The organism is Dyella sp. NPDC103356, from assembly GCF_055584465.1.
The window spans coordinates 1-115,343 of sequence record NZ_JBVJLZ010000009.1 but is presented as its reverse complement, the minus strand read 5'-3'; the positions used below and the strand labels follow the sequence as shown (position 1 = coordinate 115,343).

Here is a 115,343-nt window from a genome sequence, read left to right as displayed (position 1 = left end):
GCACCTATACCAGCGGTGGCAGCGGTGCGGTCGATCCGTTGCGATGGCCCTATCCCGCATACGATTCGAGCGACGCCGCCAGCAATGCGCGAGGCACCATCGGCGCCCTGCTGGCGTTGCCTCGTCCCGGCCCCGGGGAAACCTACACCGATTACAGATCGCGGCCGCTACTGTTCGGACAGCCCGGCGATTCAGGCAGTGTGGTGGTCAACAACGCCATGCAGGTCATCGGCATACTCGTTCGCTCCGGCCCGCACCCCCGCGGGCTCGACAATGCCGCCTATTTTGCGGCCTGGCAGCAATCGGAATGGATCGCCGCAAACAGCATCGGCTGGATCGTGCCCATCCAGCTTGTGCTCAATCGGCTCAATATCGAGATCCCGGCCAGTTACGCGCAAACGACCATGCCGTCGACCAGCGCCGTCGCTTTTGGCGTGCCGACGCTGGAGACGGCCGCCGAGTACCGACTGGAACGTGGTCGTCAACGCATCGCCGATGCACTTCGTACCTCGCGCATGGGCAAGCTGCTGCTCGGCAAGATTGGGCAGCATCGCGTCGAGGCGCGTCGCATTGTCCTGGGCAATCGACGCGCGCAAGTGGTCTGGCAACGCCACCAGGGGCCCTCGTTCATACGTCATTGCGTGGAAAACATGCGCGATTCGACACATCGCATTCCCACGTCCATCAACGGTGTGGCAAGAACGGATTTCGTCCAGGCCGTCACCACCTTGCTTGCGCGGTATGGCAGTCCATCGCTGGCGCGCGACGCGGCGCGGTTCGAGCGGATCATCACCGTGCACGGCATGGACGTCACGACGCTCGATGAAGTACCCACGATTCTGGCTGGCCTGCGTCGTTCGCGCGGCACCGATCAGGGCATGCCGTCATGAGCGACTCACAAGGCACTGTCGCCCTCATCCTCGGGGAAATCCACAAAGTCTTCTCGCCGCTCGCCGCTGGCCTTCGTCCCGAATCAGCGCCTGGCTTCTTTGCCTCGCTGGGTGTCGGCATGACGCCGGCGCAGGTCTCCGCGTTGGCGTCCGCCTTCTCCACCACGCTCAACGACATGGAGAATTTCGTCAGCGTCGTGCAGGAGTTGGTCCAGGCAAGCGATGCTTCCACGGAGATCGAGAAAGGCGTTGAAACCGCGGTCAAGCTCGCACGCGTCATCGCCGATATTCCGCCCTTGATGAGCGCGCTCGGCAGCCTTCCCGGAGTGACTCCGGCGGTCATCGACGCCCTGCCCGATCGGCTGTTCTCACTGTTGCTGGCCGACTACCTTGGCCGTAGCCGTGGGCTCAACGAGGTGCTGGAATTCACCGGCATCCTCGAGCGAGAAGATTTCAACCTCGACTCCACCGATCCGACCAAGCCGTTCTACACCGTCAACACGTTTCACTTCGATCGCGTGGGAGGCTGGCTCAGCAACCCCACCCAGCAGCTTCAGTCGCTGTATGACTGGGGTAGCGCCGCGTTCGACGGGAAAAAGCTGTTGCAGGCGCTGGACACCTTTTTTGCCATGCTCGGCCTGCCGGTCAGTTACGACGACTCAGGGGCAACGCCGACGCTCGACCTGGTCGGCATCGAGGTGGTGCCCAAGACCACCGTGACGCCCAAGGGGTTGGCCATCACGCTCAAGGACAAGTCGGCGCAGTCGACGCTGTCCTTCGACGGCGTCGACTGGACGGTCACGCTGACCCTGGAGTTTGGCGTACTCGCCGGCACCGAGATCGTGGTGCAGCCCGACGGCAACATCATCGTGACGCCGCCGGGCGCAGCCACCGTTTCGGGCAACAGCACGATCGCGGTCATCAAGCAACGCGATGCGACCAACCCTATCGTGCTGCTTGGACAACCCGGCAGCAGCAGGCTGGAAGTGCAGAAGCTCGAACTGGATCTGGGCGCGGGTTTTACCTGGAACGCCGGCAAGGCCAGCGGCAGCTTCAGTATTGGAGGCGCGTTGGGTGGCGGCAAACTGGTCATTGGCATGGATCAGGCCGATGGCTTCATCGGTACGCTGCTCTCGGGCGTGCATGTGGAATCGGATTTCGATCTCGGCTTTGGTTACTCCACTGACCATGGTTTCTATTTCGTCGGTGCCGGCTCGCTGGAAATCCAGATGCCGATGCATCTCGACCTCGGTCCTGTCGAGATCAGCGCACTCACCTTCTCGGTGGGTATCAAGGGCCAGCAGTTTCCGGTGGGATTGGCGGTCGATCTCAATGCCTCGCTGGGCCCCTTGCAAGCCGTGGTCCAGCAGGTGGGCATCGAGATCGATTTTGCACTGAAGAACGATCGCAGCGGCAACGCAGGTCCGATCGATGTCAGTGTCGGCTTCAAGCCGCCCAAGGGTGCCGGCCTGAGCATCAATACCGGTCTGGTGACCGGCGGCGGCTACCTGTCGTTCGATCCGGACAAGGGCGAGTACTCCGGCGTGGCGCAGCTGTCGATCGCCGAGATCGTAACGGTCACTGCGATTTCGCTGATCACGACCAAGATGCCGGATGGTTCCAGCGGGTTCTCGCTGCTGCTGATCATCACCACCGACTTTCCGCCGTTGCAACTGGGCTTCGGCTTTACGCTCAATGCGGTCGGCGGCCTGCTCGGTTTGAACCGCTCTGTGCTGCTCGACGTGCTGCGCGATGGCGTACGCACCGGCGCGGTCGACAGCATCATGTTTCCCACCGACGTCATCGCCAACGCGCCGCGCATCATCAGCGACCTGAAAGCGGTCTTTCCGCCACAGAACGGCACCTTCCTCGTGGGCCCCATGGCGAAGTTCGGCTGGGGCACGCCGTCGCTGATCACGCTCTCCCTCGGCGTCATACTGGAGATCCCGCCGGGGAACATTGCCATTCTTGGTGTGCTCAAGGTGGCACTGCCCGATGCGGATCTTGCACTGATCCAAATCCAGGTGAACTTCGTCGGCACTCTGGACGTCACCCAGCAGCTGATCGCTTTCGACGCCAGCCTGTACGACTCGCACGTGCTCTTCATGACGCTGGAAGGCGACATGGCGGTCCGCCTGAAGTGGGGCGACAACGCCGGCTTCGTGTTGTCGGTGGGCGGCTTCCATCCTTCGTTCACGCCACCGCCCGGGCTCAACCTGCCGGCGACGATGAAGCGCCTGAGCATCAGCATCCTCGATTACGACTGGGCGAAGATCAAGGTGGACTGCTATTTCGCCGTCACCTCGAACACCGTGCAATTCGGTGCGCACCTGTACCTGTTCTTTGGCGTGGACGACGCCAACATTTCCGGCCAGCTCGGTCTCGATGTGCTGTTCCAGTTCTCGCCGTTCTACTTCGTGGCGCTGATCACCGGCTCGCTGGGCATTTCCGTGTTCGGCTACGACCTGCTCAGCATCGACTTGCGTTTTCAGCTATCCGGCCCATCGCCCTGGCGCGCCAATGGCACCGGCAGCATTTCGATCCTGTTCTTCAGCTGCGACGTGAGCTTCGACGTGACCTGGGGCGATGCGAAGGACACGTCGCTGCCGCCCGTGGATGTCATGCCTATCTTTCTGGGCGAGCTCAACAAGCAGGAAAACTGGCGTGCGCTGCCGCCGCCGTCGAGCAATCTGCTGGTGTCGCTGCGCCAGCTCGATCCCTCGCTGCTGATCCTGCACCCGTTCGGCGCGCTGACGGTATCCCAGCGCGCCCTGCCCTTGCACCTGAAGCTGGACAAGATAGGCAACCAGAAGCCCGACGACGTCGACCAGGTCGATATCGCCGGCGCCAACAGCGGGTCGGTCAGTCTTTCCGTGAGCGATGCCAACGAGCAGTTCGCCATCGCCCAGTTCCAGGACATGTCCGATGCGGAAAAGCTGTCGCGTCCGTCGTACCAACCCATCAAGGGCGGCGTGACCATCGGTGCGAACACGGCCATCCAGTCCAGCAAGATGACCCGCCGCACCATCGACTACGACATCACCATCATCGACAGGCAGCCACGCAAACCGCTTGCGCTCGGCGCGCTCTATCGCGCGAGCAGTGTGTTGTTCCACCCCTTCCTGAGCGGCTCCACCGTCGCGCGCTCGTCGCTGTCGCAGCAGACGAAATCTCAACTGCGTCCCTACGCCGACATGATTGCGGTAGGAGCGGAAAGCTTTACGGTCAGTAATCTTCAAGACAACACGCCGTTCGACGCCAGCTCGACCTTCGGCAGCGAAGCGGCGGCGCGACAGTACATGCAGGAACGCCTCGCGGCCACACCTTCATTGGCCGGCGCCATTCACGTACTGCCCGCCTGCGAGGTAAACGCGCCGTGAGCGACCCGACCTATTCCTTCCTGCCGTGGTTGCGCAGCGGCGTCGCCAACAGCATCACGCAGGCGGACGGCGACGCCAGCATCATGGTGCGCGCGACCATTCCCGTCGACCTGACATTGAGTGGCACTCAGCTGGATGGAAGCGCCACGACGCAGACGGTTCATCGCGATGTGAGCCTGTACGGTCCCGGCGATATCGTCGGTATCGAAGGCAGAGCCATCGTCAAGGTTGACCCGCGCGACTACATCACCAACTTCGAGCCCAACTATCTCGCCTACGTGGAGTTCTACGACGAGGATTTCCCCTGGCGATACACGCCCGCGGCCGCCGATGTCGGCAAGAGCCGGCTGCGGCCCTGGATCATGCTGGTCGTGTTGAAAGAGACCGAGTTCACCGACGGCAAGGACATATCGGGCAAGCCGCTGGGATACATCGAACTGGCGTCCGGCGTGGACGGCAGCAGCGTCTTCCCCGCGCCGTCCGAACTGTGGGCATGGGCACACGTGCATGCGAACGTCGACCTGTCCAATCAGGGCAACGAAGCGATCGGCGGCGTGCTCGACAAGCTGACCCAGACCATCGCTTCCAATGCCGACCTCGCCTATTCGCGGCTCCTCTGCCCACGACGCCTCGAGCCCGATACGGCCTACCACGCCTTCGTCATTCCGGTGTTCGAGAGCGGACGCCTGGCAGGGTTGGGCGCGGACATCCCTGGTACGACCGTGGCGACCGCCTCATCCTGGGACAACCACCAGGCGCAGTTTCCCTATTACTACCGCTGGTATTTCAAGACCGGCGATTTCGGCGATTTCGAATACCTGGTCAAACTCCTGCAGCCGCGCCCGGTCGACAGTCGCGTGGGCGTGCGCGACATGGATGTCATTCATCCCGGCGCCAACCTGCCGCCCATCGACACACCGGTTACATTAGGTGGCGTGCTGAAACTTGGCGGGGCCCTGCGCGCGCCGTTCGCCACGCTGCCGCCGCAGGACCAGGCCCAGGTCACCCAGTACGATCAATGGGACCAACCTTTCCCGCATCCCTTCGAAACCGCGATGGCCGACCGCATCAATCTCGCGGACGACTACACGCGCGACGCAGCGTCCGCGGTCAATCCCGATGGCGATCCCGACCCTGTCATCACTTCGCCGCTCTACGGTCGCTGGCCTGCGCTGGTCAAGCGCGTTCTGAAGGCGAGCGACGGCAGCACTTTGCCGAATGATCAGAACTGGATTCACCGGCTGAATCTGGATCCTCGTTTTCGCGTGGCGGCCGGCTTCGGCACGGATGTGGTCCAGGCCAACGACCAGAGCTATATGGCCGCCGCATGGCAGCAAGTCGGCGACGTACTCGCCGCCAACGAAAAACTGCGCTTCGCGCAATTCGCCATGGCGGCCTCCGCCGGTCTCTACGATCGGCACATCACGACGTTGACGCCCGAGCGACAGTTCCTGCTCACCGCGCCCGTCCATGCACGGGTCATGGGCAGTCCAACCACGGTAAGCGCCCTGGTGCGCGCCAGCGTAGTGCCACCCGTACTCACTTCCGGTGTATATCGGCGGATCACCCGACAAGGCACGGCACTGATGAATCGTCTGGCACTGGCGTCGACGGCGCCGGCCGCCATCGTCACTGGCGTCAATGCCGGACAGTGGTTGACCGCGCCACCCAAGATCGCGCCGACCGGAGCGATCGGCATCGGCGATGCCGTCGCTGCGGTCACGCCGTCCAACGAGCCATCGTGGATAGCGCAACTGCTCGCGCAGTATCCGTGGCTGCGATTCCTGCCGCTGCTGATTTTGCTGATCGCGTTGCTGCTTGCTTTGGGACTTGGCATCGTCGCACTGGTGGCGGTGGCCGTGCTGCTCGGCGCCCCACTGGTGATGCTCTTCAAGACCTTGAGCCAGTGGGCTCAAGCCGGTCAGGTGGAGACGTCCATCCAGGAAGAGCAGCAGACACCCGCATCGGTCGATGCACTGCCGACCGTGCCGAACTTCGTCATTACCGAGCCGGGCACCAGTTTCACGCCGCAACCCGGCACGACGGACAGCATCGAGGCGACGAACTTCAAGCAGGGGCTGCGTGATGCCTACACCTACACGTCCATCCAGTTTCCGGTAGCACCACGACCGCAACTGGACCTTGCGGCGCTGTCCTCGAAGGTGGTCAACGCGCTCAACCCGAGGATCGCCATTCCAAAACGCATCAAGCAGATCGTCTACCTGCCGTCCTGGCTGCTCGACAACATGGTCGAAGACTTCACGCCGGTGATGGCCTATCCGGTATTCGACCTGCCGATGTACAAGCCGCTCAGCAACCTCTCCATCGAATACTTCCTGCCGAATATCAACCTTATTCCAAACAACAGTCTGACGTTGCTGGAGACCAATCAGCGTTTCATCGAGGCCTATATGGTGGGTCTCAATCACGAGATGGCGCGGGAACTGCTGTGGAACGAATACCCCACCGACCAGCGCGGCAGTTATTTCCGCCAGTTCTGGGATGTGAGCCTGCAACTGCCGCCCAATCCCACGCCGGCCGACAAGGAAGCGCTGCGCGACATTCCCGAGTTGCACAAATGGTCACTGCATTCGCAACTGGGCGATCACAACCTGCGCGAGCAGAACGGGGCCGCCGCACTGCTGGTGCTGGTGGTGCGAGGCGAATTGCTCAAACGTTATCCGACCGCGGTCATCTACGCGCAGAAGGCGCAATGGCAAACCAAGAACGGCAAGGTGGACACCAGCGAAGACCGCGCACTGGTGGAGCTCTCCCAGGCTGAGGAAGACAGCGACAAGCCGCCCGAATCCAAGGTGAGACTGCCGCTGTTCGAGGCTAAGGTCGACCCCGATATTTACCTGATCGGTTTCGACCTCACCGCCGAGGAAGCCAAGGGTGGCACCCAGCCGACCGATGACGCGGGATGGTTTTTCGTGATCAAGGAGCGGCCCGGCGAACCGCGGTTCGGCATGCAGGACGTTCCCGCCGGCAGCGGCAAACCTCCGCTGGTGAAGTGGAATGACCTGGCCTGGGTAGATGCCGACGTCGTGCCCGGTGGAGTCATTCAACTCAACAAGACCATTTCACTGCTGCCACCGGTCGTGCCCACGCCGCCCGATCCGCAAAACCAGTCCGACCCTGCCGATGCACAGGCGAAATGGAACCCCTCCACCGACGCGGCCGAACTTGCCTACATCCTCTATCGGGTGCCGGTACTGGTGGCCGTCCACGCCTCACGGATGCTGCCGTCATGACATTCACGGACCTTCAGGCCCAACTGGCGCAGGCCCGGGCGCAAGGCGACGCAGCGCTCACGTCGCTCATGTCGCAGCGCGAACAGCTAAGGTCAGTGCAGCAACAGATCGCCACACTCAAGCGACTGGACAACGGAACCGGGCAGGCGCACGAACAACTGCTCCGTTTGCAGGCACAAGCCGACAAACTTTCGACGCAGCTGGGCCAGGCGCGCCAGGATGCCTCGCAGCTGCGTGCCAGTGCCGTCGGACTGCTCGGCCAGCTCGCGGCACTGGAGCCTCCGCAGCAACAGATCGAGCAACTTGTCGACACGGTGCCGATCCTGCTCTTTCCGGTACGCATCGAAACACGCTTCCAGGTAGCGGCCCAACAGGCCCGCGGCGCTGCCTCGCAACTATGGGTTCGTATCTACCCGGACGATTGCCAGATCGACACCTTCGAGTCGATGCTGAGCGCTACCGAGGTGACCAATGCCACGGCGTTCTGGGTCGCCATGTGGCGCGCCGGCAGCATCGAAGCGCAGGAGCGTGGCGCATGGAGCACCCTGGTCAGTAGCTCGGGCTCGGGCCGGGCGGCCTATGTGATCCAGCAATTTGCGCCCACCAGTACTGCCGCCAAGCCGACCAAGAGTAACCCGCAGGATGTCGTCCTGGTGATCGTGCCGCAGATCACCGTGAGCGCAGCCGAGCAAACCGCCGCCTTCGCTTACTGGATTGCGGTGTGGAGCGCGGATGGTGCGACAGCACCGATCCAGAATGCCTTGACCGCGCTTCAGGCAGCGGTCGGCAACGCACGGGCCGATCAACTGATCGTCGGCTTCGCGCCCGATCCCAACGGATGGGATCCGCCCACCGGTTATACGCGCGCCCAGGTCAACGCGATCTGCGCCGTGCTGGAGTTGCCCGCATCCCCCGTCACGAAAACGGCATCATGGACGCAGGCGGCGAAAGCCTTTGCACTGCCCGATCGTTTCGCCGTGCTGGCGTTTAACCAGGGCGTGCAGGTCAAGAACGTGATCGGCAATCCCATTCCCGATGGCCTGGCCACCACGCCCGATCCTTCGTTGCCATCGGGTGACCAGATCACGGTGACCGATGACGATCTGCAATTCAACGACGATCTGCGCTGGATCGCCGATTTCGATCATGCCGTTGCTGTCGGCATGGGCATCAAGATCGACCTCACTGCGGAGGAAGCCGTCAACGGATTCGATCGTCTGCTCGTCGTCGGCATGCGCTTCTCGTCGGATGAGAAAGAGGGCCAGTCGCTGCTGCAAACGTTGATCACCCACCAATGCGCAAGCAAGGGCGGCTACAGCCTGGTCCCGCAGGGCAGCCCTACCAACAACACCGATGGACAGGGCGCCGCCTACTCCTGGGTCGACGATCCCGATGCCGCCTACGACACGCTGTTCAAGGGCAAGGACGAGTACGCCGACAGTACCGACCCCTTGCAACGCAGCGATGGCGAGTGGTTCGCCAAGGCGCTGGGCATCGATGACGCGATCGTCAAACGCATCCCCAATGCGGGCGGTTTCGATCAGGCCGAAGCGCGCGCCATGAACGTTGCGCTATGGAACGGCACGCTCGGTTATATGTTCGAGGAAATGCTCTCGCCGGTGTTTTCGAAAACCGACGTGGCGTCGACGCGTCAGTTCTTTACCCGCTACGTCTCGGGACGGGGCGCGCTACCGGCCTTTCGTGTCGGCAAGCAGCCTTATGGGTTGTTGCCGGCCATGACGTTCGCCAATTATCACGGCCCGACCGGGCGGGCCGCGGCCGGCCTGCTGGCCGCGCCATGGTCCAGTTACCTGCAGCGATTGCACACGCTGCTGCTGCGTCTTGATGGCGAATGGAAGACGCTGTCCGCGAATGTTGCCCATATCGGTCAGAGTGGCGACCCGCACCAGTTGCTGCTCGACATCATCGGCCTGAACTCAGGCTCGGTCGAATATCACCAGCGCTACGCCGAGAGTTTCGACCAGCTCTACAATAAGCTTGTGCTTGAACTGGGACAGTTCTTCGGCGGGCTGCTTGCCCAATGGTTGCAGCAGCGCGGCGAGGCATTGCTGACGCAGCTCGGAGCCGATCCGACCCTCAAGCCCGCGATCCTGCAGAAGTTCTTCTACGGGCAGAGCGCCCAACTCACCGGTCCTGTCGTCGACGATGTTCCCTTGTCCGAGAGCACCCCCGTTCGCGCCTATACGGCGGACAACAAGAACTACATCCAATGGCTGGCGGGTGCGTCCCTTGACGTTATTCGCCGTCAGGACTTCGGTGGCAACGCAGCACCCAACGCCCTGCTCTATCTGATGCTGCGCCATTCGATGATGCTCTCGCAGTGGGATACCGGCGTGCGTTTTCTGGAGTCGCACGGTCTGGCCAGTGCGAACGCACGGCTCGAGCCGGCATTCATCAACGTGCAGACCGCACCCAACACAGGCGAGAGCAAGTTCAGTCAGTTGTATCAGCCGCAGCCTGCGATTACCGGCGGCGCAGCGGCAACACTGGCCGACTACGTATTGTTGCCCGCCGTCCTGCACAGTGCGGCCGAAGCAGAAGATTTGAACGAAGTCGTGGCTGCCCTGGGCCGACTTGCCGGACTGCCTACGGCACGTTTGGAGCGGCTATTTACCGAGCACATCGATTGCTGCAGCTATCGCCTCGATGCCTGGAAGGCTGGCCTGGTCGCCACGCGCCTGGAAGAGATGAGAGCACCCGGCAATGCGAGTGCATCCGGCCAAGGCATCTACCTCGGCGCCTTCGGATGGCTGGAGGATGTGCGCCCGCGCGCAACAGCATTGGAGGCCGTGCGGCTGGAAGGCGATAGTCAGAAGGTGTTCCAACGGCCCGGCGATGCGCCGCTCAAGTACGACACCGCCAATGCCGGTTTCATCCACGCGCCGTCATTGAACCAGGCGGCGACGGCGGCGATCCTGAAGAACGCCTATCGCGTCAACGCGTCCCCCGCGCATCCCGACACCATGGCGGTGAACCTCACGTCGGAGCGTGTTCGGCAGGCGCAGACCATTCTGGAAGGCATGCGCAATGGCCAGACGCTGCCGGCCCTGCTCGGCTATCGCTTCGAGCGTGGCTTGCATGATGACTACCGGCAGGCGGAGGTCGACAAGTTCATCTACCCGCTTCGTCAGGCCTTCCCGTTGGCGGCCAACAAGCTCAAGAGCACACAGACCGACGGCACGGTGGACATCAGCCTGATCGACGCCGACAACGTGATCGATGGGCAGGCCTTGATCAATCGCACCCAGACGACAGGCAACGCGACCTACCCGTTCGGGCTGACGATCGGCAACGGCCCGGGCCAGGTGCCCGTCGCGACAGCCACGGAGCAGGACGTCATCAACGCACAGGTCGACGCGCTGCGCGATCTGTATGACGCGTTGGGCGACATGGTCATGGCCGAGAGCGTGTATCAGGTCGTGCTGGGCAACTTCGAGCGTTCCGCCGCGGTGAGCAAGTCGCTCAGCTCGGGCGCGCAACCACCGGATATCCAGGTAGTCGACACGCCACGCAGCGGCGTATCGCTGACGCATCGGGTGGCGCTGCATCTCGATCCGACGGTGAACCCGGTCACGTCTCCCAGCAGCGTGCCGATGACGCCGCGCGCTACCGCCGAAGCGCCGCTCAACGCGTGGCTTGCGACCAACATGCCGCCACCTGCCTCGGTGGTGGTCAGCGTCAGTTACACCACGCCCGCACTCTCCGCACCGAAAACCGTGGTGCTCACACAAGCCGATCTCGGGCTGCAGCCGATCGATCTGCTTTACGTCGCCAACCTCGACCTGGATCAGGCGATGGGCGAACTGGACGATCGCATCGTCCAGGCAGTGCGCTATGGCAGCGACGGGCATCCTGATATGGACGTCTCCATCCAGTATCTGACCCCGGTGCCCGGCAAGATCACCTTCTTCGAATTGGCGGCGATGGTGCGCAGCCTGCGCAAGATCATCCTGCAAAGCCGCACCATCGGCCCGACCGACATGACGATGCCGCTGGAGGCCAAGTCCACGGAAGCGATCTGGGACGACGCGGAACTCGCCTCGCGCGTCGATACCGCCATCGCGGCGCTCACCGTGCGGCGCGATGCACTCGTCGCCCTGCAAGCCGACGCGTCCGCACTGGACGACTACGCGCACCTGGTGACCGACGAGTTGCTGCGCTGCGCCCTGCACGGTATCGCCCAAGCTGGCACCGGCCAGATGCATGGCGACATGCGCTCCATCTACGACGCCATCACCGTCAAGCTCAATGCCGTGGTCACCCGCTGGCAAGGCAAGAACAGCGACTTTGCCGCGCTGATGGCTACCTGGCCCTCGCTGGCTACCGACCCGGAACGCTTCGCCCTGCTCAAGCAGGCCGAGCGCCTGATCATGTCCAATACCACCGCCACACCACCGGCGGACCCCAACGTCTATAAGGCAACGATCGACGCCGACAAGACGCAGTTCGACCTGCACCTGTCCGCATTGCAGGTGGTGCTCGCCTTCAACGGCGCGCGGCTGGTCGACTACGCCAATGCCGTGACGGCACTCGAGCCGACAGTCGCGCAACATGACGCCACACCCCTGGACATCAGCGACCAGCAGGTAGCCATCACCAGCCTGCGCGCAACGATCGTGTCGCGCGTCACCGCCGTAGCCAAGGATCTGACCACGCGCATTACTGCCGCCACCGCCATCGTCGGCAACCTGCCGACGGACTCGTCGCAATCGCGCGTGCAGCAACTGCTGGCCGCAGCCAAGCAGGTGCTCGGTGACGAAGCCCAGATCATCCCGCGTTTCGTGTTGTCCGATGCGCATGGCACTGAGTTCAACAACGCCTGGACCGGCTCGTCCTCGCTGCTGACCGATGTGCTCGCCAAGGGGCGCCAATTCCCGGTAGACGACTGGCTGTACGGCGTGGCGCGCGTGCGCAGCAAACTGGGCGCGTGGGAAAATCTCGCGGTGCTGAGCGAGGCGTTTGGGGCTGCGACCCCGGCGCTGGTCCCGCTCCAGCTCCCGTTCACCGCAAACGATCGCTGGTTGGCATTGGAATTCGATGCCGTCGCGGCCGGCCAGGGCGACCATCTGCTGTATACGGCGCACTTTGCCGCCCCCTTCGATCCGGGCGCCGATCAGTGCGGTCTGCTCCTCGACGAATGGCCCGAACTGGTGCCGGCAAGTGACGTGTTATCCGGGCTCACCTTCCATTTCGAGCGACCGAACTCACAGCCGCCCCAGGCTGCCCTGCTCGTGCTGCCATCGGCGCTGCGCGGCCACTGGCAATGGGACGACCTGGTCGGCGCACTGAACGACACGCTCGATGCCGCCAAGGCAAGAGCGGTCGAGCCCGCGCAGATCGACACGACAGACTATGCGTCGTTCCTGCCGGCAACGCTGATGGCGGTGACGCTTTACCAGATCACGATCGCCACCAATCTCGCGCTCAACAACAATATCTACGCGCGCATCGGGAGCTGACGATGACCATTCCGGAGAAATACACGGTCGCGGATCTGTCCCAGGCATTGGCGCAGCGCCTGTATCCCACGATCACGGTATGGAATCGCCTCGAGGGCCGGCCACGCACTTCCAACTTCGATCGCGCGCTCAAGGCTGAAGTGCGCGACGCGCTCTGGATGCTTACCAAGCAATGGCAGATCGGTGAATTTCGCGCGGACGATGCCGGCTCGCCGGTCTCGGCAAAAGTGCGAATGCGCACGTCGCCCGTCACGAAATACCAGGCGGCAGGCGGCCCCGTCGAAGCCTATGACGGCAGCCTCCCCATGGAGGCGCGAACCGAGCAACTCCCCATCGCCCTGCAGTGGGATAGCAAGGCGATGCGGCTGGACTTGCGTGCGCAGTTGGGGCGTCAATGGCGCAAGCTGCTGGATGGTGCTGGGCTTTCGGCGTATACACCGCAATACCTTGCACGCTATCCCTTCCAGTTACCCACACAGGACACGCTTGGCGACTATGTCTATGCCCATCGCCAGGGCTGGCAGCAATACGCGGCACTGGCGGGGCGCTGCATCGATGGCGGCAACCTGTATGTCTACCTGACAGCCAATCCCGCCCAGCACGCGTCCGATGGCATCACGTTATCGTCGCCCGGCGACCAGTCCGCGCTGGACAATCTTGGTGCGCAGTTCGTTGCCTGGTACCGCGCACAGTATCTGCAGGAAACCGGCCAGAGCGCGTGGCAGCCCGATTACCTTGAATATCAGCTTGCCTGCTCAGCCACACAGGCTGGGCAGGAAGTCGTGCTTGCAGCCAGCGAGTACGCGCAGGGTCATCTTGATTGGTACGCGTTCGATCGCTCCACGCCCGCGGGCGGACTGGGGCAAGTGACACCGGCGCCCACTGCCGTCGAACAGGTGACCGTTACGCCCTTCATTCCCACGCCGGTCACCTTCCAGGGCATGCCCGACCCGCGCTGGTGGGCGCTGGAAGATCGCAAGACCGATTTCGGCAGCGTGTCGCCATCCACCACCGATGTGGCTCAGTTGCTGCTGATGGAGTTCGGCCTGATCTACGCCAACGATTGGTTCATGCTGCCGTGCCGGCTGCCCGTCGGCGAGCTTGCGCGCATCGAGGGCCTGACGGTGACGAATGTGTTCGGCGAGCGCTTCTGGATCATCGCCGCCGGCACGGGAAGCCGGGACAACTGGCATCGCTGGTCGATGTTCCAGCTCAGCTCGGCGCCACCCGCGCAAGGCATGGCCGATACCAGTCTGCTGATTCCTCCGTCGACGGCGACCACCTTCGACGGCGATCCCATGGAGATGGTCGAGTTCGCTCGGGACGAAGTGGCCAACATGGTCTGGGCGATCGAGCGGACCATCCCCGCCGTTGCCGGACAAGGGCGCTCGGGCAAAGACGAGGCGCGTGAGACTTTGCTCTATCAGCAACAGTTGATCACTACCGCCACACCGCCGCCTGCCGCCTATGCCGCACCAATTGCCTATCGCGCGATGAGCAGCGTGCCCGAGCATTGGATTCCGTTCGCACCCGTGCATGTGGACGGCTCCAACCGGCAGATCCAGCTTCAACGCAGCCGCATGCTACGGATCATCGATGGCGATCCGAACCCGCCGGTCAAAGTACCGCCGCGCACCACGCTCGTGCGCCAAGGGCTGGACGTCACGCCACCGCAGCCCTATTTTGTGCATGAAGAGGAAGTCCCACGGGCTGGCGCCATCCTGACGGAACGTTTCCGGCGGACACGCTGGAACGGCGGCACGACCTATGTCTGGCTCGGCGTACGCAAGCAGACCGGCCGCGGCGAGGAAACCAGCGGACTAGCCTTTGATAGTCTGGTGTCGGTCACGCCACAAAATGCCGGCCCATAAAGGCCGATGATGATGGGCATTGAGATAAGCAAACATCTTCATTGCGGGAGCGGCTTCTGGGCACCTTGAGAAACCTCCGTCTTCATCGTCGCCCCGGCGAACGCCGGGGCCCAGCGTCTTCAGCACGCTGGAGCGTAAGGCACTGGGTCCCGGCGTTCGCCGGGACGACGGATAGGAAAGGGTTTCGAAGTGTCCTGAAGTCGCTCCCACAAGATAGGCTGTCATTTGCGGTTTAGTGTCGAGAGCTTCGTACCCCGGATCATGAAACGCGTTGTCATCCACATCCAAGCAGGCGCCGGATCGACCTGGCGAAGTCGCCTCATGGGCGTTGCCTTGGCGGGCATCATTCTCTCGATATTTCTGTTGCTGATGCTGGGTATCTGGATCGCGTTGGCCGTGGCTGCCACCTTGGCGATTCTGGTTGGGCTCACCCGGGCGTTTTTTCCGTCCGCCCTCGGCGGGCTCCGTTTCCCTCGCCGGACGTCGCCCTCCATGGGCACGCACACGTCCGCGCCGGCCAGCACCCCGTCATTGGAGACGCACGGCCATAGCCGATCGTCTGACGGCGATTCGTCGCCCCCGCGGGAATAAATGTTGATCCTGGATGGTATTGCCTCTCGTGAGCACTCCTTCCGTGCCCCGCTTCAGAGGTTTCCATCATGTCCGTATCTGTACAAGCGTCATACGCCGTTCCAATGTCACAGTCAGCGTCTTACACGAAGGTCGCCATCGCCATACATTGGCTGATTGCGCTGCTGATTTTTCTTAACGTCGGGCTCGGCATCTTTATGGAGAGCTTTCCAAAGAGCGCTCCAGGCCATGACGCGGTGCTGTTCTATCACGCCTCGATTGGCAGTCTGATTTTCATGCTGGCCGTGCTTCGTCTGCTGTGGCGAATCACCCATAAGCCACCCGCACTTCCAGCAAGCATTCCATCGTGGCAGCAAACGGTTGCGCATGCCCTGCACTGGTTACTGTATTCGTTGATGTTTCTCGTGCCTCTTACCGGTTACCTGCATCGCATGGCGGGCGGGCATCCGGTGAGTTTCTTCGGAATCGGCTTCCTGCCGGTTGTGCTGGGCAAGAACGAGCCCTTGCGCTTGCTCACTGACACCCTGCATGTGTGCCTGGTCTGGGTCTTCTGCATTCTCGTGGTCGGCCATATAGGTGCCGCTCTGAAACACCGGCTTATCGATCGCGATGGCGTTCTCCAGCGCATGTTGCGCGCATAAGGCGCTATGGACCGACAGGGCTGCTACCGGCCGGGTTTGAGATAGATGAAACGGGAACCGGCGCGCATGAAAATCGCGCCGGCCAGAAAAGCGATACCCAGCCCGCCGGCCCAGAAGGTAGCGCCCCACAGCGCGCCGAAGCTATCGACCGTTGCCGTCAGTTTCGGCAACGAAGGATCGTACAAGACCTGCACTTCCTGTCCGGCCTGAAGGCAGATCGCACCATTTTGGGGGTAGTCGACCGCCGCATCGGCTGCAGTTTCAAAGTGAATCTCGACATGGGCGCAACCGTGGTTCTGGCGCGTGACCTTTCCTGTGGCGTGGCTTGCCGTGTGGATGAATCGCCAGGTATGCAGACCGGTGAAACCGCAGGCAACGAGGAAAATCGCGCCAACACAACCGAAGAAAAGTAGGTAGCCGGGAGTGGCCTTCATGACTGCGTTCCGTGGAAATCAGGCGGTTAGTGGCCAGTGAAGAGTGGCACATGGTGGCATGACGGCAGGCGCAGTTATCAGCCTTCCCGTTTGCAGGCATCGATCGGGTATTCGCAGCGCAGCTGGTCAGGTTGTGCGTCGGGCGAGGTCGCATCCATGTATTCGGCTGGCACGTTCCATACAGCCAATTTGCGGCGCGAGGGAGCGCCCTCTTCTTCCAGATAGAGCCAAAGCTTGTCGCCTTGCCAGCTGAATGCCGCAGCCGTCAAGGCGTAGCCTTGCGGCAGCAACAGATTCACCAGGGGCTTGCCTGCCTTCATATCGAAAACGGTAACCGGGACACCCGGCGAGGTACTTCCTATGGTCAGCAAGCGTCCATGGGCTGTACGAGCAGCACCGGCCATATAGGAAACGCCAGGAGTTCGCCAATTGCCGCGAGTCTGGCCGGTCGACAGGTCGATCACGCGTAACACCGGCCCTTCGCCGGTCGGTAAATTTGCCAATGCGATGGCCCACCCTGCGTCACGGCTGCCGAAGAAGGCGCTATCGACCGAAGTCTTTATATTGGCGACCACCTTACCTGTGCGTGGAGACACGCCGTAAGCATCGCGATCCGTCCACCAGAACAGGCCGTCGTTGAAATGAATGGTCGGACTCCAGAGCCAGGGCAAGGCGTGCTCCAGGCTGTCGGAGACATCGCGACGCAGTTCGCTGTTCCATGCCGTGCTTTTCAGTTCACCCGGCTTGCCGGAGGTGACGTAAAACTCGCCGCCGATAAGCAACGCTACGCTGCCGTCAGGCGTGAGTGTCCAGTTATCCAGGAGCTGGTCGGCACCCAGCATGGGCAACGGTGTCGAGGTGGCCTTGTTTTGCCCGGGCGACCAGGCGACAAGCCGCGTCATTTGCCCATCGTCCTTGAACCCCCAGACAACGCCATAGGCATCCACTCTTGGACCGGCCCGGCCGACATAACTGGGCGGTTCATCGGTATGCACTACCGCATCATGCTGCACGACATAACGGCGCGACTGCTGGCCGGCTGCCAGTACGCTGCCATCGGGCAACGGCAACAATCGCCATGCGTCGTTGTCGTAACGCCGCAGATCTTCTTCGTCAGCGGGTAGATCGTAGACCATCAAACTTCCGTTCGGTGCGGCCGCCGTGTCGCGAACTTCATCGGGCTTCTGTCGGCCGGGCAGGTCACGAATCAGCACATGCATGCGTGCATCGGCGTCGCTTTCGCCAAGCGCATGCAGGGTCGTGGCGACGGCGTGCAGGCGATTATCGAGGTCCGTGTCGATGTATTGGACGGCATCCTCCTTACGATCGATGCCTGGCGACGGAAAACAGGTCACTCCGGTCATGCAGCCGAAAAGGTGAAGCTGGTGCCGGACAATCGACTTGCTGCCGGTAAACCACACCAGCGCCATCGGCGTCCGGTTGAACATCGGCGACACATCCATGACGCCGCCCTGCTGGTCATAGCGCGCAAATCGGTCGAGGCGCGTGCTGCCAAACCGCCAACGCTCGATCTGTTGGGCGAAGAAAGGCAGGTTCTTCAGGCTATCGCGCTCGAACTCGTTCTGGCCGGCGAGGGCTTCTTCAAAGTGAGCCCGCTCTTCAGCGGTCAGCACGCCTTGCGACAACGCGTTGTCCAACAGCGGCGCGGCCTTTGCCGCCGCCTCATGCTGAAGTATCGACGCGACCTCGGGACGGTTGCGCATGCTGATGTCCACCCAGGCCGAATCCATGCTCCACAACGGGGCACTGTCGTCGTTCCATTGGTAGCCGTCAGCTTGCAAGCTGCTTTTGAGCGCATCGCGCACCTGCGCCGACGGCGCGGGTATCAGGTAATAATTGACCTGCTGAACCATTTCATCATGGCTGCGCTGAAGATAAATGAGTGTGTGTACATGGTTGCTTGGATTTGGCGTCAATTGCCTCGCTACATGTGCGTAGCGTCCGAGCGATGCCGCGACTATCAGCAAGACAGCCATGGTTATAAGAAAGATCTTGCTGGTCAGCGCTCTACGAAACACGCCTGGCTTCCCGCCTCGGGCCACGTTGGTCTTCCCTGGTCAGATGTTATGTGAGTTATTGCATAGCATAATTGGCGAGTCGTATCGTACACCCATAGATCATTCTACGATGACCTGCCGCCTGCTCGCCTGACGTGCGGCCCCACTTTCTGATTTCTCAAGGCGTCATCGACTTCTGGCAACAGGGCAATGACCTTATCAACGAGCAAGCCGTAATCTTCTTCGATGGCTTCTCGCTTAGACCACCATGGCCGACGAACAGAAAACGGTCTGAAGAATCGTCGACGCTCGCACAATACAAAGTACTTATCCAGCCATGTCACGAGGACTTCCGGTGCCTCGACATGACACACAATGCCTGTAATACCTCCCGAAGGGACCACACCGAAGTTCATGCGGGTCGCAACGCGTCTGCGCGTGATCAGCTCAACCTCGATCTGCTCGAACCCATGATCAGTTTTCCTTCGAAGCAACCCAAAAGGGAAGCTGGCAGCCAGGGCACGGTCAACCGAATCATCTTCCGATTTCGATAGCGCAGCCACTTCGAAGCCGCGGTTTAAAAGTTCCGGGATCAATTTTTTGCGAATGGCGTCAACAAGCCAACGTCGCTCCTTTTTCATATCAGCGCTACCAAGTCGGGCCGGAGCATCATTGCCAAATCAGATCTGAAAACCCGCCTCGCACGAACTCCGCACGCCAGATTTCGCTTAAGCCGTCCTTAAAGGCAATCGATGCCACACACCCATTTATCTCATCCCCCTTGAACACCTCGATCGAGTGCATCTTTAAGTCAAGGATGAATGCCGAGTACTCGGAGTATTTGTTTGCGCCAATTTCCTTAAATATCGCAAACTTACGAATGAAAGAGCCTGTATCGCCTGAGATCAGTTCATACATCCGCTCAGCGCATTTCCTGTCCATCTCCGGCATCTTTTCGGGGTAGCTGAATGTAATCAGCCCATCTGTTCCAAGATCGATCCTTTTGACAGTCATGCCTGGTTCGTCAGAATCATGCATGGCAGACGAGCCGACCTCGGCCGTCTCCAAGGAGACATGCTTTCGATGCCTGACATAGGCGAGCCAGTCAATTGCAGCGCCGGAAGCAAAATACACGCCTGCCACAGAACCGATGATGCACATGAGTTTGTAGTGAAATGCCCCGAAAGCCGTAGCTGCCGCCAAAAAAATAACGGTATAGATACCCTTGTATAGAGCACCATCTTGAGCCTGTCTCATATAAATGAGGCGCTGTGTTTTAGTTGTCGTCGACTTAACAGGCATGATTATTGGCGTCCACGCTCTAATGCTTCCGCGATCATTCCAACCTGGACTGGAACCGAGCCATACAATCCAGACATACCTAACTCCATGGGCGTCAGCACATACCGCTCAATATTATCGATTGCGGCGGCATAGATTTCCCATATCATGGCAGGTTTCTCGCCAAAGACTGACACGTGAAGATACGCCTCATTTCTGTCGCCACCCTCGCATTGGTTGCGGGTTGCAGTACAAACACCATCGATTTCTCGATCGACAATCCCACCGACGCAACGCTCAAACTGCAAATCGACGGCTCTGCCTACGACATTCCTGCGCATCAGGCCAAGGACGTCTCGCTCAAGGCTGGCGAGCATATTATGGATGCGCCGGCCACAGGAAAGATCAAGTTCATTGTCTATGCGGGCCGCAAGGGCGGGCTGATCAATCCGAGCTTGAGCGATTATGTGATCGTCAGCGAGTCTTACGTCACCGACGCATCGAAATTGAAGAACTTCGCTCCCGCGGGCGGCGGTCCTTTTGAACTGGATGGCGTGAAGTTCAACGGACCTTTCGAGTTGACCGATGGACTGTTTATCGATAACGCTTGGCGTTTCGGCGTGCGCGAGCCGTTTCCCGATTCGCTGGAAGGCTATGACGCCGGTAACGGCGGCAATATCTTCCGCAAGATATTTACTGCTCCCGACTTCGTGGCCTATTACGAGAAGCGATCGGGGCAGCAGGACTTCTTCGAAAAGAACAGATTGCACAAGCCCGCTCCGCCGAAGCCGGTGACGACAGCTGCGCCCCTGCCCGCCTTCGCCGATACGAAAACGCAAGAAGCTTCACTCAAGCTGCGCCAGCTGTACCAGGATTACCTGCACGCCACGAACCCGGTCGAGCAGAAGCGACTGCAGGACGAGTACAACAAGCTGATCATCGATTTTACGATGGCTACCACATCGCTCGCCGCCTCCCGCCCGGTCGAGGAAAACGTCAAACAGAACGAATTTGTCGAACGCATTGGTGCGGCCATGGGGAAATCGGCACAGGTTGAAAACTGATGGCTCATGGGGCTGCGACATAAGGGACGAAGCTTGGCGTAGGCTCGCGTCATAGCGGTGTAATGGGACCGCCCGTCACGCGGCGTTATCGTTGCATGCGGAAAATGTTCGCGGTAGCGTCACATAGTCCCTCATTTTGCTTCAGGAGATCTTATGAAACTCGGCATGATCGGCCTCGGCCGCATGGGTTCCAATATGGCTCAGCGCATCGCTCTCGGCGGGCATCAGGTGGTGGGTTTCGACCCTAATCCGCAGGCGCGCAAGGAGCTGGAAGCCAAGGGCGCGGCATCCGCCGATTCGCTGGCCGCGCTGGTAGCGGCCCTGCCCGCTCCGCGCACGCTGTGGCTGATGGTGCCTGCGGGGGATATCACCGACAACACCCTCAAAGACCTTCTATCGCTGTTGGCTGCCGGCGACACGGTTATCGATGGCGGCAATTCGAACTACAAGGACACGATGCGCCGGGCGCAGATATTTGCCGAAAAACAGATGGACTATATCGACTGCGGCACCAGCGGCGGCATATGGGGCCTGACCGAAGGCTATAGCCTGATGATTGGTGGCGAGAAGGCGGCTGTCGAGCGTGCGCGGCCGCTGTTCGAGGCGCTCGCACCCGCCAAGGATCAGGGCTGGGGACATGTGGGTCCGGTGGGGTCCGGCCACTTCACCAAGATGATTCACAACGGCATCGAGTACGGCATGATGCAGGCTTACGCCGAAGGCTTTTCCATTCTCAAGCATAAGAGCGAGTTTGCGCTCGATCTGCATCAAGTGGCCGAGATATGGCGCACCGGCAGCGTGGTGCGCTCGTGGCTGCTGGATCTGACCGCCGATGCGCTTGGGAAGAACCCGAACATGAGCGGCATTGCGCCTTATGTAGTCGATTCGGGCGAGGGGCGATGGACCGTGGATGAGGCGATTGCGCTCAATGTACCTGCACCGATAATTACGCAATCGTTGATCGAACGGCTGCGGTCACGCGACGACGATTCGTTTACCGACAAGTTGTTGTCGGCGATGCGTAACGAGTTTGGTGGGCATGCGATAAAGAGTGAGTGATCTGTGTTGCCCGTAATCTGGGGCCTTGCGCTTTGACGTATTGAAGACGCTGGGCCCTGGCCTTCGCCGGGGCGACGGAGAACGTTGAGGTTGTTTCAGATATGGCGTTCCGCAAGCCGTCTTGTCGCGCGAAAGTGAAACAGGACGGCAAGCAGGGGGATGGCGACTGAAAGTGCGTATTGGCTTCGCGACACGCCGACGCCGAATGGAAACCAGATTCCGGGCACGCCGATCGTATTGATCTCCTCGGCGAACATCGCGACACCGGTGGTGAGCATGGTTATCAACGCAAGCGTGCGCCCGCGTCCATGCCTGACGATATGCCATGCCACCCAGACAAACAGCGCAAGCAGCGCCAGGCGGCTGGCCACCCGGACGATCTCAACGTGCTGTCCGACAAGGGCCGCGATCGCCGCAAGTGCGGCAAGAGCCAGCGCGAAACGATCGATCCGACGATCGGGCGGAGACACCCAGCTGTTCCAGGCGATAACCCAGGTGCCGAGAGTAAGCGGCCCGAGCACGACCAATCTGACGACATCGTATGTTTTCAGGCTTTCGATCTCCGTCCAGGCAGATACCGCCTGATTGAAGCGAAGCAAAGCGATGGAGACCAGGGCCAGGGCAACCCTGGTCCAAAATCGATCCGGCGGACTAATACGTCGCAGCGACAAGGCGTACAAAGCCAGGGCCAACAGGAACACCGGCTCGATCACCTCGACGACATAGCCCCAGAAGGTCTGCCACCACTGCGCGAGCAGGCGTGCATGGCCCGCATTCGATTCGGCCAGAATCGGAGCAACGTGCACCCCGCCGGCTTCGCTCGCATTGACGTTACTTTGCTGCAGGTAGACGTGAATGGCGACAACCGCATCGCCGGAAGATGCGGATTCGGGCAACTTATAAAGAACGGGATGCGTTGAAAACGCACGTGGAGGATCGGCGCTGAAATCGCCAACCCCACCGATCTTTTTCCCGTTCCAGAAAATCTCATACGCGTCATCGACAAGCGTGGGACCAATCAGTACCGGCTGCATTCCTTCCGGCACGCTCCAGTGGAGACGCATCCGGTACCAGGCATGCCCCCATCGACCGGTGTGTCCGCGTGCCGTCCAGCCGGGGACATAGTTTGACAAACCGACATCGCCATCATGGGCACCGGCCAATGGGGTCAAATCGATCCGTTCCCAGCTACGGTCGTCAAACTGTGGCATTGCCCGTTGCGGATCGTTGCCAAAACTGAATTGCCATGGACCGGTCAGGGGTACTTCTGCTGACGCCAACCTTACATCGGAGGCCGCTTGCGCCGATGGCGGCCAGTGCAGGACAAGCGCCAATCCAAGCAGCCCGAGGAATGCGCTCGCTAACTTCATATGCATGGCCCATCGCAGCAGAAGCTGGGGTTATATCGACGTTCCAACGGGCACGCAAGATGCTACGACGCCCTGCTATTGAGCCGTCGCCATGGGGATTCTCTAAGATAGGAGGACCATGCGTGCATTCGACTAGAACTCCCAACCATGCGCTGCCTACTGATCGAGGACGACATTCCTACCGCCGAACTGATTCGGGAGGGCTTGCACGAGGCCGGCCATCAGGTCGAGCTGTGCCATGACGGCCATGACGGGCTCGCGCGCGTCAGCGACGAGCTGTGGGACCTGGTCGTGCTGGACCGTATGCTGCCCGGCGGCCTGGACGGTCTCGATATTCTCGCGTCGATGCGCTTGCGCGAAGATCGCACGCCGGTATTGGTACTGAGCGCCTTGAGCAGCCTCGACGAACGCGTCCGCGGATTGCGCAGCGGCGGCGACGATTACCTCACCAAACCCTTCGCGCTGGACGAACTACTCGCGCGTATCGAGGCGCTGGCGCGGCGTGCCGGTCAGCGCGCCGAGCCCGAGCAGCTTGACGTGGGCGACCTCACCCTGGAGCCACGCACGCGACGGGTGTTTCGAGACGGTCGCCCGATACTGCTGCAACCGCGCGAATATCAGCTACTCGAATACCTGATACGCCATCGGGACGAGGTGGTCACGCGCAAAATGCTGCTGACAGCGGTCTGGGGCTATCACTTCGATCCGGAAACCAATGTGATCGACGTGCAGATGAGCCGCCTGCGCAACAAGATCGACAAGGACGGTGTGCCGCCATTGATCCGCACCGTCCGCGGTGTGGGCTTCACCATCGGCGCGCCCGCGCAGGATGGCGACGATGTCGACGGCTAGCTTCCGCCATTCGGTGGTGTTCCGGATGGCGGCAGGCTACGGCCTGTTGCTGCTGTTGTCGGTGGCGGCGATCTCCGCGGTGTTCTATGTCGCCACGGCGGGGTTGCTTCGCCGCAATATCGACGAGCAGCTGCGCAGCACGTCACGCCATCTATTGCAGGTGAAGCAGCAGGATGCCGACGCGCTGGTGCGTGAAATCCACGGCCTGCTTACCGACAACCAGGACAGCGATACCGAGATCTATCTGTTACTGGACGGCAGCGGCCGCAAGCTGATCGGCAACCTCACCGCGTGGCCATCGGCCGCGATCGCCACCGATGGCTTGCGTCAGCTCGACGTCGAGCGTCTGGGACGCTACTCGGCAAGCCGCTTGCTCGCGCATCGCTTCGCCGACGGCAGCGTGCTGCTGGTGGGGCGCGACATGCGCGACGTGTTCGAGCTGGAGCACATGATCCTGGTCGCGCTAAGTCTGGGCGGTGTGTTGGCCGTGTTGCTGGCCGGCGGTGGCGCGATGCTGTTCCGTTCGCAACTGCAGCGTCAGCTCAAGGCCATCCATCGCACCACCACCGAGATCGCTGCCGGGCGCCTGGATCGCCGTGTCGCTATGGGACGTTCACGTGACGAGTTTGCGGTGGTGGCGCACGACATCAATGACATGCTCGATGAGATCGAGCGACTGATGGATACCTCGCGCAATGTCTCCAATGCGATTGCGCACGATCTGCGTACACCGCTGGGCCGGGTGCGTGGCGCATTGGAACAGGCCCTGCGCTCGCCGCAGCGCGATGAGCGCCTGCCGGACGGTGCGCAGTACGCCATCGACGAAATCGACAGCCTGATCGCTGTGCTCGACAAGCTGCTGCAGATCGCCGAGGCCGAATCGGGTGTGCGCCGCGGGAGCTTCGAGCCGCTCACCTTGCGCAACCTGGTCGAGGACATGGTGGAACTCTACCAACCCGCCGCCGAATCGGTAGCGATCAGACTGGACGGCGTCGTGGATGGCGAGCCATCGGTATTGGCCGACCGCCATTTGTTGGCGGGCGTACTGGCCAACCTGTTGGACAATGCCCTCAAATACGCAGGCAAAGATGCGAACATCACCGTGCATGCCGCTCGACATGGCGAACAGGTACGGATCAGCGTGCAAGACACCGGCCCCGGCATTCCCGAGCCAGCGCTTGCTCGTGCCACCGAGCGGTTTTTTCGCGTCGACACCAGTCGCCATCAGCGCGGCAATGGACTGGGCCTGAGCATCGTGGCTGCGGTCGTGGCGTTGCACCGCGGGCAGCTCACGCTGACCAATACCGCACCCGGCCTCAACGTCACCATCACCCTGCCCGCCACGCCCCTTTCCAAACCGTAACTGTTGCCGCCGCGGGTGCAAGGCTAGAGTTCCGACATGTCTTCGGCGCGTCCCCTGCGTCGCTCAACATGGCAACAGATACATGAAGAAGCATCAAGGACGGCTGGCAGCGGTCGGTTACGTGTTGGCAGCCGCCATCCTGATACTGGCCGAGCATGCAGTGACCGACAAGGTAAAGGCCGCGCCCCACCCCAGCGCTCCTGCAGATACCCAGACCGTCGCTATCAACGCCGAACAGGCCAAACAGGTTCGCCTGGCCGACGTCACTCAGCGCGACTTTGCCCCACATGTCGATGCCGTGGGCTATGTGGATTTCAACCAGGACCAACTGGCCCAGGTGAGTTCGCCCTATGCCGGCCGCGTGCGCGATGTATTTGCCAAGGCCGGTGACACGGTAAGTCGCGGCCAGGCTCTGTTCTCTCTGGATAGTCCCGACCTGACCCAGGCCGAAGCCTCGCTGGTGAGTGCTGCCGCCGCGCGCGCGCAAACCACGGCGGCCCTTGAACGAGCCAGAAGCATGGCGCAGGTACAGGCCAACGCGCCGCGCGACCTCGAGCAGGCGGTAGCCGATCAGCAGACTGCTGAAGGCAACTATCAGGCGGCTCGCCGTGCGCTACGTATTTTCAGCAAAAGCGATGCACAGATCGATCGCATCGCGGCCACACGACGCGTCGATGGCGAGTTGCGCATCGACAGTCCGGTCGCCGGCCAGGTGACTTCGCGCAACGTCGCTCCCGGTGACCTCGTGCAACCGGGCAATGGCCCTGCGCCCTTCGGCGTGGGGGACTCGAACAGCTTGTGGCTGGTCGCGAACGTGGTCGAGGCCGACGCATCCCAGGTGCATGTTGGCGAGCCGTTGTTCGCCTCGTTACCTGCATTGCCGGGACAACCTATCGAAGCGCAGGTGGATTATGTCGGCAGCAGTTCGGACGCGGCGACGCACCGTGTGACGCTACGCGCCGTGCTGCATTCGCCACCGGCTGGCCTGCGTCCGCAGATGCTAGCCAACTACAGCATCGTCACGGGGGCGCCAACGCGTCACGATGCCCTGCCCGCGGATGCGGTCGTGCGCGAAGGCAATGGCTCGATGGTGATATTCACCACCTCCGATGGCCTGCATTTCACTCGCCATCCGGTGCAGTTGGGTACGCCGCAAGACGGCTATTACCCGGTGCTGTCCGAACTGCAGCCCCACCTCCGCATCGCCACCGAAGGCGCGCTGTTCCTCAGCAACGCGCTGGCGCTGCAGGCGCAGTGAGCCCGCCCGCACTATTCTTCCATCGCAGGGATTGATCCGTGTTCAAAGGCCTCGTCGCGTTCGCGCTGACCCGTCGCGCCATCGTGCTGATGACGCTTGGCGCATTCGTCATCGCCGGACTGGCTGCGTACGCCAGGCTCAATATCGAGGCTTATCCCAATCCCGCGCCGGTGATCCTGGAGATCACCGCGCAGGCTCCCGGCCTTTCCGCTGAGGAAATGGAACGCAGCTATACGCGTCCGATGGAAGTGGGCCTCGCTACCACGCCCGGCGTGGAGAGCATTCGATCCACGTCGTTCTATGGCCTGTCGTTCGTGCGCGTTACGTTCAAGTACGGCACCGATTATTACTTCGACTACACCCAGGCTGCGTTATCGCTGCAGCAGAACGTCAGCCTGCCTAACAACGTGCAACCGCAGATCCAGGCATCCAGCCTGGTGGGCGAGGTCTTCCGCTACCAATTGGTGGGCCCGCCATCGATGAGCCTCACCGAGCTGCGCACGCTGCAGGACTGGATGGTGACGCGTCGTCTGCTGTCGGTGCACGGCATCGCGCAGGTAGTGACCTGGGGCGGCACTACCAAGGAGTACGACGTCGAGGCCGACCTCACTAAACTGCAGGGGTACGGCATCACCCTGCCTCAGCTGGTAGCTGCCATCGGTAACGCCAACAGCAATGTGGGCGGCCGTACGATCAACATCGGCCAGCAGTCGGTGAATATCCGCGGGATCGGGCTGATCAAGGACGTCGGCGACATCGGCAATATCGTGCTCAACCAGTCCAATGGCACGCCGGTGCTGGTGAAAGACATCGCGAAGGTAAGCATCGGTGCGGTGCCGCGCCTGGGTCGCGCCGGCCGCGACCAGCAGGATGACGTGGTTACCGGCATCGTGGTGATGAACCGCACGCTCCAGACCAACGAGGTGGTCGCCGCCGTCAAGGATGAAGTGGCCACGCTCAACAGCGACGGCACCCTGCCGCCTGGCGTAAAGCTGGTACCGATCTACGACCGCTCCACCCTGGTCTCGGTCACCACGCATACGGTGTTGCACAACCTGATCTTCGGCTGCCTGCTGGTATTCCTGATCCAGTGGATTTTTCTCGGCGACCTGCGCAGTGCGATCATCGTCAGCGCCAATATCCCGGTGGCGCTGTTCTTCAGCATCATCATCCTGGTGTTGATGGGGGATTCGGCCAATCTTCTATCCCTGGGCGCAGTCGACTTCGGCATCATCGTCGACTCGGCGGTGATCCTGATCGAGAACATCTTTCGCAACTTCCAGAAGAGCGCCGCGGAACGCCAGGATCTGCTGCACGAGGCCGTGCAGAGCGAGCTTGGCACCTATATGCGCGAGGACACCGGCCACGCCTGGACCGAGCGTCTTCGCTTGCTGTACATAAGTGCCATGCAGGTGGATCGCGCGGTGCTGTTTTCCTCGGCGATCACGGTCGCCGCCTTTATTCCGCTGTTCACCATGCAAGGCGTGGAAGGCCAGATCTTCAATCCGATGGCGCGAACGTACGCCTACGCGTTGTCTGGTGCGCTGATTGCCACCTTTACCATCTCGCCAGTGCTGGCCTCCTTGCTGTTGCCCAAGCATGTCGAGGAGACGGAGACGCTGTTCGTACGCGCGATCCGTCGCGTGTACACGCCGGTGCTGCACTGGGCACTCGTACGCCGCCGCACCACCGTGGCATTCGGCGTGGGTTTCCTATTGGTCGCCGGTCTGCTGCTGACGCGCGTAGGCACGGAATTCCTGCCTGCGCTGGAAGAAGGCAACCTGTGGATTCGCGCCTCGATGCCAACCACCATCTCGCTGGAAGCAGGCGAGGACAAGGTGAGCCAGATGCGCCGGATTTTGCTGCGCCATCCGGAGGTCGTCACGGTGGTATCGCAGCACGGCCGTCCCGATGACGGCAGCGATGCCTCGGGCTTCTACAACGTGGAGTTGTTCGTTCCGCTGAAACCGCAGGACGAATGGCCCAGCGGCCATACCAAGCCCGGGCTGGTGGCGCAGCTGCAGCAGGAGTTCGGTGACGCCTTCCCCGGCGTTGAATTCAACTACTCGCAGTACATCCAGGACAACATCGAGGAAGGCCTGTCCGGCGTAAAGGGCGCGAACTCGGTCAAGGTCGTCGGTCCGGAGTTACCGGAACTCGAACGACTGGCCGACCAGGTGATGCATGAGATGCGCAAGGTCCGCGGCGTGCAGGACCTTGGCGTATTCCACGTGCTTGGTCAGCCCAATCTCAATATCACGGTGGACCGGGCCAAAGCAGCCCGCTACGGCCTCAACGCGGGCGACATCAACACCGTGGTGCAGGCGGCCGCCGGAGGCACCGAAGCCACTACCGTGCAGGAGGGCGAACGCCAGTTCTCGCTGGTGGTACGCCTGGCGCCGCAGTTCCGCTCCAGCGTGGAGGCGATCGGCAATATCCAGGTGAGCTACCCCCTGCCCAATGGCGGCAACGGCTATGTGCCATTACGTGATGTGGCGGATATCTCGCTGGATACCGGTGCGTCCTACATCTACCACGAGCGTAACGAGCGCTTCGTGCCGGTGAAGTTCAGCGTGCGCGGCCGCGATCTGGGAAGCACCGTGGCCGAGGCGCAGAAACGCATCGCCGAGCATGTGATCCTGCCCAGCGGCTATCACCTGGCATGGTCCGGCGAGTTCGAAGATCTGCAACAGGCCAAGCAACGCCTGGCCATCGTGCTGCCGATTGCGATGGGCTTGATCCTCGCCTTGCTGTTTGCGCTGTTCAACTCGCTGCGCGACAGCCTGCTGACACTGGCGGCCATTCCGTTCTCCATCGCCGGCGGCATCATTGCGCTCTACCTTTCCGGGCTGGATCTGAGCGTATCGGCGGCGATCGGCTTCGTGTCGCTATTTGGCGTGTCGGTGATGAACGGCATCCTGGTCATCACGTATTTCAACCATCTGATCCTGGGTGGGCATACGCCGCTGGACGCCATGACCCAGGCCGCCGAACAGCGCATGCGCCCGATGCTGATGACGGCGCTGTCCGCCTGCATTGGCCTGCTGCCTGCAGCTCTATCCTCGGGCATCGGCAGCCAGGTGCAACGCCCGCTGGCGACGGTAGTCGTTGGCGGCATGTTGATTGGACCGGTGATGCTGCTGGTGGTGGCGCCCGCGCTGCAGGTGCTGGTGGTGGAATGGTCGAACAAGCGCAAGCAACGACGCGCCAGTGGAGGTACGCCATGAAGCGCTCACTGGTTTCCCGTTTGCGCCTGGCGTGGGTGACGACACTCCTCGCTAGTTGTGCCGGGTGCGCCGTTGGCCCCGACTATCAACGTCCCGCCATGCCCTCGCCGACGCAATTCACCCGCACGCCGATGGCCACCATCGCAGGCGGCGATGCGTCCAGACCTCAGCAGCTCGTCGCGGGCCAGATCATTGCGTCGACCTGGTGGCAGGTGTTCGGTTCCGATGCGCTGAACGAACGAATACAGCGTGCGCTCGCCCGCAACCCGAACATCGACGCCGCCACCGCGGCACTGCGCCAGGCGCAGGAGAATATCGCAGCCCAACGTGCCAGCTTCTTCCCCTCGGCACAGGTGAGCTATGCACCAGCACGCCAACGTGACGCGGTGGGCACGCTCTCGCCCACGCTGACGTCCAATGCAACGTACTACACGCTGCACACCGCGCAGTTGACTATCGGCTATGCGCCGGACGTCTTTGGGCTCAATCGCCGCGCGGTGGAATCGCTGCAGGCCCAGGCCGATAACCAACGTTTCCAGCTCGAGGCGGCGCGGCTGAGCCTGGCGTCCAATGTGGCGAACGCCGCGATCCAGGAGGCGTCGCTGCGCGCGCAGATCGAAGCCACCGAGGCGGTGATCGCCGCACAGACGCGTGCGCTGGCGATCCTGCACGACCAGTCCCGACTCGGCTATGCTTCGGCGCTCGACGTTGCAGCCCAGGAAAGCGCACTGGCCCAGGCCAGGCAGGCTTTGCCGGGGCTGCAGAAGCAACTGGAACAGAATCGCGACCTGCTGGCGGTATTGTGCGGCGACACACCGGACCAAGCGGGCGCGCCGCAGTTCGATCTGGATCACTTCACGCTGCCGGCGACGCTGCCGCTCAGCCTGCCTTCGCAATTGGTGGAGCAGCGTCCGGACGTGCGTGCGGCTGAAGAGAACGTCCATTCGGCCAGTGCCCAGGTCGGCGTCGCGCTGGCCAATCGCTTACCGCAGTTCACGCTCTCAGGCGCCTATGGCGGCAGCTCCACCTCGTTCGCTCGCATGTTCAGCGACGACAATGTGTTTTGGGCGCTGGCCGGCAGCGTTACCCAGAGCGTATTCGATTTCGGTGGGCTCCGGCACAAGCAGCGCGCCACCGAAGCGGCATTGCAGCAGTCCGCCGCGCAGTATCGCGGTGTCGTATTGGGTGCCTTCCAGAACGTGGCCGATGTACTGCACGCCATCGACACCGATGCCAGCGCCTATGCCGCGGCCGATGACGCCGAGCGCGCGGCAGCCCATACGCTCGATCTCACGCAAAAACAGCAGCAGATGGGTTACGTCGGTGTGCTTGGCTTGATCAACGCGCAGCAGGCCTATCAGCAGGCGCGCATGGGCCGCATACAGGCGCAGGCCAATCGATTGGCCGATACGGCAGCACTGTTTCAAGCACTGGGCGGCGGCTGGTGGAACAAGGGTGATACACCTTTGCCTGCAACAGGCGCGCCCCTGGCAACCTCCTCTTCGGTGAGTAAATAAGATGTTGCGCCGACTAGCTGCCGTCATGTTCATCGTGCTGAGCGGGTGCACCGATACCCGTCCCGTCGTCGAGCCTGTCTCAAGCTTCGACGTTCAAGCGTTGGGTCAAGGCATGGCCACTGGCGCGTCGACCATCAGCGGCCAAGCCTCATGGGTCACCGAAAAAGGCATCAAGCATGACGCGGCGAATGAAACGGTCACCTTGTTGCCAAGCACACCTTATGTCGCAGAGTGCGCACGCATCGTGCTGGACGCGACATCGCATTGTGCGGATAGGCTCAAGCCATATTTGCGATCGACCAGGACCGATGTTGAGGGTCACTTTGTTTTCGGGGGCTTACCTCCAGGGACGTATTTTTTAACGACCCGTGTTTGCTGGGCCGGTGGGCGCAGGAGGCTGCGCCCTTGCCAGGCTGTTCAGGGCGAAGCTGTGATACAGCGTGACGGGCAAACCGTAGAGTTCTCCTTATAGGGCCTTGGTTTTTGTAGGAGCAACTTCAGGGAGCCTCGAATAACCTCAGTCTTCATCGTCGCCCCGGCAAACGCCGGGGCCCAGCGTCTTTGACACGTTGAAGCACAAGCCACTGGATCCCGGCCTTCGCCGGGATGACGATAGGAAAATTTGAGGTTATTCGAGGCTCCCTGAAGTCGCTCCTACAAGCCAGGACGTCTGATTTCTTCCCGACTCGGACGGACAAAGGTTTTTAGAGGTTGTCTCCAGCAGTTACATTTCCATGGTAGGCCTTCGCTCGCCGCAACCGTCTCACTAAAGGCAGACCAGGCCAGTAGCGTGCAAAGCGCTGTTGGCCCAGAGACGTCATGCGATGTCAAACAGGGGAAGGTTCGCTTGGAACTTGCGTTCTTTGACGATGTTGGCTGCCGTTCGGACAGGCTCCCTGCGCCGTCCGTCGACACCCGCATCCGTGCTATCGGCGACCTGCCAAGGCCCTGCCCTTGTCGTGCCGGCGGTCACCACCTCCCGCGTCGATCGTTTCGTCTATCTGCGCCACCACCCTCGGAGAAAATCGCTTCCGGCCACCCTGCGGCGGGAAGCGAGATTCTTTCCATCACCTTGCTGGAGAATTCGCATGACAAGAGGACACCTGAGTCTGTACGCGTGTATCGTCGCGGCTATCGCGGCCCTGCCCGTGGCAGCCTTTGCGCAGACGGCAACGACCGACGACGCCATGCTTGCCGGCCTCAACACGGCCGAAGCGCCGCGTGTGACGCAGACAGTCAACAACAATGCCGTGTCGCCCATCCAGAACACGCATTTGTCCGCGGTCAATGCGATGACCTCGCAAGGCGCGGTGACCGATTCGACGCCCCTGAACCACATGCAGCTGGTACTGCGCCCCAGTGATCGCCGCCGCGTCGCGCTGGAAACGCTCATTGCCGCGCAGCACGACCCTCATTCGCCGTTCTTTCACCACTGGCTGACGCCGCGACAGTACGGCAAGTATTTTGGCGCGCTCGACACCGATGTCGCTGCCACTGTTGCCTGGTTGAAAGCCAATGGCTTTACCGTCAACGGTACTTACGCGAACAACACCCAGATCGACTTCAGCGGCAACGCCGGCCAGGTGAAGAGCGCGTTCCATACGCAACTCAATCACTACATCGACTTCAACAAGGAAAGCCATATCGCCAACGCTGGCGATATCAGCGTGCCGTCGGCACTGCAGGCCGTGGTGGCAGGCGTGGCTGGCTTGACCGATTTCCATCCGAAGGCCATGCATGTGCCGACCAAGGTGGCACAGTTCGATCCGGCAACGCAGCGCTTCAAGATTCAAGCCGATAACGCCAGCAGCCACGCATCCACGGCCGCCAAGCCTGCGGTGAAAACCGACGCGATCACCTTTACCAACGGCGCACGCGGCCTGGTGCCCTACGATCTGGCCAAGATGTACGGCGCCGATACACTGCACGCGCAAGGTATCACCGGAAAGAACGTCACTATCGCGGTGGTCGAGGATAACTCGATGGTGCCCGCCGACTGGACCAATTTCGTCAGTCAGTTCAGCCTCGGTGGTTACGGCGGCAGCTTCTCGCAGATCCAGCCGCAAGCGACCGGCTTCACCAATTGCATCGATCCGACTATTGCTCACCCGGGCGAAGACGACGGCGAAACCCTGCTCGACGCCGAATGGTCCACGGCCATGGCACCCGGTGCACATATCGTCGTTGCTAGCTGCGATGACTCCAACAGCAATAACTTCTTCGGCGGCGTAACCACTGCAGCCACCAACCTGGTCAATGGCAACGACCGGCCCAACATCATCAGCGCAAGCTATGGTTTTGGCGAGACCAATGTCGATGCCGCGAGCAAGGTCGCGATCGATCTGCTCTGGGCGCAGGCCGATGCGGAAGGCATTTCGGTGTTTGTGTCCACCGGTGATTCGGGCTCCAACCCGAGCTTCAACGCGGGGTCCATTTTCAATCTGCCGATCAATGGCGAAGGCATCAGTGCCAACGCCCTTGCTACCTCGCCGAATGTCACCGCCGTTGGCGGCACCGACACCGCCGATGTGCTCGACGGTACCAGCAGCAAGTACTTCAGCACGAAGTTGAACTCGGCCTATGGCTCGGTACTTTCCTATATTCCGGAAATCCCCTGGAACCAGTCCTGCGCCAACCCGGTGGCGGCACAGGCCAACGGCTTCAAGAGCCCGCTCGATTTCTGCAAGGCTGTACTCGCGACCGACCCCAATGGACTGACGCTGACCTCCGAAAGCGGCAGCGGCGGCCCGTCTTCGGTCGATCGCAAGCCGTTCTGGCAGCGGCTGGTGCGTGGCGCGGCCAACGACAATTCGCGCGATCTGCCGGACGTGTCGCTGTTTGCCGGCTCCTATGGCGGAGACACCTGGGTGATCGTGTGTAACGCCGCCTTCCCCTGCAATCCTGGCTTTACCGGCTCCATCTCGATCAGCGGCGGTACGTCGCTGGCCTCGCCGATGTTTGCCGGCATTCAGGCGCTGGTGGACCAGGGCCTGAGCCGCCATGGCCAGATCGAGAATCAGGGCAATGCCGCACCGACGCTATATGCGCTGGCTTCCGAAGAGTATGGCCTGCCGTTCGGTTATTCGCCGAGCAGCCTGGATGCGTGCAACTCGGACAACGGCGCCAAGGGCACCGGACATTGCGTGTTCCATAACGTGACGCGCGGCGGCATCTCTACCCAGTGCATCCAGCAGTTGCCGGACACGGTGACGCCGGACTGCTATTTCTACGCCACCATTACCGACTACGAGCTCGACGTGGAAGGCTTCCTGGTTCCGGCCGGTTCCGTCCAGCTCGGCCTGACCTCGACCAGCACGTCACGCTATGCCCCGGCGTACCAGGCGCAGCGTGGCTGGAGCTTTGCTGCCGGCCTGGGTTCGGTCAATGCCGGCAACCTGCTCTCTGCTTGGAAGTCGTTCAATCGTTCGTGGTGGTGAGTGAGCCAGTGAAACTCGATTGATCTCGGTTTCTCCTATCGTCGTCCCGGCGCAGGCCGGGACTCAGTGGCATAGGTTTTCGCGTTAGCGCCGATTCTTGGCGACCCTTGCGACAACCGGCTGCAAAGCCACTGGATCCCGGCCTGCGCCGGGATGACGGGTAGGAGGGGTCTTGGACGTAGATTCAGTTCAGCGCTCTTCCTGTGCCAAGCGCTTGAATTTGAGCCAGCCGCAAAGCTGCTTCGACTTGAAAAATGGTTGGCTCTACAAGGGGCTGATTTCAACGCCGAGGTCAGATAGGGCGATGTAATGCCACTCTGCGAAGCCGTGCTCCACGAACGCTTCCTTCGCGGCTCGATCCGGCACCACGATCGTTACTTCTTTTGGGGAAATCGATAACGCATCCGTCTTGATGCGCCACTCGCGCTCCCATGTGTAATCAACGTTGTGTTTGTCGGAGAGCCAGAACCTCACATGCCTGTACCGCATGTCTTCAGGAAGTTTGGCGTAATCAGGATCAGGCCCGTAAATTGCCGGCCGGCCTCCTTGCTTGAATAGCCATTTTTTGTCTACCAGCACGCCATACGGCTGATATTTGAAGCCGCTCGGATCTTTACTAGCCAGAATCTGAGACAGCTTGCCAATAGGTGCTTCGGAGAAGCACACACATATATGCTTCCCCTTGATAAACCCGCTGCCGCCACGCAGCGACTTTTCCTTGAGAATGTTGACAAGATTCTTTGCCGCCTCACCGCGGTGCTTTGCAGGATCCTCGCTACTGCCTTTGCTCAAGTGAACAAGTTTATTTCCGATATCGTCGCGCATTGCTATAAAAATCCAACAAAAGTGAGTGCCAGATCCTGAGCGTGGACGGTTCGCCCTGGATTTGAAGCATGCCCTCTCCCTGGCTTTACTAGAGAGAGGGCCTAGGGGACAGGAAACCCATCCCCCACGAACTGCTCAACAAGAGTCAGAGCTCAAGGCTTATTTCTTTTCCTGCAAGTACTTCACCACTTTGTTGATGATCACCGGCGCAAGCGTGCCGGCCGTATCCGGTGCGGGATCGGGTCCACCGGCCAGGATGAAGCTGAAGTCGGCACCGCCATGCTGCGCATTGCCATGGCAGCCCATGCAGCCGCCCATGTTGTACGCCGAACCCTGGTAGGCCACGTTCTTGAACGGCTTGCCGTCTGCCGTGAAGTCAGTAATGGTGTTGGATAGCGTGCCGCCCTTGTTGCCGGGGAGCTCGGGTGAGTACGGGTAGAACTGGCCGCTGAACACCTGCAGGTCGTAATCCGTCTCGATGGTGCTGTTGGCCTGATAGTACGTAGACGCATCCGGCTTGTCGTACGTCACGCCAGCCGTCGGCTTGTCGATCGGCTTGGCTTGCACGCTGACCAGCTTGTAGTACGCCCACGGCGACTTCGGATCCTTGGGGAAATTTTTCTCCAGGTACGTCTTGATGGCCGCATGAGCTTCCTTGTTGACCGCAATGACTTCATCGGCGATCAAATGCTCGCGTTTCTCCACTTTGATCGTGCCAGTGACCAGGCCAGTATTGGGAACATTGGCGAAATGAAGCTGCGTCTGCGTCTCCCCGAGCTCGCCCTCGGTGAAGATGAAGGACTGCCCGCTATTGGCGGTCGCGTTGACGGACTGTATATCGGGCCTCAGCGGATGCGTTGCACTGCCGGTGTAGTTTCCATCTGCGTCTTCCACCGGCTTGCCGTTCGGGTCCAGGATGTTGTCGGCTTGTTCGAACGTGGCAAAAATAAAGTACGGCGCCGAAGGCGTCTTCTGGATGATATGCAGGCCCACCAGGGCGAGCGTATCGTCGACAGGTGCGATGCCGGTGGGCACGGCCGAATCATTGACGTAATAGCGTACTGTCGTCGTATAGAACCGGCTGGCGTCTTCCTTTGGCCCCAGCTTTCGCCAGGCGGCCTTAACTTCGATCGTGCCGTAAGGGAAGCTCACCAGATCCTTCGCACCGGGCGTGGGATCGGTATGTTTTTTCTGGATCTGCTTGGCCGTGTTGCTCTGGGGAGTGGCCAGGTTGGCCGGCAACCACCAGCCTTTCGGGCAGACGTAGTCAAAGTCCGTGCGATTGGCCTTGGCCATGAACAGGATCTGCGTGCCCAACGGAAGGGCTGCCCCTGTGGCCGCGCCTGCGAAGATGTGATCCAGCCCAATCTGGCTGTTCTCGTCCAGGTTGATCCAGGGCGGCGTGCCTGTCGATGACAACCCGTTCGCATAGTTGTACTGCGGTGCGACATCGTAGTTGCAGGTATAGGTGTTACCGCCCAGGTTCTTGGTCGCGCCTGGTGGCAAGCCCGCTCCTGGAAATATCTCCACCTTGCCGCGGAAGGTGTGCCACACCAGCGGCCCCTTATAACCAGGATCGCCAAACTTCACGTGGGTGTCCGGCGTGTCGCGGGTATTCGCGCCCCCGGTTTGCTTGACCGCGGCCCAGTTCAAGGCGATGAACTCTTGCCAGGCAAAACGTGCGGCATCCGTAAGCGAGGCGTTACCGGCGCCGCCCTTGATATCGCTTGGCACGGTCGAGCTGATTTCGATGGATGAGGGTGTTGGAGCCGGTTTGTCAGCGGCAAAAGCCGAGCCGGTCAAGCAGGAAGCAATAGCGATACTTATCGCGGAAAGCCTGACGCCGAAGCGTGTCTTCATGGTGGATCCCCCTTGAGTTAATGAACATCTTGCGATGGACACGTACATTGCTACGAAGCCCTGGATCGAGCCCCGTATTTACTGCAATGAAAACCCGTCCCTTGAGGTCCGGGCGTAGAGATACCTAGGCTTTATTTATCGGCGATGCCGATATGAAATGAAGCCACTTTTTGCAGATATGGGAGCCAATCCGCATGACGGAATGCTCGGCAAAGCCGCGGCGTGCATAAAACCTCCCGGCAGCCACTGTCGAGTAAGGTCCGATATATATTCAACTGCCCCCAGTTCCATTTTGCAGTGGGCCGAAATCTAGCCAATTAATCAGGCATTTTCAATTGGAAAAATATGCAGGCTTATAAGTGCCGGAAATGCGCAATTATGGACGTATTGCGGCACTTTGGCAGTTATCAAATATGGGCAGCCAATTCATGCAAAACCGTTGACATCCGAACATCCCACGGCCCGGTCAGCAGCCGATATTCCACTCCGCCTGCATGAAGTTCTCGCATATACCATTCGTGCTGCCAACGCCTGAATGCTTTGTCGCGGCGCGTACCGTCCTGCACGAATGGGACATCGGGAGCACATAGAAACACGCGATCGTACGTGCGCCTTGCAAGCATATTCAGATCTTCGGAAACCTCTCCAAAAAGCGCTTGCGAATAGAGCGCGGTGGTCAATGGCGTCGTGTCGCAAAATAGATATTCGGCAGCCGTCGGTGCAAGCGAATCCTCTCGCGCTATTTGGGTCTGGGCGATATGGATCATGTCATCCTTTATCAGGGCGCCCTGCTTTGCCTCCCAAAGCTCGCGGCCATATTCGGCGGCATGAACGGTTTGCAGTCGCGATGCCAGCTGTTGGGCCAACACGGACTTACCCGTGGACTCGCCGCCCAGGAACGCGACACGCCTGACAAAATCCTTGTAGATCCCGGGCGCAAGATGATGGCGCAATCCGTGGACGTCGGCACGTAAGGCCGTTCCTGACACCGGAACAGCATGGCGCTCGGCATCCACCATCACGTGGCGCACTGCTGGCCCGCCGTCAGCCTGCTGTTCCCGCGATAGCACGGCGGCGAATCCCTCGCCATAGGCTTCGCTGGTGAACACGGCATCCACCGTCGTCTCCAGCAGATGTTTCAGCAGCCATGCCACGAACTGTCGATGGGTATCATCGGATGCCGAATTGTCCGGTACCACCGCGACGGGCAAGCTCCGTTGGCGGCACTCGGCAGCCAGGCGTGTGTCATCCAGCACCAGACGCGTTGCCTCGGGATACAGATCGGCGAGCCAGCGCTCCCGCCGTGCCGGTTCGCAGCCTGGCAGCTCGGGCTTGGTGTAACTGAGGATGAGCAGGTGCTCGCATTCATGCTGCGCGCGTTCAAGCAGATACTGATGGCCACGATGCAATGGACAGAACTTGCCTACTATCAGGCCATGGCCGAATGCCTTCATGCGATGGCATCTGCCCTGCGGTACAGCCGCAGCCAGTGACGCCATGCCACCAGCGCATTGACCCAATATGCCGCATACAGTACCGCCGTGACGGTCAGGCCACGTGACGCGTAGAGCGGTACGGCGATCGTGTTGACCAACAACCAGGCCGGCCAGTTTTCGATGCGGCGACGCATCAGCAACAGCTGCGCCAGTACCGAGATCGCCAGCACGGACGAATCGGCGAAGGGTGCATAGGCATCGGTAAAGCGATGCAGCAGCGCGCCATAACCGCACGTAGCCACCACCGCAGCTACCGACAGCCAGAGCAGAACATGTGTCGATGTGCGGCGAATCGCCCCATCGCCCTGCCCGCCCTTGTTCATCCAGCGCCACCAGCCCACCGCGCTGGCAGCGACGAAAAAGATCTGCAGCACCACGTCCGCGTACAGGCGCGCACCCCAAAACAAGACGGCGAACATCGTGCAGCCGACCATGCCCGTCCACCAGGTATGTACGCTGTTACGCCCGGCCAGCAGGATCGACAAGGTGGCCAGCGCATTGGCCGCACCTTCCAGCAACGTCATCGGGTCAATCCTTCCGGCAGATCGGTGGTGTATTGCAATGTCTTGTCTTCGCCGTCCAATAGAGCAACAGCTACCTCGCCGCCATGTAACGCCATGGCGACGCGAGCTGCCGCGTCCTGTGCGTGGCCACGCTCCGCATCGGCCAGTCGCAATGTTACGCGGCCATCGACGGCCTGATGTACCGAGTAACGCGAAAGAGGCAGCGCCGCCAATGCATGGGTCAGGTCGATATTGTTGATCCATGCCCCCGACGCCGTGCGATAGCGCACCGGTTGGCGTCCCTGCAGATGCGTGATCGCCGGCCCGTCCCGGGTAGACAGCAGTGCGCCATGGTCACCCGTGCGATAACGCAACAAAGGCAGGCAGAAGTTGAAGCCGCCGGTCAGCGTGATTTCGCCCGAGACTCCGAGAGGAGTGGGTTGCCCCGATGCGTCCAGTATCTCTACATACATGCCTGGCTGCAGCAGCAAGTGGCCGCCGAGTGTCTCGTCATATACACCCAGCGGGCCGGCTTCATTCATCGAATAAATGTCCAGCACCGGGCATCCGAAACGATCGGCGAGCTGGCTGCGTAGTGAAAGCGAAAGTGCCATCGAGACCGACAGCATCGCGCGTGGGCGGTGTTGCACCGGCAGCCTGAGCAATTCGGTAAACGAGATAGGATCGCCCGCGATAAGTTCTGGCTGCATGGCGTCGATATAGCGTGCGCGATCGCCCGCATCGCGCCAGTCGTCCGGGTGAAGATTGATCTTGGCCAACCCCGACTCGTCCATGCTGGGCGTGACCGAGACGTAGGTGAAGCACTTGCGCTGCATCCCCAGCAGCATCACCCCGACCTCGCCGCGACCGTGACGCAGCTCGATGCCGGCATGCCGCAGCGCTCGCTTGTGGTAAGCCAGATAGCGTCCCGCCACGAGTGGGTGCGACGGCAACACGAGCGGGTGACCCGTGGTACCGGTGGTGCGGAAGTTGATCATGCGATCGAGCGTCACCGAATCAGGGACGAAGCGTGCAATGTCCTCGGCCAGGTCGCCACGATCCACCGTGGCGATATCGTGAAACGGCGGCGGCGCGCCCTTGCCGCGGTAGTACGGCACATCGTCGTATACCCGCGCTACAAAGGCCGCTAGCCATGGCGGCAGCGTGTCCGGCGACCATTCGAACGGTGCCTGCGCGATCTCGCGCTCATACTCGCGCAGCTCCGCCACTTCTTCGGCGAGCACACGGTTGCCGCTGCGATTGCGAAATAGCGGCGCGCTGGGATGCTCGGTCAACTGCCGAAGCATGGCGCGCCCCGCGTCGGTCAAGGTGGGGTAGCGTTCGGCATCGGTGGGCTCCCGGTTCACTCGCGCGACCACTTGTCGGCCGACTCCTCGGCAGCCTTGCGTGCCAGCGCCTCGCGGATAGCACGCGCCCGCTCCTCGGCGGCACGGCTTGCCTCCAACAAGCGGCGACGCTCCACGCCACTGACGCTGGCCAGCCGATCGGACGCCTGGTTGGCGGTTTCACCGGCCGGCAACAATGCCAATCGCGCTAGCGCCGTTCGCGCCAGCTCCTCGCGGCGCTCGGGTTCAAACACGTAACGCGAGGCATCGGCTTCGGCCGCCAGCGCTGGTATCGCATCGGCAAACAACAAAGGCATGGCCGCCAGCTCGGCAGCCGTCTCGCTCCAGCTTTCGTCGGCCAGCAGCCACGCCAACACCGCGGACAGGGTCAGCTGGTTGGCGGTCACGCCTGGAAGATCGCCCGATAGCGTGGCAAGCAACGCCGGCGGCACAGGCTGGCCATGCATCGCGAACATGTCGTTGACGACAGCGGCGACGTGCACGCGCCCTTCTCCGCCGCGACGTGGGGGATCGAGGAAATCGGGCGGGACGTCCACGAGACGACGCAGCAAGGGTTCGAGTGAAGGACCGGTCCGCATACTCATGTTCCGAACTTGGCAAATACCTGGGTGGAGGGGCAATCGCCGCAGACGGCGGCGGGCACCGCACGGCGGCGCTCGGCCAGGCGCGAACGTAGTTGCGCGATATCCTGCACGGTGTGCACGTCATGCGTGGGAAGGCCGTGGACGTCGAGCGTGAAACTGCACGAGGCAATCTGTCCGTGCTCATCAATAAAGATCGTCGGACGGCGCGACTCGCAATTTTCCACCGCCATCGCGCGGCCAGACGCGGTTGCCGCGAATCGGGCCAGGTACGCATCGTTCGCGCACAGGCGTACACCGCGTGCTGCCATGCGGGCTACCAGCGATGGCATCAAGGTGCGCAACTGCGCCACATCCGAAAGATGCAGTGCCTGGGAGGGATAGAACTCCGGACGATCGCGGCCGCCCAGCTGGTTGAAGGTGATCTCATCCACACGCCATTGCGCCAGCCGATCGCACAGTTCGGGGAATGTCGGCAACGTATCGCGCATCAGCACGACATTTGCACGTAACCGCAACGTATCGCTTGCTTCACGCAGCCGCCGCACACCCTCGTCCAACTTCGCCCAGCCATCGCGCCAACCACGCAGTCGCTCGTGCATGCCGCCTGGCGCGTCGACGCTGACCGTCACTTCGTCGAATGCGGCGGCAACGGCTGCCGCCACGCCGCTCCGACACAATGTGGTGCCGTTGGTGGTGACGCTGACGCGCACGCCATGCTGTTCGCGCAACCGTTGCGACAGGTCCAGCACGCCCGGCCAAAGCATCGGCTCACCGCCCAGCCAGCTCAGCAGGACATCGTCGCCGCTGGCCTGTCGGTATGCACCCAGCAGCGTGGCGAAGCGCTCCACTTCGGCGGGGTCCATATGCACGCGATCCATCGGCATGCGACGGTCGTAAGCACAGAAGCCACAAGCGAGATTGCACAGCGTGGTGATGCGCCATAGCACGATCATGCATGCGCCTCTGGCGCCGAGCCGTAATGACGCTGGCTGAAATCGCGTGCAAAGGCCAGCAGCTGCTCCATGTCGCGAACGACATGAATGGCCCAGCCTTCCGAGCGGGCGCGCAGCAGGTCGATGACCCAGGCAGTCTTTCCCGCATCCGCAAGGCGCTCGGGCAGTGGCTGGTAGAGATTCAACGCCATGGTGCCGCCGGCGCGCCCCACGCGTAGCGCGTTCGCGGCAACATTCCAGCCACTGTTGCCGCGTTCGTCGTTGGCGAACATCGTGGTGATGCCATCGTCGGACAGATGCAGGATGTGCACAGCGCGGTCGTGCGGCGTGCGCGCCGCATACGTGTCACGCAGACGATGGATGGGAAACGCGGTGGCTCCGCCGAAGAATCCGGTAAGCACGCGAAGGATCGCGTCCTCCGATCGCACGAAGCCTTCGGTGTGAAGCTCCTGCTGCTTACCGCTCCACAATGTCACCTGCACACGCGAGCCCACGCGCAGCGCAGACAGTGCGATCACGGCACCCGCCAGGGCCAGGTACGAGGTATGTGTCTGTGGATTGGGCATCGAGCCGGAGCTGTCGACATAGAGGTCCAGGTCGACGGGCTCGCTGGCCGGCTCGCGCCCAGGCGCCAGGCCGTAAGTGCGCTGCACGGTGGTCAGGCCAGGAATAACGCGCGGCGACTGCAGCACGGTCTGCATCCAGTCGAGCGCATCGAGCGGATCGCCCAGCTCCCAGGGCTCCAGGCCTTCCATCTGCGGCTCCATCGCTTGCGGTTGTGGCCGGGTGGGAAAGCGGATGAGGTGTGGCAGTGCGCGTTCGCGGTAGTAGCGCACAGCGATATCGTGATCGCTGAGGTTCAGTCCGGCCGCGCGCAGGATCTCGCCGTACTCGAACGGTTCGCGCGCCTGCCCACCGCCGCTTGAACGCTTGATCGTCGAGGCGTCCGCTATCGCCTGGTCTTCGCGCCGCGGCTCGTCGGGCGACGGCTTTTCGCCGGTGATGCGCGGATCGAGCGCCGGATGCAGCACGGACACGAGTTCGTCGTCTTCCATGCGATCCAGCCCCACCGGCTGGCTTCCCTGCCCGGCATGGCGCGTATCCATCAGCACCTTCACGCGAGGATCGCTCACCGATTGCACCAGATAGGGCAACAGCAGCGTCGCGAAACGCGTGGCGCCATCGAGCCAGTCAGCGGCATAAGCGCGAACCACGCGCGCGCCGAGCCACGCATCGCCCTTCATCGCATCGTCATCGACAGGGCCGCCGAGCGTGCCCGATCCCTGCTGCCACAGTTTTTCGTAGATGCCCATGTAAAGCATCCACATCGGGGTCGAACTTGCGCTGTTTTCATGCTCGGCAATGCGGCGATAGATATCGGCCATGCGCAGGCCGCACTGGCGTTGCAGCCTGTCGTTAATCAGCAGGTCGGCGTAGAGGTTGGCGACCATCGGCGCGTGCGCTTCGAGCGTTGGCAGCGCACGGCGGATGCGGGCTACCAGTCGCGCGTGATCCGTCGCCGTCGCCGGCGCCAGCACGTGATGGCCTATTTCGTGCGCGAGTATTTCCAGCGCGTAGTCGCCCAAATCCAGGCGCGCGATTTCTTCAAGGTCGATCACCACGCGCTGGTCGACCAGCCGAATCATGGCGAAGCTACCGGACAGCCCTTCCTTCGAAGCTTCGGCCTGCGTACGACACAGCCGTGGATCCTGCAGCCGCGTAAAGCGGCTCCACGCGGCAAGCGCCGCCGGCCACGCGTCACGCCATGGCGCCAGGACATCGTCGACGGGTAAAGGCTCGCTCACGCGCGCACCGGCAGCACGCGCAGGGTATGTGTCCATGGCGAGAAAAGCGCTGCGCTATCGACACCCATGGCAGCTTTCGCTGCATCGCCTGGCAGGCGAACGGCGATCGCTCGACCCTGCACATTCACGCCCGTAGGTGTTACCGGAACAGCAATGGCGCCCGCATCGGCACTGGCAAACTCCGCCGCTGTTGCGGGCAGAACCACCGCGCCGAATGCGTCGCTGATCACTAGAAAATGGCGTTCTCCGCTCTGCACGAGAAAACCGTCGGTGCAGGCGCGCGCTACCGGCGGCGTGGCGAACGGACCACCGAAGCCAGTGAAGCCTCCGACCGTGCGCCCTTGTGTCTCGATACCATCCACCGGATGCCACCAGCGATCGGCGCGCAGACGGGCCTCCAAATCGGACCATGATTGGTTCGGCGCGCCCATGGCAGCAGCTGCCAGCGCAGGATCGATCGCTGCGGCCTGCTCCAATGCGGACTGTCGCAGGTGCGCCATGCCCGCGCGCCATGCACAGAGCGCGCCGACGCTGCGCAGTTCCTGCAGCTGTCGACAACGCGACGTCAACGCAGCCATATCGGCGATCCACGCGTCGACTCGCACACCGGGCACGCTGCACAGACGTACGACGGCATTGGTCACCGTGCCCAGCGCATCGGCCGGAGATTGCACCAGCAGCGGCGTCATGGGCGATGCCAACTGCTGCCATGCGCGATCCACCCACGGCGAGCGCGCCGCCGGTCCGGCCAGACCCTGTGCCACCAGCCCCAAGCCGATCTCAAAGGCAATCTCGACGACCGCAACCGTTGCCTGTTCGTCTACCTTGCCGATGGCCTGGCACAGCGGATCGAGCGTGCCGGTGACAAAACCGCTGAATGCCGCCATGTCGAGCTGGGGCGCGCGATGGCGGGCTTCGGCCACGCGCTGATTGAACAGCGGGCGTCGCGCGGCCAGCACATTCGCCAGAAGGGGCGACACCATCTCAGCGCGCCTGCTGCCAATGCAGGTAGTTGGTATAGCGCTGATGCAGGTATTTGAGCTTGAGCAGGTCGTCGTAGAGGTGCCCATACAGCTTGCGACCCTTGACGCGCTCCTCGATCAAGCGCTCGATGCGCACGATCCGCGCACGCGTTTCACGTTCGCTCAAGCCGTCCAGGCCGTTGGCGAACTGCTCGGACAACTCACCCACCGGATCGTTGCGGTCAAGGTCGAGGCGATCGTATTCCGCGCTGGAGGCGTCGAACAGCCAGCGCAGCCAGCTGAGCCGGTCGGTACGGTATGCCGCGTTTTCCGGCAAGGCGAAGAACGGCGCATCCAGATCCGGCTGCAACTTGTCGTTGAGCACGAACGGCAGCACCTGCCGAACGTCGTCCAGCGACACGGCGGCATTGCCGCGGAAGTACGCCAGCGCCTTGGCAAAGACCAGCAGTGTCATCAAATTGCGTACCGACAGGCCGTTGAGGGTCTGGCAGCCCAGATCCTTCATGCGGTCGCGGCCGCTGTCTGCGGCCACGACCTGTGCCCAGTCGATGCCGGCCAGGCGCACCGTATCCTTGGTGAGATACTCGAACTGCGCACCGGCCCCTTCCATCAGCTCGAACTGGCTACAGAAGAATTCGATGCGCCGGCGCACGTCGTGCGGCACATCCACCGCACGGATTTCCTCCGCCATGCGATCGGTTTCCGCCTCGGTGAAGATGATGTCGCGCGGCATCACCTCTTCCGGACGAATGTTTTCCTCGATGCGCAACAGCATGTCGTCGAGGAAACGCGGGTTGAACGCGAGCGCCTGAACGACCACATCGATACGGTCGCGCAAGGCCTCGATCACCTGATAGGTGCCGCCGCCGCGATCGTCATTGGCGGTGAGATACCACGCCGATTCCGGGCACTCGTAGACATGGTTGAGGACCTCCGCATAGTTGTCGCCCATGACGGTAAGCAACGCGCTCTGCGTGCGCGTGGGGATGCGGTTGTATTCGTCGATGATCTTCACCCGCATCGACAGCCATTTGCGCCAGGCGATGCGGATATCTCCCATGTCCTGCGCGGCAACCAGATCCGCCGGCAGTGGGTTGCCCAGCAGGTCGGCGATGGTCATCTGCGGATGGCCGTGCTGCATGGCGCGCCGCACCTCGCGCACGGGATAGCCGGCCAGCACGCCCATCAGGATGGCGCTCGCCGTCTTGCCGCGGCCCGGTCCACCCACGATCAGGCACTTTCGCCGTGTGGCGAAGGTCAGCAGCGGCAACAGCACATAGCTGGAGTAGCTCTGCGCGGAAGGCAGCACCAGCTTGCGGTGCGTATCGCCCACCGAAAACGACGCCGAGGGACCGTCGTGGTATTCGATGTCGTAGTGAGGGCTGATGATCGCGTTGTTGACGATCCAGAAATAGGCCTGGCGCAGCTTTTCATCGAGGCGGACGGCGGGCTGCTCGGCATCGGTGGAGAGCTGCACCGGTCCTTCGTACAGCTCGGCCACATCGAACGTTCGTGGCGCCTGCTCGGCGCGGGGATTGGTGGGCGCCCGCGATACCCGCTGAAACAGATTGAAAGGCGACACACGATCCTCCGGTCGATAATCCTTCCCATGATTCTAGAGGGCCGCTGGTTGCAGGGTAAGTGGGAGGCTTAAGGCTGTAACGCGCCAAAGACGCTGGGCCCCGGCCTTCGCCGGGGCGACGATGAAAACTGAGGTTCATTGAGGTGTCGGTCAACCGTGTCGCCTCCAGTCGCAGGAAATACTGTGAGATGCGCGTAACCGTCCTAAAACCCTTTCCTACTCGTCGTCCCGGCGAAGGCCGGGACCCAGCGCCTTACGCTGCAACGTGCAAAAGACGCTAGGCCCCGGCCTTCGTCGGGGCGACGATGAAAATTGAAGCTAGTCCTTCAAGCGGGCACGAGGTCGACGCCCGCCCTGCGTGCCGCAAAAGCCTCGGGTAGATAGACGCTTTCGCAGGAAGTTTCGAGCAGGCCGATGTCGCCCTGCAAATGCAGGCTCTGCGCCACTACGAAATCGGTGATATCAGCGATCGAAAGTACCTCACGCTCACCATATCGACGCAACGTCTCACCTCGAAGCCCCAGTTGGACGGCGCGACGCTCTAGCGCCCGGCCATGCGAGTCATGGTCAGGATCCCACTGCAACCGGACATCCGACGCGGCGACAGCCAGCCGCCATGACGCCTCCGACTCGAACCGTTCCGGATCTCTAGAAGACGGCACCGAGCACCTCAATAACTCATCGAAGAAGGCACGGGAAAGGCGGATGGCCAGAATGCGCTCCTGTCCCTCCTTCGTCGCCCATCCCGAGCGGTACATCATCCACAGGAAATTGGGTTTGATCCAACTCATGCGTGCGTAGCTGAACTCGCCGCCAAAACGCTGATGCGTAACGGCATATTCGGCAATGGCAGGTCGATAGGCCTGATAGACGTAGATCGATGACTCGTCGAACTGCGCCAGAATATGCCGTCCCTTGTCCGGCCAACTGCGCGCTTGCTCCAGATAGTTTCGGGTTCTCATGTGCATATGGATTTTACTACGCCAGGCCTTGATCCCATAAAGAAGTAGACCGCGACCTCGGTTTTGGCACGCATACTCGATATGCTAGAGAAGCCCATACTGCTTTGATGATCGTGGCTTTAGTCCATAACATGCCCCAGATGCCCCGTGCGGACATCGACCCCAGTTTCATGACCGGCAGCATTGCCAGGCAGACATCGGAGTATCGATGCTGACGGCGCTTCTTTTTGTTGCTTCGCTGCTTGGCAACTCCGCGCCGCCAACCGAGGCACCGCGGGCGCCTACGCCGCAATTTCGTCGGTTCGGTACCGCGGAGGGGTTGCCCGATCCGACCATCAGCGCGCTGCTGCAGGATCGCGACGGTTACATCTGGGTGGCGACCGGCTCCGCGCTTGCACGCTATGACGGCGTGGAGTTCAAGACCTGGCCGCACCGGGCCGGCGATCCCTACGCCGCTCCGTCGGACCGCATACGTGCCCTGCTGGTCGACGCGCAGGGGCAATTATGGGGCGGCGGCGATGATGGCCTGGTGCGTTATGACGCTGCCCGCGACCGCTTCATGCATTGGCGCCATGACGACAAGGCGCCGGGCAGCCTCGGCGGGAACCAGATTGATGCGCTCGCGCAGGATCACGACGGCACCCTGTGGATTGGCTTAAGCGACGGCGGCCTGGAACATATGCTGGGCGCGGAGCGCTTCGAACATATCCGCCATGACCCGGTCAATGCGCGCAGTCTGAGCAACGACGACGTACATGTGCTGCTGACTGCGCCGAATGGCCATCTATGGGTCGGCACCGGCGCTGGCCTGGATCGGCGCGAAAGCGATGGCGGCTTCAGTCACGTACGTTTCGAAGAACTCGATGGCCAACTGGTCGCCTCGCCGCTGGTGTTCGCCCTGGCGGAAGATGGCGATGCCCTGCTGGTCGGCACCGTGCGCGGCCTCTTCCGTCTGGCCGCCGATGGCGTCGCTCGCCGCGTGCCGCTGGAAGGCGTAACGCCCGCGCCGGTTACCTCGATCGCACCCGATGGCATGGGCCGCTTGTGGCTGGGCACCACCAACGGCCAGGTGCTGCGTGATCGCGACGGGCGCCTTTTCCGCTTTGGCGCCGACCAGCTCCTGCCCTATGCGTTGCCTGGCCAGATCGTGCTGCGCCTGCTGCATGATCGTGAAGGCGGGCTATGGCTGGGCACCGAGAACGGCTTGGCTTATCTCGCGCCGGACTGGAATAACTTCACGCGCGGTATTCATCGGCCAGACGATGCGGCCAGCCTCAGTCCCGGCACCTTTACCGCGGTCGCCGCAGCAACGGACGGCGCGTTATGGATCGGCAGCCAGGACGGTGTGATCGACAGACTCGATCCGGCCACGCAGATCGTGGAGCCCGCCTCAGTACGCTTGCCCGGTGTGCACCATAACAGCGTCTACGGCATGGCAGCGGATGCGCGCGGGCGGCTATGGATCAATGCGGCAAATGGCAGCTTCCGTTATAGCCAGGGCCATCTCGAATCCATTGCCGTCACCGCGCCGGCGTACAACGTAGAACTAGACGAGAACGGTACGGCCTACATGGGCCTGGTGCCCAGCGGCTTATGTGCCGTGGCCGCCGATAGCACGCATTGCGAACCATTGGCATTCGCCAACGCCGAACTGGCCGAGGCGTCCAGTAACGATATGCGCTGGCATGGCCATGCTTTGTGGGTCGCTACGGACAAAGGCATGCTGCGCTGGGAGCCAGGCCAGCCGGTAAGCTACGTGGAAGGGGTGGAGCGACGTTTCGTGCGCGCACTGGACTTGCGTGATGACGAATTATGGGTGGCCGATGCCGATAGTCTGTCGGTCTATCGCTGGCAGAGAGGCCATGCGACACGTCTGGCGCGCTATTCCCTCGACGATCAGCGCACGATCAACAGCGTGATGAGCCTGCGCGTGGACGGCGCCGGCCGCGCGTGGCTGTTCACCCGCAGCGGACTTTGGCTATACGACCCGGCCGATCGCAGCCTGCACGGCTTCGGTCTGCAAAATGGCCTCGTAGACACGTACTTTGGCAGCAATGCGATCGCCCGCCTGCCGGACGGGACGCTGTACGCGCCTTCCAAGAACGGTATCGTCGGTTTTCAGCCGAAAGCCATCCAGCCAAATCAACGGCGGCCGGAAGTGCGATTGAGTGCGCTACGTGCGCGCGGCCCCGATGGCACGCGCGAGTTCGCCTCCGGCAACAGCCCCGTGACGTTGGCCTGGAATGACCGCGACTTCGCCATCGTGGCGCGCGCGCTGTCCTTCATGGCGCCGGAGCGAAATACCTATCGCTTTCGCCTGGATGGTGTCGACAACAACTGGGTCGATACCGGCCACCGTGGCGATCGCACCTTTACCCAGTTGCCCAGTGGCGATTTCACCTTGCACGTGCAAGCCGCCGGGCCCGATGGTGTATGGGGCGAGCTGACGACACCGCTGCACGTGCACGTGGATAATCCACCGTGGTTGCGCTGGTGGGCCTGGCTTGTTTATACCTTGCTTCTGGCGTTGCTCTTCATGGCCCTGCTCCATGCCATGCGCCGTCGCCAATCGCAGCGTCATCGCCTGGAATTGATCACGCAGGAACATCATCTGGCCAATGCCGCAAGCCAGGCAAAGACCGAGTTCCTGGCTCAGCTCGGTCACGAGATCCGCACGCCGATGACCGGCGTGCTGGGCATGGCCGAACTTCTGCAAAGCCGGCCGCTTGCCGATGTCGAGCAGCGCTACGTGCAGGCGATCCGCAACTCCGGCGAAGTTCTTCTCACGCTGGTCAACGATGCGCTCGATCTGGCGCGCATCGAGGCCGGCCACTTGCATCTGGCACCTGCTCCTTTCGATCCACGCGCCTTGATCCAGGACGTGGCCGAGTTGCAGCGGGCCAAGGCCATGGCCAAGGGGCTGGATGTGCGCGTGGATATCGCCACCGGCGTGCCGGCCTATGTGCTGGGCGATGCGGTGCGTATCCGGCAGGTCCTGCTCAATCTTGCTGGCAACGCCGTCAAGTTCACCGAGCATGGCGAAGTGCGACTGGCGCTGGCGAACGAAGCCGATGGGCTGCGCTTCACTGTCAGCGATACCGGCCCGGGGATCACGCCGGCCGACCAGGCCAAGCTATTTCAGCGCTACCAGCAATTGGACAGTCCGCAGCGCGGCTCGGGCAGCGGGTTGGGTCTGGCGATTTGCCGTGAGCTGGTGACGTTGATGGGCGGTGCCATCACGTTGGAATCGACGCCCGGTTCGAGCAGCACATTCCATGTGCTGCTGCCCTTGCCTGCCGCGCCCGCCTTCGTTGAACAACCACACTCGATCAGCAGCAAGGAAGGCCCGCGCTGGCACCTGCTACTGCTAGAGGACGAGCCTACTGTCGCCGCCGTCATCGTTGGTCTGCTGGAGGTGCAAGGACACACGGTCGAACACGCGCCCAACGCGTTGCGCGCATTGGAGATGCTGGGGCACCAGCGCTTCGACGCGGCGCTGGTCGATCTGGACCTGCCCGGCCTGGACGGCCTGCAATGGGCACGGTTGGTGCGCTCGCGTGAAGGCTGCACCACGATGCCGATGATCGCCATTACGGCGCGTGTCGGGGGTGACGAGGAAAGTCGCGCCTATGCCGCCGGCATGGATGGCTTCCTGCGCAAACCGTTGCATGGCGAACAACTGGCTCAGGCGCTGGCAGCCACGCTCAACCCTCCTGATCTTGTAGGAGCGACTTCAGTCGCGACAAGCCGTGACGTAGCCGTGGATCGCGACTGAAGTCGCTCCTACACACCTGGAGAACTTCCCGCTGTGTGGTGCGATTATTTCGTTGACGGAAACCCCATCGCATCATCGGCCATGAGCGGTAGCCGCCTCGCCAGTTCGGCGTGCAGAAAATCGACAAAGCGGCGTACACGCGGTGGCTGAAATACGTTCGGGTGGTACATCGCGTGGATAGGCGTGGGTGCGGACCAAGCAGGCGCGTTGACGAGCATCAACCGGCCTTCGCGTACATCCGACATCACCGCCCAAAGCTGACGATAAGCAAAGCCGCGACCGAGCACAGCCCAGGTACGTATGACTTCGCTGTCGGTGCTCTCGTGATATCGCCGGACCCGCACGACCTCTTCCCCGAGACGCCACTCATTTCGAGGCCCGGCGTTCGTGGTGAGTACCAGTGACGGCAATTCAGCGAGCTCCTCAGGATGCTTCGGTATGCCATGGGTCTCAATGCACGTTGGCGAGGCGCAGACCACGCGCCAGCTATCGGCAAGATGACGCGCCACCAGGTCGCTGTTCTCCAATGGGCCGACGCGAATCGCCACATCGATATCGTCCGGCACGAAACGCGAGAGCGAATCCGATAGTGTCAGAACAATGCGCACATCCGGATGCAGGTCCATGAAACGATCCAGGATGTAGACCAGCAGATTGCGCCCCAGATCCGAAGGCGCCGATATGCGCAGCGTGCCGCTTACAGCATCGGTGCCGTTGCGAACCACACGCTCGGCTTCCTTCATGGTCTCGATGGCGATCCGACAGGACGCGACATAGCTGCGCCCTTCATCGGTCAGGCGCAATTGCCGGGTCGTACGTTCGAAGAGCCGCGCGCCGAGCATGGCCTCGATCCGTTGCAGACAGGCGCTGGCCGCGGCAGGCGAGAGCCCCGCCCGTCGACCGGCAGCCGACAGGCTGCTCAGATCGGCCGCGTCGACAAGGAGTTGCATGTCGCTAAGGCGGTTCATGAAGTCCAGGCTGCGAAAGGGCCAGGAGGCATGATCTTCAAATAAGATTTGAAGGTCAATAAATATCCAGGCCTATTATCAATACAAGACGCGCAGGTGACGATGCCCTCACCCCAATCCACCCGAGGTTTCGACATGTCACGCGCCAAACTCTTGTTGCTTGCCTCCCTGCTCGCCCCACTGGCTGCTTCGCCCGTCCTGGCCGCCAGCCCGGCCCAGGCTGGGGCGATGAAACACATGGATGCTGCTGGCGACCACATGATGGTGCCAAAGGAACTGGTCGGAGCCTGGACTCTGGTTCGTTGCGACAACGTCTATCCGGACGGACATCGCGTGGAGCTCTATGGCTCGAACCCAGAGGGCATGTGGCTTATCGATGCACAGGGCGACTACATGATGCAGATCGTGCGGGCGAAGCGCATGCCCTTCGCGGTAAACGACAAATCCAAGGGGACCGCGGACGAGTACCGTGCTGCCTCGATGGACAGCAATGCCCACTTCGGTCACGTCAGTGCCAACGGCACCGTCATGCACAGCCAGATCCTGCGCGCATCGTTTCCGAACTGGGACGGCAAGGGTGGCGACACGAATTACACCATTGCCGGCGATGAATTGACCTATACCGTAGCCAAGCCGTCCAGTGGTGCGGCAGAAGGAGCGCACGGTGAGGTCGTATGGCGGCGCGTTCGCTCATAGCGATTTCCCGCCCGACGAATGCATGTCGATGCGGTAACCACCCGCATCGACGTGCGCTCGGTCTTTCGCTATTTTCCGCATTGATCATGGGGACAGCATGGAACGCTGTCTGTAGCACAAAAACGCTACACGCGCTCTCGCCTATTGAGTTGCACAATGATGCTCTTTAGGGATCTTGGACTCCTCATGGATTCACCGAGCATCGGCCAGCTGCCGCCCTTGATCCACGTTGCCATCGTGGAAGATGACCTGGGCTTCAGCCGTGCGCTGGCTGAGGCGATAGCGAGTGCGCAGGACATTCGGCTTGCCGGCACCGCTGGTACCCGCGCTGAAGGGTTGAGCCTGTTGCAGGGCGAGCCCACTGATGTGCTGCTGGTGGATCTGGGTTTGCCCGATGGCTCCGGTATCGACGTCATCAAGGCCGCCGTGCGGCTGTGGCCCAGCTGCAGCGTCATGGTCAGTACCAACTTCGGCGATGAGGTCCACGTCATCCGCTCGATCGAGGCGGGTGCATCGGGTTACCTGCTGAAGGACAGCACCCCCGCCAGGATCGTCGACGAAATTCGCAGCGTGGCCAGCGGCGGCAGCCCGATCAGCCCCATCATTGCGCGGCAGGTGCTCGCCCGGTTCCGGCAGATCAAGACCGGGGATGCGGCTCGATCGACCGCGTCGGAGGAAACTCAACTGCTGCTATCGGCGCGCGAGAAAGAAGTGTTGGAACTCATCACCAAAGGCTTTACGGCCAATGAAATCGCTAAGCTGATGTCCTTGTCGCCCTTCACTGTGCGAAGCTTTGTGAGGCGCATTTACAGCAAGTTGAACGTGACATCCAAGGCGGAAGCAATCTATGAAGCCAGAAATCAGGGGATTCTGGACGGCTAGTTCGGCTCGAACATCGATATCGGGTAAAGCTGTTATCGAAAGGAAACCTCATCGCCTTTTGAAATACTTTCCTGCTGCCGCACTTGTTTTCTCGATAGCCATGCTGGCTGCGGTGGGCGCCCTCCTCTCTTTAGCGGTAAGTGGCATCCAGCGATCCGGCGAGAGTCTGCACCTGACGCACGCCAGTTGGCAGGAAGTGGAAACGCCCGGCTTCAGTACAGCGCCTGTCTCGTTGGACAGCCGCAGCTTGCCGGATACATGGCATGACACGGCGCTACCCCTTGCCATGCACCCGGCCTCGCAAGCCGAGGGCGCCAAGACCGGCGCGGACCGCATCACCTGGGTCAGAGTGCCCGTGGACGGGCAGCCGTCTGCAACGAAGTCGCTGTCGTTGTATGGCGTGCGCCTCAAGACCGACGGCCCCATCGACATCTATATCAACGGCAAGCTGATGTATCGGGGGCAGCAGCGAGGCCAGCAATGGAGCAGCTTGTTCACTCCGTTGTGGGTAGGGTCGGAGCCAGGCATGGGCGACGTGCCAGTGCGGGAAATTCTGATCAGGCTTGAACACACATCGCAGTACCCGATTGCCGTGTCCTCGTTGTGGCTGGGCCCCGCCGATGCCTTGCGCGGCCGTTATGAGATCCGGCAGTGGTTGCAGCGTGGATTGCCGGCCATGTTGAACGCGGCATTTTTGGCGGTGGGCGTCTTTGCCCTGTTCGTGTGGTTCAGACGTCGCCATGAAACGGGCTATCTGTTGTTCTTCAACCTGTCCGCCATCGCCTTTGTCGCACACCTGCACTATTACGTGGATTTGCCGATTGCCCAGGACTGGTTCGGCTGGCTCGTGCTCAATTCCATATGCTGGGGGCTCACAGCGGTACATTTCTTTTTACGGCATCTGCACCGTCACCCGCTGCGCTGGCTCGGTCGAGCCATGGTGGCGGCGACCGTGCTGATTGGCATCGCCACCCTGCCGCTGCCTTGGGCCTTGTCTGGTACGGCGCCGGTCCTGGCGGCGATCTACGCGATCGAATTGCTGATGGCCATGGTGGTGGGGATCGTGGGTGGCGTCAGTACCTGGCGGGCCTCGCGGGAGGGACGCCTGGTAGTCGTGGCGATCGCCATCTGCGTTCTGCTCGGCATGTCCGACTGGATGTTGCATAACAACGTTGTCGGTCCGGAAGGCTGGTTCCTGGGTGCGTACACCAATGGCGTCACCTTTATCTTCTTTGGCTTGCTGATGTATCGGCGTTACGTGAGTGCCATCGAAGAGGTGGAGCGGATCAACGCCAGTCTCGCCGAACGACTGCGCCTGCGTGAGATCGAACTGGAACAAAGCCATCAACGATTGCGCGAGATCGAACAGCGTCAATTGCTGAGCGACGAACGCCAGCGCCTGATGCAGGACATGCACGATGGGCTCGGTTCCAGCCTGATCAGCGCCATTCGCTCGGTGGAGCAAGGCCGCATGAGCGATACGGAGGTATCGCAGATACTCAAGGACTGCATGGACGACCTCAAGCTGGCGATCGACTCGATGGAACCGGTCGAAGCCGATCTCTTGCTGTTGCTGGCCACCCTGCGTTTCCGATTGGAACCCCGCATGGAGGGCGCCAATGTTGCATTGGTCTGGGACATCAGGGAACTGCCGGCGCTGGCCTGGCTGGACCCGTCGAGCGCGCTGAATATCCTGCGTATCGTCCAGGAAAGTGTAGCCAACACATTGCGCCACACGCGCGCCACCGTCATCAGGATGACCACAGCCGTCGAGGGAGTCGGCGTACAGATCGCCATTGAAGACAATGGCCAGGGCTTCGACGTGGCAACCGCCCTTCGGCGAAGCCATGGGCGCGGCCTGCAGAATCAGCAGCGTCGTGCGCAGTCGATCGACGGACAGGTTACGTGGCTTTCGGGAGAAACCGGCACGCGATTTACGCTGTGGCTGCCGCTGGAACGCAAAAAATAGTATCCGTATGACGCCGATGGTTTGGCGACCAGGTATGACAGATACTATCCGCCGAGTTGGCTGCGCAGGAGAACGTCATGAAGATTGTTCCCGTGATCAAGTCCAGTAACCTGGAGGCATCCCTACGGTTTTACACACGGATCCTCGATTTCGAACGCAAATGGCCGGGATACGAGGACGAGGAAATGTCCAACGGCGTCATCGACCTTGTCCGCGACGGCGCCGAGCTACAGCTGTCGCGCCACGCAGGCGATGGCGTCTTCGGTTCGATCAACCGTGTGTTCGTAGAGAATGTCGACGAACGTTACTCCACCTTTCGCGCGCGAGGGCTGGACACCACGCTGCGCCCTGACTCCCCGCTTCATTCCGCACCGGTCGATCAAACGTGGGGACTGCGAGAATTTGCCGTGGTCGATCCAGACGGCAATGGTTTGTGCTTTTGCACACCCATCACATAGATGCGATGGGTGACAAACCTTTGGAAATCCCGGGCCGGCCTATCAACTCACTTGCCGGGCAAACCGCTCCAGCCAGAGAAAAGACACCAGCACTGCCGTAGGCACAAGTGCACGCGTGGAGGCTACCCGATCCAACAATTCCAGTGCCGCCTTGGGCCGAACCAGACCCAGGTCGGCCAGAACACATTCGCGCAGTTGCGAGGCAATAGCGCTGGCGTGCCGGGCAATGACATTGGGAAGCACATGCGCGAAGCTTTCCTTGACGTAGCCCTGCGAGAAGATTTCCTCGCCGAGATGGCTGCGCAGGTATTGCCTCATGACTTCCCTGCCCTGGCGATGCTCCGTCGGCAATCGGTGGCAGAAGGTCACGAGACTGGGAGTGCTCAGTGGATTGATCGGCCAGAAACCGTGCCGGAGCATATCGGGAGTGCGCGATGCATGCGCCAGTAGCACGCTCGCTGGCACGGGGCTGGCCGGAGCTTCGAAATGAAGCAGGCTGTTTGCGGCGTTCCATGCGCGCGGTGTGAGTAGTTGCTCCACATAGTGCGGCGTTTCGCTTTGCCACGCTTGGACATGTACTGCCTGTGTTTCATCCAGGTAATACGGAAACAGTTCGTCGCCGCCGATGCCGGTGAAGAGCGTGTCGCATCCCCGTGCCTTCGACTGTGCCCAGAGCGCCATGGAAGGTTCGAGGTAGTACTCCCAGTAAAGTCTGGGTGTTCGGCCGGGCTGGGGTTGTACATCAGCGGACGGCGGGTAGTCGGCCATCTCCACGGTGTAGTCGCGCAGGCCAAGCCGGCTTGCCATCCGTTGACGGCGCTGCTCCTGACTTTGGCGCGTGTCTCCGTCCAGAAGAATGCCCAGGCTTTCTACTTCTTCATGCGATTCGGCCAAGGCGCAGGCCACCGTAGCCGAGTCCATGCCACCGCTCAGCTCCGCCGCCACTTGGCTTCTTCCCTTGGGTCGCATGGACACGGTGCGTTGCAAATGCTCGCCGAACGCCACCATGGCATCGCGGCCTTTCGGCAAAGGCGATGGAACCGTCTCTTCTACCGGCGACGGATACCGGTAACTGACCTTGCCCGGTTCAACATAAAGCAAGGCACGCTCGGTGAGCAGCGTGACACCGACGCTGAGCTGGCGCGCCGCATAGATCGAATGAAGCGCAAGGCGATGGCTTGCCATCTCTACGTCGATGGCCAAAGGCCCGACCAGCAGATCGCCCGGATCCCAGGAGAGCAGGACACGGTCGCGGAAGGTTCGAAAATACAGCGGCACGGTGCCGAAAACCCCTGCCCGCACCTTCATCCGGCATCCCGCCTGCGCGATCTCGATCATGACGTAGTCGAGTGGCCAGAGCAGGCATTCCTGATAAAGCCGGTTGAACGTCTCGATATCGACGTCTCGCTTTGCGGCCAATGCGTCAGACGCTCTGGATGCGAGGCGCTCCCTGACTGCCACAAACCATTGACCTTCGGTGCGCACAAAAAGCGTTTCGAGCATTCGATGCGGGAAGGGAGTGATCTGGCTTTCGCCCACCATGATGGAGTCATTTATCCAATCCGCATTCAGCGCGAGATCGGATAGCGCGATAGTGGCCTTGAGCATGATCGATTTCCGCACGAAAAAAAGGTCGCCTCGCGAAAGAGGCGACCCTGGTATTCACGGCAAACCAGATATTGGCTTGTCGGCATCTCTTGCAGCCCGGAAGGCGATAATCAGGGGCCGTGCCCTGCAATATCGCCCGGAATGGGAAGTTTCCAGGTTTGCTTTTTAGTCTTTACATGCCGCGACATCGGCGCTTCTACTTGAACATCGAAATGATTGATTTCACTCACGCTCTCTTCTTGCATGACAACGTCTTGCTGTTCCATAAGAGTATCCGTTGAGTTGGCCGCCAGGTGCGGCAATTCTGACGCTAGCACAGCCGTGAGGCTGGCAAACGAATCACAGATCACTATTGGCTAGATGTCCGACCACAATTTATTGCGCCCCTCCTAATCTCCTACCACAATTTATTGCGCCCCTCCTACTCGTCATCCCGGCGCAGGCCGGGATCCAGCGACTTTGCGGTCGGTTATCGCGAGAGGCATAAAGAATCTGCTTTATCGCGAAAACCGGGAACCGGAGACACTGGATCCCGGCCTGCGCCGGGATGACGATAGGAGGAACTGAAGAACATCCTGGTTAATGAAGCTCGCGCACGCAGCGCTCAAGCCAGAGAAACGATGTCAGTGCGGTGGTAGGCGCGGAAGCCCTGGTAGCGGCTACCGATTCGAGCAACCCTAGAACGGCGCGCTGATCCACCAAACCAAGATCCGCTAACGCGCAATCGCGTAGCTGTGCCGCAAGCGACGAAGCGTGATGAGAAATCAGCTCCGGGAAGACCCCAGCAAAGGTTTCCTTGGTGTAGTTGCGTGGAAACACCTCATCGCCTAAATGCGCTTGCAGATATTGCCGGATGAGCTCTCTGCCTTGTCGATGTTCGCGAGGCAGTCGATGACAGAAGGCAATGAGGCCAGGGTCGCTCAGCGGATTGACCGGCCACAACCCGTGCCGCACCAGATCAGGGGCACGGCAGGCATGTGCCAATAGCGCTGTGGAGGGGACGGGGCTGGGTGGCGCGTCGAAGCCGCGAAGGCTATTGGCAGCGCTCCGCGCATGGGGCGTGAGCAATTGCATGGCGTAATGCCTGACCTCGTGCTCCCTTCCCGTCGTACTCGGATCCTGCTTCTGTACTTCGTCGAGATAGCTCGGAAACAGCTCATCGCCGCCGATACCGGTGAAGAGCACGTCGTGCCCTTGCACACGTGCCTTGCTCCATAGCGCCGAACAGGCTTCCAAGTAGTACTCGCGTGACAGGCTCTTTGACAGAACTGGGCGTTGGATATCGAGATCGGGCGGAAAGGCCGTCATCTCCACGGTATCGTCGAGCAGGCCGAGTCGCTTCGCAATCTGCTCCCGGCGTTGAACTTGCGGTTGGCGAACGTGGCCGTCCAACAAGATTCCCTTGCTTGCCACCGGCCCATGGCGTTTCGCCAAGGCACACGCCACGCTGGCCGAGTCCATGCCGCCGCTCAGCTCCAGCGATATTCGACTCGCTGCCATCGGCCTGACCGATACGGCACGCTGCAGGAGCTCGTCGAACATCGACAGCGCATCGCGCCCTGCGGGCAACGGTGCGGGAGAAGTCTCCGCGGCCGGCGTGGGATACCGATAACTTGCCCTGCCCGGCTCGACCTCAAACGAAGCACGTTCGGTCAGCAACTGGATGCCCACACTCAACTGTCGCGCCGAGTACACCGTGTTCATCGCAAGACGATGGCTGGCGATCTCCGCATCGATCGCTAAAGGCTCGGTGGCCAGATCCGTAACGTCCCAGGAGAGTTTGACTCTGTCCTGGGTGGCGCGACAGTAAAGAGGTAACGAGCCAAATACGCCGGCACGTACTTTCATCCGGCAGCCCATCTGCGCGGCTTCGAACATGACGTAGTCGAGGGGCCACAATAGGCACTGCCGATAAAGTCTTTGGAATTCCTCGTTGTCGACATCGCGCGCCCCTATGGTTGCGTCTGCCGATGCTGTGCGCTCCCGCACTATGGCGAACCATTGGCCTTTCGTCCGTACCAGCAATGCTTCGAGGCTCGGATGCGCGTGAGGCGTGATTCGACTGTCTCCCAACACGATGGAGTCATCCCGCCATTGCGGGTCATGCAATAGATCCGGTAAAGCAATGTCGGCCTTGAGCATGCTGGGTTCTTATCCATAAAGAAGCCGTCTCCGATGAAGGAGGCGGCTTGAGTATTACCAAAGAACGAGATCAGGTTTCGTGATTGCGTCGCTTAACCGCCACCGCCATGGATGGTACCGGCGCGGCCGATATCACCGTCGTCGTTGATCTTGGGTGCGCGCTTTCCCGTCGCTGCCAGATTACGCAGCGGTCCGTCCAATTCAACGCCGAAAGGATTGATTTCGTTCTGAAACTCTTCGTGCATCACAACATCGAGCTGATTCATGAGGGCACTCCGATTGAGATAAATGGGCCACCCCTATGGCGGCCTTCAGAACCTATCATGATTTACCGTTTCAAAATGCCATCAAATGGGTCGAGTGCATTTACTATGAAATAGCGCACATTTTTCCGAAACCCGGCCTTTCAGTGTGCTAATCGCGTGCAGCAATATTTTCTACCCGTTTGAAATAGCGATATTTTATTTCCTTAGAACCTCCGAGAATTTAGAGGCATGCCCCATGTATCCGTTACGGAAATCATGGGGCCCGCCTCTAACTGCAGCCAGGGTGCCGCTACACGTCGCGAAGCGCCTGGAAGTACGCCGCAATATCCTCGGGAAAGTCATAGCGCTCTTCGGGAATTGGAGAACCCGCATCGATCAAGGCTTTTGCGCAAGCCAGCCAATCGCCGCCGGGCGTTGTTTCCGCGATGGAGGCGAAACTGAGAGTGCCGTAGACATTGTCGTTGTAACCGTGGCGTTCGTCATAATGCGCGCCATGTGCGAGCAGGAATGCGGCCAGCGCAGCGTTGCCTCGAAACACCGCCTGATTGAGGGCGCTACCGTCGATGTCACCACCGCGCGCCGTGATCGGCCACCCCGCCTCCACCATTACCTTCACTGCGTCATCGCAGCCAGCGGCAGCCAGGTCAGGGAGCATACGCAAGGCCCGGGGTGAAAGTTTGTCGATCACATCGGGTTCGGCAGCCAATATGGCCTGCACCGCCTTACGGTCAGCCCGCGCACAGGCATTGAGGAATGCATCGCGCGGGCGATGATCCGCGACTGCCCCGGCTCGCAATAGACGCTCGGTTACCTCCGTGAGCCCCAGGCAATGGGCAAGGCGGTAGGCACTGACCCCATGGTGAGTACTTGCCGAAGGGTTGGCACCGGCGTCGAGCAGGATGCCGATGATGTCGGGCGAGCGTCGACGATGGATTGCATGCAGCAAAGGCAACCCATGGGGGCCGTCTTCATTCGGATCGCCACCGTGAGCAAGCAGTAGGCGCAGCGTCTCCGGTCGCTCCATATCCAACGCGCGAAACAGCGCGTTGCAGCCGGTGACATGAGCTCCAGCATCCAACAACAGCTTGGTCAAAGTGCTGTCAGCGGCTTCAGTGGCGTGGTACAGAGACTCGTTGTCGTTGGGGTTGGCACCAACGGCCAGCAATGCGCGGGTGATCACGATATCGTGGTTGCGACCGGCAGCGCCATATAAAGCGCTGAGTGGATCGCCAGGGAGCTGCGGGTCGATCCAGACCGCATTGGGGTCCGCTCCCGCATCGAGCAACAACTCGACGCAAGTGCGGATGCCTAGTGCATATCCGGGTAGCGCAATCAGTCCGGAAAAGGTCGCACAAACCAATGGCGTCATGGCGTTGTCCGCATGGGCCGTTCTGGCCCAATCCGGATCGGCGGCGATGGCTGCCTTCACCGTGGCGACGTCGCCGACGGCGCAAGCGAGCACCGCATCGCCGGCCAGTACATCCGGATGATCGTGTAGCAGGCGTTCGGCGAGTCGTGGCTTGGCCACCTGATAGCCGTAGCCAAAGGTCCAGAGTTGCCATTGATGCCGTCGCGTCGCTGCATCGGCAGTAATCGCGGCGAGCGCCACATACTCCTTCAACTGCACCCACGAGACAAAACCGTATTCGCGCGCGATGCACGATTGCGCGTCATGTAGACGCAGGTCCATCTCGGCAATGGCTTCGTGATTGAAGTTGGCGGCAACAGGCAAGGCGACACGGATGCGTTCGAGCGCGTCGCGGTCCTTGAGACGAAAACCGTCAAGCAGGACCTTGGCCTGTTTCTTCAAATGGTCCAGATGCGGACGAGCGGGCAATACTTTCATGACAACCTCCATGCATGGTATGCCGAAGGTCCGCAAGCCCGGCTGCACAAAGGTTGGGTGATGGCAAGCAACTGACAGGTGGGTTGAACCCTTTCCGCGGACCCGGTGGCGGCCTTGCAACGCCGTGGCGGAGCGTAGCACAGGTCCCTGGATTGGATAAAAAGACTCAAGACGTCAACCGAGGCTCCCCTGACTTGCTGCTCGAGGATTGACGCAGACCGCCCGATGCGCCCTGTATTTGGCTCCAAATGACATGTCAGGCCGAGGCATGTCACTTTGCTACAGCAGAAAAGCCGTTGCTCTCTTGCGCGCCGCTGGCGAAACAATTGCCGTATCGAAAGGTCGACGAGCCCACTGCCCGCCGGCCTTTTTTTGCCCATCCCGCGTCACGCAGTCGGGATACATGATCCGGCTATCGCTGCGCTCATTGCCCCTCGGGCGGTTGCCAGAGCTCCACCTTGTTCCCTTCCGGGTCGATGACCCAGGCAAATTTGCCGTACTCGGATTCGTCGACCTTTTCGAGCACGTTGCAGCCCTCTTCCCGCAGGACCTTGACCAGGGCAAGAAGGTCTTCCACCCGGTAATTGATCATGAAGGACGCGGTGCCGGGCTCAAACTGATCGCTACCCGAGGACCCGACCGACCATACGGTCGTTCCGCCAACCGGGTTGCCGTCACCGTCGTCCCAGGTGAACGCCGTGCCGCCCCATGCCTGTACGTCGATGCCCAGGTGCTGCTTGTACCAGGCCCGCAGTGCCGGGGCGTCTTTGGCCTTGAAGAAGATGCCGCCTATTCCCGTAACGCGTTTCATGAGATCTCCGAGATGAGGTAGTGGTGAGATGCCGTATTTCTCTACGCCCGACTAAAATACACCTGGGCGCTTTGGCGATCGATGCATCGCTGCTGCAGCCAGTCCAACCCTTGCGCCCTGAACTCCGACGGCGCAATACCGTAAGTCCTGTGGAAGGCGCGACTGAAGTCCGAAGAACTGCCAAAGCAAAGACTCTGGGCGACCTCGGCCACCGGTATCGCCGGAGAGCGTACCAACTGGTCGCTCGCTTCCTGTAAACGGCAATGCCGGATGTAGGCAAAAAGGCCACCCTCGTGTTCGAACATCCGGTACAGCGTGGGGCGCGACAGCGGGAACGCACCGAGAATGGCCTCGGGAGAAAGCTCCCTTCGACGCAGATTCGCCTCGATGTAGTGCTTGATCTGAACATGCATCGCAGCACGCGCTGCGGCGCGCGCCCTGCTACCCAGGCGGTGCTGTTTCCCGAAGGCCGCCATCAGTAGATGGGCTGCCGTTCGCAGGCTGCTATCCATCTCCTCGCAAGTCATCGTGGGCAATTCATGACGCAGTATCGCCAGATGGCGCGGAAGCAGGCGAGCCAGCGGTGTGTCATAGCCGATGACCCGACCATGCAGGGACTCCGGGTCGGAGATGACCGATTCAACGACATGGCGCGGAAGGAAGAAGGCCATGATGTGAGATCGCATCGGCCGCACCATGTGCATGGGCTGGCCCATATCGAGCGCCAGAATCCCCGGCGTGAACTGGGATGCTTTCTCGCGGCGGGAGGGACCTGTCGTCGTTTCGACAATGCCTTCGACGGCAACATGAAAAACGAAATCCCGCACGTTGTCGGTAGAAATACGTGCCGCGGTACGGGCCTGCAATAGCGGATCCGTGCGCACATCCAGATACACCAGATCCTTGAGCACGTAGGTGTCGATATCTCCATCGAATCCGTTCGCCACTTGCGCCCGCGACAGCGGCACGTCGAGCGTTCTTCCCACATACTCGCTCCACGCGCGCATCTGCAAGCCGACAGGTTCGTTGGCCACAGTGAACGACCGGCGCAGTACCTGCGAGTGCGTGCCAGAGGCATCCGTCACCGACTCGGGGGACGCATAGCGTTGCTTCTGCCGAACAATGGCTTGCCTGACCGCTTCGGAGTAACCCCGGGTGGTATCTGCAATCATGGCCATGCACGGCGCCTTATCTAAGGGAAGGCAGCATGCCAAGGCCATGGTGCTGCCGCAAGCACCCATGATGCGTACCGGTGCCAATCCGAAACAGGCAGAAAAGCATGCATTCGGAAACTGGCAAGCCATAGCAATCTATGCAACGCTATTTCTTTTCAAGCGCAAGAAAAAACATGAGCGAAGCATTGACCTGCGGTGTGCATCATGTCGGCCTGGCTGTTCCCGACCTCGATGCCGCGATGGCTTTCTTTTGCGACACCCTTGGCTGGAAGGAGGTCGGCAGGAACGACAACTATCCCTCGGGTTTTGTGACCGACGGCAGCACCACGCTCACGCTTTGGCGTGTCGCCGATCCCGCCACGGCCATTCCATTCGATCGCCGCGCGAATATCGGCCTTCATCACCTGGCGCTCGCCGTTCCTGACGAAGCGGCACTGTTTGCGCTATTCGACAAGGTCTCCAGGCATCCCGGCGTGGTGATCGAGTTCCCACCAGGCCCTGTGCGCCCCGGCATGGACAGAAAGCATTTTATCTGTGCCATGCCTGGAGGGTTGCGTCTGGAATTTACCCCTCGTACCTGATAGATCACATATGGAAAAAAGCACGTTCCATGGAATCCGCCACATCGGCACCGAGTGCGTATGGGTGTACGCGGAAAACGCTCCCGTTATTGCACATGAGCATGATGCCGGCACGCTGATCAGCCAGGCGTACGAATATCAGGCCAGCTGGCTGGCCTTGCCGGTGAATTCGTTGAGTGAGGATTTTTTTCGACTCAGCACCGGCTTGGCCGGCGCCATCGTGCAAAAGCTGGTCAACTATCGTCTGAAGCTTGCCATTGTGGGCGATGTCACGGCGTGGGTGGAACGCAGCAACCCTTTTCGCGATCTGGTGCTCGAAGCCAATGGTGGAAGCACATTCTGGTTTGTCTCCGACCTTGAGGCACTGGAACAGCGGTTGATTGCCATGCAATGACCTGGCGCCTCGATGAACGCGAGCTTCCAGTGCCTTCGTCTTTGCCCATCAACAGATCGTGCTCCGAAAGAAACGCACAACTCGTTTGCCGTGATTCGCAAACACGTGAGCCCGCGAGCTCTCGAAAACATGGCAATCTGCACTGATATCGATGGTCTCCGATTCCAGTTCCACCGTGAGCTTTCCCTCGACGACGACCAGCATCACATGCCACCCTTCAGGGTCCGCTGCAGCTTCGTAACGTTCTCCAGGCTCAAGACGCCAAGCCCATGTCTCCACTTCGCGTCGCGCTTGAATACTTGTTCGGAGCACACCCGTTCCACCTCGCGCCCCTTCCCATCCCAATCGATCGATGACGATCAAGCGCTCCGCGGCGGGATCTTGAACCAGGTCGGCCAATGTCACATCGAGCGCCACACCGATTCGGTCGAGTGTCGCGGTACTGACGCTGGTAGCACCTGCCTCGATGCCTCCGATCATTCGCTGGCTCACTCCTGACAAATCAGCCAGCGCCTTCTGGCTCAGACCGGCGCGCGTGCGAAAGGCGCGGACGTTTTCCGCCACATGCATCAGAAACGATGGGGTTACGGTACTAGGCAAAATATTGCCTCCCTAGTATAAGCAATATATTGCTTATACTAGGACAATCCGATGGTCTTCGGGCGTGCTGATCGCGTCTTGCTTTACCCCATGATCCTTGCGTTCGCGGCAATAGCTCCCAATCCTTGTGCAGGCCAATCAGCTGAATTAAAAAGAGAAGTCGCCGCACCACCTGATCAGGCGACATGTTCGCCCTCCCCCGTGCCTTTATCGTCGTTTGACGTCCAGGAAGATCTCGAGCTGACCATCAGCGCGGCCGAAGCCGCGCTGCCGGATATCTACTGGCACCAAAGCAAGGCTGACTGGGAGAACGCCAAGACCCGGGCTCGCCTCCAGTCAAAGGCGGTCACGTCCGACGAAGGCCTGCAACGGGTCATTCGAACCCTGCTCTTCCAGATTGGAGAAGGTCATACCACGGTCAGTGCGTGCAAACATCTTGATGCGCGGACACCGATGTTTCCCTTGGATTTACTGTGGCGCGAAGACGGGATTTTTGTCATGACCGGCTACGGCGACGCCAAGGACATTCCCAGGGGCAGCAGGATCGTGGCCATCAACGGACAAACCGCAGGCCATCTGTTCGATGATTTATTTCATTCCAGCCCGCACGACGGATCGATCCGAACCGGCGTCATGCGGGATGAGGGGAGTCACTATGCATCGATGCGCCAACGCATCTATGGCCTCGAAACGATTTTCCATCTCACGATCGAGGATGACGATGGACATGTGCGCGAACAGCAAGTACACGCCGTCCCCGCCGATGTCAGGCCTACATCGGAGCCGCCCTTCAATCCGGTGGCACATCTTCAATGGGTCACCGAGGATACCGCCTATCTAGACGTACCTACCTTCAGCAATAAACGCTATCGGGAGGCCGGTAGCGATTACGCAACGACGCTTCAAGGCATCTTCGATGAACTGCACGACCGAGGAGCCAAAAATCTCATCCTGGATCTGCGACAAAACGGAGGAGGTTCCGAACCGAACGAGAAACTTCTGTTCTCGTACCTGGTGGAAAACCCCGTCCGGGAATATGCCTATGTTCGAAGCCGCGGCAACGCCATCTCGGTGCGCAGCCTCTCGGGCCAGATCTACGCCACAACGGTTTATGACGATGATGAAATCACCAGCGTTCGCCTTGCCGGCAATGGCTATCTGGAGCGGAAGAACGAGCCGCCCATAGGATTGATGAGCGGCTGGCGACAGCAAACTCCAGTTTTTTCAGGCCGATTGGTCGTTCTCGTTGGCGGCCACACCTTCTCCGGAGCCGCAGAGCTTGCTTCGCTTCTGCATGCCCATCGACGGGGCATCTTTGTCGGAGAGGAAGTCGGCGGCACACACTCAGGCAATACCAGCGGACATAAATGGACCATCACCTTGCCTCACTCAAATATCGACATCGGCTTGCCACTCCTCGCCTTTCGCTTCGCGTGGCCGGATATCCCCAGGAACCGCGGCGTCATACCTGCTTGCAAGGTGTCCCCTTCGGTGTGGGATACCTCGCCAACGGATAGCAACGCGTATCGAGCCGCTGTAGCGCTACTGGGCAAGCCGCAGTCATCTTCATCGGCGGTCCAATCGGTCACTACACGGTGCGCGATCCAGATCGCGCACTTGGCTGAAGGTATCCCGGGAAACCGCACCGTTAAACCTTGAGCGCGGTATCGACGATCTGCTGCGCTTCTTCCAGGATCGACTGCAGGTGCGCCTCGTCCTTGAAGCTCTCGGCATAGATCTTGTAGATGTTTTCGGTGCCCGACGGACGTGCGGCGAACCAGCCGCTGGCGGACTCGACCTTGATACCGCCGATCTTGGCGCCATTGCCTGGAGCGCTATCGAGGATGCGTTCGATTTTTTCACCAACCAGTTCGGCGCTCTGCACCTGCTGAGGCGAAAGTTTCGCCAGTACCGCTTTTTGTGCAGGATCGGCGGGCGCATCGACCCTTGAGGCGTATGGCGTCCCCAGTTCGAGCGCAAGCTCGCGATAGAGCTCTCCCGGATCGCGGCCTCGACGCGCAGCGATTTCGCCGGACAGCAGCGCGGCCGCGATGCCGTCCTTGTCGGTCGACCACGCGGAACCGTCACGACTGAGGAACGATGCGCCTGCGCTTTCCTCTCCGCCAAACCCCAACGAACCATCGAGCAAACCGTCGACGTACCACTTGAAGCCAACGGGCACTTCATAAAGCCTGCGCGACAGCCGTTTGGCGACACGATCGATCAGTGCGGTGCTGACCAGGGTCTTGCCGATAGCGGCATCCCTGGACCACTGCGGTCGATGCTGAAACAGATAATCGACCAGCACGGACAAGTAGTGATTGGGCATCAGCAGGCCACTGCTGCGCGTGACGATGCCATGCCGGTCATGATCGGTATCGCAGGCAAAGGCGACGTCGTATTGCGTCTTCAGGCCGATCAATCGTTCCATGGCATAGGGCGACGAAGGATCGAGCCGGATCTTGCCGTCCCAATCCACCGTCATGAATCCAAACTGGGGATCGACGACTTCGCTGACGACGGTCAGGTCGATCTTGTAGCGCTCGGCTATCCGGCCCCAATAGTGCACGCCGGCACCGCCAAGCGGATCGACACCCATGTGAAGACCCGCGCCACGCATGACGTCGAAATCGACCACGTTATCCAGATCGGCGACATAGGTACCGAGATAATCGAACTCATGGATGGTGGCCGCATGGCGCGCCTGAGCGAAAGGCATCCGGCGCACGCCCTTGATGCCGTCTTCCAGCAGCGCGTTGGCGCGGTTCTGTATCCATCCGGTGATATCGGTATCGGCCGGCCCGCCATTGGGCGGGTTGTATTTGAACCCGCCGTTATCGGGCGGGTTATGCGAAGGCGTAATGACGATGCCATCGGCCAACCCCGACGTACGCCCACGGTTGTACACAAGGATCGCATGCGAAATGGCGGGCGTCGGCGTGAACTCGCCGTTCAACGAAAGCATGACCTGCACACCGTTTGCGGCCAGTACTTCCACCGCACTCTCCAGCGCGGGCTGCGACAGCGCGTGAGTATCGATACCGATATACAGCGGCCCGTCGATACCCTTGGACGTGCGGTATTCGCAGATCGCCTGGCTGATGGCCAGCACATGCCACTCGTTGAAACTGCGATCGAACGACGAACCGCGATGACCCGAGGTGCCGAAAGCCACGCGCTGCGCCGGCACGCTGGGGTCCGGGCGTAAATCGACGTAGGCGGCAAGCAGTTTGGGGATATCGACCAGCAGGCTGGGTGGAGCCAACTTCCCTGCAAGCGGACTGATCACTACTCCCATGCAAACCACCTCTTCGCCGATGACAAGTCGATAAAGTGGGTAGTTTGCCTTATGGCACGTTAAGAGTGGGCATGCGGGTGACGGCGCTTCAGTCGAACACCACCACGCTCTGCCGGCTCAGCGCGACGGGCTGACCCTCGGGGCTCCACAGCGTGGCGGTCTGGTTGAGATAGCCATCGCGGCCGGACTCGACCGCCGCGTCCATCAGCCACAGACCCTCGCGCTTTGGACCGAAATCGTCGGCGAGAAGCTCCAGGGTCCAGGTGAGCGAGCTGGCCATGGTCGGCTGCTGCACCAGCGAGAGACCTGGCGACGGGATGATGTCGCCGTAGCCGATGATCTGTGCCTCGCCCAACGCGCCAGGGCCGGCATAGACCTCGTCGCGAAAACCGACGTAGATCTGCGTCTTCGGCTCCGCCGCACCTTTGAAGATGCTTACGCCGTGTACCCAGCGCATCGTTACCTGGCGTGCGAAGCGTGGCAGGACGCCCTCGACATAAGGTAACAACGCCGCAGTTTGTGCGGGCGGCACTTGCAGCTTCGGTGGTTGAATTTCAATGCGCGACTGACGCGATCGACCAAAGATGCCGATGACAAGGCAGGCAACTTCACCCTGACAGAGGATGCGTGCCTCGACATGCGTCACCGATTTACCGCTGCGCAATATGTTCGCTTCTATGAGCAAGGTGCCCGCGGGCACTGGGGCGATAAAGCTGGTCTGCAGCACCCGCAGGGGTATCGCTTGCGGTACCAGGCCGCGCATGGCGCGCACGGCCAATGCCGCTTGCAGGCCACCGAAGATCGTGCGGCCCTGACTCCAGTCATCGGTTACTTCGGCCGTCCAGGCACCGTTCAACGGCCGGACGGTGTCCAGCACTTGCGAGTACAGCATGGTGTGTTCTCGTTTTTGGAGTTAGAAAACTTTCGCGACGCAGGCATCTTCGGAGTGCCCCGAATAACCTCAATATTCATCGTCGCCCCGGCGAAGGCCGGACAAGCGCTTGCGCGCAGAACGCCCGTAGGGCGGCCCCGAAGGGGCGAGCGAAGCGAGTAACCCAGCGCCTTGGGTACGCCGACGCACAAGGCACTGGATCCCGGCCTTCGCCGGGACGACGGATAGGAAAAGTTTCGAATACATTTACCTGCGACTACGACCTGCTGCTCAGAAAAGATCGGCATCCAGCGCCATAGGGTGTTCTCTCGTTCTTGAAGTTAGAAAACTTACACGGTGCAGGGGCCTCTTCGAGGCGCCTCGAATAGCTTCAGTATTCATCGTCGCCCCGGCGAACGCCGGGGCCCATTGTCTTTGGCGTCTTGAGGCATAAGACGCTGGGTTACTCGCTTCGCTCGCCCCTTCGGGGCCGCCCTACGGGCGTTCTGCGCGCAAGCGCTTGTCCGGCCTGCGCCGGGACGACGGATAGGCAGGTTTCGGAGCGATCCACGAGCCCTTCCTGCTTACCACTCAAAACAAGGCAGCATCCAACGCCATCAGCGTCGCAGCGCCCGCCCGAGCCTTGCGGATTTCAGCCGCCGTCTCGGGCTGCAACTTGGCGAAGTAAAAACGCGCCGTAGCGAGCTTGGCGGTATAGAACGAATCCCCCGTGCCCTGCTTCTCCAGCGCGACCTTCGCCATGCGAGCCCAGAAATACGAGAACAGCAAATGGCCTACCACACGCAGATAAGGCACAGCAGCGGCACCGACTTCATCGGGATTGCTCATGGCCTTCATTCCAATCTCCATCGTCAATTTCTGCACCTTGTCGCCAAGGTCAGCCAAGGGATTGACGAACTCCTGCATCGCCTCGTTGGCTCCCTCCTCCGTGACGAACGACTGGACGATGTTGCCCAGTACTTTCATCTTCGCACCCATGTCGCCAAGAATCTTGCGGCCGAGTAGATCGAGCGCCTGGATCGTATTGGTGCCTTCGTAGATCATGTTGATACGCGCGTCGCGTACGTATTGCTCCATGCCCCACTCGGCGATATAGCCGTGACCGCCGAGCACCTGCATGGCTTCATTCGTGGAGATGAACGCATTGTCGGTCAGGAACGCCTTGACCACGGGCGTCAGCAGCGCGACCAAGTCTTCGGCCTGCTTGCGTACCGCTTCATCCGGATGCGACAACTCGCGATCGATCTGCAGCGCGGTCCAGTAACTGAATGCGCGACCGCCTTCGACATAGGCCTTCTGGGTCAGCAGCATGCGGCGCACGTCCGGGTGCACGATGATCGGATCGGCGGCCTTGTCGGGCGCCTTCGGGCCCGTCAGCGCACGCATCTGCAGACGTTCCTTGGCATAAGCCAACGCGTTCTGGTACGCGACTTCGGTCAGGCCCAAGCCCTGCATGCCGACGCCAAGGCGCGCATTGTTCATCATCACGAACATCGCGTTGAGGCCCTTGTTGGGCTCGCCGATCATCCATCCGCTTGCGTCGTCGAGGTTCAACACACAGGTGGCATTGCCGTGAATGCCCATCTTGTGCTCGATGGCGCCGCAATGGATGCCATTACGTTCGCCGGGACGACCACTGGCATCGGGAATGAACTTCGGCACCACGAACAGCGAGATGCCCTTGGTACCCTGCGGGGCGTCCGGCAGACGCGCAAGCACCAGATGCACGATGTTGTCGGCCAGGTCGTGTTCGCCCGCCGAAATAAAGATCTTGGTGCCCGTGATCCGATAAGAGCCACCGGCCTGTGGCTCGGCCTTGGTGCGCAGCATGCCCAGGTCGGTGCCGCAGTGCGGCTCGGTCAGGCACATGGTGCCGGTCCATTCGCCGGAGACCAGCTTGGGCAGATAGGTCTGCTTCAACTCGGGAGTGCCGTGCGCGTTCAGCGCCTCGTAGGCGCCGTGCGACAGGCCTGGATACATCGCCCAGGCCTGGTTCGCCGCGTTCAACATCTCGTAGAGCGCATTATTCATGAGCATCGGAAGGCCCTGGCCACCGAACTCCGGATCGCACGGCAAGGCCGGCCAACCGGCGTCGATGAACTGGCGATACGCGTCGCGAAAACCCTTCGGCGTACGCACGCTGCCGTCGGCTTCGCGGGTACAGCCCTCGCGATCGCCACCCTGGTTGAGCGGGAACACCACCTCGGAGCAGAACTTGCCGGCTTCTTCGATGATCTGGTCGATGGTGCTCGCGTCGACGTCCGCATGGCGCGGCATCGCCTTGAGTTCGGCTTCGACGCCCAGCAGTTCGTGAAGTACGAACTGCATGTCGCGTAAAGGTGCTTTGTACTGGCCCATCTAAAGACTCCCGGGAGATTCATGACATCGCGCCATGGTATGACGCTTTCAGGTTTTCGAAACGCACAGGCCCCACAGCACCAGCGCCATGGCAATGGTGATGGCAAGCGACCCGCCCGCTATCAGCACCGTGACCACGGTCTCGCGTAGTTGGCTGGCTTGATGACCGGCACCGGCCATCGGGAGCGAGCGGCTGGCGCCCCACAATGCGGCTAGCAGCATGCTCGCGAAGATGGCATACAGCCCCGACACAGCCAGTACCTGTGTTGCTCGTTGCACACCAGGCGGCAACGTTATGTATTGCCACATCAGCCCCAGCGCCCATAGCGCCAATCCACTCTGGAGTCCCGTGGTATGCACCGATACGCCCATTCGTGGATTGGGCAAGGCCGGTATAGCCACGCCGATAAGCAAGCTGAGCAGGAACATGACCGTGCCCCAGATCAGCAATTGGTGTGGAATGGCATTCATCGTTGTCTCCGTCGATCGAGCTTAGTTAGGTTCAACCGGAAAAATCATGCAGGTCTCCGTGCCATGAGCGAGCAGCTTTCCACGTTCATCGAGAAGCCGGCCTTCGCTCGTCGCCACCCGGCTGCCACGATGGATCAGCCGGCCTTCGCAGCGCACGATCCCGCTGGAGGGCAGTACCGGACGAACAAAGTTGATTTTCATTTCCAGCGTCGTGTAGTTCTCGCCGGCCTTCAGCGTCGTATGAACGCAATGGGCCATGGCCCCATCCAGAATCGTTGCAGCCCAACCGCCCTGGATCGTGCCGATCGGATTGAAATAGCGCGGCGACGGTTTGCCGACAAAGAGAACACGACCCTCCTCGACCTCGGCCAGATCGATATCCATCGTGTCTGCATAAGGTGCGCAAGGATGCGTGCCATTCAACATGCCGTGCAGAAAGGACATGCCGCTCTCCGCCATGAGTACGTCACGCGGAACTACGCCAACCTGCCGAACCTTGCCTTGGGAAGAGTCCATCTCATGTTCTCAATGGGTCGCTATTACGCTGTAGACTTCCCCCGCTATTTTCCATACGCAAGCGTATGCAGGTAGTGACACTTAGCGATCCGGAGAGCGAAACTGTACTGGTCATATTCCCAGTACTGCGCCTGTTTTGCAGTCCTATTTCTTCCAACAACCATCGACGCGATAGCACCGGATCGATACGATATGGCCAAACTGTACTGGTCGAGGTGGGGCGCAGATGAGTGACGGCAGCAAACGGATCACGCGCACCGAGACGGCAATGGCGGCCATCCGCCAGAAAATCGCTGTCGCACCCGGCGTCAAACTTCCCTCGATCCGCAGCCTTGCGGAGCAGCAGAAGGTTTCGAAGTCGACGATCGTCGAGGCCTATGACCGGCTTGTCGCGGAGGGAGATGTCGAAGCGAGGCCCGGCTCGGGCTTCTTTGCGGTTGCCCGTCCACGGCCATTCAATCTCACCGAAACGCGCCCACAACTCGATCGCGCTGTCGATCCGCTCTGGATCATGCGCCAGTCCCTGATATCCCGCAGTGCCACTTCGCAGCCGGGTTGCGGTTGGCTACCGGAGTCATGGCTGCCCGGTGACATGTTGAGGCGCGTATTTCGCAGCGTAGTAAGCCAGGAAAACGCGAACCTTACCGCTTACGGCATGCCGCAGGGCTTTCCGCCTTTGCGTGAGCGGCTGACGCAGTGTCTCAACGAACGCGACATCGCCGCCGACCCCAGCAACATCCTGCTCACCGATTCGGCGACGCGCGCGATCGACATCGTCTGCCGCTTTCTCGCACAAGCCGGCGATACGGTTCTGATCGACGACCCCGGCTACTTCAACTTCCAGGCGATGCTGCAGGCGCAGCGCATCAACATCGTCGGCGTGCCGTTCACTCCAAACGGCCCCGATCTGGAGCGGTTCGCGTCCATCTGTGCGGAGCATCGCCCCAAGCTCTATCTGACGACGGCGGTGCTCCATAATCCGACGGGTGCGAACATCAGTGTCGGCACCGCACATCGCCTGCTCAAGCTTGCCGAAGCGCACAATCTTGTCATTGTCGAAGACTGCATCTCCGCCGAGCTGGACCCTCGACCTTCGCCTGGATTGGCCGCACTGGATCGCTTTGAACGCGTGGTACTTCTTGGAAGTTTTTCCAAGACACTGGGCGGAGCACTCCGTTGCGGTTTCATCGCTGCACGCCATGACTGGATCGATGGCCTCACCGATCTTGCGCTTGCCACGAGTTTCGGCGCGGGCGAGATCGCCGCTCAGACCATTCATCGTCTTCTGACCAACGGCAGCTATCGACGCCACCTCGATGTCCTGCGCCCGCGATTGGCCCAAGCCATGGCCTTTACCGCCGAACATCTCGACCGGTTGGGCTTTACTCTCTGGACACGGCCGGATGCCGGCATGTTCCTGTGGGCGCAATTGCCAGACGGGCTGGACTCGTCCGAGATTGCGGTGCGCGCGCTTGGCCAGGGCCTCATGCTGGCACCAGGCAACGCCTTTAGCCCTTCCCATACGGCGAGCCGCTATATGCGATTCAATGTCGCCCAGTGCCGGGACAAACGTGTCTTCGATCTACTGGCCAGGGTGATGCAGGCTTGATCGCACGCTGCAAACCTGGATAGCTGCCGAGAAATTTACGCGACCGTGCGATTTCGACGTAGCGCTTTTACGCCTTCCGGATGCAGCATGTCGCATCCGCTCCGCGGAGCGATGACAAGCACGATGCCGTGAGTATATTGATCGTTCATGGGCCGCACGCGGCCAGCAGCTCTTTCACACAGGATTTGCTGCTTCAACTTCAGCAACAAGCTCATGCAGCGGGTCGCTCGCTGAAGCTGTGCACTTGTGGTGATCTGCGGGACTTTGTTGTTCAAGTGTGTTCCATCAAGTCCCATAGCACCGAATTCGTTCTGCTCGACCCGGGTGACCTGGCAACGCAGGCACACGCGCACCCGGAAGCCGGCCTGGCTGGTGCGCTCGATAAATTGGCAGCCCCCTATATCGAGGTCCACGAGAAATTCGGCGCGGAACTGGAACGCGGCAGTCCTCATCATGCCCGGGTCGCTACCGTGATTATCAACGGCAATATCGGCAGCAGTTACCGGATAGGCCTCAGCATCGCGCTTCGTCAATTGAATGCCGAACGCCGGCTTCAAGGTGACCATCAATCGCATATGTGAATGATATGGTCTGGTCGCGACTGAAGTCGCTCCTACAAGCTAGCTGTGCCTGCCTGAGTTTGTAGGAGCGACTTCAGTTGCGACCCCACCCCATTCCATCACAGCATCATATTGTGCTCGCGTTCGCATTTCCCGCATCGGTCGTTGCACCGATGGCAACAGCATTCGCCATACGCGCGCAATCAAGAACCCGATCAAATTCGCGCATTTAGATCCCTCCGTGCTGCTTCGCACCAATCGTTTGGATGGCTATACGTCCATCCATGCACATTCATGCCTCGCTGGACACGCTCCCGCTCATCGTGTAAACCTACGAACGCCTATTTGGATCGAGACAAGTAGGCACTTGTGCGATCGAGGCACGGGGAGGGTGTGACCCAGGCCTGTAGCGAACCCGGTATGCCACTGCGTGGCGTACCGCGGGTGCCTGTTGCCGGATTTTCGGCTCTCACTCCCCGGGGAATGCATGAACAACACCTGCTTTATTCGTACCACTGCGCTCACTCTTGCCATTGTTGCAGGCATCGGCACCCTGACGGTCGCCCATGCACAGTCGACTACCGGCAGCATCAACGGCAGCGTACCGGCCGGCGACAACCAGTCCGTTGTTGTCGAGAGCGGGACGGGTATTCGACGTGAAGTACCTGTCGATGCGCGAGGGCGCTATGCGGTGTCGCAGTTGCCGCTTGGCAGCTATACGGTCACGCTGATGCGCGACGGCAAGCCCGTAGATACGCGCAAGGATGTCGGCCTGCGCGTAGGGCAAGGCACCGATGTGTCGTTTGCGACACCCACGGCGGCAACCCAAGGGGACGTCACGGCACTATCCGGTGTCACTGTCACGGGCAATGCCCTGCCCAGCATCGACGTCACCAGCGTCGATTCGCGCACCGTGATCACCTCACAACAATTGGCCAAGCTCCCCCTGGGACGCAATGCCGAGGCGATCGCGCGTCTGGCGCCTGGCGTGGTCAACAATGGCGGCAATTTCAAGAGCGACACGGGTCACTCCATCGCCAGTTTCGGTGGCGCCGCGTCCAACGAGAACGCGTACTACGTCAATGGCTTCAACACCACCGATCCGCTGAATGCCGAGGGCGGCCTGCAGTTACCCTACGGCGCCATCGATCAGCAGGAGGTCTATACCGGCGGCTACAGCGCGAAATACGGCCGTTCCGACGGCGGCGTCATCAGCCAGGTCGGCAAGCGCGGCAGCAACGACTGGCATTTTGGTGCTCAGATTCTATGGGAGCCCGAGTGGGCACGTGCCGGCCAGACTGATCTGCACTACGCGCGTATCCCCGCTTCCGCTCCGGCTGGCAGCCTTTATCAGCCACGTAGCCAGAACGAACAATGGACTACGACCGTCAGCGCCTACGCGAGCGGCCCGTTGATCAAGGACAAGCTGTTTTTCTTCGTCGCCGGCGAGTTTGAAAAGGTCGGCCAGCATAATGTGAACGAGGTCGGCAACAATACGCCGGCATCGACCATCGATTACCGCAGTCCACGCTGGTACGCCAAACTGGACTGGAACATCAACGACAACAATATCTTTGAGCTGACCGGCGCCGCGGACAAGCGCGAAGGCAGCGGCACGCGCTATAGCTACGATTACGCCGATCTCCATCGCACGGGCATCATCGGCCCCGTCGACAACACCAAGACCGGCGGCGACCTCTGGGTGGCCAAATACACCAGCTATATCACCGAGAATCTCACGCTGAGCGCGATGTACGGTGAGATGAACAGCAAGAACTACGATCAGCCGGGCGCATACGACCCCACGCTGGTTCGCGTCGACAGTTCTCAGAACGAAAATCCCGCACTCAATGGCGGTACGGCGATTCACAACAATCAGGTGGATGACATCAGCGACCCGCGTCGCGGCAACAAGTCGACCAATTTCCGGCTCGATCTGGAGTACAAGCTAGGCGACCACACGCTTTCGGCCGGTATCGACAATGTGAAGTCCAAGGTGATCGCCTTCGGCACGTCGAGCCCAGGCCCCGGCTATGTCTGGAGCTACGGTCAGCAGGCCGATCCCACCCAGCCTATTTCCGATGCGCCGGGCGTCAACTTCGTGCCTGGCACGGCCGGCTTTGCCAATGGCGCGGAAGGCTACTACGTCAGCCGCAACGTCGTCGGCAACCTGGTCAATGTACGTTCCGACCAGCGTGCGCAATACATCGAAGACAACTGGCAGGTCAGCGACCGGTGGTTGCTGTCGATCGGTCTGCGCAATGACCAGTTCACCGACTACAACCAGTTCGGCGCACCTTTCATCAAGCAGACCAAGCCGCAATGGGCGCCGCGATTGGGCGTGTCGTGGGACGTGAACGGCGACAGCAGCTTCAAGGTCTTTGCCAATGCGGGACGCTATTACCTGGGCTTGCCGCTGAATCCCGCCACGGGCGCGGCAGCCGGCTATATATCGACCCAGCAGTACTACACCTATGGCGGCATCGACCCGACCACGGGCGCACCGACGGGTTTGACTCAGATCAGCGAGCCGGTCTCGGCCAACAACTCCTACGGCATCCCGCCCGATCCACGCACGGTCGCGGCCAAGAACCTCAAGGCCGAACATCAGGATGAATACATCCTCGGCTTCGACAAGTCTTTCGGCGATCACTGGGTCTATGGCGCCAAGGCAACCTATCGCAAGCTGCTGAGCGCCATCGACGACTTCTGCGACGTGTCGCTGATCAATGCCAAGGCCGCTGCGCTCGGCTACACCGTGGGATCGACCAATAGCTGTTATCTGGTCAATGGTGGCGCGGGCAATACCTTCACCCTGCTCGATCCGAGCGGCCATCCGTTCGAGGTACCGCTCAGCCGTGAAGAGATCGGCTTTCCCGAGCTCAAGCGTAACTACTACTCGTTGGAAATGTTCCTCGAACACAGCTTCGATGGCACCTGGTACGGCAAGCTCGACTACGTCTTTTCGCGCAGCTACGGCAATACCGAAGGCCAACAGCGAACCGATACACGCCAAGGCGGCGCTGCGGGCAGCGTGGATTGGGACAACCGCTACGTCATGGAATATTCCAACGGTCCGCAGGGCAACGACCATACACATGCCATCAAGGCCTATGGCTACTGGCAGTTCACGCCGGAATGGCAGGTCTCCGGCAATCTGCAGGCGATTTCAGGCGCGCCGGAAGTCTGCACCGGCTACTACGGGCCCGACCATACCGATCCGGTGTCGTACGGCAGTTCGTACCGCTGGTGCAACGGCATGCCCTCGCCTCCCGGCAGCCATGGGCGTCTACCTTGGACATTCCAACTCGATCTGGGGCTGACCTATCGTCCCGCATGGGCCGACTCGAGGCTGGCGTTCTCGGCGAACGTCTTCAATGTGCTCAACCAGCAGCGCGCCATCTTCCGCTACCCCGCAAGCGAGGGCCCAGCCAATACGCTCAACACGATCTACCGCGTACCGCTGTATACGCAGGACCCGCGTTACGCCCGATTCTCGGTGACGTACGATTTCTGATCAGGGCATGCGTCACGCGCGGTCTCCCGAATTGAGACCGCGCGTGGTTGTCGATCAAGCGATATCCATTATTCCTTGCGAGCGTACGACCATTTGAAGCCGAGGCCTTCGATCCTGTCGGCGCTGGCCCAGCCAAAGACGGTTTCGAATTGCGTCTCGCTGCCGATCGGCGGTTCGCTGCCCCAGGGCTTGCCGATGTCGCGTCGGCCGCCGCCAACGATGTGCCCCTTGTTGGTCACGAAGTAGAGCGAATACAACGGATCGCCAGGGCCACCATGGGTGCCGTATGCGGCGGCGATGAACTCGTCCTTGCCCAGAGTATGCGTTCGCTTGTTACCCGACGCGGCATAGGCGCCCCAGGTATTCATGCCGCCCGAGCCACGCGTGATGTGGAGACCAAGCACCCGGTCGCCTGCCGTGTTGAGATTGATCCCGATCTCGGTGATCGGAATGTTCGCTGCAACGACCTTCTCGCCATCGAATTCGGTGCCTCTCTTGGCGCCGAAGAGCCCCGACTTTGAAGTGACGCGCACAGTCTTGGGCAACTCCTTCAACGCGGGATTGATATATCGCCAGACGAGCGCGGGGCCAAACAACGCATCCAGCTCCGCGTTGAACTCCTCCGTGACCTGGCGTTTGCGCTCCTCATAGACCTCCTTGCCTTCGGTACGGCTACGCTCGAAATAACCCGTGTCGGCGACATAGCGAAACCCGTCGTAACGATCCTCGACCACGAAGACGTCATGGTGCGCCTGCCCATTGACGTAGGTCATTTGCTGGGACAGCTCGATGTATTTGAGGCGCCACTCCAGGGTCTTGGCGCGTGCCTTCTTTGCGCCATCGACATAAAGCGTCACGCGATCCTGCAGATCCTTGAGCAATCCCTCGGGATCGTCGGATTTCTTGCCGTAAAGTTCTTCAAATTTGTCGTAACGCTCGCGCAATGCGGAGAGATGCATCGTGCCAAGGGTGAGCAGATGCGGGAGTGTTTTCTCCGGCGCGCGTTCGTCGAAATAATAAGGCTGCGAGGATTCGAGCTTCTGCAATACCGCCGTCATCCACGTCCCTTTGTCCGCGCCTTTCGTGGCTTTCGCATATTGCTTGAGGTTGTTCTTGATACCTTCCATGTCCTTGGCCAGATTCTTCAGGTACTCCTCGTCGATCATCTGTCGGGCGACATTGCGCACGTAATCGCGAATCTGATCGACCAGGGCTCCGTCGGTTTCCGGCCAGAACAGGCCGAGAAGAAACTTCACGCCGCCACCGGCCGTAGGAATCAGGTTGACCAGCGAAAGCACGGAGTCGCGAATGGGATCCACGCCACGAAGCACCGCTTCGCGCAGCGCGCGAGGCTCGATGGTGGGCCCGCATGGCACCAGCGAAAACTGGAAGTGCTTGCCGCCGTTCCATATCTGCTGCACCAGCGGCACCCCATACGCTGTCCCGGCTTCTTTCATGCAGAGAAACTTCTGGCTTTGCCGCGCTCCGATGTAGTACGCACCGTCGCCCGCCGGTAATAACTCGAATTGCTGATTGGCCGAATAGTCGTGCCTGTCCCACTGGATGATGCCCACGCCATCGGCGGTCGACTCACCAGGCACATCGAAACTGCGTCCGCTGAATCGGGCCACGATGTTGTAGTACCGCCCGGTCTTGTGAAACTGGAACTGTTGATACTCCCCACCGACCCAATCGCCCTGCTGGATCGGCATGCCTCGTTCGGGCTTGTTGTGATGGACTTCGACAACCTTCCCGCTGTGTTTGGCGACGAGGCGGTAGTACTGCCCTGGTACGGGTTCAAATGACATGTGTTCCCCCTGGTTTGTGTTTGCTACGGTTGGTACTGCTTTTATTGTGAGAACGACTTCGGGGCTCTAAAAACCCCTTCCTAATCGTCGTCCCGGCGTAGGCCGGGACCCAGTGGCTTTGCAATCGGTTATCGCGAGAGCCAACAAGCAGCTGCTCCATCGCGAAAATCTAAAACTGAAGTCACTGGATTTCGGCCTACGCCGGGATGACGACTAGGGGGTTATTCGAAGTTCCCCAAAGTCACTCCCACAAGGCGTCACGCTAAAACAATCTCGGCACGCTCCAGCGGCAACCAAAGCGTGAAACGTGTTCCTCCCGGGCTCGAATGCCATGCCGCCTTGCCACCTATGGCTTCGGCCCGGCGGCGCTGGTTATGCAAACCACGTCCTGTGGCAGAACCAAGCGCCTTTTCCACATCGAAGCCTTGCCCGTTGTCTTCGATGGATACCCGCACGCCATCGGCTTCCAACGCAGTGCCGACACGAATCCGCGCAGCCTGGGTGTGGTGAAGAATGTTGGAGAAGCTTTCCTGGACGATGCGCAAGATGTGCAGCGCGCTGGAGCGATCGAGCCAGTGGAGCGCAGGCAGTTCCCGCACCTCCCATAGCAACGTGATACCCGCCCCTTCCAGACGCGGCCCCAGCCGGAACCGCAGTGTGGCGAGCAGTAGCAGCAAATCCGCTTCGATCGGCTCCATCGAGTCGATGGTCAGCTTCAGGTCGTCCAGGCAGGTCTTGAGGATCTGCGAGAACTTCTGATCGCTCAGGCCGCCATGCTCGACCAGGCGAATGGCACTGATCAGCGACGAGCCGACGCCGTCATGCATATCCTGCATCAACCGCTGCCGCTCGTCGCTGATCGCCCGCTGCGTCTCGGCTTCGCGCAATCGATGGTGGGTCAGTTCAAGTTCCGCTTCACGACTTTGCAAGCGTTGCGCCAGGCTGGCGTTGATCCGTTCCACTTCTCCGATCGCAGCTACATACCGGCGATACATGAGAATGCCGAAGGTGGCGAAGGTAATCGCATTGGTATAAGCGCCGAGATACCAGCCTTCCGGACTGATGACATTGTTCTGCACCGCCCAGTCGGATACGCCCAGCAAGGTGCACAGGAACAGGCCCGCCGATACCAATCGAGCCTCCTTGGAGTGACGCCCTGCCAGCACCCAGCCGGCGATACTGACCATGGCGCTGGTCAGCCCGGTGGCGGCGTAAATCAATGGCGTGACCTTGGGCGTGTTGGGCCAGACCGCCAGCGGAGGCAAGGTCAACAGGCCGACCAGCACGGTCGCGATCATCATGCCAAACGACACGACCCGCAGCGGCCGCCCATGCAGCCGGCAAATAAACAGATGCACCACCGTCACCAGCCACAACAGCGAATTGACTGTGAACCAGGCAAACCAGTCGTTGGCGATGGGGACGGCAACATAGAAATGAAGCCCGCGCAGAAACGATACGGTCGCCAGCACGAAGAAATACACATAGCCCGTTTCATGACGGCGCTTGAACCATACAAAAAGCGCGAATACGCCAACGGCCATGAACGCGGCATTCAACATGCCCGGCAACTCCTGCTGCAGCCATTGGCGTACGTGATAACGCGGACGCAAGGCAGTGGCCTGCCCCAGCCATAGCGATGACAACGCAACCTGGGTGTCCTGCGAATGCTCGAGACGAATGAAGATCTCCATTCCCCGTACCGTCGGCGAACCGTCTACCGGTTTATCCAGGACCACCCATAGCGGCGTGCGGGTGCTGTTCCATAACGACCCCTCCTGCTGCGCACGATGTACCAGGCGGCCATTGACGTATATGGCGATGGTGCCATCGGTTTTTACCCTTGCGCCGTACAAGGCCAAGGGACCGGACCCATCGGGTACTCTCGGTGTCGTGAGCCTGAGCCACGTCACCTGGCTGGTATGCAACGCCGCACCGGCCTTGGCCTGGCGCAACAAGTCGATCGGCAGGGCCAGTGGCAGCGTCACCGGTTTCCATGCATCGGGCAGATCGCTACCGCGCCATTCGGTCGGAGGTGCGGTAAAGCCGGAGCTGCCCTGAACCTGCCAGTCGGCGTGCGTCAAATGCTGGACGATATCGGGGGATGGATTATCTCTCAGGCCCGCATATCCCGTGAGCATAAATGCCAGCAATATCAAGGAAAATATAGCCACCACAACGGCAAAAGGCGGCACAGAAAGACTTTTCATTTCCTGAGCATATCGCGAGTTTCGGACCCCGTGACAATTGAATTCGATAATGTCGCGCGGCTGAAAATAAAGTGAGACGGAGGGTATAGCGGCCCGCCCTTGCCGCCTCAAGAGCACGCAAGCGTGCCCTTGAGTCTTCATCGTTACGCAATCAAGGGTTTTGCCAAAAACCGCCTGTTGAATTGCCAAGAATATTGATCGAGTCGTAGTCCGTTTTTGTCAGATACTGACCCGTCGTGGTCGACCAGAGATGCGGCTCCTTGGTCGGGTATTCGGCAAGCAGCTTGTATCGCGAACCGATGGCGTAAAAACCCGAAGTGAACTCATGGCTGCCGCCCTTGGGCACATTGCCATAGCCGATCTGCCTGCCGAACGGCTCGTAGATGGTGATCCAGACATCCTGGTCGGTCATGTTGAATACTTTGAATCCAGCCATGTGTTTTCTCCTGTTGGCTTGTACCTGCTGACGCGGCGAACGGTGACATTCGCCGCGGAATAAGCGCCTTGCAGCCTGCGGCTGCGATCAGGGCCGGATCGGGTTGAGCGCGGTAAGGTGCGCTTCGCCCGACAGCGGCTTGTACACATAGAGCAGCGCCGGAAAGCTCGGCGACGGCAAGGAAGTGCTGGTGCCGGTGCAAAGAAAGCAGTAGTTCGTCCCTGCCACCACCTGGGTGGCAACGGCCAGAGGCACGTACTTCACACCGACCAGGCCACCCAGGGCCTCGGTGAGCACGGCCTTGGCTTCAGCCGATACGTCGTAATTAAACTCGCCCCAACCACCAATGATCTGCGACATGGTTTTTACCCCCTGATGACGGCCGCACGAGAGATGCCTGTAGCCATGCGACCAATAGCTGCAAGCGGGAAAACCGGTTAACCCGTCTCCCTGACCGGCAGAAATTTGATTTATAACCGTGGCATTGTCTGTAGAACAAAGGCGCTACAATTGGCAATGGAAATCCGCCGTATATTTATTGACTAATGGAAGCCGCGAACATTGATTCAAATCCGCCCCTGATTAATATCGCGATCGTCGAGGACGACCCTGATTTTTGTCTGGCCATAAGCCAGGCAATAGGCGCCGCGGCGGATATGCGTCTGGCCAGACAGGCCAATACCCGCGCGCAAGGTCTGGCGATAGTGCAAGGACCGCCGGTAGACGTGCTGTTGGTCGACCTGGGATTGCCCGATGGTTCGGGGATCGATGTCATCCGCGCAGCGGCATCGCAATGGCCAAGCTGCAGCATCCTTGTCAGCACCCATTTTGGCGACGAAACGCACGTCATGCGCTCGATCGAAGCCGGTGCCGCCGGCTATCTGCTCAAGGACAGCTCACCGGCCAGGATAGTCGAAGAAATCCGTAGCGTAGCCAGTGGCGGCAGCCCGATCAGTCCGATCATCGCGCGGCAGATTCTCGCTCGTTTTCGACAAGGCATGGCCAGCACCGGCGTTACGCCCGAGCCCATAGCCCCGCCTCACTTGTTATCGGGGCGCGAGAAGGAAGTGCTCGACCTCATTACCAAAGGTTTCACGGCACAGGAAATCGCCCGGCTCATGCAACTGTCGCATTTCACCGTGCGGTCGTTCGTGCGGCGCATCTATAGCAAGCTCAAGGTTACTTCCAAGGCCGAGGCGATTTACGAAGCCAGGACGCTTGGGCTGTTGCCGGATTGACATGAGCGATAGAGATACTCCGACTTTCAGGACTTCGAAAAGCCGAGGAACGCCCAAAACCTGGCTAGCTTGTAGGAGCGACTTCAGTCGCGACCGTTCAGCGCGAGGTATCAACGGTCGCCACTGAAGGGAACCTCGAAAAGCCTCAGTTTTGATCGTCGCCCCGGCGAAGGCCGGGGTCCAGCGTCTTCAGTACGTTGTGGCGTGAGGCGCTGGGTCCCGGCCTTCGCCGGGACGACGAATAGGAAAGGCTTTTAGAGGTTCCCTTCAGTCGCTCCTACAAAGATCCCGAAACACCGCTTGGGAGGAAAAGAGTCATGAACATCCGTCGATTCTCCTGGCTAATCCTGATGTCGCTATGGATGGCGCTATGGGGTTGTACAACGCAACCCGTATCGCACGTTCAATCATCGAGCGCCCTTGCCAGGCGGGTGCTTTCCAGCGCATCCCCCTCGCCCCTGTCTTCTGCGGACCACCCGGTCAACTGGTGGTTTGTCTTCAAGTTCAACGCCAAGGCGTTCCCATTGTGCGGAGCCGCCCAGCAGGAAACCTGCCCCTTCGGCGGCACGCCATCCACACGCGACGTCGGCCAGCAGTTCGTATTCGCCACCGACGACGAAGGCAGCCTGACAAAGGGCGCCACCTGCCTGGGACAAAGTGCCGACGATCCACTCGGTGCCACCTTCGGGCAGATATACACGGGCAAGTACTACTACGTCGTCTGGAACGACCAGTTCTACAACGATCCGCAGATACCTGGCTGCAGCCAGGAGTGTTCGGCACCCTGGGCGCATTCGAAGGGCATGGTGGCCTGGGACGACGACGGCAACGGGATACTTCTGCAGGTCACCACGCCATCGTGGCCCGGCTCGGGCAGCGCGGCTCAACCTCGGGCGGCCGGCAATACGCTGGGCTGCGTATCCAACGACAACAACATCAAGTTCAGCCAACATTTCTTCGCCCTGCGTCTGACCCACGACGATCTGGCCAAAGTTCTCAAGGCGCTGGGCAATGCCAGCGTAGCGACCGATCCGGCCGATGCACAGATCGTCTCCAACGGTGGCCCGACGGATATCCAGTCACTGGTGGCCGCGCTTGGCAAGAAGTCCACCAGCACCACCGTATCCAACGACATGTTGTCGAGCGGGGTGGAGATGATTTCCAAGCCGTCCGCCCTGCACGTGCCGCCATGGCAGATGGTCTCCGCTGTTCTGGGCGGGACCTCACTGAAGGTGGCCAACTGGTGGGCGAATCCCGGGCAGATTCCGGATACCACGGCGTCGACGCCGATCGGCTGCTGGGATGCGAGCCTGGGTAAACCCGGCGCGGTGGTCAATGCCACCAGCGGCCAATGGGATGGCGTTCCGTTCGGCCTGGAAGGTGGCGCCAGCGACGATCACAATCACGCCAAGGTGGGTATAAGCACCGACAACGGCAGTGACGAGGTTATTTTCGGCGACATGAACCAGGACGGCGCGCTCAGCGGCAACTGCAAGGCGTCGCAGAACGGCCGTGGCGGCCTCTTCTTTGTTGTTCACGACCAGGCGCTCAATCAGGGCCTGTCGGCGATGATGACCAGCCCCTGAGGCAACCTTTCACGGCCTGCCCGGCACTCACGCGAACGAGACGCTTGAGGTAGTCGACCGCATGCATGTTGGCGAGCAGTACCACGAATTCATTCAGACCTCGCCGCGGGACCAGGCGGTACGCGACAGGTTTCTGAAGATGGCGTTGGATCTGCTGCCCGAGGGTGCGGATGTACTCGATTTTGGCGCCGGTACCGGTATCGACGCGAAGACGTACGCCGCCCATGGTCACCTGACCTTCGTGTATGAGCCCTCGGCGGCGATGGGCGAGTATCTGGCGCAGCACTGCCGTGACGAAATCGCCCGCAACACGGTGATTGCAACGGCTCCACCCTTGACCTGCAAGGTGCAGGGGGTCACGGCGAACTTCGCGGTCCTCAACCATTTCGAGGATCACACCTCGCTCTTTGAAGATCTGTCGCACGTAGTGCACCAGGGCGGCTTCGTCCTGGCCAGCATGCTCAACCCTTATTATCTTGGCGATGTGCGCTACGGCTGGTGGCGGGCGAATCTCTTGAATCTGGTGCGCCATGGTCGCTATGCCATTTCGAGCGAAAGTCGCATCCATCGTTTTGCCCCGCGCGTAGTGGCTCGCGCCGCGGCACCCTACTTCCGGCTGGAACGACTCAGCCCGCGAGGCTTGGGACTGGCCACCGACCTCTATATGTTCCTGCTGTTTCGGCGCGTCTGAGATGTGGAAGGACTGGGTAAGGCCGCTGGTTCGCCCCCTGCCGCAATGGTCTACGATCGCCGTGGCTCCTGCGCAACAGGCGGTCATCGCCACCTTGCATTGGGCTGGTAAATCGGCGGATGTCACCGCAGACCATACTGTCGCTTCGCTCAAGCCGCTGACGATCGCGACCAGCCTCGATGCGGGCGAACGTCCTGTACTTGAATATCGCGATCGCTCGACGGGACAAACGCTTGGCGTACTACGACTGGTGCGGGCGGCGTCAATTGCCGCAGAAGAGACGCCGCTCGCGTTGTATCACGTCGCCAGCGGCTCACAACGCTGTCTCGGCTGGCCACGACGCCCGTGGAACGCGTGGCTTCAGAGTCGCGCCATGTCGAAAAGCCGCGCGCCGCATCACCTGGCCATGGACGCTGCCGCCGTACAGCAGCTGATGATTGCCTATCTGTGTCCGCGGCCGGTCGTTCTTGTTTCCGTCGACGCGCCGGGGCACCGGAATATCTTTCCGATGGATCTGATCGGGCCACTGGAGCACAGCGGACTGTTTTCACTCGGACTGCGTAGCACCAACGTTTCCATGCTCGTCATGCGCGAGGCGCGCCGGGTAGCGCTGTCGGACATCCCGGCGACAATGAAGAAGGTCGTTTACCAGTTCAGCGAGCACCATAAACAGCCGCCCGCAGACTGGAATGCGCTTCCGATGTCCGCTCGGCTGTCGCGAGAGTTTGCCATTCCCGCGGTCGCGACGGCGTTGCGTATTCGGGAACTGAGTATCGTGCACAGCCAGGAGATCGGCTCGCACATGTTTTTCCTCGGCCGCGTCGTTTCCGACGAAAAACTGGCAGAAGGCGAGCAACTGCACCACACAGCGGGCTTTCATCAAGCCTATCGGCGCCGACAAGGCACACCGTTTGCCGAAGCCTGATCCCGGCCTTACGTCCCCCAGAATGTGAGCATGCTGGCAGTCAGTGCCTGGCGGTTTCGGAGCAGGTAAAAATGATCGCCCGCGAACGCGTGGCAACTGAAGCCCTCCGTTGCCCAACGCTCCCAGGCCTGAATCCTGTCGAGACTGATGTGGTTGTCGTCGATGCCTGCGTACGCCGTGATGGGAAGGCGCATCGGGCAGTCGCCCGATACGCTGTATTCGTCGATCAGATTGAAATCGGCGCGCAGGGTCGATAGCACGATCTGGCGAAGCTCGGGATGTTCGAGAACCTCCATGGGCGTGCCGCCAAAGCGCTCCAACAGTTGCAACAGCTCCGTGTCGCCAAGTCGCGCGCGCGATATCTCCCTGCGGCAAAGGTGCGGCGCGGGCGATGCCGATACAAACAGGCGTTCCGGAACCGGCTGTCCGCGCTCGTGCAGCTGACGGGCCAATTCGAAGCCGATCACGGCGCCAAGACTGTGGCCAAAGAACGCAAAAGGCAGGTCCAGCGGCAAGACTTCCATCAGCATGTCCACCAGGACACGCATATCGGTCACCGGCTTTTCCTTGAAACGAGTCTCCCTTCCTGGGGTGGCTACGGCCAGCACATCCGTATGCGCAGGAAAATCCTTGTGCCATTCCCGAAACAACGAAGGGCCACCGCCCGCATGGTGGAAGCACACCAGGCGACGCTGCGCAGCGGTGCTTGGGCCAAAACGCTTGAACCAGCGCTCTGGCGACATCGTAGGGCTTTGCAAGCGCGCCTCCTTCTCGAACGTCATGGGGTCGCCGGCTGTGCCAGCACGATGCCATTCTGGCGCTTCCTTACCGCCAACCAGATACGCCAGAAGTACATAGCACCAATGGACGCCTCGAAGATCGAGCCGACGACCCAGCAGGTGGGCAGGAAGCTGGCGTTGCCCAGGTGAGCGGCGGTGATCGCATAGGTCACCGGAATGCTGAGCACCCACAGCAGCACGATGCGGGTGCTGAACAGAAATCTCGTCAGGCCGAAACTTTCCAGCACCGCGCCGCCGGTCATGGAGAATGCAAAGGCGACCGTGTAGAGCCACAGCACGCGCGCGGTCGCGACAGATACCTGTCGAATCTCTTCGGGCTTGTCGGGCAATCCGAACGGGGTCAACAACAGCGTCGGCGTCACTATCTGGAAAAAGGCGATGATGGCGACATAGGTCAACTCGATCGCCATCGTAACGAAAAGAATTCTGGGTATCTGCGGATAGTCTTCCTGGCCGAGCGCATTTCCACACAACACGCTGCAACCAATGCCTAAGCCGATAAGCGGAACGCCGCCGATATAGTTGACGGTCAAATTGACGTTGTTGGCTGCAAGCCCAATCGTGCCCAGGCCAGCGACAATCCAGACGAATGCCGCGCTTCCAAGATTGGTGATACCCGCCGAACCGCCGATGGTAAAGCCCTTTCTTATGCGCGAGAAAAATTCGCTCCCGATCGCATCGCCACGCTTGAGTATCAGCCCTTTCAGATGACCCCAGACGTCTCTGGGCATATAGGCCAGATAGCAAACCAGCATGATCAGCGTACCGGACAAGGTCCCCAGGGCCGAACCGCGCATGCCGAGCTCGGGCAAGCCGTACTTGCCAAATACCAGGCCAATGATCATGACGATGGATACCAGCTGGCCGATCAGCCCGACGATCAAGGTCACTCGTGTTTTACCGATCCCGCTGAAATAGGACGAAAGCGCCATGTTCAACGTCATGACGCTACCGAAGTAGGCCGACCAGTAAAGGAACTGCGATTCCAGATGGGTAATTGCCGCGGGTCGATTGCTCAGGAAGGGAATCAACTCGATAAGCGGTGCCATCACTAACAGGATGGTGGCGAGCCCGGCGCCAACCAGGATGCCTACCGCGGCCTGATACGCAGCCTGCCCCTGCCCTGACCGCCCGAACGCCTGCGCGACGCAGGACCTCGAAAAGCCTGCAAACCCGGTAAAGAAGGTAACGATCGCCATCGCGGTATGGATGGCCGGACCGGAGGCGACCAGGGTGTCGCTCGAATACCGCGCCAGGCAGATGCGATCGACAAGCATCATGATCAGGTTCCCGAGCATCGCCCCCATCAAGGGAAACGAGACATTCAGGACTTTCCTGGCCACCCGGAAATAGAGGCCGGCATCATTCGAGTTCAAGGCGATGTTCCTCGCACAGCGGCGCCAATACTAAACACGGGATTTCAGCCGCACAGGCACCGCGCTGGGCCCCATGAAGAAATTCATGACCTGCAGGACCGGTGGCGCGCTGGTATCGAACTCCAATTCAAAGTTACGCATGATCATCGATACCACGACCTTGACCTCGGTCAGGGCCAGGAAGCGACCGGGGCACAGGCGTGCACCGCCACCGAACGGGAAAACCTTGCGCGAGGGATCGTCGTCCCGGTGCGGCTTCTGCTCGAAGATCCAACGCTCGGGCTGGAAGAGTTCGTGCTGCGGGAAGTGCGCGTCGTCCAGCCCGTCACCGAAGTTCGTCGGCACGAAGATCACCATGCCTTTCGGGATAAAGGTATCGAGGATGACGCTGTCGTTTTTGCTGATGAAGCCAAGGAAGGGTGTCGCCGACCTTAGCCGCTGGGTTTCGTTATGCACCGCATCCAGATAAGGGAACTGCTTCATCTGTTCCCATTCGCGCGACAGCGGTGCATCGCCCAGAACCGCGTCGACTTCGGCCGTCAGCTTGGCGGCGGCGTCGGGATTTTTCGCCAGCATGTTGATCATCCAGGCGATGGAGTTGGCCGTGGTGTCGATACCGCCCACCACGCTTGCGATCGCGTTGCTGATGAGTTCCTGGTCGGTAAAGTCCGAATCGGGGTCTTCGCTCGCAACAATCATGGCCTCCAGCATGTTGGCCGGCTTGTCGCGCAGATGCGGTTGCTGCTTGAGGCGCTCGCGTGTGCTAGTGATAAATCCGAGCACCGTCTGCTCGACATCGGTCGCGGACTTGTCGGCCGCATGATCTACCGGCAGCTTGAAGTGATGCCAGTAGGGGTATAGCGCGGTGCCCCGGCTGGCAAGACGCTCCAGCAGGTTATCCAGATTGTGCTGCAACTGGTTGTCGTCGTCATTGACCACGCCAAGGTCGTAACCCATGGCGATACCGACGATGATGTCGAGTGCCAGCGCCTTCAGGTCGCGACGCAGGTCGACAGGCTTCCCGCTCGCCAGGGCGGCCTTCCAGCGCTGAAGCATGCGCTCGGTCATATCTCCCATGGTGGGAAAGAAGTTGTGGATGACGTCGAAGCTCAAGCCGCCCATGACCAGCTTGCGCTGCTTGCGCCAGTCATCGCCCTCGGCGGTGAATACGCCGCCCACCTTCAGCTCGTTCATCCGTGCCCGAAGGCCCCGGTTGCGCTCGAAACCGTCAGGGCGCTCTTTCAGCAAGCTGCTGATGGCCGCGCGGTCCGAGACGACCACGATCGGGATGCCGAACGCATTCAGGCGATAGATCGGCCCGAACTCGCGGATGAACTTCGCGAGCTTCAAATGCCATTGCTGCCCGCGCATCTGCAGCTGATTGCCGAAGAACGGCAACCCCTTCGGTCCAGGCAGATCGTCGACCGTACGCGAATACTTCAGTTCGCCCACGTCTTCCACATCCAGTTCAGAGGCTTCAGCGTTCGTGTTCATGATGACTTTCCTAAAGTGCAAGAGTGAACTTATACAAGCGACAATTCCGCGCTCTGGGAACGACGTTTGAGCCGACCTGAAATCTCGCGCGCCAATGTTTCGATGAGGGGGGGCTTTACGATCGACAGATGGCTGCCACCGATACTCGTCACCTCAAGACGCCCGCCCAGTACATCGCGCCACCCGAACGTCACGTCTTCGCCCTCGTTACGGTCGGCGGCAAAGAATGTCACGGTAACTGCCGCCGGTGGCGCCGTGTATTGCTCGGCCGCTTTGCCGCCAGCTCGATAGACAGCCAGGATTCGCCGTACCAGCGGCATATCGAGATGTTCGGGCAGCAGTGCTTCGCGCTGGCATAGGGAGATCATGGCGTCGATATCCTTGCGGTCCGCCAGCTCAGTCAATTCACCGTAAGCGGAGTGCTGCCGTATATCGCGGCCCACCGGGTACAGATCGACAACCCAATGCATCAATGCACTGCATTCGTCGAACTCGGCGATATTTGCCGCGCGTAGCTGAGCCCTTAAATAGGGGCTGCTGCCCGTATCGATCATGCCCACGAAGTTGACGGTCTCGCCCATCGCAAGCAGTTGATGGGCGATCTCATAGGCAATCATCCCGCCCAGCGACCAGCCCGCAATGAGATACGGGCCGGAGGCCTGCACCTGCCGCATGGCGTCCAGGTAAGTGCGCGCCATATCGACGATGCTTGCCTGCGGTGTTTCGCCAGCGGCAATGCCACTCGCTGCCAGGGCATACACCGGTTGATCGGCATCCAGATGTCTTGCCAGGTCGAACGCGTACTGGACCTCCCCGCCAATGGGGTGAATCAGGAACAGCGGCGTCGCATGGCCATGGGACCGAATGGGCACCAGGTTCGGATGCCTAGACGGCGGCTTGCTTGCCTCGACAAACGCCGCCAGTGCGCCCAGCGTCGGATGGGTAAACAGATGACGCAACTCCAAATCGATGCCCGCTCGCTTGCGCAGCTGCGACACCAGCTGCACCGCCAGCAAGGAGTGTCCACCGAGCCTGAAGAAATCATCCGATACGCTGACCTGCTTCACCTTCAGCACATCGAGCCAGATATCGGCAATGATCTGCTCGGTCGGCGTCCGTGGGGCGAGATGGACGGCATCGCTTTGCGTCAGATCCGGCACCGGTAGCGCCTTGCGATCCACCTTGCCGTTTACCGTAAGCGGCAGCGCCTCCAGGATCACATAGCTGCTGGGCAGCATGTAGTCCGGTAGCCGTTGTGCCAGGCCGGTGCGATAGGCTGCTACCTGCCCGCGGCCCTGCGACGGCACCACGTACGCCACCAGTCGCTTCTCGCCCGGGATGTCTTCACGCAGCATCACCGTCGCTGCCTGCACGTCGGCCAGGGCTGCCAGCTGCTGCTCGATCTCGCCCAGCTCGATTCGGAAGCCGCGCAGCTTGACCTGATCGTCGCCACGACCCAGGAACTCCAGCTCGCCATCGGCCCGGTAACGCACCAGATCGCCTGTGCGATAGAGACGCGCTCCGGACCTGTCCGTGAACGGATCAGCGACGAAACGCTCTTCGGTGAGCGATGCGCGACCGAGGTAACCCAGCGCCACACCATCGCCACCGATATACAGCTCGCCCACGCTGCCCATCGGCTGCAACTGCATGCCCTCGCCCAGCACATACAGCTGGGTATTGCCGATCGCCCGTCCGATCGGTGCCGCGACACCCTCCAGTGTCTCCAGCACTGCCGCGTCCGAGAGCGACCAAATGCTGCAGCCCACGGTCGCCTCGGTCGGGCCGTATTCGTTCACGAAGGTCGCGGCTGGCAGCAATTCGCCCTTCCAGCGACGTAACGTCGCCAGGGTGAGCTGCTCGCCACCGATCACGATGCAATGGGCCGCATCGCCTGCTGCTTCGGCACGATCCATATAGGACAGTGCTTCCAGGTGAGCTGGCGTGATCTTGAACAACCAGGGCGCACCCGAAGCGAACAACCTCTCTGACAATTGCGGCAAGGTCCGTTCGTCATCGGCCAGCAGCACCATCGGCTTGCCCACCATCAATGGTGGCAGCAAGGTCGTGACCGTGGCATCGAAGCCCAGCGGTGAACTCACCACCGAGCCGACGATGCCCTCGCCCAGGTACTCCCGTACCGCGTGCCACACGTAGTTCGACAACGAGCCGTGGGCCACCATTACGCCCTTGGGCTTGCCGGTAGAGCCGGAGGTGTAGAGCACGTAAGCCATGCGGGTGGCTGAGGTCTGGCTGTCCAGATTGCCGTCCGCATAGCTGCGCAACATGCCTGCATCACCGTCCAGGCAGAACACCGACAAGCCCGATACCGTCGGCACGCGATCCCGCAGATGTTGCTGGGTCAGGACCACGGCCGGCTTGGCGTCGTCCAGGATCGTGGCCAGCCGTTCCGGCGGATAGGCCGGATCCAGCGGCACATACGCGCCGCCCGCTTTCCATACGGCCAGCATGCCGACGATCATCGCCGCCGAACGCTCGACACACAGCCCCACCAGCACGTCCGATCCCACGCCCCGCTGACGCAGATGACGCGCGACACGATTGGCCTGGGCATTGAGCTCCGCATAGCTCAGTGACACATCCTCGGATATGACGGCTATCCGATCGGGCGTCCGGGCCACCTGTGCCTCGAACAGCTCGTGCAGCGCGTGGACATGCGGGTACGCCATGTCGGTGGCGTTGAAGGTAGCGACCAGTTGATGGCGTTCGGCCTCGCCCAACATGGCCAACTGACCGAGAGCACGTTCCGGCTCGGCCACAATGGCCTGCAACAACTGCGTAAAGTGACCGGCCATGCGTTCGATCGTGCGCGCATCGAACAGCTCGGTGCTGTATTCGAAGCTGCCATGCAGACCGTCACGTTCCTCGGTCAAGGTCAGCGTGATATCGAACTTGGCCAGAGCGCTTTCATGAGCCAGCAGGTTCATCGACAGGCCTGGCAAGGCCAGCTCGTCCATCGGTACGTTCTGCAGCACCAGCATCACCTGGAACAGTGGCGAATAACTGGTATGGCGTTCCGGCTGCAGGGCTTCGACCAGTTGCTCGAACGGCACATCCTGGTGGGCGTAGGCATCCAGCGTGTGCTGTCGCACCTGTTGCAACAGGCTGTGGAAATCGAGCGAGAGATCGACCTGGGTACGCAATACCAGGGTATTGACGAAGAAGCCGATCAAGTCTTCGACCTCGGCCCGATTGCGATTGGCGATCGGCGTGCCGATGCAGATATCGCTCTGGCCGGAATAACGAGCCAGCAGCACATTGAAGGCCGCGCACAGCGTCATGAACAGCGTGCTCTGCGTTCGCCGACTCAACGTGTGCAGACCCGATACCAGCGTCGCTGGCAACTCGAACGGCAACGTCGCACCAATATGGCTCGACTGCGCCGGTCGCGGCCTGTCGGTCGGCAAGGCCAACAGGCTAGGACTATCGGCGAGCTGCCGCTTCCAATAGCTCAGCTGTCGTTCCAGCACACCGCCTTGCAGCCATTCGCGCTGCCACTGGGCGAAATCGGCGTACTGAATCGGCAGCTCCGACAACGGCGATGGCCTGCCCTCAGTGAACGCCTGATACAGCGCAGCCATCTCTCGAACGACCACACCCATCGACCAACCGTCCGAGACGATATGGTGCATGGTCAACAGCAGGACATGTTCTTCTGTATCCAGCCGCAACAACGCGCCGCGAATCAGCAGATCCGCCTCCAGGTCGAATCGCGTTTGCGCCTCCTCCATCGACAATCGTTGGGCCTCGACTGCCCGCTCCTTTACCGGCAAGTCCGACAGGTCGCTGATAGCCAGCGGCAAGTCCACGCAGGACATGACCACTTGCACCGGCGATCCATCGTCATCGGCAAAACAGGTACGCAACGCTTCATGGCGACGCAGAATCTCGTTGAGCGTGCGGGCCAGGGCAACCACATCGAGATGCCCCTTCAGGCGCAGCGCCACCGGGATGTTGTAGAGCGCACTCTGGCGATCCAGCTGATCCAGAAACCACAGGCGCTGTTGGGCGAACGACAAGGCCAGCGGCCTATCGCGGTTTGCTCGCTGCAGCGATGGCGCGCCGCCTCCAGCCTCGGCGTTGACCATCTTGCGCATCAACATCACGATGGACGGTGCGTCGAACAAGGCACGCAAGGGCAATTCGACCTGCAGCGCGCGCCGTATCCGCGACATCAACTGCGTCGCCAATAGCGAATGGCCGCCCAGCGCGAAGAAGTCGTCGTGGATGCCCACCTTGTCCAGCTTCAGAACCTCTGCCCAGATGCCTGCCATGATTTCTTCGGCTGGCGTGCGCGGCGCGACATAACCTTCATCGCTTCGCGTCATGTCCGGGGCCGGCAGCGCGCCACGATTGACCTTGCCGTTGGGTGTCAGCGGCATACGATCGAGCGTGATGAAATAGCTCGGCACCATGTACTCGGGAAGCGTCTGCGACAGGATCGTGCGCAGGCGTGCCTCGTCCGGCAAGGTTTGCCCTTCATGCGCAACTAGGTAGGCGACAAGCCGCTTATCGCCGACGCTGTCCTCGCGTGCCAGCACCACGACCTCGCTGGCCAGAGCCTGCAATGCGGCCTCGATCTCGCCCAGCTCGATACGGAAGCCACGAATCTTGACCTGGTGATCGATACGTCCCAGATACTCGATCTGGCCGTCCGCCCGATACTGAACCAGGTCGCCGGTGCGATACATCCGCGCGCCCGGCGTGGCACTGAAGGGATTGGGGACGAACTTCTCCGCCGTCAGTTCCGGCCGCTTCAGATAGCCACGGGCCAGCCCGTCGCCGGCAATGAACAACTCACCGGCGACGCCCATCGGGACGGGCTCTCCTTGGGCGTCGAGAATGTAGGTCTGCGTATGGGCGATCGGACGACCGATCGACACCGGCGTGCTCGAACCCTTCTCCACCAGCGTAAAGGTCGAATACGTCGTGTCTTCCGACGGGCCATACAGGTTGTAGATTTTCTCGACCGATGCCTGCCGATAGAGCGACTGCACCAGCGTGTTGGACAACGCCTCGCCGGCCAGGTTGATGACCTTCACTGATGTGGGGAGCGTCTTGTTCCGATGCACTTCGGCCATCGCCGAGGGCACCGTGTTGATCAGGGTGACCGGCAACGTGTCCGCACGCTCCGCGAAGTCGAGAATATTATCGACCAGCCAGGACGAACCGCCCCGGCTCAAGGGACCGAAGATCTCGAAGATGGAAAGGTCGAAACAGATCGACGTCGATGCCAGCACCTTGTCGAGGCTGTCGCCGTCGAACGTAGCCAGTGCCCAATGAATAAACGTGACAGCATTGCGATGCTGGATCGCCACACCTTTGGGCTTGCCGGTCGACCCGGACGTGTAGATCACATACGCCAGATGGTCACCGACAGCGACAGCCGCAGGATTATCGTCGCGGCAGCCGGCCAATTGCGCAGCGTCTGCATCGATGCAGAACACCGTCATGCCTTCCACCGGAGGCAAATCCGATAACAGATGCTGCTGCGTCAACAACACTCGCGGCTCGGCGTCGACCAACATGGTCGCGATTCGCCCGGCCGGATAAGCAGGATCCAGTGGCACATAAGCACCACCGGCCTTCAGCACGCCAAGCAGGCAAGCAATCAGATCAGGCGTACGCGTCATGCATACCCCCACGAGCACATCCGGCCCGACGCCCAGGCTTCGCAGGTGATGAGCCAGCTGATTGGCTCGCCGGTTAAGGTCCGCATAGCTGAGCGCGACGCCGTTGTGCATCACCGCCATGCTGTCCGGTGTACGTGCTACCTGTGCCTCGAACAACGCCTGGAGGGTCTGCGGACGGATGGTCTCTGTGGAGATCGTCGCCGTGTCGTTCCACGCATGCAGCAGCTGATCCCGTTCCGCCGTCGGCATGACTTTCAGGCTTTCAATAGACACATCCGGACTGGACTCCAACGCATCGGCCAGGTGCTCCAGTACCGTGTGCATGTATTGGCACACCCGTCGTGCGCGCTCGACATCCGGGATCTGAACGGCCAGGCCAAACCCGTCGCCGGCATCGTCCACCGACATCATGCAGGGATAATTGGTGCGCTCCTTCACGTTGAGCAGTTGCATGCCAGGCAATTCTTCGGTCAAGACCGAGTCCGCACCGACGTTATGGCGGTAGTTGAACAGCGACGAGAACAGCGGTGTCGGTGCCACCACGCCGCTTGCGCGCTGAGCCAGCGCCAGCGATGCATGTTCATGGCGCAGCAGCTGGGTAAGGAGCACATGCGTATCGCGCACGCCATCGAGCACGGACTTCGTGCCCGTCTGTATGCATACCGGCAACGTGTTGATGAAGATGCCCAGTACCCGATCCGAACCTTCGCCGCTTTGCATGCGACCGAACAGCACCGTACCGAACACCACATCCTGCCGCCCCGAAAGCTGCGACAGCACTTGCGCCCATGCCAGATGCATCAGGCTGGCTGCGCTCACGCCCAACTTGCGCGCCAACTGGCGCAAGCGACGTGCCAGCGCGGGATCGACCTGTTGTTGCGCTTCGGCGATATCCGCGCCGTCGCCCTGTACGTTCAACAGGCCGAAGGGTGCGGTTGGTTCGTCGACCTGCGCCAGCATCGAACGGAAGAACGACTCGTGCTCCGCCTGGCTTACGCCGGACCGGGCCTGGGCCACGAAGTTGCGGAACGGCAACGGCTCACGCAACGTGACTTCATGGCCGTGCAGGATGGTCCTGAGTTCGTCCATCAACAGCTTGAGCGACGTATTGTCGTCGATCAGATGGTGCAACATGATCTGCATCAACCAACGGCCATGCGCCCCATCCTCGGCGACAAAGCACCTGAGCAAGGGAGCCTGACGCACATCGAGGCGATAGTTCAGCGGGTTGTAGCGTGCCCTCAGTTGCGCGGGCACATCGTCGTCCTGCACCAGTTCGACTTCTTCGAGGATCAGCGGAGCTCGCCGCCAGACCACCTGCATCGGTTCGGCCAGCCCCTCCCACGCAATGGCGGTGCGGAAGGCATCGTGGCGGGCAATAACCGTTTCCAGCGCCGAAGCGAACGCATCCAGATGGCCACGCGTTTCGAACGCCCAGAGCATCTCCATCACGTACGCATCGCGCTCCTCGGCCATCAGATGATGGAAGAAGATGCCTTCCTGCGCCGGCGACAGCGGATAGATGTCCTTGATATTGGCAGCACCTCCCGGCACGCCCGCTTCGATGGCAGCAATGTCCGCACCATCCAGCGTCGCCAGAGTCACCATGTCTGGCGTGATATGCGCGCACTCTTGCGGAATACCATTGGCGGGCACCACGATGTCGGCACCACCTTTTTGCGTAGCCAGCGCCAGCGCCGCTACCGTCGGCTCGACAAAGAAGGTACGGATATCGACCGAAAGATCCACGCGACGCATCCGCTGAATCAGGGCAATGGCGAGCAGCGAATGGCCGCCCAATGCAAAGAAGTCGTCATGGACGCCGACCTTGTCCAGCTTGAGGACCTCCGCCCAGATACCGGCAATGATTTCCTCCGTCGACGTGCGCGGTGCGACGTATTGCTCGTCGTTCCGTACCGTTCCCGGAGCCGGTAGCGCCTTGCGATCGGTCTTGCCATTGGCTGTCAACGGCATGCGTTCGAGCATCACGAAGTGGTTCGGCACCATGTACTCGGGTAGCGTCCTGCCCACCTTTGCGCGTAGCTGCGCTTCATCCGGCAATGTTTGCCCTGTCCGTGCCACCACATAGGCGACAAGTCGCTTGTCGCCCGGCTGGTCTTCGCGCGCCAGTACCACTACCTCGCTTACCGCGGGATGATCGGCGATGCGCGCTTCGATCTCGCCCAGCTCGATGCGAAAACCGCGAATCTTGACCTGTTCGTCGTTGCGCCCCAGGTATTCGATACTGCCATCGGCCAGCCAACGGCCGACATCGCCGGTCTTGTAGAGGCGCGCCCGCGGATCGTCGACGAACGGATTGGCCATGAAACGTTCGGCCGTCAGTTCCGCCCGGTTGAGGTAACCCCGCGCCACACCGGCACCACCCACATACAACTCGCCGGCCACACCGAGCGGTACCGGTTCGCGATGGGTATCCAGCACATAGATCTGCAGATCGGGAATCTGACGGCCGATCGGACTGGGACCGGCACGATGGGCATCGGCTGGCTCGATCGGCAGATACGTCACGTGCACCGTGGTTTCGGTGATGCCGTACATGTTGACCAGGCGCGTCGCTGCATTGGCCGGTCGTTCGTACCAGGGCTTGAGCGTGCTCAGTTCGAGCGCTTCGCCGCCGAAGATGACGTAGCGCAAGTGATGTGTCCTGGCGCTGTCGCCTTGTGCTGCGATCAACTGACGGAATGCACTGGGTGTCTGGTTGAGCACCGTGACACCTTGCGCGCATAGCAACTCGTAGAAGTCCGAAGGCGAGCGCGTTACGCCCTGTGGAACGACGACCAGTTTTCCGCCATAGGCCAGGGCACCCCAGATTTCCCACACGGAGAAATCGAAGGCATAGGAATGGAACAAGGTCCACACATCGTCCCCGCCAAAACCATACCAATGGTCCGTAGCGAAGAGCAGCCGTACCACATTGCCGTGCGCAACCATGACACCCTTGGGTTTACCGGTCGAACCCGAGGTGTAGATGATGTAAGCCAGGTGATGCGGTTGCAGCCCGATGGCGGCGTTATCGAGATTGCTCGCATCCGCATGCGCCCACGCGCCGGTATCGTTGCGCAGATCGATTACGGGTACGGTCGAGGTCTGCAGGATATCTTGCACGGACTGCTGCAGGTTTTCCTTGCCGTCGACGATCACTGTGACCGGCGCGCTATCGGTCAAGGCGTAGCTCAGACGCTCGGCCGGATAGGTTGGATCCAGCGGCACATAGGCGCCACCGGCCTTCAATACCCCCAGTAGCCCAACAATCATCGCTACCGAACGTTCCACGCAAAGGCCTACCAGCACATCCGGCCCTACGCCCCGTTGGCGCAGGTGACGTGCCAGGCGGTTGGCCTGCGCATTGAGTTCCGCGTAACTCAACGAGACATCCTCGTACGTTACCGCGATCCGATCCGGTGTCCGCGCTGCTTGTGCCTCGAACAACTCGTGCAGCATCTGCATACCAGGCTGGACGCCCGCTGAAACCATGCCCGTGTCGTTGAAGATATGGAGCAGCTGATGGCGCTCGGCGTCATCCAGCATCGGCAAACGGCCGACGGCACAGCCAGGGTCTGCCACGATCGCCTGCAGCAATCGGGTGAAGTGACCGGCCATGCGCTCGATCGTATGCGCCTCGAACAGCTCGGTGCTGTATTCGAAACAGCCGAACAAGCCCTCCTCGCCCTCGGTCAAGGTCAGCGTCAGGTCGAACTTGGCCGTGGCGCCCTTGCTCTCCAGCATGGTCATCGACAGACCAGGCATGGCCATCTCGCCCATGGGCATGTTCTGCAGCACCAGCATCACCTGGAACAGCGGCGTGTAACTGGTGTGCCGCTCCGGCTGCAAGACCTCGACCAGTTGCTCGAACGGCACATCCTGATGGGCATAGGCATCCAGGGTGTGCTGTCGCACCTGCTGTAACAGACGGTTGAAATCGAGCGAGAGATCGACCTGGGTGCGCAACACCAGCGTATTGACGAAGAAGCCGATCAGGTCTTCGATGTCGGCACGGTTGCGATTGGCGATCGGTGTGCCGATGCAGATGTCGCTCTGCCCCGAATAGCGGGCCAGTAACACATTGAAGGCCGCGCACAGCGTCATGAACAGCGTGCTCTGCGTCTGCCGACCGAGTGCCTGCAGGCCCGATACCAATGACACCGGCAACGCGAATGGCAACGTTGCGCCGATGTGACTCGACTGCATCGGTCGCGGTCGGTCCGTGGGCAAAGCCAGCAAACTTGGGCTATCGGCCAGCTGACGCTTCCAGTAGCTCAGTTGTCGCTCGAGCACCTCGCCACGGAGCCAATCGCGCTGCCAGTGCGCGAAGTCCGCGTACTGGATCGGCAGCTCCGGCAGCGGCGATGGCCGGCCTTCCACGAAAGCTCGATACAGCGAGACCATCTCCCGCGCCACGACACCCATCGACCAGCCGTCCGAAACGATGTGATGCATCGTCAACAGCAACGTGTGATCAACCTCCGTCAACCGGATAAGGCTGGCACGGATCAAGGGGCCCGTGACGAGATCGAAGGGTTTGACGGTTTCTTCCTGCACGCGAAGCTGCAGCTGCGCCTCGCGCCCCGCAGGCGGCAAGTCGCTGAAGTCGGCAAGCTCCAATGTCAGTGGCAAGTCCGGATGGAAGCGTTGCACCGGCTCATCGTCCACGATCGCAAACACGGTGCGCAGTGCCTCATGGCGGCGCATGATCTCGTTGAGCGTGTAAGACAGCGCATCGACATCGAGGCGGCCGGTCAGATGAGCCGTCACCGGAATGTTGTATATCTCGCGCCGGGCTTCGTATTGATCGAGAAACCAAAGCCGTTGCTGGGCAAACGACAGTGGCAGCGGTGCATTGCGTCCGATGGGCCGGATTGCCGAAGGCATCTGCTGTACGACCGCTATAGACGGAGCGGCCCCTTTTATCGTTGTGGTAAGAGCTTCCACGGTCGGTGCATCGAAGATCGCGCTGACCGGCAGTTCGACATCGAACTCGGTGTATATCCTGGACATCAACTGCGTTGCCAGCAAGGAATGCCCGCCAAGCTCGAAGAAGTCATCGTCCATCTCGATGGAGGGGCGTCCGAACAACTCCTGCCAGATAGCGACCATCCGTTGTTCGTGGCTGGCTTCCAGTGCCGGGCCTTGCTCCTTGGAGAACGTATGCGCGGGTGGCACGGCGGGAGCCGAGGCGTAACGTCGAGTCGATGACGGACCCGCGGCGACAAGCGTGTCTGGCGCATCCGGATAGGGAACATCGGTCCAGTAGCGCTCTCGTGCGAACGGATAGGTCGGCAAACTGACGCGACGGGGTCGGGCCATGCCGCCTGCCCCATACAAAGCGTTCCAGTCGACGTTGAAGCCCCTCACCCACAGATCGAGAAGCTTGCCGAACTTGCCCTTGGCGGCCCACGCGTGGACGGCGTCGTTTATATCCTCGTCGCCCGAGAACAGCGCCATGGCTTGGCGCTTGGCCTTGCCTCGATACACGCCTTCGACGTCGGTCTTGCCCTCGGCATAGGCACGAAGCTTAAGTCGTAGGTTGTCAAGCGAATCCACCAGCAAGCCCAGCCGCTCTTCCATCGCTTCGCGCCCCACTTGCAGCGTGTAGGCGACATCGGCAAGCGCCAGGTCGACGGGAGGCACGATGGCCGACAACAAGCGTTGCACCTGCTCCTGCAGTCGATCGGAGTCGCGAGCCGACAGTACGACCATGGCCGGACCATGTGGCACCCGGCCCCCTTCGGTCGGTGCAACATACTCTTCGATCACCAGATGAGCATTCGCCCCGCCGGCGCCGAATGAAGAGACGCCCGCTATCCTCGGGTACTCGCGCGCTTGACCGTCAATATTCACCATCGGGCGCGGCCAATCGGCCAGGCTCCGCTGCACGACAAAAGGTGTGTCGGCGAATGGGATGTTCGGGTTGAGTGCATCGGCGTGCAGGCTCGGCACCAGCGCGCGATGCTTCATCTGCATCACCACCTTGCTGATCCCCACAAAGCCGCTCGCGCTCTCGCTATGACCGATGTTGGACTTGGCCGACCCGATGGCGCAGAACTGCTTGTCCTGCGTCCAGTTTCGGAATGCCCGGGTCAAGCCGGCGATCTCGATCGGGTCGCCCATATGGCTACCTGTGCCTTGCGCCTCCACATAGCTGACCGCACGCGCATCGACACCTGCACGCTCCAACGCGTCGCTCACCAATTGTGCCTGCATGTTCGGGTTGGGCGTCATGTAGCCATGCGACTTGCCGCCCGAGTTGATCGCGCTGCCCTTGATCACGCCATAGATATGATCGCCATCGGCAACCGCGCGCTGCAGCGGCTTGAGCACAAGCGCACCCACAGCTTCGCTGTCCACAAAGCCATCGGCGTCGGCGGCAAACGGCTTGCATTGGTTGTCGCTCGACAGCATGGTCAACGCCGACAGGCCGATCATGTGATCCGGCGTAACGAGCAGATTTACCCCGCCGGCAATAGCCACTTCGCTGTCGCCGCTGCGCAGGCTTTCGATCGCCAGATGCACCGCCGTCAGCGACGACGAGCAGGCGGTATCGACCGCCATGCTGGGACCCTGGAAGTTGAGCAGATAGGAAATGCGGTTGGCGATCGACCAGAAGCGTACGCCGGTCGCGTAGCTTTCGTTCAGGACGCCGACGAACGTGCCGATCTTTCTGCTCTGGCACAACCCCTCCGGGGTATAACCGGCGTCCTCGATGCTCGCATAGACCTCCTGCATGAACAGCCGTTCTTGCGGGCTGATCAGCCGCGCTTCGCCGGGCGTGATGTTGAAGAACAGTCGATCGAAGCAATCGGCGTCATCGAGCAGGCCGGCCCATTTGCTATAGGTCTTGCCGGGCTGCTGCTTCTGCGCGTCGAAAACCAAGCTGTTGTCCCAGCGTTCCAGCGGTACTTCCGAGACGCTGTTGCGTCCTGCGACAAGGTTGTCCCAGAACTGGTTGACGTCGGAAGCGCCGGGGTAACGCCCGGAAAGTCCGATGATCGCCACGTCGAACCGTGTGGCGTCCGCAGGAGCACTTGCCTGCACCGCACTGGACCGTTTCCAACCGCGTGCACGGCGAAGCTTCTGCGCCGGCACCGGTGTCGGTAGCGGTAGCGGCAGCGGCGCCGAGGTCGCCGCCACCGCAACGGCGGCGGGAGATGCGCTACGCACCACTTCAAACTGCGGTGCCAGCAATGTCGCGTGTTCGCGCAGCAAGTAATCGACCAAGCCAGCCAATGTCGGATACTCGAAGAAGATCGTGGGCTTCAGTTCGAGTCGATATTGACGATTCAGGGCGTTGCCGAATTCGGTCAGCGTAATGGAATCGAAGCCGTATTCCATCAAGGGCGTCTCGCCATCGATGTCCTCCGGTTTGACCTTGATCAGCGAAGAGACCGTTCCGACAAGTGCGCGCTTGAGTTTCTCCGGCAGTGTCTGGTCGGCCTGGCTTGTCGCCGCATCGCGGTTATCGACCGCCGCAACCGGCGATGCCGAGACAACCTCCTGCGGTTTGCCCAGCAGTACATGACGGATGCGAGTGGCTTCACCGGCGACGACCACAAGCTGGCCCAACCCACTGGCCATCGCCTGTCGCAGAGCCTGCACGCCGCTGTCGCTCGCCAGGGCCTCCACGCCCAATTGCTGAGCCAGCATGTCACGCGTGGCGGCATCCACCTGCATGCCACCCTCATCCCATAGCGGCCAGTTCACCGACAGCGTGCGCCCGTGACGCAGACCCTGCGCGACCAGATCGCTGCGATGGTGCGCGAAGGCGTCCATAAAAGCATTTGCCGCCGCATAGTCGGCCTGCCCCACATTGCCCAGGGCGCCAGCTATCGACGAAAAACAGATAAAGCAATCCAGCGCCATGTCACGGCTGGCTTCGTCGAGATTGAGGGTGCCGGTCACCTTGGCGCTCAGCACCTCGAGCAGCTGTTGCTGCGTTTTCTTGACGATAAAGCCATCACGGACCACGCCGGCGCTGTGGATGATACCGTCCAGGCTCTCGAACTCTTCCGGAATGCTGCGTACCAGCTGCGTCAAGGCAACCGCGTCGGCAACATCGACGGCGTGATAGCGCACGACGGCGCCAAGCGTTTCCAGTTGGCGAATATCGGCCTGAATGCGCTCGTTCAGCGCAGAACGACCGGTCAGGATCAGCACAGGATTCCGAACCTGGCTTGCTATGTCGCGTGCGAAGATCAAACCCAGACCGCCAGCGCCGCCCGTGATCAGGTAGACGCCCTGAGGCTTCCACGGTGAGCGCGCTTCGCCCGCTACCGTGTATTCGCTCCAACCGGAAACCTGGCGCTCTCCATGGACGTAACGCACGTATTGCGCATCGCTACCGCGGTTTTCCAGCACTGCCTGGACGATGTTCTGACCTGCCTCGACACAGACAAGCTGACCGGTAATATTCGGATTTTCCAGCTGCGCGGTGCGCAACATGCCCGCCAGACCCTGCAGCATGTCCCTATCACGCACCACGACCTGCAGCAGTCGCTTTCCGGACTGAGCATTCAACGCCTGCAGCTGTTCCAGCAGGACATTCGCTGCTGCACTAAAACGTCTGGCAACGTCACTTTCAGCCGCCAATCGCACGCAAACGACGCCCGGCAATTGACGTTCCACATCATCGGCGTCCACACCCAGCAGCACGACATGCCGTGCATAGCCGGGATCGGCTACTTCTACGGCCGGGAGCGTATTCCATGTAGGGCGGAACAACAGTGCCTGGCTCAATGTATCGGTCGCGATCCTCAATTCGGCGGACCTCGGCGCGACAGCAGCCGCCATCGGCCTCAGGCTGAAACGTCCGAAGCGCACGCACACCTTGCCATGCTCGTCGCAAAGATCGATATCGAGCTGCTGCACCGCGTCGCCGGCTTTGCTGCCGGCGCTATGGCGTACCACGACCCACATCGACGGCGTGCACGGATGCAGCACATCCAAGGTACCCAGGGCGAACGGCAACATCGGCGTCAACTCGATCGCCGGGCCTATCTGCAGACCCAGCGTCGCTTGCAGCGCCGCGTCCAGCAAGCTGGGGTGCAATTCATAACCCAGCGTCGGAGCCGACTCGGGCAACACAATGTGAGCCAAAGCTTGAACCGGCCCGACAAGCAGGTCACTCACCCCCTGGAACGTCGGGCCGTAGCGCAGGCCCATCTGCTCGAACAGTGCATAACACTGGGGAGCATTCAGACGGGAAACGACACACGTCTCCCGTAGCGTTGCAAGGTCTTGTGGCGTCGAAACCACCGGAGCGGTGTTCGCGATCACACCCTGGCTATGGATCACCGGCTCGCCGTCTTCGCCGTCGCTATAGATCTCGAAGGGCAGTTCGCCGGTGTCTTCGGGATAGAGCGCGATATGAAGATCCAACCCGTCGCTATCGACGACGACCGGACGTATCCAGGCGACGTCTCGCAGTTGCAGTCCATTATCTTCGCCGAGTGCTTCGCGCGCCGCGCAACGCGCCATTTCGAGTTGAGCCACGCCGGGCAGGATGTGCGCACCGCGTACCACGTGATCGGCCAGGAAGAACTCGTCACCGGTCAGGCGCGTGCTGAAACGAAGCCCTGCCACATCGGAGGTGTTCCGGTGCAGCAGCGGGTGCAATGCCGTGCCGGCAGCCGATGGGACAACCACGCGCTCGTCGCCCGTCTGTATCCAGTAGCGTTCACGCGCGAACGGATAGGTCGGCAGACTTATGCGGTGCGGCCTGGCACTACCGTAGAGCTTCGCCCAATCGATCGACAGGCCCTTGACCCAGACATCGAGCAGCTTGCCAAACTTGCCTTTTGCGATCCAGGTGTCGACCGCGGTGGCGATCTCCTCGTCGTCGGCAAAGGCGGACAATACCTCTCTGGTCCGTTTCGCTTGTCCCCGATACAGCTCATCGATCCCCGTTTCGCCTGCTACATAGGCACCGAGCTTTTCGCGCAGCTCCTCCAGCGAACTCACCATCAATGCCAGGCGCTCGTCCATCGCCTCACGACCTACCTGCAACGTATAGGCCAGGTCGTGCAGCCGCAGCGTAGCGTCTTCCTGTCGCGTGACCAGGAATGCGCACAACCTATCCACCTGCTCGCGCAGTCGCTCCTCGCTGCGGGCCGACAGCAGTACCAGCGCGGGGCCAGTGCTGAATGCGTCGGTTTGCAGCTGCGGCTCGTATTCCTCGATCACCACGTGTGCGTTCGCACCGCCCGCCCCGAACGAAGAAATACCCGCGGTCCGCGGATAGGTCCGCTTCACGGCACCCTGCTCCAGCGTCGGCCGCTCCCATGGCGACAGCGTCTGCTGCACGACGAACGGCGTGGCCGCAAAGTCGATATTCGGATTCAACACGCTCGAATGCAGGCTCGGCGCGAGTTGCCGGTGCTTCAGCTGCAGCAGCACCTTCGTCACGCCCGCGATGCCGGCCGCGCTTTCGCAATGCCCGATATTCGACTTGGCCGAACCGATCGCGCAGAACTGACGGTCCTGCGTCCACTGGCCGAACGCCTTGCTCAAGCCCGCGATTTCGATCGGGTCGCCGAGGCTGGTACCGGTGCCGTGCGCCTCGATATAACTGATCGAACGCGCATCTACGCCACCTTCGCGCAGCGCACGCTCGACCACCTGTGCCTGCGCGTTCGGATTCGGCACGGTGTAACCGTTGGTCTTGCCACCATGGTTGATGGCGGTGGCCTTGATCACCCCGTAGATATGGTCGCCATCGGCAATGGCCTGCGAAAGCGGCTTGAGCAGCACCGCGCCCACGCCTTCGCCCGGCACGTAACCTTCGCCACCTTCGCCGAAACTCTCGCAGCGTCCCTTGCCGGAAATGAACTTGCCCTGGGCCAGCATCAGGTACTTGTTCGGATGAATCGATACGTTCACACCGCCGGCAATCGCTACGGTGCAGTTTCCGCGTTGCAGACTCTGGCAGGCCAGGTGAATCGCCGTCAGCGACGAGGAGCACATGGTGTCCAGCGCCAGGCTGGGGCCGTTGAAATTGCAGTAGTACGAAATGCGGTTAGCGATGGACGCGGCAGTGTTGGACACCGACACATTCTGTCCGCGCGCCTGTGCCTGCGCTCCGTACAGCTGGTATTCCTCATACATCACACCGACGAACACGCCAACGCCGCGTTCCTCGGCTACGTTGTCCCGGGTATAACCTGCGTCCTCCAGTGTGGCGTGTACGCATTCCAGGAACAGCCGTTCCTGCGGATCCATCAACTCCGCTTCGCGCGGAGATATGTTGAAGAACAGCGGGTCGAACTTGTCCACCTCATCCAGGAACCCGCCCCACTTGCTGTAGGTCGTCCCCAGCTTGCTGCGATCGGCGTCGTAGTAACGGTGCCAGTCCCACCGCTCCGGCGGGATTTCCGTAATGCTGTCCTTGCCTTCGCTCAGGTTTCGCCAGAACGTCTCCACATCCCCAGCCTGTGGATAGCGCCCCGCCAATCCGATGATCGCGATCGCATCCTGCGCAGGTCGCGCATGGCGGGATGCAAAGCGCGATCGGTTCTGGAGAATCGATGTGACCCGCCTTTGGTTAATGGGTTTCGTCGCGACCACCGGTACGGCGGCGATCGTTTTCTCGCCGAGCAGGTCGAGCAATATGGCCTGATGCTGCTTCAAAAAGTAATCGGACAGCGCCGCAAGCGTCTGGTATTCGAAGAACAAGGTCTTCGGCAGCGAGCCAAAATCCTTTTCCAGCTTGGCAGTCAGATCCATGATCATCACGGAATCGATGCCGTAGGTATCCAGCTGCGCGCTCGTATCGATCTTGTGCGCCGGCAATTTGAGCGTTGCCGACAAGGTGCGTGCCAGATGACGTATGGTCTTTTCGCGCAGGTCTTCCGATGTCCGTTCCGTGCTATCGGTCTCGACGACAACGGTAGCGGGTGCCACCGGTGCATCCACCATCGATAACGTCGCCTTGAGACGATGCAGCAGACCTTCGACCACCAGGACCTGGGAGGAATCGCTCGCCAATGCCTGTGCCAACGACGCGGTGCCACTGGCCGTGGGCAACGGCGCCATACCGATTTCCCGCAACAGATACGAGCGCGTGGCCTCGTCGACCTGCATGCCACCTTCGGCCCACAGCGGCCAATTGATCGACAGCGTGCGCCCTCGACGCCGGCTCTGGGTAACGAGGCCGCTGCGATAATGAGCAAACGCATCCATGAATGCATTGGCCGACGCGTAGTCCGCCTGCCCCACATTGCCGATCGCGGCGGTAATGGAGGAGAAAACGATAAAGCAATCCAGCGCGATATCCGCGCTCGCTTCGTCCAGATTCAGCGTGCCGGCTACCTTCGCGCTGAATACCTCATGCAACTGCTGCCGGGTTTTCTTGATCAGAAAGCTGTCACGCAAAACCCCAGCGCTGTGGATGATCCCGTCAAGGCTTTCGTACTCTTCCGGAAGGCTGCGCACCAGCTGCGTGATGGCTGCCTTGTCGGCGACATCGACTGCGTGATACCGCACGACCGCGCCCAGGGTTTCCAGCTCGCGCACCTTGGCCTGAATACGTTCGTCCATGGCCGAGCGCCCAGTCAGGACCAGCGTGACTCCCTTCGCCTGCCGCGCGATGTCGCGCGCGAAGATCAACCCCAAACCGCCTGCGCCGCCCGTGATCAGGTAAACCCCACGTGACTTCCACGGTGTAACCGTCTGCGTCGCCTCCGGCAGCTCCGCCCAACCGCTGACCTGACGCATCCCACCGGCATAGCGTATATGCACCGCAAGACTGTCGCGATTCTGCGCCAGCGCTTGCGCCACATCCTGACCCGTTTCGACCTCGATAAGCTGACCGACCAGACGCGGGTTCTCCACCTGCGCCGTACGCAGCATGCCGCCGAGGCCGGCCAGCAGAGCGCCTTCGCCCTCGCGCGGCACAACCAGTTGGATCAGGTGTTGCCCAGGCTGGCTGTTCAAGCCCTGGAGGAGCTCCAGCAGCGTGAACGCCGCCGCTTCATAGCCTTGCGAAAGATCATCGCCAAAAGGTAGACGAATCGCTTCCGGCATCTGCGCCTGCAAGCGATCTGCGTCTGCCGGATTCACGCCGCACAGCAGGATGCGGCGCTGAGCAAACGTGCGAATGGCGGCATCATTTGTGGTGGGCTGCGTAAACCATGATGGACTCACCAACAAAGTCTGCAAGGACTTGTCCGGCCCGGTGACACCCGTCGTCAAACGCAATTCAAGGCGGTTGAAGCGCGCACATACCGTCCCCTTGTCATCGCAAAGGTCGATATCGAACACCCGCGACGTAACGTCCATGACGTCGCCCGGACTATGTCGCACAACTGCCCATGCGGGAGCACCAGGCATCAGCGCCTGCAGCGATCCCAGTGTTGCAGGCAGCCACAACGCGCTCGCCTCATCGGCTGCCAGCATCAGTCCCAGCGTGGCCTGCAGCGCCGCGTCCAGCAGGCTGGGATGCAGAACGTAATCTTCTCGTGTTGCTTGAACTGCCGTCGGCAATACAATCTTTGCCAGTGCGTGCTGCGGGCTCGCATGCAGCTCGCTCAAACCCTGAAAGCCGGGGCCATAGTTCAATCCAAGGGCTTTGAATGCGGCATAGCACTGCGCAGCGGCCATGGACGAGGTGCATGGCTCGCGCAAGGCAACAAGATCGTGCATTGTCTCGGCGTCAGGCTGCGCATCATCGATGGCAACCACCGATCCCTGGCTGTAGATCACGCTGTCGCCGTCTTCGGCATCACGATAGATTTCGAAACGGATCGAGCCGCCTTCTTGCGGCATCAGGGCAATATGCAGGTCAAGCCCGTCCGTATCCACGACCACCGGACGAAGCCAGGCGATGTCCAGTAACTGCAGCGTGCATTCGTCTTCGATCGCTTCGCTCACGGCGCAACGCGCCATCTCCAGTTGCGCCACGCCGGGCAGGATGCGTGCGCCACGTACCACGTGATCGGCCAGGACAAATTCGTCGCCGCTGAAATGCGTGCTGAAGCGCTGCACCGAGAAGCTCGATGTGTTCCGATGCAGCAGCGGATGCAGCGTCTTGTCGATGCCCGATACGCTGAGTGGACGATCGTTGCCGACCTGTATCCAATAGCGTTCGCGCGCGAACGGGTATGCCGGCAGGCTGATCCGGCGCGGCTTCGTCTCGCCATAAAGCTTTGTCCAATCGATCGACAGTCCCTTCACCCATAGATCGAGCAGCTTGCCCAGTTTGCCCTTGGCCATCCATGCATCGACGGCGGCGGTCATGTCCTCGTCGCCGGCCAGCGCACCGAGCGCCCCCTTTGTCTGCTTTACCTGGCCCCGATACAGTTCCTCGATACCCGTCTCGCCGGCGCCATAAGCACTCAGTTTCGTACGTAGTTCGGCCAGCGAGCCGACGACCAGGCCCAGCCGCTCCTCCATGGCCTCACGTCCTAGCTGGAGCGTGTAGGCGAGGTCCAACAAGTCGATAGCTGCATCCGAAGTGATGGCTTCAAGCAGCCGCTGTACTTGTTCGCGCAGCCGGTCTTCATCGCGAGCCGACAGCACGATCAGGGCCGGCCCCGGTATCGCCCGCGGTACGGTAGCTGCAACGTACTCCTCGATAACGACATGCGCATTGGCGCCGCCCGCACCGAACGAGGAAATGCCGGCGATGCGTGTATCCCCTCGTGTCGGCCTTGGCCATGGCGCGAGCTCTTGCTGCACCACAAAGGGCGTGCTGGTGAAGTCGATATTTGGATTCAATACGCTCGAATGCAGGCTCGGTGCCAACTGGCCGTGCTTAAGCTGCAACAGCACCTTGGTAACGCCGGCAATACCAGCCGCGCTCTCGCAATGGCCGATATTCGACTTGGCCGAACCGATCGCGCAGAACTGCTTGTCCTGCGTCCAGCCTCGAAACGCCTTGGACAATCCGGCAATCTCGATCGGATCGCCCAGGCTGGTGCCGGTGCCGTGCGCTTCGATGTAGCTGATCGAACGCGCGTCCACGCCACCCTCACGCAAGGCACGCTCGATCACCTTGGCTTGCGCGTTGGGGTTCGGCACCGTGTAGCCGTTGGTCTTGCCGCCATGATTGATCGCGGTGGCCTTGATCACCCCGTAAATGTGATCGCCATCGGCAATCGCTTGCGACAGCGGCTTGAGCAAGACCGCGCCCACGCCCTCGCCCGGCACATAACCTTCACCACCTTCACCAAAACTCTCGCAGCGGCCCTTGCCTGAGATGAACTTGCCCTGGGCCAGCATCAGGTATTTGTTCGGATGCACCGACACGTTCACACCGCCCGCGACCGCCACGGTGCAGTCGCCACGCTGCAGGCTTCGGCACGCCAGATGGATCGCCGTCAGCGACGACGAGCACATGGTGTCCAGCGCCAGGCTGGGGCCGTTGAAATTGCAGAAGTACGAAATGCGGTTCGCTACGGATGCGGCACTGTTGAGCATGGCAAGGTTGTTTCCCCTGGCCTGCTCCTGCGCTCCGTAAAGCTGGTATTCCTCGTACATCACGCCGACGAATACGCCGACGCTACTGTCCTCGGCCACGTTTTCACGGGTATAGCCGGCGTCCTCCAGCGTGGCGTGCACGCACTCCAGGAACAGTCGTTCCTGCGGATCCATCAGCTCCGCTTCGCGTGGAGAGATATTGAAGAACAGCGGATCGAACAGGTCGACGCCGTCGATAAAGCCGCCCCACTTGCTGTACGTCTTGCCGGTCTTGCTGCGATCCGCGTCGTAGTAGAGCCCATGATCCCAGCGCTCGACGGGAATCTCGGTAATGCTGTCCTTACCCTGGCTCAGGTTGGCCCAGAACTGTTCGAGATTGGTGGCCTGCGGATAGCGCCCCGCCACGCCGATAATGGCAATCTCGCCGACGTCCTTGCCTGCCATCGGGCTGAAACGTTCGATATCGCCGAACTGGGCGCTCGCCTGTTGAAAGCCACGCTCGTTAGTGCCAAAGCGCGGGCGGCGTGAGGCTGGCGTGGTAACGACCGGCACGTCCTGCTCGGAGGGCGATGCAGGTTCGGGCGCATCGTAAGGAGTATCACCGAGTACTTCGCTCAGGCGCGCACGGTGGTTTTCCATGAAATGGCCAGCCAGCGCCGCAATCGTCTGATATTCGAACAGCAGCGTCTTGGATAGAGGACCGAAGACTTCCTCCAGGGTTCGGGTCAGGTCCATCACGAGGATGGAGTCGATGCCGTAGGCCTCCATTTGCGCGCGTGCATCGATGCTATGAGCCGGACGCTTCAGTGCGCTCGACAGCAACCGAACGAAGTAACGTATCGCCTTTTCCTGCAGTTCGTCCGTCGGCGCGCTCGATGTGAGCGCTGCCCGTACCACCTCATCGCGCTGCGGCGAAACCGCTTGTACCGGCTCAGCAGATTCCTTTTGCCCCGCGGTGCGCGCACAAAACTCGCTCAGTCGAGCACAGACCACACCCGTGTCGTCGCATAGATCGATATCAAATTTCTGCAGAACATCAGCCGAGGTTGAACCGGTACTACGACGTATCACTGCCCACATGCTATCGACGCAAGGACTCAGGATATCCAGCGAACCCAGTGCGAACGGCAACATGGACGTTGCCTCGTTCCAGTGGCCGGCATCATGAGCCTGAAAACCAATCGTCGCCTGCAGTGCCGCGTCGACGACGCTGGGATGAAGAACATAGCCCTCGTGGATAGGCTTGATTGCGTCAGGCACCGTAATCCGGGCCAGTGCCTGTCCCTGCCCGATGAAAAGCTCGCCCAAGCCACGATGCGCTGGGCCATAGTTCAAACCCATACGGTCGAACGCGGCATAGCATTCGGTCGCATACAAATGCGCTTGCGCACATTGCTGACGCATGACGTCGAGGTCGTGCGTTTCCCTGGCACCGGATGTCGTATCGATCAGGCGGACGACTGAGCCTTGACTATAAACCTGGGCTTCATCGCCATCCGCGTTGTCGTAGAGCTCGAAACTATATTCGCCGGCACGTTCGGGGAACAGCGCGATATTCACATCTAGCGGTTCGGAACTGCCCACCACTGGACGAAGCCAAACGATGTCTTTCAGGCGAAGCTGGCCGTTGGCGGCAATCGCATGGGTTGCCACGACACGTAGCATCTCCAGTTGCGCAGCGCCCGGTAGCGTGGGCACGCCCTGCACCACGTGATCGGCAAGAAAGCTTTCCTTGCCGGTAAAGCGACTGCTGAAGCGCAAGCCCGCCATCGTCGAGGTATTGCGATGCACCAGCGGATGCATCCCGGCGGGTGACGACGCCGACAACCAGGGCTTCGCCTCGACCCAGTGTTTTTCCCTGATAAACGGATAGGTCGGCAACGCCAGCCGGCGATGCTTGCCCACCTCGTACAGACTCGCTCCATCGATCGCCTGCCCGTCGACCCATGCCTGTGCGATGGCGTGCAGATTTCCATCGATCAGTGTCACGGGTTCGGTTTGAGCGAGCTTCTCCGCCGGCAGTTCGCCGACGAAGACACCTTGCGCCTGCCCCGTCAACCAATCTTCCAGTTGCGCCTGCAGTGCATCGAAGGAATCGACCACCAGTGCGAGGCGCGCGGCCATCGCCTGCCGTCCCACCTGCAACGTATAAGCCAAGTCGGCCAAACCGGCCTCACGCATCTCCGACGAGGCGATGGCCGCAAGCAACTGCTGCACCCGTTCGCGCAACACTGCCATCGTCTTGGCCGACAACACCACCAGAACCGATTCGGGTGCCGCTTCGCTTAGGATGGCCTCGGAGGGCTCGACATACTCCTCGATCACCACGTGCGAGTTCACGCCGCCGAAACCGAACGAACTGATACCGGCACGGCGCGGCAGGGCTACGCCGCGGTC

At 61.0% G+C, this 115,343-nt stretch carries 67 protein-coding genes (1 of these 67 running past the window's edge); 28 read left to right on the top strand and 39 right to left on the bottom strand.

Features of this window, described 5'->3' with window-relative positions; genetic code table 11:
• From ACZ6WW_RS19025 to ACZ6WW_RS19000, 6 genes are all read left to right on the top strand, one after another.
• Positions 1–890, top strand: partial view of a hypothetical protein gene (locus ACZ6WW_RS19025; protein WP_465275591.1) — the 3' portion only. Its footprint begins 562 nt before the window's first position; 890 of the gene's 1,452 nt are visible here — the last part of the coding sequence; its start codon lies off the left edge, out of view; it ends in the stop codon at positions 888–890.
• Positions 887–4,270: a DUF6603 domain-containing protein gene (locus ACZ6WW_RS19020; protein WP_465275590.1), complete on the top strand. Its 3,384-nt coding sequence runs from the start codon at positions 887–889 to the stop codon at positions 4,268–4,270. Before ACZ6WW_RS19025 ends, ACZ6WW_RS19020 begins: the two co-directional genes overlap by 4 nt.
• Entirely contained in the window at positions 4,267–7,524 is a 3,258-nt protein-coding gene (locus tag ACZ6WW_RS19015; RefSeq protein ID WP_465275589.1) for a hypothetical protein, read from the top strand. Before ACZ6WW_RS19020 ends, ACZ6WW_RS19015 begins: the two co-directional genes overlap by 4 nt.
• Positions 7,521–13,004 carry a hypothetical protein gene (locus ACZ6WW_RS19010; protein ID WP_465275588.1) on the top strand — a complete coding sequence of 1,828 codons (5,484 nt, stop codon included), beginning with the start codon at positions 7,521–7,523 and terminating at the stop codon, positions 13,002–13,004. Before ACZ6WW_RS19015 ends, ACZ6WW_RS19010 begins: the two co-directional genes overlap by 4 nt.
• Positions 13,005–13,006: 2 nt before the next feature.
• Complete coding sequence (locus ACZ6WW_RS19005; RefSeq protein ID WP_465275587.1) at positions 13,007–14,875, top strand: hypothetical protein; 1,869 nt, start codon at positions 13,007–13,009, stop codon at positions 14,873–14,875.
• A 695-nt stretch (positions 14,876–15,570) separates the two neighbouring features.
• Positions 15,571–16,107: a cytochrome b gene (locus ACZ6WW_RS19000; RefSeq protein ID WP_465275586.1), complete on the top strand. Its 537-nt coding sequence runs from the start codon at positions 15,571–15,573 to the stop codon at positions 16,105–16,107.
• Between the two features lie 23 nt (positions 16,108–16,130).
• Here the strand turns inward: ACZ6WW_RS19000 and ACZ6WW_RS18995 are convergent, their stop codons facing one another.
• The 4 genes from ACZ6WW_RS18995 to ACZ6WW_RS18980 form a co-directional block, all read right to left on the bottom strand.
• Positions 16,131–16,541, bottom strand: coding sequence for a DUF3592 domain-containing protein (locus tag ACZ6WW_RS18995; protein WP_465275585.1), 411 nt, complete (start codon positions 16,539–16,541; stop codon positions 16,131–16,133).
• A gap of 77 nt (positions 16,542–16,618) precedes the next feature.
• Positions 16,619–18,580, bottom strand: a complete 1,962-nt coding sequence (locus tag ACZ6WW_RS18990; RefSeq protein ID WP_465275584.1) for a hypothetical protein — start codon at positions 18,578–18,580, stop codon at positions 16,619–16,621.
• Positions 18,581–18,684: 104 nt separating this feature from the next.
• Positions 18,685–19,200, bottom strand: coding sequence for a hypothetical protein (locus ACZ6WW_RS18985; protein WP_465275583.1), 516 nt, complete (start codon positions 19,198–19,200; stop codon positions 18,685–18,687).
• 28 nt (positions 19,201–19,228) lie between these two features.
• Complete coding sequence (locus ACZ6WW_RS18980; protein WP_465275582.1) at positions 19,229–19,861, bottom strand: hypothetical protein; 633 nt, start codon at positions 19,859–19,861, stop codon at positions 19,229–19,231.
• Positions 19,862–20,037: 176 nt separating this feature from the next.
• Here ACZ6WW_RS18980 and ACZ6WW_RS18975 point away from each other — a divergent pair, with 176 nt between their 5' ends.
• Positions 20,038–20,904, top strand: a complete 867-nt coding sequence (locus tag ACZ6WW_RS18975; protein ID WP_465275581.1) for a hypothetical protein — start codon at positions 20,038–20,040, stop codon at positions 20,902–20,904.
• Positions 20,905–21,057: 153 nt separating this feature from the next.
• Complete coding sequence (gene gnd, locus ACZ6WW_RS18970) at positions 21,058–21,963, top strand: phosphogluconate dehydrogenase (NAD(+)-dependent, decarboxylating) (protein WP_465275580.1); 906 nt, start codon at positions 21,058–21,060, stop codon at positions 21,961–21,963.
• 95 nt (positions 21,964–22,058) lie between these two features.
• On the opposite strand, the gene ACZ6WW_RS18965 is transcribed toward gnd, so the two are convergent.
• Complete coding sequence (locus ACZ6WW_RS18965; RefSeq protein ID WP_465275579.1) at positions 22,059–23,174, bottom strand: glycoside hydrolase family 2; 1,116 nt, start codon at positions 23,172–23,174, stop codon at positions 22,059–22,061.
• Between the two features lie 306 nt (positions 23,175–23,480).
• Here ACZ6WW_RS18965 and ACZ6WW_RS18960 point away from each other — a divergent pair, with 306 nt between their 5' ends.
• The 6 genes from ACZ6WW_RS18960 to ACZ6WW_RS18935 all read left to right on the top strand — a co-directional run bounded on the left by ACZ6WW_RS18960 (position 23,481) and on the right by ACZ6WW_RS18935 (position 34,987).
• Entirely contained in the window at positions 23,481–24,185 is a 705-nt protein-coding gene (locus ACZ6WW_RS18960; RefSeq protein ID WP_465275578.1) for a response regulator transcription factor, read from the top strand.
• Entirely contained in the window at positions 24,172–25,548 is a 1,377-nt protein-coding gene (locus ACZ6WW_RS18955; RefSeq protein ID WP_465275577.1) for a HAMP domain-containing sensor histidine kinase, read from the top strand. Before ACZ6WW_RS18960 ends, ACZ6WW_RS18955 begins: the two co-directional genes overlap by 14 nt.
• A gap of 82 nt (positions 25,549–25,630) precedes the next feature.
• Positions 25,631–26,806, top strand: coding sequence for an efflux RND transporter periplasmic adaptor subunit (locus ACZ6WW_RS18950; protein WP_465275576.1), 1,176 nt, complete (start codon positions 25,631–25,633; stop codon positions 26,804–26,806).
• Positions 26,807–26,844: 38 nt separating this feature from the next.
• Positions 26,845–30,033 (top strand): efflux RND transporter permease subunit, encoded by a 3,189-nt coding sequence (locus ACZ6WW_RS18945; RefSeq protein WP_465275575.1) that lies wholly within the window; start codon positions 26,845–26,847, stop codon positions 30,031–30,033.
• Positions 30,030–31,550 (top strand): efflux transporter outer membrane subunit, encoded by a 1,521-nt coding sequence (locus ACZ6WW_RS18940; RefSeq protein WP_465275574.1) that lies wholly within the window; start codon positions 30,030–30,032, stop codon positions 31,548–31,550. The genes ACZ6WW_RS18945 and ACZ6WW_RS18940 overlap by 4 nt, the downstream gene beginning before the upstream one ends.
• Positions 31,551–32,638: 1,088 nt before the next feature.
• Positions 32,639–34,987, top strand: a complete 2,349-nt coding sequence (locus ACZ6WW_RS18935; protein ID WP_465275573.1) for a S53 family peptidase — start codon at positions 32,639–32,641, stop codon at positions 34,985–34,987.
• Between the two features lie 264 nt (positions 34,988–35,251).
• Here ACZ6WW_RS18935 and ACZ6WW_RS18930 read toward each other — a convergent pair whose 3' ends face one another.
• The 11 genes from ACZ6WW_RS18930 to ACZ6WW_RS18880 form a co-directional block, all read right to left on the bottom strand.
• Positions 35,252–35,812, bottom strand: a complete 561-nt coding sequence (locus ACZ6WW_RS18930; protein ID WP_465275572.1) for a hypothetical protein — start codon at positions 35,810–35,812, stop codon at positions 35,252–35,254.
• Between the two features lie 159 nt (positions 35,813–35,971).
• On the bottom strand, positions 35,972–37,672 hold the full coding sequence (locus ACZ6WW_RS18925) for a hypothetical protein (RefSeq protein ID WP_465275571.1): 1,701 nt from the start codon (positions 37,670–37,672) through the stop codon (positions 35,972–35,974).
• A 407-nt stretch (positions 37,673–38,079) separates the two neighbouring features.
• Positions 38,080–39,126, bottom strand: coding sequence for an AAA family ATPase (locus ACZ6WW_RS18920; RefSeq protein ID WP_465275570.1), 1,047 nt, complete (start codon positions 39,124–39,126; stop codon positions 38,080–38,082).
• A complete protein-coding gene (gene pnuC, locus ACZ6WW_RS18915; protein ID WP_465275569.1) occupies positions 39,123–39,692 on the bottom strand; it encodes a nicotinamide riboside transporter PnuC in 570 nt (189 codons plus the stop codon). Before pnuC ends, ACZ6WW_RS18920 begins: the two co-directional genes overlap by 4 nt.
• Positions 39,689–41,038: an AMP-binding protein gene (locus ACZ6WW_RS18910; protein WP_465275568.1), complete on the bottom strand. Its 1,350-nt coding sequence runs from the start codon at positions 41,036–41,038 to the stop codon at positions 39,689–39,691. Before ACZ6WW_RS18910 ends, pnuC begins: the two co-directional genes overlap by 4 nt.
• Positions 41,035–41,622: a hypothetical protein gene (locus ACZ6WW_RS18905; protein ID WP_465275567.1), complete on the bottom strand. Its 588-nt coding sequence runs from the start codon at positions 41,620–41,622 to the stop codon at positions 41,035–41,037. The genes ACZ6WW_RS18910 and ACZ6WW_RS18905 overlap by 4 nt, the downstream gene beginning before the upstream one ends.
• A complete protein-coding gene (locus ACZ6WW_RS18900) occupies positions 41,619–42,575 on the bottom strand; it encodes a radical SAM protein (protein ID WP_465275566.1) in 957 nt (318 codons plus the stop codon). The genes ACZ6WW_RS18905 and ACZ6WW_RS18900 overlap by 4 nt, the downstream gene beginning before the upstream one ends.
• Positions 42,572–44,416, bottom strand: coding sequence for a hypothetical protein (locus tag ACZ6WW_RS18895; RefSeq protein WP_465275565.1), 1,845 nt, complete (start codon positions 44,414–44,416; stop codon positions 42,572–42,574). The genes ACZ6WW_RS18900 and ACZ6WW_RS18895 overlap by 4 nt, the downstream gene beginning before the upstream one ends.
• A complete protein-coding gene (locus tag ACZ6WW_RS18890) occupies positions 44,377–45,363 on the bottom strand; it encodes a hypothetical protein (RefSeq protein WP_465275564.1) in 987 nt (328 codons plus the stop codon). The genes ACZ6WW_RS18895 and ACZ6WW_RS18890 overlap by 40 nt, the downstream gene beginning before the upstream one ends.
• A 1-nt stretch (position 45,364) precedes the next feature.
• Positions 45,365–46,945 (bottom strand): AAA family ATPase, encoded by a 1,581-nt coding sequence (locus ACZ6WW_RS18885; RefSeq protein ID WP_465275563.1) that lies wholly within the window; start codon positions 46,943–46,945, stop codon positions 45,365–45,367.
• A 326-nt stretch (positions 46,946–47,271) separates the two neighbouring features.
• Complete coding sequence (locus tag ACZ6WW_RS18880; protein ID WP_465275562.1) at positions 47,272–47,907, bottom strand: DUF4291 domain-containing protein; 636 nt, start codon at positions 47,905–47,907, stop codon at positions 47,272–47,274.
• A gap of 208 nt (positions 47,908–48,115) precedes the next feature.
• Between ACZ6WW_RS18880 and ACZ6WW_RS18875 the strand changes: the two genes are divergently transcribed.
• On the top strand, positions 48,116–51,682 hold the full coding sequence (locus ACZ6WW_RS18875) for a two-component regulator propeller domain-containing protein (protein ID WP_465275561.1): 3,567 nt from the start codon (positions 48,116–48,118) through the stop codon (positions 51,680–51,682).
• A 44-nt stretch (positions 51,683–51,726) separates the two neighbouring features.
• On the opposite strand, the gene ACZ6WW_RS18870 is transcribed toward ACZ6WW_RS18875, so the two are convergent.
• Entirely contained in the window at positions 51,727–52,650 is a 924-nt protein-coding gene (locus tag ACZ6WW_RS18870) for a LysR family transcriptional regulator (protein WP_465275560.1), read from the bottom strand.
• Between the two features lie 135 nt (positions 52,651–52,785).
• Between ACZ6WW_RS18870 and ACZ6WW_RS18865 the strand changes: the two genes are divergently transcribed.
• From ACZ6WW_RS18865 to ACZ6WW_RS18850, 4 genes are all read left to right on the top strand, one after another.
• The gene (locus ACZ6WW_RS18865; RefSeq protein ID WP_465275559.1) at positions 52,786–53,346 is read left to right on the top strand and encodes a lipocalin-like domain-containing protein; all 561 of its coding nucleotides are present in this window, start codon (positions 52,786–52,788) and stop codon (positions 53,344–53,346) included.
• Between the two features lie 186 nt (positions 53,347–53,532).
• Positions 53,533–54,228, top strand: coding sequence for a response regulator (locus ACZ6WW_RS18860; protein WP_465275558.1), 696 nt, complete (start codon positions 53,533–53,535; stop codon positions 54,226–54,228).
• Positions 54,229–54,286: 58 nt separating this feature from the next.
• The gene (locus ACZ6WW_RS18855) at positions 54,287–56,197 is read left to right on the top strand and encodes a sensor histidine kinase (RefSeq protein ID WP_465275557.1); all 1,911 of its coding nucleotides are present in this window, start codon (positions 54,287–54,289) and stop codon (positions 56,195–56,197) included.
• Between the two features lie 77 nt (positions 56,198–56,274).
• A complete protein-coding gene (locus tag ACZ6WW_RS18850; protein ID WP_465275556.1) occupies positions 56,275–56,655 on the top strand; it encodes a glyoxalase superfamily protein in 381 nt (126 codons plus the stop codon).
• 42 nt (positions 56,656–56,697) lie between these two features.
• Here the strand turns inward: ACZ6WW_RS18850 and ACZ6WW_RS18845 are convergent, their stop codons facing one another.
• The 7 genes from ACZ6WW_RS18845 to ACZ6WW_RS18815 all read right to left on the bottom strand — a co-directional run bounded on the left by ACZ6WW_RS18845 (position 56,698) and on the right by ACZ6WW_RS18815 (position 64,548).
• On the bottom strand, positions 56,698–58,263 hold the full coding sequence (locus ACZ6WW_RS18845; RefSeq protein WP_465275555.1) for an asparagine synthase-related protein: 1,566 nt from the start codon (positions 58,261–58,263) through the stop codon (positions 56,698–56,700).
• A gap of 110 nt (positions 58,264–58,373) precedes the next feature.
• Positions 58,374–58,529, bottom strand: coding sequence for a hypothetical protein (locus ACZ6WW_RS18840; RefSeq protein ID WP_281848876.1), 156 nt, complete (start codon positions 58,527–58,529; stop codon positions 58,374–58,376).
• A gap of 313 nt (positions 58,530–58,842) precedes the next feature.
• A complete protein-coding gene (locus tag ACZ6WW_RS18835) occupies positions 58,843–60,405 on the bottom strand; it encodes an asparagine synthase-related protein (RefSeq protein ID WP_465275554.1) in 1,563 nt (520 codons plus the stop codon).
• A gap of 92 nt (positions 60,406–60,497) precedes the next feature.
• The gene (locus tag ACZ6WW_RS18830; RefSeq protein WP_465275553.1) at positions 60,498–60,671 is read right to left on the bottom strand and encodes a hypothetical protein; all 174 of its coding nucleotides are present in this window, start codon (positions 60,669–60,671) and stop codon (positions 60,498–60,500) included.
• 289 nt (positions 60,672–60,960) lie between these two features.
• Positions 60,961–62,517 (bottom strand): ankyrin repeat domain-containing protein, encoded by a 1,557-nt coding sequence (locus tag ACZ6WW_RS18825; RefSeq protein WP_465275552.1) that lies wholly within the window; start codon positions 62,515–62,517, stop codon positions 60,961–60,963.
• A gap of 424 nt (positions 62,518–62,941) precedes the next feature.
• Positions 62,942–63,328 carry a VOC family protein gene (locus ACZ6WW_RS18820; protein ID WP_281848897.1) on the bottom strand — a complete coding sequence of 129 codons (387 nt, stop codon included), beginning with the start codon at positions 63,326–63,328 and terminating at the stop codon, positions 62,942–62,944.
• 41 nt (positions 63,329–63,369) lie between these two features.
• On the bottom strand, positions 63,370–64,548 hold the full coding sequence (locus ACZ6WW_RS18815) for a helix-turn-helix domain-containing protein (RefSeq protein WP_465275551.1): 1,179 nt from the start codon (positions 64,546–64,548) through the stop codon (positions 63,370–63,372).
• A gap of 128 nt (positions 64,549–64,676) precedes the next feature.
• Between ACZ6WW_RS18815 and ACZ6WW_RS18810 the strand changes: the two genes are divergently transcribed.
• Positions 64,677–65,084, top strand: a complete 408-nt coding sequence (locus ACZ6WW_RS18810) for a VOC family protein (RefSeq protein WP_465275550.1) — start codon at positions 64,677–64,679, stop codon at positions 65,082–65,084.
• 10 nt (positions 65,085–65,094) lie between these two features.
• Positions 65,095–65,478: a DUF4180 domain-containing protein gene (locus tag ACZ6WW_RS18805; RefSeq protein ID WP_465275549.1), complete on the top strand. Its 384-nt coding sequence runs from the start codon at positions 65,095–65,097 to the stop codon at positions 65,476–65,478.
• A gap of 48 nt (positions 65,479–65,526) precedes the next feature.
• On the opposite strand, the gene ACZ6WW_RS18800 is transcribed toward ACZ6WW_RS18805, so the two are convergent.
• The gene (locus tag ACZ6WW_RS18800) at positions 65,527–66,078 is read right to left on the bottom strand and encodes a helix-turn-helix domain-containing protein (protein ID WP_465275548.1); all 552 of its coding nucleotides are present in this window, start codon (positions 66,076–66,078) and stop codon (positions 65,527–65,529) included.
• Positions 66,079–66,129: 51 nt separating this feature from the next.
• Between ACZ6WW_RS18800 and ACZ6WW_RS18795 the strand changes: the two genes are divergently transcribed.
• Positions 66,130–67,737: a S41 family peptidase gene (locus ACZ6WW_RS18795; RefSeq protein ID WP_465275547.1), complete on the top strand. Its 1,608-nt coding sequence runs from the start codon at positions 66,130–66,132 to the stop codon at positions 67,735–67,737.
• On the opposite strand, the gene pgm is transcribed toward ACZ6WW_RS18795, so the two are convergent.
• The 5 genes from pgm to ACZ6WW_RS18770 all read right to left on the bottom strand — a co-directional run bounded on the left by pgm (position 67,727) and on the right by ACZ6WW_RS18770 (position 73,481).
• Entirely contained in the window at positions 67,727–69,376 is a 1,650-nt protein-coding gene (pgm, locus tag ACZ6WW_RS18790; protein ID WP_465275546.1) for a phosphoglucomutase (alpha-D-glucose-1,6-bisphosphate-dependent), read from the bottom strand. The genes ACZ6WW_RS18795 and pgm overlap by 11 nt on opposite strands.
• Before the next feature lie 88 nt (positions 69,377–69,464).
• The gene (locus ACZ6WW_RS18785) at positions 69,465–70,268 is read right to left on the bottom strand and encodes a thioesterase family protein (protein WP_465275545.1); all 804 of its coding nucleotides are present in this window, start codon (positions 70,266–70,268) and stop codon (positions 69,465–69,467) included.
• Positions 70,269–70,838: 570 nt separating this feature from the next.
• Complete coding sequence (locus ACZ6WW_RS18780) at positions 70,839–72,626, bottom strand: acyl-CoA dehydrogenase C-terminal domain-containing protein (protein ID WP_465275544.1); 1,788 nt, start codon at positions 72,624–72,626, stop codon at positions 70,839–70,841.
• 48 nt (positions 72,627–72,674) lie between these two features.
• Complete coding sequence (locus ACZ6WW_RS18775) at positions 72,675–73,097, bottom strand: hypothetical protein (protein WP_465275543.1); 423 nt, start codon at positions 73,095–73,097, stop codon at positions 72,675–72,677.
• A 21-nt stretch (positions 73,098–73,118) separates the two neighbouring features.
• Entirely contained in the window at positions 73,119–73,481 is a 363-nt protein-coding gene (locus ACZ6WW_RS18770) for a PaaI family thioesterase (RefSeq protein WP_465275542.1), read from the bottom strand.
• Between the two features lie 358 nt (positions 73,482–73,839).
• On the opposite strand from ACZ6WW_RS18770, the gene ACZ6WW_RS18765 reads away from it, so the two are divergent.
• Positions 73,840–75,222, top strand: a complete 1,383-nt coding sequence (locus tag ACZ6WW_RS18765; protein ID WP_465275541.1) for an aminotransferase-like domain-containing protein — start codon at positions 73,840–73,842, stop codon at positions 75,220–75,222.
• 35 nt (positions 75,223–75,257) lie between these two features.
• Here ACZ6WW_RS18765 and ACZ6WW_RS18760 read toward each other — a convergent pair whose 3' ends face one another.
• Positions 75,258–75,797, bottom strand: a complete 540-nt coding sequence (locus ACZ6WW_RS18760; RefSeq protein WP_465275540.1) for a hypothetical protein — start codon at positions 75,795–75,797, stop codon at positions 75,258–75,260.
• A gap of 472 nt (positions 75,798–76,269) precedes the next feature.
• Between ACZ6WW_RS18760 and ACZ6WW_RS18755 the strand changes: the two genes are divergently transcribed.
• Positions 76,270–79,299 (top strand): TonB-dependent receptor, encoded by a 3,030-nt coding sequence (locus ACZ6WW_RS18755; protein ID WP_465275539.1) that lies wholly within the window; start codon positions 76,270–76,272, stop codon positions 79,297–79,299.
• Between the two features lie 68 nt (positions 79,300–79,367).
• Here ACZ6WW_RS18755 and ACZ6WW_RS18750 read toward each other — a convergent pair whose 3' ends face one another.
• The 4 genes from ACZ6WW_RS18750 to ACZ6WW_RS18735 all read right to left on the bottom strand — a co-directional run bounded on the left by ACZ6WW_RS18750 (position 79,368) and on the right by ACZ6WW_RS18735 (position 84,113).
• Positions 79,368–81,107 (bottom strand): RICIN domain-containing protein, encoded by a 1,740-nt coding sequence (locus ACZ6WW_RS18750; protein WP_465275538.1) that lies wholly within the window; start codon positions 81,105–81,107, stop codon positions 79,368–79,370.
• A gap of 257 nt (positions 81,108–81,364) precedes the next feature.
• Positions 81,365–83,317 (bottom strand): sensor histidine kinase, encoded by a 1,953-nt coding sequence (locus tag ACZ6WW_RS18745; protein ID WP_465275537.1) that lies wholly within the window; start codon positions 83,315–83,317, stop codon positions 81,365–81,367.
• Between the two features lie 151 nt (positions 83,318–83,468).
• Positions 83,469–83,753 carry a hypothetical protein gene (locus ACZ6WW_RS18740; RefSeq protein WP_281848906.1) on the bottom strand — a complete coding sequence of 95 codons (285 nt, stop codon included), beginning with the start codon at positions 83,751–83,753 and terminating at the stop codon, positions 83,469–83,471.
• Between the two features lie 87 nt (positions 83,754–83,840).
• Entirely contained in the window at positions 83,841–84,113 is a 273-nt protein-coding gene (locus ACZ6WW_RS18735; RefSeq protein ID WP_281848907.1) for a hypothetical protein, read from the bottom strand.
• A 185-nt stretch (positions 84,114–84,298) separates the two neighbouring features.
• Here ACZ6WW_RS18735 and ACZ6WW_RS18730 point away from each other — a divergent pair, with 185 nt between their 5' ends.
• The 4 genes from ACZ6WW_RS18730 to ACZ6WW_RS18715 all read left to right on the top strand — a co-directional run bounded on the left by ACZ6WW_RS18730 (position 84,299) and on the right by ACZ6WW_RS18715 (position 88,193).
• Positions 84,299–84,991 carry a response regulator gene (locus tag ACZ6WW_RS18730; protein WP_465275536.1) on the top strand — a complete coding sequence of 231 codons (693 nt, stop codon included), beginning with the start codon at positions 84,299–84,301 and terminating at the stop codon, positions 84,989–84,991.
• A 317-nt stretch (positions 84,992–85,308) separates the two neighbouring features.
• Positions 85,309–86,577: a deoxyribonuclease II family protein gene (locus tag ACZ6WW_RS18725; RefSeq protein ID WP_465275535.1), complete on the top strand. Its 1,269-nt coding sequence runs from the start codon at positions 85,309–85,311 to the stop codon at positions 86,575–86,577.
• 61 nt (positions 86,578–86,638) lie between these two features.
• Positions 86,639–87,268, top strand: a complete 630-nt coding sequence (locus ACZ6WW_RS18720; protein WP_465275534.1) for a class I SAM-dependent methyltransferase — start codon at positions 86,639–86,641, stop codon at positions 87,266–87,268.
• Between the two features lies 1 nt (position 87,269).
• Positions 87,270–88,193 carry a flavin reductase gene (locus ACZ6WW_RS18715; RefSeq protein WP_465275533.1) on the top strand — a complete coding sequence of 308 codons (924 nt, stop codon included), beginning with the start codon at positions 87,270–87,272 and terminating at the stop codon, positions 88,191–88,193.
• An 8-nt stretch (positions 88,194–88,201) separates the two neighbouring features.
• On the opposite strand, the gene ACZ6WW_RS18710 is transcribed toward ACZ6WW_RS18715, so the two are convergent.
• Genes ACZ6WW_RS18710 through ACZ6WW_RS18695 form a run of 4 tightly spaced genes read right to left on the bottom strand, consistent with a single transcriptional unit; the run spans position 88,202 to position 115,310 of the window.
• Entirely contained in the window at positions 88,202–88,951 is a 750-nt protein-coding gene (locus ACZ6WW_RS18710) for a thioesterase II family protein (protein ID WP_465275532.1), read from the bottom strand.
• Between the two features lie 20 nt (positions 88,952–88,971).
• The gene (locus ACZ6WW_RS18705; protein ID WP_465275531.1) at positions 88,972–90,369 is read right to left on the bottom strand and encodes an MATE family efflux transporter; all 1,398 of its coding nucleotides are present in this window, start codon (positions 90,367–90,369) and stop codon (positions 88,972–88,974) included.
• Between the two features lie 30 nt (positions 90,370–90,399).
• On the bottom strand, positions 90,400–91,863 hold the full coding sequence (locus tag ACZ6WW_RS18700; protein ID WP_465275530.1) for a cytochrome P450: 1,464 nt from the start codon (positions 91,861–91,863) through the stop codon (positions 90,400–90,402).
• A gap of 29 nt (positions 91,864–91,892) precedes the next feature.
• Positions 91,893–115,310, bottom strand: coding sequence for an amino acid adenylation domain-containing protein (locus tag ACZ6WW_RS18695; RefSeq protein ID WP_465275673.1), 23,418 nt, complete (start codon positions 115,308–115,310; stop codon positions 91,893–91,895).
• Positions 115,311–115,343 lie beyond the last annotated feature (33 nt).

Coding starts and splice junctions, on each gene's coding strand:
- ACZ6WW_RS19020 (WP_465275590.1), top strand. CDS start 887: ATGAGCGACTCACAAGGCACTGTCGCCCTCATCCTCGGGGAAATCCAC.
- ACZ6WW_RS19010 (WP_465275588.1), top strand. CDS start 7,521: ATGACATTCACGGACCTTCAGGCCCAACTGGCGCAGGCCCGGGCGCAA.
- ACZ6WW_RS19005 (WP_465275587.1), top strand. CDS start 13,007: ATGACCATTCCGGAGAAATACACGGTCGCGGATCTGTCCCAGGCATTG.
- ACZ6WW_RS19000 (WP_465275586.1), top strand. CDS start 15,571: ATGTCACAGTCAGCGTCTTACACGAAGGTCGCCATCGCCATACATTGG.
- ACZ6WW_RS18995 (WP_465275585.1), bottom strand. CDS start 16,541: ATGAAGGCCACTCCCGGCTACCTACTTTTCTTCGGTTGTGTTGGCGCG.
- ACZ6WW_RS18985 (WP_465275583.1), bottom strand. CDS start 19,200: ATGAAAAAGGAGCGACGTTGGCTTGTTGACGCCATTCGCAAAAAATTG.
- ACZ6WW_RS18980 (WP_465275582.1), bottom strand. CDS start 19,861: ATGCCTGTTAAGTCGACGACAACTAAAACACAGCGCCTCATTTATATG.
- gnd (WP_465275580.1), top strand. CDS start 21,058: ATGAAACTCGGCATGATCGGCCTCGGCCGCATGGGTTCCAATATGGCT.
- ACZ6WW_RS18965 (WP_465275579.1), bottom strand. CDS start 23,174: ATGCCACAGTTTGACGACCGTAGCTGGGAACGGATCGATTTGACCCCA.
- ACZ6WW_RS18960 (WP_465275578.1), top strand. CDS start 23,481: ATGCGCTGCCTACTGATCGAGGACGACATTCCTACCGCCGAACTGATT.
- ACZ6WW_RS18955 (WP_465275577.1), top strand. CDS start 24,172: ATGTCGACGGCTAGCTTCCGCCATTCGGTGGTGTTCCGGATGGCGGCA.
- ACZ6WW_RS18950 (WP_465275576.1), top strand. CDS start 25,631: ATGAAGAAGCATCAAGGACGGCTGGCAGCGGTCGGTTACGTGTTGGCA.
- ACZ6WW_RS18940 (WP_465275574.1), top strand. CDS start 30,030: ATGAAGCGCTCACTGGTTTCCCGTTTGCGCCTGGCGTGGGTGACGACA.
- ACZ6WW_RS18935 (WP_465275573.1), top strand. CDS start 32,639: ATGACAAGAGGACACCTGAGTCTGTACGCGTGTATCGTCGCGGCTATC.
- ACZ6WW_RS18930 (WP_465275572.1), bottom strand. CDS start 35,812: ATGCGCGACGATATCGGAAATAAACTTGTTCACTTGAGCAAAGGCAGT.
- ACZ6WW_RS18925 (WP_465275571.1), bottom strand. CDS start 37,672: ATGAAGACACGCTTCGGCGTCAGGCTTTCCGCGATAAGTATCGCTATT.
- ACZ6WW_RS18920 (WP_465275570.1), bottom strand. CDS start 39,126: ATGAAGGCATTCGGCCATGGCCTGATAGTAGGCAAGTTCTGTCCATTG.
- pnuC (WP_465275569.1), bottom strand. CDS start 39,692: ATGACGTTGCTGGAAGGTGCGGCCAATGCGCTGGCCACCTTGTCGATC.
- ACZ6WW_RS18905 (WP_465275567.1), bottom strand. CDS start 41,622: ATGAGTATGCGGACCGGTCCTTCACTCGAACCCTTGCTGCGTCGTCTC.
- ACZ6WW_RS18900 (WP_465275566.1), bottom strand. CDS start 42,575: ATGATCGTGCTATGGCGCATCACCACGCTGTGCAATCTCGCTTGTGGC.
- ACZ6WW_RS18895 (WP_465275565.1), bottom strand. CDS start 44,416: ATGGACACATACCCTGCGCGTGCTGCCGGTGCGCGCGTGAGCGAGCCT.
- ACZ6WW_RS18890 (WP_465275564.1), bottom strand. CDS start 45,363: ATGGTGTCGCCCCTTCTGGCGAATGTGCTGGCCGCGCGACGCCCGCTG.
- ACZ6WW_RS18880 (WP_465275562.1), bottom strand. CDS start 47,907: ATGAGAACCCGAAACTATCTGGAGCAAGCGCGCAGTTGGCCGGACAAG.
- ACZ6WW_RS18875 (WP_465275561.1), top strand. CDS start 48,116: ATGCTGACGGCGCTTCTTTTTGTTGCTTCGCTGCTTGGCAACTCCGCG.
- ACZ6WW_RS18870 (WP_465275560.1), bottom strand. CDS start 52,650: ATGAACCGCCTTAGCGACATGCAACTCCTTGTCGACGCGGCCGATCTG.
- ACZ6WW_RS18865 (WP_465275559.1), top strand. CDS start 52,786: ATGTCACGCGCCAAACTCTTGTTGCTTGCCTCCCTGCTCGCCCCACTG.
- ACZ6WW_RS18860 (WP_465275558.1), top strand. CDS start 53,533: ATGGATTCACCGAGCATCGGCCAGCTGCCGCCCTTGATCCACGTTGCC.
- ACZ6WW_RS18850 (WP_465275556.1), top strand. CDS start 56,275: ATGAAGATTGTTCCCGTGATCAAGTCCAGTAACCTGGAGGCATCCCTA.
- ACZ6WW_RS18845 (WP_465275555.1), bottom strand. CDS start 58,263: ATGCTCAAGGCCACTATCGCGCTATCCGATCTCGCGCTGAATGCGGAT.
- ACZ6WW_RS18840 (WP_281848876.1), bottom strand. CDS start 58,529: ATGGAACAGCAAGACGTTGTCATGCAAGAAGAGAGCGTGAGTGAAATC.
- ACZ6WW_RS18835 (WP_465275554.1), bottom strand. CDS start 60,405: ATGCTCAAGGCCGACATTGCTTTACCGGATCTATTGCATGACCCGCAA.
- ACZ6WW_RS18830 (WP_465275553.1), bottom strand. CDS start 60,671: ATGAATCAGCTCGATGTTGTGATGCACGAAGAGTTTCAGAACGAAATC.
- ACZ6WW_RS18825 (WP_465275552.1), bottom strand. CDS start 62,517: ATGAAAGTATTGCCCGCTCGTCCGCATCTGGACCATTTGAAGAAACAG.
- ACZ6WW_RS18820 (WP_281848897.1), bottom strand. CDS start 63,328: ATGAAACGCGTTACGGGAATAGGCGGCATCTTCTTCAAGGCCAAAGAC.
- ACZ6WW_RS18815 (WP_465275551.1), bottom strand. CDS start 64,548: ATGGCCTTGGCATGCTGCCTTCCCTTAGATAAGGCGCCGTGCATGGCC.
- ACZ6WW_RS18810 (WP_465275550.1), top strand. CDS start 64,677: ATGAGCGAAGCATTGACCTGCGGTGTGCATCATGTCGGCCTGGCTGTT.
- ACZ6WW_RS18805 (WP_465275549.1), top strand. CDS start 65,095: ATGGAAAAAAGCACGTTCCATGGAATCCGCCACATCGGCACCGAGTGC.
- ACZ6WW_RS18795 (WP_465275547.1), top strand. CDS start 66,130: ATGGTCTTCGGGCGTGCTGATCGCGTCTTGCTTTACCCCATGATCCTT.
- pgm (WP_465275546.1), bottom strand. CDS start 69,376: ATGGGAGTAGTGATCAGTCCGCTTGCAGGGAAGTTGGCTCCACCCAGC.
- ACZ6WW_RS18785 (WP_465275545.1), bottom strand. CDS start 70,268: ATGCTGTACTCGCAAGTGCTGGACACCGTCCGGCCGTTGAACGGTGCC.
- ACZ6WW_RS18780 (WP_465275544.1), bottom strand. CDS start 72,626: ATGGGCCAGTACAAAGCACCTTTACGCGACATGCAGTTCGTACTTCAC.
- ACZ6WW_RS18775 (WP_465275543.1), bottom strand. CDS start 73,097: ATGAATGCCATTCCACACCAATTGCTGATCTGGGGCACGGTCATGTTC.
- ACZ6WW_RS18770 (WP_465275542.1), bottom strand. CDS start 73,481: ATGGATATCGATCTGGCCGAGGTCGAGGAGGGTCGTGTTCTCTTTGTC.
- ACZ6WW_RS18765 (WP_465275541.1), top strand. CDS start 73,840: ATGAGTGACGGCAGCAAACGGATCACGCGCACCGAGACGGCAATGGCG.
- ACZ6WW_RS18760 (WP_465275540.1), bottom strand. CDS start 75,797: ATGCGATTGATGGTCACCTTGAAGCCGGCGTTCGGCATTCAATTGACG.
- ACZ6WW_RS18755 (WP_465275539.1), top strand. CDS start 76,270: ATGAACAACACCTGCTTTATTCGTACCACTGCGCTCACTCTTGCCATT.
- ACZ6WW_RS18750 (WP_465275538.1), bottom strand. CDS start 81,107: ATGTCATTTGAACCCGTACCAGGGCAGTACTACCGCCTCGTCGCCAAA.
- ACZ6WW_RS18745 (WP_465275537.1), bottom strand. CDS start 83,317: ATGAAAAGTCTTTCTGTGCCGCCTTTTGCCGTTGTGGTGGCTATATTT.
- ACZ6WW_RS18740 (WP_281848906.1), bottom strand. CDS start 83,753: ATGGCTGGATTCAAAGTATTCAACATGACCGACCAGGATGTCTGGATC.
- ACZ6WW_RS18735 (WP_281848907.1), bottom strand. CDS start 84,113: ATGTCGCAGATCATTGGTGGTTGGGGCGAGTTTAATTACGACGTATCG.
- ACZ6WW_RS18730 (WP_465275536.1), top strand. CDS start 84,299: ATGGAAGCCGCGAACATTGATTCAAATCCGCCCCTGATTAATATCGCG.
- ACZ6WW_RS18725 (WP_465275535.1), top strand. CDS start 85,309: ATGAACATCCGTCGATTCTCCTGGCTAATCCTGATGTCGCTATGGATG.
- ACZ6WW_RS18720 (WP_465275534.1), top strand. CDS start 86,639: ATGCATGTTGGCGAGCAGTACCACGAATTCATTCAGACCTCGCCGCGG.
- ACZ6WW_RS18715 (WP_465275533.1), top strand. CDS start 87,270: ATGTGGAAGGACTGGGTAAGGCCGCTGGTTCGCCCCCTGCCGCAATGG.
- ACZ6WW_RS18700 (WP_465275530.1), bottom strand. CDS start 91,863: ATGAACACGAACGCTGAAGCCTCTGAACTGGATGTGGAAGACGTGGGC.